Origin of the sequence: Pseudomonas sp. B21-035 (assembly GCF_024748945.1) — a bacterium.
Classification (GTDB): domain Bacteria; phylum Pseudomonadota; class Gammaproteobacteria; order Pseudomonadales; family Pseudomonadaceae; genus Aquipseudomonas.
In genome coordinates, this window is the sequence record NZ_CP087179.1 from 3,009,859 (window position 1) to 3,116,039 (window position 106,181).

General features: G+C 61.7%; 128 protein-coding genes, 4 pseudogenes and 3 riboswitches (2 of these 135 only partly in view). Of the genes and pseudogenes, 53 read left to right on the forward strand and 79 right to left on the reverse strand.

Annotated elements, in window-relative coordinates; genetic code table 11:
* The 11 genes from LOY22_RS13670 to LOY22_RS13720 all read right to left on the reverse strand — a co-directional run.
* Window positions 1–492: the 5' portion of a hypothetical protein gene (locus LOY22_RS13670; protein ID WP_258593509.1), read on the reverse strand. The gene continues 564 nt to the left of window position 1, outside the view; only the first 492 of its 1,056 coding nucleotides appear in the window; the start codon lies at window positions 490–492; its stop codon lies off the left edge, out of view.
* Between the two features lie 4 nt (window positions 493–496).
* Window positions 497–3,883, reverse strand: a complete 3,387-nt coding sequence (locus LOY22_RS13675) for a phage tail protein (RefSeq protein ID WP_258593511.1) — start codon at window positions 3,881–3,883, stop codon at window positions 497–499.
* Window positions 3,880–4,278 (reverse strand): DUF6950 family protein, encoded by a 399-nt coding sequence (locus tag LOY22_RS13680; RefSeq protein WP_093382559.1) that lies wholly within the window; start codon window positions 4,276–4,278, stop codon window positions 3,880–3,882. Before LOY22_RS13680 ends, LOY22_RS13675 begins: the two co-directional genes overlap by 4 nt.
* Window positions 4,279–4,280: 2 nt before the next feature.
* A complete protein-coding gene (locus tag LOY22_RS13685; protein ID WP_258593514.1) occupies window positions 4,281–4,883 on the reverse strand; it encodes a DUF2163 domain-containing protein in 603 nt (200 codons plus the stop codon).
* Entirely contained in the window at window positions 4,883–5,467 is a 585-nt protein-coding gene (locus LOY22_RS13690; RefSeq protein ID WP_258593515.1) for a hypothetical protein, read from the reverse strand. The genes LOY22_RS13685 and LOY22_RS13690 overlap by 1 nt, the downstream gene beginning before the upstream one ends.
* Window positions 5,468–5,495: 28 nt before the next feature.
* A complete protein-coding gene (locus LOY22_RS13695) occupies window positions 5,496–5,795 on the reverse strand; it encodes a hypothetical protein (protein ID WP_258593517.1) in 300 nt (99 codons plus the stop codon).
* Window positions 5,792–8,710, reverse strand: coding sequence for a phage tail tape measure protein (locus tag LOY22_RS13700; protein WP_258593519.1), 2,919 nt, complete (start codon window positions 8,708–8,710; stop codon window positions 5,792–5,794). Before LOY22_RS13700 ends, LOY22_RS13695 begins: the two co-directional genes overlap by 4 nt.
* Before the next feature lie 57 nt (window positions 8,711–8,767).
* Window positions 8,768–9,145 (reverse strand): hypothetical protein, encoded by a 378-nt coding sequence (locus LOY22_RS13705; RefSeq protein WP_258593521.1) that lies wholly within the window; start codon window positions 9,143–9,145, stop codon window positions 8,768–8,770.
* Between the two features lie 93 nt (window positions 9,146–9,238).
* Entirely contained in the window at window positions 9,239–9,739 is a 501-nt protein-coding gene (locus tag LOY22_RS13710; protein ID WP_258593523.1) for a KilA-N domain-containing protein, read from the reverse strand.
* A complete protein-coding gene (locus LOY22_RS13715) occupies window positions 9,736–10,761 on the reverse strand; it encodes a Bro-N domain-containing protein (RefSeq protein ID WP_258593525.1) in 1,026 nt (341 codons plus the stop codon). The genes LOY22_RS13710 and LOY22_RS13715 overlap by 4 nt, the downstream gene beginning before the upstream one ends.
* Entirely contained in the window at window positions 10,739–10,912 is a 174-nt protein-coding gene (locus LOY22_RS13720; RefSeq protein ID WP_258593527.1) for an Arc family DNA-binding protein, read from the reverse strand. Before LOY22_RS13720 ends, LOY22_RS13715 begins: the two co-directional genes overlap by 23 nt.
* A gap of 149 nt (window positions 10,913–11,061) precedes the next feature.
* On the opposite strand from LOY22_RS13720, the gene LOY22_RS13725 reads away from it, so the two are divergent.
* Window positions 11,062–11,721 carry a helix-turn-helix domain-containing protein gene (locus LOY22_RS13725; protein ID WP_258593529.1) on the forward strand — a complete coding sequence of 220 codons (660 nt, stop codon included), beginning with the start codon at window positions 11,062–11,064 and terminating at the stop codon, window positions 11,719–11,721.
* Window positions 11,722–11,815: 94 nt separating this feature from the next.
* Here the strand turns inward: LOY22_RS13725 and LOY22_RS13730 are convergent, their stop codons facing one another.
* The 11 genes from LOY22_RS13730 to LOY22_RS13780 form a co-directional block, all read right to left on the reverse strand.
* Complete coding sequence (locus tag LOY22_RS13730) at window positions 11,816–12,052, reverse strand: hypothetical protein (protein WP_258593530.1); 237 nt, start codon at window positions 12,050–12,052, stop codon at window positions 11,816–11,818.
* An 8-nt stretch (window positions 12,053–12,060) separates the two neighbouring features.
* Window positions 12,061–12,546, reverse strand: coding sequence for a hypothetical protein (locus LOY22_RS13735; RefSeq protein ID WP_258593531.1), 486 nt, complete (start codon window positions 12,544–12,546; stop codon window positions 12,061–12,063).
* A gap of 80 nt (window positions 12,547–12,626) precedes the next feature.
* Window positions 12,627–13,787, reverse strand: a complete 1,161-nt coding sequence (locus tag LOY22_RS13740; protein WP_258593532.1) for a phage tail tube protein — start codon at window positions 13,785–13,787, stop codon at window positions 12,627–12,629.
* A gap of 66 nt (window positions 13,788–13,853) precedes the next feature.
* A complete protein-coding gene (locus LOY22_RS13745; protein ID WP_258593533.1) occupies window positions 13,854–14,546 on the reverse strand; it encodes a DUF1983 domain-containing protein in 693 nt (230 codons plus the stop codon).
* A gap of 9 nt (window positions 14,547–14,555) precedes the next feature.
* Window positions 14,556–14,978, reverse strand: a complete 423-nt coding sequence (locus tag LOY22_RS13750; RefSeq protein WP_258593534.1) for a DUF4128 domain-containing protein — start codon at window positions 14,976–14,978, stop codon at window positions 14,556–14,558.
* Window positions 14,975–15,544 carry an HK97 gp10 family phage protein gene (locus tag LOY22_RS13755; protein ID WP_258593535.1) on the reverse strand — a complete coding sequence of 190 codons (570 nt, stop codon included), beginning with the start codon at window positions 15,542–15,544 and terminating at the stop codon, window positions 14,975–14,977. Before LOY22_RS13755 ends, LOY22_RS13750 begins: the two co-directional genes overlap by 4 nt.
* The gene (locus tag LOY22_RS13760) at window positions 15,544–15,900 is read right to left on the reverse strand and encodes a hypothetical protein (RefSeq protein ID WP_258593537.1); all 357 of its coding nucleotides are present in this window, start codon (window positions 15,898–15,900) and stop codon (window positions 15,544–15,546) included. The genes LOY22_RS13755 and LOY22_RS13760 overlap by 1 nt, the downstream gene beginning before the upstream one ends.
* Window positions 15,901–15,902: 2 nt before the next feature.
* Window positions 15,903–16,295 (reverse strand): protein singed, encoded by a 393-nt coding sequence (locus LOY22_RS13765; RefSeq protein WP_258593539.1) that lies wholly within the window; start codon window positions 16,293–16,295, stop codon window positions 15,903–15,905.
* A 39-nt stretch (window positions 16,296–16,334) separates the two neighbouring features.
* Complete coding sequence (locus tag LOY22_RS13770; protein ID WP_258593541.1) at window positions 16,335–16,928, reverse strand: hypothetical protein; 594 nt, start codon at window positions 16,926–16,928, stop codon at window positions 16,335–16,337.
* Window positions 16,929–16,976: 48 nt separating this feature from the next.
* The gene (locus LOY22_RS13775) at window positions 16,977–17,921 is read right to left on the reverse strand and encodes a major capsid protein (RefSeq protein ID WP_258593543.1); all 945 of its coding nucleotides are present in this window, start codon (window positions 17,919–17,921) and stop codon (window positions 16,977–16,979) included.
* 11 nt (window positions 17,922–17,932) lie between these two features.
* Complete coding sequence (locus LOY22_RS13780; RefSeq protein WP_258593545.1) at window positions 17,933–18,652, reverse strand: hypothetical protein; 720 nt, start codon at window positions 18,650–18,652, stop codon at window positions 17,933–17,935.
* 126 nt (window positions 18,653–18,778) lie between these two features.
* On the opposite strand from LOY22_RS13780, the gene LOY22_RS13785 reads away from it, so the two are divergent.
* Complete coding sequence (locus LOY22_RS13785; RefSeq protein WP_258593547.1) at window positions 18,779–19,330, forward strand: hypothetical protein; 552 nt, start codon at window positions 18,779–18,781, stop codon at window positions 19,328–19,330.
* 3 nt (window positions 19,331–19,333) lie between these two features.
* On the opposite strand, the gene LOY22_RS13790 is transcribed toward LOY22_RS13785, so the two are convergent.
* From LOY22_RS13790 to LOY22_RS13805, 4 genes are read right to left on the reverse strand one after another with little or no spacing between them, the layout of a single operon-like run.
* On the reverse strand, window positions 19,334–20,383 hold the full coding sequence (locus LOY22_RS13790; RefSeq protein ID WP_258593549.1) for a phage head morphogenesis protein: 1,050 nt from the start codon (window positions 20,381–20,383) through the stop codon (window positions 19,334–19,336).
* Window positions 20,376–21,797, reverse strand: coding sequence for a DUF4055 domain-containing protein (locus LOY22_RS13795; protein WP_258593551.1), 1,422 nt, complete (start codon window positions 21,795–21,797; stop codon window positions 20,376–20,378). The genes LOY22_RS13790 and LOY22_RS13795 overlap by 8 nt, the downstream gene beginning before the upstream one ends.
* A gap of 8 nt (window positions 21,798–21,805) precedes the next feature.
* A complete protein-coding gene (locus LOY22_RS13800) occupies window positions 21,806–23,293 on the reverse strand; it encodes a terminase (RefSeq protein ID WP_258593553.1) in 1,488 nt (495 codons plus the stop codon).
* Between the two features lie 3 nt (window positions 23,294–23,296).
* On the reverse strand, window positions 23,297–23,896 hold the full coding sequence (locus LOY22_RS13805) for a hypothetical protein (protein ID WP_258593555.1): 600 nt from the start codon (window positions 23,894–23,896) through the stop codon (window positions 23,297–23,299).
* A 75-nt stretch (window positions 23,897–23,971) separates the two neighbouring features.
* Here LOY22_RS13805 and LOY22_RS13810 point away from each other — a divergent pair, with 75 nt between their 5' ends.
* Window positions 23,972–24,175 (forward strand): hypothetical protein, encoded by a 204-nt coding sequence (locus LOY22_RS13810; protein WP_258593557.1) that lies wholly within the window; start codon window positions 23,972–23,974, stop codon window positions 24,173–24,175.
* A 68-nt stretch (window positions 24,176–24,243) separates the two neighbouring features.
* On the opposite strand, the gene LOY22_RS13815 is transcribed toward LOY22_RS13810, so the two are convergent.
* From LOY22_RS13815 to LOY22_RS13830, 4 genes are all read right to left on the reverse strand, one after another.
* Window positions 24,244–25,290 carry a RelA/SpoT domain-containing protein gene (locus LOY22_RS13815; RefSeq protein ID WP_258593559.1) on the reverse strand — a complete coding sequence of 349 codons (1,047 nt, stop codon included), beginning with the start codon at window positions 25,288–25,290 and terminating at the stop codon, window positions 24,244–24,246.
* Between the two features lie 307 nt (window positions 25,291–25,597).
* Window positions 25,598–25,861 (reverse strand): hypothetical protein, encoded by a 264-nt coding sequence (locus LOY22_RS13820; RefSeq protein ID WP_258593561.1) that lies wholly within the window; start codon window positions 25,859–25,861, stop codon window positions 25,598–25,600.
* 1 nt (window position 25,862) lies between these two features.
* On the reverse strand, window positions 25,863–26,186 hold the full coding sequence (locus LOY22_RS13825) for a peptidase M48, Ste24p (RefSeq protein ID WP_258593563.1): 324 nt from the start codon (window positions 26,184–26,186) through the stop codon (window positions 25,863–25,865).
* Window positions 26,187–26,242: 56 nt separating this feature from the next.
* Window positions 26,243–26,809, reverse strand: coding sequence for a hypothetical protein (locus LOY22_RS13830; protein WP_258593565.1), 567 nt, complete (start codon window positions 26,807–26,809; stop codon window positions 26,243–26,245).
* A 121-nt stretch (window positions 26,810–26,930) separates the two neighbouring features.
* On the opposite strand from LOY22_RS13830, the gene LOY22_RS13835 reads away from it, so the two are divergent.
* Both LOY22_RS13835 and LOY22_RS13840 read left to right on the forward strand, forming a co-directional pair.
* Window positions 26,931–27,113, forward strand: a complete 183-nt coding sequence (locus LOY22_RS13835) for a type II toxin-antitoxin system HicA family toxin (protein WP_045201677.1) — start codon at window positions 26,931–26,933, stop codon at window positions 27,111–27,113.
* Window positions 27,114–27,180: 67 nt separating this feature from the next.
* Window positions 27,181–27,600 (forward strand): annotated as a pseudogene (locus LOY22_RS13840) (type II toxin-antitoxin system HicB family antitoxin); the annotation flags it as partial.
* Window positions 27,601–28,060: 460 nt separating this feature from the next.
* On the opposite strand, the gene LOY22_RS13845 reads toward LOY22_RS13840, so the two are convergent.
* From LOY22_RS13845 to LOY22_RS13895, 11 genes are all read right to left on the reverse strand, one after another.
* Window positions 28,061–28,300, reverse strand: a complete 240-nt coding sequence (locus LOY22_RS13845) for a hypothetical protein (protein ID WP_258593568.1) — start codon at window positions 28,298–28,300, stop codon at window positions 28,061–28,063.
* Window positions 28,301–28,766: 466 nt separating this feature from the next.
* Window positions 28,767–29,357, reverse strand: a complete 591-nt coding sequence (locus LOY22_RS13850; protein ID WP_258593569.1) for a hypothetical protein — start codon at window positions 29,355–29,357, stop codon at window positions 28,767–28,769.
* On the reverse strand, window positions 29,348–29,479 hold the full coding sequence (locus tag LOY22_RS13855; RefSeq protein WP_256326730.1) for a hypothetical protein: 132 nt from the start codon (window positions 29,477–29,479) through the stop codon (window positions 29,348–29,350). The genes LOY22_RS13850 and LOY22_RS13855 overlap by 10 nt, the downstream gene beginning before the upstream one ends.
* The gene (locus LOY22_RS13860; RefSeq protein WP_258593572.1) at window positions 29,476–30,078 is read right to left on the reverse strand and encodes a recombination protein NinG; all 603 of its coding nucleotides are present in this window, start codon (window positions 30,076–30,078) and stop codon (window positions 29,476–29,478) included. The genes LOY22_RS13855 and LOY22_RS13860 overlap by 4 nt, the downstream gene beginning before the upstream one ends.
* A complete protein-coding gene (locus LOY22_RS13865) occupies window positions 30,075–30,545 on the reverse strand; it encodes a hypothetical protein (protein ID WP_258593574.1) in 471 nt (156 codons plus the stop codon). The genes LOY22_RS13860 and LOY22_RS13865 overlap by 4 nt, the downstream gene beginning before the upstream one ends.
* Window positions 30,538–30,759, reverse strand: a complete 222-nt coding sequence (locus LOY22_RS13870; RefSeq protein ID WP_258593576.1) for a hypothetical protein — start codon at window positions 30,757–30,759, stop codon at window positions 30,538–30,540. Before LOY22_RS13870 ends, LOY22_RS13865 begins: the two co-directional genes overlap by 8 nt.
* A complete protein-coding gene (locus tag LOY22_RS13875; protein WP_258593578.1) occupies window positions 30,759–31,538 on the reverse strand; it encodes a hypothetical protein in 780 nt (259 codons plus the stop codon). The genes LOY22_RS13870 and LOY22_RS13875 overlap by 1 nt, the downstream gene beginning before the upstream one ends.
* 1 nt (window position 31,539) lies before the next feature.
* Window positions 31,540–32,517 (reverse strand): phage replication protein, encoded by a 978-nt coding sequence (locus LOY22_RS13880; protein WP_258593579.1) that lies wholly within the window; start codon window positions 32,515–32,517, stop codon window positions 31,540–31,542.
* Between the two features lie 214 nt (window positions 32,518–32,731).
* Complete coding sequence (locus tag LOY22_RS13885) at window positions 32,732–32,944, reverse strand: hypothetical protein (protein ID WP_045194480.1); 213 nt, start codon at window positions 32,942–32,944, stop codon at window positions 32,732–32,734.
* Window positions 32,945–32,962: 18 nt separating this feature from the next.
* Window positions 32,963–33,175 carry a hypothetical protein gene (locus tag LOY22_RS13890; RefSeq protein ID WP_045194481.1) on the reverse strand — a complete coding sequence of 71 codons (213 nt, stop codon included), beginning with the start codon at window positions 33,173–33,175 and terminating at the stop codon, window positions 32,963–32,965.
* Between the two features lie 56 nt (window positions 33,176–33,231).
* On the reverse strand, window positions 33,232–33,408 hold the full coding sequence (locus tag LOY22_RS13895) for a Cro/CI family transcriptional regulator (RefSeq protein ID WP_258593582.1): 177 nt from the start codon (window positions 33,406–33,408) through the stop codon (window positions 33,232–33,234).
* An 88-nt stretch (window positions 33,409–33,496) separates the two neighbouring features.
* On the opposite strand from LOY22_RS13895, the gene LOY22_RS13900 reads away from it, so the two are divergent.
* From LOY22_RS13900 to LOY22_RS13925, 6 genes are all read left to right on the forward strand, one after another.
* A complete protein-coding gene (locus LOY22_RS13900) occupies window positions 33,497–34,354 on the forward strand; it encodes an XRE family transcriptional regulator (protein WP_258593584.1) in 858 nt (285 codons plus the stop codon).
* Window positions 34,355–34,356: 2 nt separating this feature from the next.
* Window positions 34,357–34,593: a hypothetical protein gene (locus tag LOY22_RS13905; RefSeq protein ID WP_258593586.1), complete on the forward strand. Its 237-nt coding sequence runs from the start codon at window positions 34,357–34,359 to the stop codon at window positions 34,591–34,593.
* 243 nt (window positions 34,594–34,836) lie between these two features.
* A complete protein-coding gene (locus LOY22_RS13910) occupies window positions 34,837–35,337 on the forward strand; it encodes a DUF2388 domain-containing protein (RefSeq protein ID WP_309475556.1) in 501 nt (166 codons plus the stop codon).
* A 171-nt stretch (window positions 35,338–35,508) separates the two neighbouring features.
* Entirely contained in the window at window positions 35,509–35,754 is a 246-nt protein-coding gene (locus LOY22_RS13915; RefSeq protein ID WP_258593588.1) for a hypothetical protein, read from the forward strand.
* 375 nt (window positions 35,755–36,129) lie between these two features.
* Window positions 36,130–36,483, forward strand: a complete 354-nt coding sequence (locus tag LOY22_RS13920; RefSeq protein WP_258593590.1) for a gamma-glutamylcyclotransferase family protein — start codon at window positions 36,130–36,132, stop codon at window positions 36,481–36,483.
* A 202-nt stretch (window positions 36,484–36,685) separates the two neighbouring features.
* Window positions 36,686–37,063, forward strand: a complete 378-nt coding sequence (locus tag LOY22_RS13925) for a hypothetical protein (protein ID WP_258593592.1) — start codon at window positions 36,686–36,688, stop codon at window positions 37,061–37,063.
* A gap of 52 nt (window positions 37,064–37,115) precedes the next feature.
* On the opposite strand, the gene LOY22_RS13930 is transcribed toward LOY22_RS13925, so the two are convergent.
* Window positions 37,116–37,442: a DUF1654 domain-containing protein gene (locus LOY22_RS13930; RefSeq protein WP_258593594.1), complete on the reverse strand. Its 327-nt coding sequence runs from the start codon at window positions 37,440–37,442 to the stop codon at window positions 37,116–37,118.
* Window positions 37,443–37,952: 510 nt separating this feature from the next.
* On the opposite strand from LOY22_RS13930, the gene LOY22_RS13935 reads away from it, so the two are divergent.
* The 10 genes from LOY22_RS13935 (at window position 37,953) to LOY22_RS13980 (ending at window position 43,095) form a co-directional block, all read left to right on the forward strand.
* Window positions 37,953–38,201 (forward strand): hypothetical protein, encoded by a 249-nt coding sequence (locus LOY22_RS13935; RefSeq protein WP_258593595.1) that lies wholly within the window; start codon window positions 37,953–37,955, stop codon window positions 38,199–38,201.
* Between the two features lie 553 nt (window positions 38,202–38,754).
* Window positions 38,755–39,171, forward strand: coding sequence for a hypothetical protein (locus LOY22_RS13940; protein ID WP_258593596.1), 417 nt, complete (start codon window positions 38,755–38,757; stop codon window positions 39,169–39,171).
* Window positions 39,168–39,356, forward strand: coding sequence for a hypothetical protein (locus LOY22_RS13945; RefSeq protein WP_258593597.1), 189 nt, complete (start codon window positions 39,168–39,170; stop codon window positions 39,354–39,356). The genes LOY22_RS13940 and LOY22_RS13945 overlap by 4 nt, the downstream gene beginning before the upstream one ends.
* A complete protein-coding gene (locus tag LOY22_RS13950; protein WP_258593598.1) occupies window positions 39,353–39,529 on the forward strand; it encodes a hypothetical protein in 177 nt (58 codons plus the stop codon). Before LOY22_RS13945 ends, LOY22_RS13950 begins: the two co-directional genes overlap by 4 nt.
* 159 nt (window positions 39,530–39,688) lie before the next feature.
* Window positions 39,689–40,444 carry a hypothetical protein gene (locus LOY22_RS13955; protein ID WP_258593599.1) on the forward strand — a complete coding sequence of 252 codons (756 nt, stop codon included), beginning with the start codon at window positions 39,689–39,691 and terminating at the stop codon, window positions 40,442–40,444.
* Window positions 40,441–40,938 (forward strand): siphovirus Gp157 family protein, encoded by a 498-nt coding sequence (locus tag LOY22_RS13960; protein ID WP_258593600.1) that lies wholly within the window; start codon window positions 40,441–40,443, stop codon window positions 40,936–40,938. Before LOY22_RS13955 ends, LOY22_RS13960 begins: the two co-directional genes overlap by 4 nt.
* 10 nt (window positions 40,939–40,948) lie before the next feature.
* The gene (ssb, locus tag LOY22_RS13965) at window positions 40,949–41,440 is read left to right on the forward strand and encodes a single-stranded DNA-binding protein (RefSeq protein ID WP_195884210.1); all 492 of its coding nucleotides are present in this window, start codon (window positions 40,949–40,951) and stop codon (window positions 41,438–41,440) included.
* Window positions 41,441–41,690: 250 nt separating this feature from the next.
* Window positions 41,691–42,053: a hypothetical protein gene (locus tag LOY22_RS13970; protein WP_195884211.1), complete on the forward strand. Its 363-nt coding sequence runs from the start codon at window positions 41,691–41,693 to the stop codon at window positions 42,051–42,053.
* A gap of 71 nt (window positions 42,054–42,124) precedes the next feature.
* Window positions 42,125–42,670 (forward strand): hypothetical protein, encoded by a 546-nt coding sequence (locus LOY22_RS13975; RefSeq protein WP_258593601.1) that lies wholly within the window; start codon window positions 42,125–42,127, stop codon window positions 42,668–42,670.
* Window positions 42,671–42,684: 14 nt separating this feature from the next.
* Window positions 42,685–43,095 (forward strand): hypothetical protein, encoded by a 411-nt coding sequence (locus LOY22_RS13980; RefSeq protein WP_195884213.1) that lies wholly within the window; start codon window positions 42,685–42,687, stop codon window positions 43,093–43,095.
* 31 nt (window positions 43,096–43,126) lie between these two features.
* On the opposite strand, the gene LOY22_RS13985 is transcribed toward LOY22_RS13980, so the two are convergent.
* Window positions 43,127–43,561 (reverse strand): DUF3224 domain-containing protein, encoded by a 435-nt coding sequence (locus LOY22_RS13985; RefSeq protein WP_224793739.1) that lies wholly within the window; start codon window positions 43,559–43,561, stop codon window positions 43,127–43,129.
* 87 nt (window positions 43,562–43,648) lie between these two features.
* On the opposite strand from LOY22_RS13985, the gene LOY22_RS13990 reads away from it, so the two are divergent.
* Window positions 43,649–44,407 carry a hypothetical protein gene (locus LOY22_RS13990; RefSeq protein ID WP_195884214.1) on the forward strand — a complete coding sequence of 253 codons (759 nt, stop codon included), beginning with the start codon at window positions 43,649–43,651 and terminating at the stop codon, window positions 44,405–44,407.
* Between the two features lie 71 nt (window positions 44,408–44,478).
* Here LOY22_RS13990 and trbK read toward each other — a convergent pair whose 3' ends face one another.
* Both trbK and LOY22_RS14000 read right to left on the reverse strand, forming a co-directional pair.
* Window positions 44,479–44,703, reverse strand: a complete 225-nt coding sequence (trbK, locus tag LOY22_RS13995) for an entry exclusion lipoprotein TrbK (RefSeq protein ID WP_258593604.1) — start codon at window positions 44,701–44,703, stop codon at window positions 44,479–44,481.
* A 107-nt stretch (window positions 44,704–44,810) separates the two neighbouring features.
* Window positions 44,811–45,080 carry a hypothetical protein gene (locus LOY22_RS14000; RefSeq protein ID WP_258593606.1) on the reverse strand — a complete coding sequence of 90 codons (270 nt, stop codon included), beginning with the start codon at window positions 45,078–45,080 and terminating at the stop codon, window positions 44,811–44,813.
* Window positions 45,081–45,206: 126 nt separating this feature from the next.
* Here LOY22_RS14000 and LOY22_RS14005 point away from each other — a divergent pair, with 126 nt between their 5' ends.
* A complete protein-coding gene (locus LOY22_RS14005; RefSeq protein WP_258593607.1) occupies window positions 45,207–45,845 on the forward strand; it encodes a hypothetical protein in 639 nt (212 codons plus the stop codon).
* A 25-nt stretch (window positions 45,846–45,870) separates the two neighbouring features.
* Here LOY22_RS14005 and LOY22_RS14010 read toward each other — a convergent pair whose 3' ends face one another.
* The gene (locus tag LOY22_RS14010) at window positions 45,871–46,167 is read right to left on the reverse strand and encodes a hypothetical protein (RefSeq protein WP_195884218.1); all 297 of its coding nucleotides are present in this window, start codon (window positions 46,165–46,167) and stop codon (window positions 45,871–45,873) included.
* A 237-nt stretch (window positions 46,168–46,404) separates the two neighbouring features.
* Between LOY22_RS14010 and LOY22_RS14015 the strand changes: the two genes are divergently transcribed.
* The 9 genes and pseudogenes from LOY22_RS14015 to LOY22_RS14055 all read left to right on the forward strand — a co-directional run bounded on the left by LOY22_RS14015 (window position 46,405) and on the right by LOY22_RS14055 (window position 54,443).
* Window positions 46,405–46,683, forward strand: a complete 279-nt coding sequence (locus LOY22_RS14015; RefSeq protein WP_258593608.1) for a hypothetical protein — start codon at window positions 46,405–46,407, stop codon at window positions 46,681–46,683.
* A 13-nt stretch (window positions 46,684–46,696) separates the two neighbouring features.
* Window positions 46,697–48,294: pseudogene (locus LOY22_RS14020) on the forward strand (DNA cytosine methyltransferase).
* 208 nt (window positions 48,295–48,502) lie between these two features.
* Window positions 48,503–48,913: a hypothetical protein gene (locus LOY22_RS14025; RefSeq protein ID WP_258593609.1), complete on the forward strand. Its 411-nt coding sequence runs from the start codon at window positions 48,503–48,505 to the stop codon at window positions 48,911–48,913.
* Entirely contained in the window at window positions 48,910–49,176 is a 267-nt protein-coding gene (locus LOY22_RS14030; RefSeq protein ID WP_258593610.1) for a hypothetical protein, read from the forward strand. Before LOY22_RS14025 ends, LOY22_RS14030 begins: the two co-directional genes overlap by 4 nt.
* A 273-nt stretch (window positions 49,177–49,449) precedes the next feature.
* Window positions 49,450–49,833 carry a DUF2591 domain-containing protein gene (locus LOY22_RS14035; protein ID WP_258593611.1) on the forward strand — a complete coding sequence of 128 codons (384 nt, stop codon included), beginning with the start codon at window positions 49,450–49,452 and terminating at the stop codon, window positions 49,831–49,833.
* Between the two features lie 61 nt (window positions 49,834–49,894).
* Window positions 49,895–50,086, forward strand: a complete 192-nt coding sequence (locus LOY22_RS14040) for a hypothetical protein (RefSeq protein WP_258593612.1) — start codon at window positions 49,895–49,897, stop codon at window positions 50,084–50,086.
* Between the two features lie 215 nt (window positions 50,087–50,301).
* Entirely contained in the window at window positions 50,302–51,495 is a 1,194-nt protein-coding gene (locus tag LOY22_RS14045) for a tyrosine-type recombinase/integrase (protein WP_093382369.1), read from the forward strand.
* A 20-nt stretch (window positions 51,496–51,515) separates the two neighbouring features.
* Window positions 51,516–53,102, forward strand: coding sequence for an ABC-F family ATPase (locus LOY22_RS14050; protein ID WP_010226270.1), 1,587 nt, complete (start codon window positions 51,516–51,518; stop codon window positions 53,100–53,102).
* A gap of 150 nt (window positions 53,103–53,252) precedes the next feature.
* The gene (locus tag LOY22_RS14055; protein WP_093382364.1) at window positions 53,253–54,443 is read left to right on the forward strand and encodes an MFS transporter; all 1,191 of its coding nucleotides are present in this window, start codon (window positions 53,253–53,255) and stop codon (window positions 54,441–54,443) included.
* Here the strand turns inward: LOY22_RS14055 and LOY22_RS14060 are convergent.
* On the reverse strand, window positions 54,437–55,468 hold the full coding sequence (locus tag LOY22_RS14060) for a dienelactone hydrolase (RefSeq protein ID WP_093382359.1): 1,032 nt from the start codon (window positions 55,466–55,468) through the stop codon (window positions 54,437–54,439). The genes LOY22_RS14055 and LOY22_RS14060 overlap by 7 nt on opposite strands.
* Before the next feature lie 140 nt (window positions 55,469–55,608).
* Window positions 55,609–56,220, reverse strand: coding sequence for an FMN-dependent NADH-azoreductase (locus tag LOY22_RS14065; protein WP_093382354.1), 612 nt, complete (start codon window positions 56,218–56,220; stop codon window positions 55,609–55,611).
* Window positions 56,221–56,348: 128 nt separating this feature from the next.
* Here LOY22_RS14065 and LOY22_RS14070 point away from each other — a divergent pair, with 128 nt between their 5' ends.
* Together LOY22_RS14070 and LOY22_RS14075 are read left to right on the forward strand one after the other, a co-directional pair.
* Window positions 56,349–57,257, forward strand: a complete 909-nt coding sequence (locus LOY22_RS14070; RefSeq protein ID WP_093382349.1) for a LysR substrate-binding domain-containing protein — start codon at window positions 56,349–56,351, stop codon at window positions 57,255–57,257.
* Window positions 57,250–57,609 carry an MmcQ/YjbR family DNA-binding protein gene (locus tag LOY22_RS14075; RefSeq protein WP_093382345.1) on the forward strand — a complete coding sequence of 120 codons (360 nt, stop codon included), beginning with the start codon at window positions 57,250–57,252 and terminating at the stop codon, window positions 57,607–57,609. Before LOY22_RS14070 ends, LOY22_RS14075 begins: the two co-directional genes overlap by 8 nt.
* Here the strand turns inward: LOY22_RS14075 and LOY22_RS14080 are convergent.
* Entirely contained in the window at window positions 57,602–58,048 is a 447-nt protein-coding gene (locus LOY22_RS14080; RefSeq protein WP_093382340.1) for a DUF1294 domain-containing protein, read from the reverse strand. The genes LOY22_RS14075 and LOY22_RS14080 overlap by 8 nt on opposite strands.
* 1 nt (window position 58,049) lies before the next feature.
* Window positions 58,050–58,880 carry an undecaprenyl-diphosphate phosphatase gene (locus tag LOY22_RS14085; RefSeq protein WP_093382336.1) on the reverse strand — a complete coding sequence of 277 codons (831 nt, stop codon included), beginning with the start codon at window positions 58,878–58,880 and terminating at the stop codon, window positions 58,050–58,052.
* A 392-nt stretch (window positions 58,881–59,272) separates the two neighbouring features.
* On the opposite strand from LOY22_RS14085, the pseudogene LOY22_RS27055 reads away from it, so the two are divergent.
* The 4 genes and pseudogenes from LOY22_RS27055 to LOY22_RS14100 form a co-directional block, all read left to right on the forward strand.
* Window positions 59,273–59,959 (forward strand): annotated as a pseudogene (locus tag LOY22_RS27055) (cache domain-containing protein); the annotation flags it as partial.
* A gap of 123 nt (window positions 59,960–60,082) precedes the next feature.
* Window positions 60,083–60,817 carry a methyl-accepting chemotaxis protein gene (locus LOY22_RS27060; protein ID WP_371128679.1) on the forward strand — a complete coding sequence of 245 codons (735 nt, stop codon included), beginning with the start codon at window positions 60,083–60,085 and terminating at the stop codon, window positions 60,815–60,817.
* Window positions 60,818–60,929: 112 nt separating this feature from the next.
* On the forward strand, window positions 60,930–61,496 hold the full coding sequence (gene pnuC / locus LOY22_RS14095) for a nicotinamide riboside transporter PnuC (protein WP_045198353.1): 567 nt from the start codon (window positions 60,930–60,932) through the stop codon (window positions 61,494–61,496).
* Window positions 61,493–62,017, forward strand: a complete 525-nt coding sequence (locus LOY22_RS14100; protein WP_093382326.1) for an AAA family ATPase — start codon at window positions 61,493–61,495, stop codon at window positions 62,015–62,017. Before pnuC ends, LOY22_RS14100 begins: the two co-directional genes overlap by 4 nt.
* Window positions 62,018–62,168: 151 nt before the next feature.
* Here LOY22_RS14100 and LOY22_RS14105 read toward each other — a convergent pair whose 3' ends face one another.
* Entirely contained in the window at window positions 62,169–62,363 is a 195-nt protein-coding gene (locus LOY22_RS14105; protein WP_143013277.1) for a hypothetical protein, read from the reverse strand.
* Here LOY22_RS14105 and LOY22_RS14110 point away from each other — a divergent pair.
* The 6 genes from LOY22_RS14110 (at window position 62,341) to LOY22_RS14135 (ending at window position 67,584) form a co-directional block, all read left to right on the forward strand.
* Entirely contained in the window at window positions 62,341–62,784 is a 444-nt protein-coding gene (locus LOY22_RS14110; RefSeq protein WP_093382321.1) for a hypothetical protein, read from the forward strand. The genes LOY22_RS14105 and LOY22_RS14110 overlap by 23 nt on opposite strands.
* 1 nt (window position 62,785) lies before the next feature.
* Entirely contained in the window at window positions 62,786–63,358 is a 573-nt protein-coding gene (locus LOY22_RS14115) for a hypothetical protein (protein ID WP_045198343.1), read from the forward strand.
* 52 nt (window positions 63,359–63,410) lie between these two features.
* Complete coding sequence (locus LOY22_RS14120) at window positions 63,411–64,727, forward strand: heme utilization protein (protein WP_093382316.1); 1,317 nt, start codon at window positions 63,411–63,413, stop codon at window positions 64,725–64,727.
* A 63-nt stretch (window positions 64,728–64,790) separates the two neighbouring features.
* A complete protein-coding gene (locus tag LOY22_RS14125; protein WP_045198341.1) occupies window positions 64,791–65,471 on the forward strand; it encodes a C39 family peptidase in 681 nt (226 codons plus the stop codon).
* Window positions 65,472–65,504: 33 nt separating this feature from the next.
* Complete coding sequence (locus LOY22_RS14130) at window positions 65,505–66,257, forward strand: hypothetical protein (protein WP_045198340.1); 753 nt, start codon at window positions 65,505–65,507, stop codon at window positions 66,255–66,257.
* A 46-nt stretch (window positions 66,258–66,303) separates the two neighbouring features.
* Window positions 66,304–67,584: a hypothetical protein gene (locus tag LOY22_RS14135; RefSeq protein WP_045198339.1), complete on the forward strand. Its 1,281-nt coding sequence runs from the start codon at window positions 66,304–66,306 to the stop codon at window positions 67,582–67,584.
* A gap of 59 nt (window positions 67,585–67,643) precedes the next feature.
* On the opposite strand, the gene LOY22_RS14140 is transcribed toward LOY22_RS14135, so the two are convergent.
* The 4 genes from LOY22_RS14140 to LOY22_RS14150 all read right to left on the reverse strand — a co-directional run bounded on the left by LOY22_RS14140 (window position 67,644) and on the right by LOY22_RS14150 (window position 71,550).
* A complete protein-coding gene (locus LOY22_RS14140) occupies window positions 67,644–68,969 on the reverse strand; it encodes a sigma-54 dependent transcriptional regulator (RefSeq protein ID WP_045198338.1) in 1,326 nt (441 codons plus the stop codon).
* A gap of 234 nt (window positions 68,970–69,203) precedes the next feature.
* Window positions 69,204–69,551: a chitin binding peritrophin-A domain-containing protein gene (locus tag LOY22_RS27065; protein WP_093382312.1), complete on the reverse strand. Its 348-nt coding sequence runs from the start codon at window positions 69,549–69,551 to the stop codon at window positions 69,204–69,206.
* 50 nt (window positions 69,552–69,601) lie between these two features.
* The gene (locus LOY22_RS14145) at window positions 69,602–70,405 is read right to left on the reverse strand and encodes an Ig-like domain-containing protein (RefSeq protein ID WP_258593615.1); all 804 of its coding nucleotides are present in this window, start codon (window positions 70,403–70,405) and stop codon (window positions 69,602–69,604) included.
* Between the two features lie 32 nt (window positions 70,406–70,437).
* The gene (locus tag LOY22_RS14150; protein ID WP_258593617.1) at window positions 70,438–71,550 is read right to left on the reverse strand and encodes a hypothetical protein; all 1,113 of its coding nucleotides are present in this window, start codon (window positions 71,548–71,550) and stop codon (window positions 70,438–70,440) included.
* 240 nt (window positions 71,551–71,790) lie between these two features.
* Here LOY22_RS14150 and LOY22_RS14155 point away from each other — a divergent pair, with 240 nt between their 5' ends.
* Window positions 71,791–72,057 carry a hypothetical protein gene (locus tag LOY22_RS14155; RefSeq protein WP_093382303.1) on the forward strand — a complete coding sequence of 89 codons (267 nt, stop codon included), beginning with the start codon at window positions 71,791–71,793 and terminating at the stop codon, window positions 72,055–72,057.
* A 110-nt stretch (window positions 72,058–72,167) separates the two neighbouring features.
* Here LOY22_RS14155 and LOY22_RS14160 read toward each other — a convergent pair whose 3' ends face one another.
* From LOY22_RS14160 to cobW, 4 genes and pseudogenes are all read right to left on the reverse strand, one after another.
* Complete coding sequence (locus LOY22_RS14160) at window positions 72,168–72,908, reverse strand: VWA domain-containing protein (protein ID WP_258593619.1); 741 nt, start codon at window positions 72,906–72,908, stop codon at window positions 72,168–72,170.
* A pseudogene (locus LOY22_RS14165) lies at window positions 72,833–73,833 on the reverse strand (ATP-binding protein). The gene LOY22_RS14160 and the pseudogene LOY22_RS14165 overlap by 76 nt, the downstream one beginning before the upstream one ends.
* A gap of 1 nt (window position 73,834) precedes the next feature.
* Window positions 73,835–77,593: a cobaltochelatase subunit CobN gene (cobN, locus tag LOY22_RS14170; protein ID WP_258593621.1), complete on the reverse strand. Its 3,759-nt coding sequence runs from the start codon at window positions 77,591–77,593 to the stop codon at window positions 73,835–73,837.
* A 3-nt stretch (window positions 77,594–77,596) separates the two neighbouring features.
* A complete protein-coding gene (gene cobW / locus LOY22_RS14175) occupies window positions 77,597–78,664 on the reverse strand; it encodes a cobalamin biosynthesis protein CobW (protein WP_045198466.1) in 1,068 nt (355 codons plus the stop codon).
* Between the two features lie 95 nt (window positions 78,665–78,759).
* Window positions 78,760–78,959, reverse strand: a riboswitch (cobalamin riboswitch).
* A 60-nt stretch (window positions 78,960–79,019) separates the two neighbouring features.
* Window positions 79,020–79,247, forward strand: a riboswitch (cobalamin riboswitch).
* A 97-nt stretch (window positions 79,248–79,344) separates the two neighbouring features.
* On the opposite strand from cobW, the gene LOY22_RS14180 reads away from it, so the two are divergent.
* Genes LOY22_RS14180 through LOY22_RS14200 form a run of 5 tightly spaced genes read left to right on the forward strand, consistent with a single transcriptional unit; the run spans window position 79,345 to window position 81,702 of the window.
* The gene (locus LOY22_RS14180) at window positions 79,345–79,530 is read left to right on the forward strand and encodes a CbtB domain-containing protein (protein WP_036995824.1); all 186 of its coding nucleotides are present in this window, start codon (window positions 79,345–79,347) and stop codon (window positions 79,528–79,530) included.
* 11 nt (window positions 79,531–79,541) lie between these two features.
* Window positions 79,542–80,234, forward strand: coding sequence for a CbtA family protein (locus LOY22_RS14185; protein WP_258593622.1), 693 nt, complete (start codon window positions 79,542–79,544; stop codon window positions 80,232–80,234).
* Between the two features lie 3 nt (window positions 80,235–80,237).
* Window positions 80,238–80,636 (forward strand): cobalamin biosynthesis protein, encoded by a 399-nt coding sequence (locus tag LOY22_RS14190; RefSeq protein WP_093382287.1) that lies wholly within the window; start codon window positions 80,238–80,240, stop codon window positions 80,634–80,636.
* A 30-nt stretch (window positions 80,637–80,666) separates the two neighbouring features.
* Window positions 80,667–81,413, forward strand: a complete 747-nt coding sequence (cobM, locus tag LOY22_RS14195; RefSeq protein WP_258593623.1) for a precorrin-4 C(11)-methyltransferase — start codon at window positions 80,667–80,669, stop codon at window positions 81,411–81,413.
* A gap of 43 nt (window positions 81,414–81,456) precedes the next feature.
* On the forward strand, window positions 81,457–81,702 hold the full coding sequence (locus LOY22_RS14200) for a DUF1272 domain-containing protein (protein ID WP_045198320.1): 246 nt from the start codon (window positions 81,457–81,459) through the stop codon (window positions 81,700–81,702).
* A gap of 5 nt (window positions 81,703–81,707) precedes the next feature.
* On the opposite strand, the gene LOY22_RS14205 is transcribed toward LOY22_RS14200, so the two are convergent.
* From LOY22_RS14205 to LOY22_RS14300, 20 genes are all read right to left on the reverse strand, one after another.
* Complete coding sequence (locus tag LOY22_RS14205; RefSeq protein WP_123566619.1) at window positions 81,708–82,553, reverse strand: CsgG/HfaB family protein; 846 nt, start codon at window positions 82,551–82,553, stop codon at window positions 81,708–81,710.
* A gap of 28 nt (window positions 82,554–82,581) precedes the next feature.
* The gene (locus tag LOY22_RS14210) at window positions 82,582–83,001 is read right to left on the reverse strand and encodes a curli assembly protein CsgF (RefSeq protein ID WP_045198317.1); all 420 of its coding nucleotides are present in this window, start codon (window positions 82,999–83,001) and stop codon (window positions 82,582–82,584) included.
* The gene (gene csgE / locus LOY22_RS14215; RefSeq protein WP_045198315.1) at window positions 82,998–83,393 is read right to left on the reverse strand and encodes a curli production assembly/transport protein CsgE; all 396 of its coding nucleotides are present in this window, start codon (window positions 83,391–83,393) and stop codon (window positions 82,998–83,000) included. The genes LOY22_RS14210 and csgE overlap by 4 nt, the downstream gene beginning before the upstream one ends.
* Window positions 83,390–83,920, reverse strand: coding sequence for a type II secretion system protein (locus tag LOY22_RS14220; protein ID WP_045198314.1), 531 nt, complete (start codon window positions 83,918–83,920; stop codon window positions 83,390–83,392). The genes csgE and LOY22_RS14220 overlap by 4 nt, the downstream gene beginning before the upstream one ends.
* The gene (locus LOY22_RS14225) at window positions 83,895–84,269 is read right to left on the reverse strand and encodes a type II secretion system protein (protein ID WP_093382267.1); all 375 of its coding nucleotides are present in this window, start codon (window positions 84,267–84,269) and stop codon (window positions 83,895–83,897) included. Before LOY22_RS14225 ends, LOY22_RS14220 begins: the two co-directional genes overlap by 26 nt.
* 5 nt (window positions 84,270–84,274) lie before the next feature.
* The gene (locus LOY22_RS14230) at window positions 84,275–84,751 is read right to left on the reverse strand and encodes a prepilin-type N-terminal cleavage/methylation domain-containing protein (protein ID WP_045198311.1); all 477 of its coding nucleotides are present in this window, start codon (window positions 84,749–84,751) and stop codon (window positions 84,275–84,277) included.
* A gap of 3 nt (window positions 84,752–84,754) precedes the next feature.
* Window positions 84,755–86,578 (reverse strand): secretin N-terminal domain-containing protein, encoded by a 1,824-nt coding sequence (locus tag LOY22_RS14235; protein WP_045198310.1) that lies wholly within the window; start codon window positions 86,576–86,578, stop codon window positions 84,755–84,757.
* Complete coding sequence (locus LOY22_RS14240) at window positions 86,575–87,075, reverse strand: hypothetical protein (protein ID WP_093382261.1); 501 nt, start codon at window positions 87,073–87,075, stop codon at window positions 86,575–86,577. Before LOY22_RS14240 ends, LOY22_RS14235 begins: the two co-directional genes overlap by 4 nt.
* Window positions 87,075–87,623, reverse strand: a complete 549-nt coding sequence (locus LOY22_RS14245; RefSeq protein WP_093382258.1) for a type 4a pilus biogenesis protein PilO — start codon at window positions 87,621–87,623, stop codon at window positions 87,075–87,077. The genes LOY22_RS14240 and LOY22_RS14245 overlap by 1 nt, the downstream gene beginning before the upstream one ends.
* Complete coding sequence (locus tag LOY22_RS14250; protein ID WP_093382255.1) at window positions 87,610–88,152, reverse strand: pilus assembly protein; 543 nt, start codon at window positions 88,150–88,152, stop codon at window positions 87,610–87,612. Before LOY22_RS14250 ends, LOY22_RS14245 begins: the two co-directional genes overlap by 14 nt.
* Window position 88,153: 1 nt before the next feature.
* The gene (locus LOY22_RS14255; protein WP_258593628.1) at window positions 88,154–88,981 is read right to left on the reverse strand and encodes a hypothetical protein; all 828 of its coding nucleotides are present in this window, start codon (window positions 88,979–88,981) and stop codon (window positions 88,154–88,156) included.
* Entirely contained in the window at window positions 88,932–90,632 is a 1,701-nt protein-coding gene (locus tag LOY22_RS14260; RefSeq protein WP_093382249.1) for a GspE/PulE family protein, read from the reverse strand. Before LOY22_RS14260 ends, LOY22_RS14255 begins: the two co-directional genes overlap by 50 nt.
* Before the next feature lie 53 nt (window positions 90,633–90,685).
* Complete coding sequence (locus LOY22_RS14265; protein ID WP_093382246.1) at window positions 90,686–91,222, reverse strand: response regulator; 537 nt, start codon at window positions 91,220–91,222, stop codon at window positions 90,686–90,688.
* A gap of 229 nt (window positions 91,223–91,451) precedes the next feature.
* Entirely contained in the window at window positions 91,452–92,099 is a 648-nt protein-coding gene (locus tag LOY22_RS14270) for a SurA N-terminal domain-containing protein (RefSeq protein ID WP_258593631.1), read from the reverse strand.
* Complete coding sequence (locus LOY22_RS14275; protein ID WP_258593633.1) at window positions 92,096–93,631, reverse strand: ABC transporter substrate-binding protein; 1,536 nt, start codon at window positions 93,629–93,631, stop codon at window positions 92,096–92,098. Before LOY22_RS14275 ends, LOY22_RS14270 begins: the two co-directional genes overlap by 4 nt.
* Before the next feature lie 3 nt (window positions 93,632–93,634).
* Window positions 93,635–94,279: an SCO family protein gene (locus tag LOY22_RS14280; RefSeq protein ID WP_230090865.1), complete on the reverse strand. Its 645-nt coding sequence runs from the start codon at window positions 94,277–94,279 to the stop codon at window positions 93,635–93,637.
* On the reverse strand, window positions 94,276–94,923 hold the full coding sequence (locus LOY22_RS14285; RefSeq protein WP_093382236.1) for an SCO family protein: 648 nt from the start codon (window positions 94,921–94,923) through the stop codon (window positions 94,276–94,278). Before LOY22_RS14285 ends, LOY22_RS14280 begins: the two co-directional genes overlap by 4 nt.
* A complete protein-coding gene (locus tag LOY22_RS14290; RefSeq protein ID WP_093382233.1) occupies window positions 94,920–96,899 on the reverse strand; it encodes a YncE family protein in 1,980 nt (659 codons plus the stop codon). The genes LOY22_RS14285 and LOY22_RS14290 overlap by 4 nt, the downstream gene beginning before the upstream one ends.
* 14 nt (window positions 96,900–96,913) lie before the next feature.
* Complete coding sequence (gene mnxG / locus LOY22_RS14295; RefSeq protein ID WP_258593636.1) at window positions 96,914–102,793, reverse strand: manganese-oxidizing multicopper oxidase MnxG; 5,880 nt, start codon at window positions 102,791–102,793, stop codon at window positions 96,914–96,916.
* 186 nt (window positions 102,794–102,979) lie between these two features.
* Window positions 102,980–103,579 (reverse strand): lytic transglycosylase domain-containing protein, encoded by a 600-nt coding sequence (locus LOY22_RS14300; protein WP_195884251.1) that lies wholly within the window; start codon window positions 103,577–103,579, stop codon window positions 102,980–102,982.
* Window positions 103,580–103,756: 177 nt separating this feature from the next.
* Here LOY22_RS14300 and gspG point away from each other — a divergent pair, with 177 nt between their 5' ends.
* The 3 genes from gspG to LOY22_RS14315 form a co-directional block, all read left to right on the forward strand.
* Entirely contained in the window at window positions 103,757–104,179 is a 423-nt protein-coding gene (gspG, locus tag LOY22_RS14305; RefSeq protein ID WP_045198278.1) for a type II secretion system major pseudopilin GspG, read from the forward strand.
* 15 nt (window positions 104,180–104,194) lie between these two features.
* On the forward strand, window positions 104,195–105,382 hold the full coding sequence (locus LOY22_RS14310; protein ID WP_093382220.1) for a type II secretion system F family protein: 1,188 nt from the start codon (window positions 104,195–104,197) through the stop codon (window positions 105,380–105,382).
* A gap of 38 nt (window positions 105,383–105,420) precedes the next feature.
* A riboswitch (TPP riboswitch) is annotated at window positions 105,421–105,535 on the forward strand.
* Between the two features lie 81 nt (window positions 105,536–105,616).
* Window positions 105,617–106,181, forward strand: partial view of a TenA family protein gene (locus LOY22_RS14315; protein ID WP_258593639.1) — the 5' portion only. Its footprint extends 83 nt past the window's final position; only the first 565 of its 648 coding nucleotides appear in the window; the start codon lies at window positions 105,617–105,619; its stop codon lies beyond the right edge, outside the window.

Below are 106,181 nucleotides of genomic sequence, written 5' to 3' on the forward strand. Positions count from 1 at the left end.
CCTCTCGGACGTGGTGATCGGCACCGGGAAGTTGATGTCCGCCCACTGGATGAACTGCGCTTGCTGGCCCGGAATCACCTGCTGGCCAAACTGGAAGCTGCCACTGTGGCGAACAGTCAGCACGCGGTTCACCGAGTCAATCTGGGTGCGAATGTTGTTGTTTCTGGTCCTAATGCCGTATGTGTCATTTGCGCTGAACGGCTCCCCGCCCTGCGACAAGATCATCACCTGCCAGGTATTGGTGAGCGGCTGCCTCAGCTGAAGGATGCCGGCCGAGTACCAGGCGGCAGGGGAATAGGTGTATTCCCCTTGGTCCTCCAGTGTGTCGACAACGACGAACGACTGCGCCTGAATCTCGGGAATCGAGATGTACTGATCGAAACTGCCATCACCGGTGACCGTCATCATCTTCAGCGAGCGAATAGGTGTGATGGATGTATCGAGCGTCACCTTGCCCGACGCGTCCCTGGTTCGAAGCCCGTAAAGATCCATTAAATCACTCCCACATTCCGGTGCTGGTGATGTAGTTCAAGTTGTAAACGTATGGAGCAGTCAATCTCCCCACTGCTGTACGCTCAGTGCCTGCAGCGTCGTAGACGTAGAGGCCGCCGTTGTTCAGCAGCGTCGAGCCGTTGGCATCCTGCCCGCGAAGCACCAATGTGCCTGCCGGAATGTTGATTTCCAGCAGCGGGAGCCCCTGTGAGTTGACCGCGGCAGAGCGCAGCGTCGACCCCAGAATCACTTCTTTGATGAAGGCCTGGCTGATAAACGCCTGATTGATGAACACCTGGCCGTTCTGCACCACGAACGGCACAGAGATCTGACCAGAAACCTCATCGACCACCGCAAAGCGCTGTGCGAATGCAAGGATCTCCGAAGTTTCCTCATTGCTGCCCACTGCCAATCCGGCAACTACGGTTCTGCCGCCGGATGTGGTTTGCGCCTTGATGGTCACCTGGGCGCTCACTTTCCCATCCAGGTTCACCACGGCCTGGCTGACCTGCTGAACCGAAGCGCTGGTCTCGCCGATCGAAGCTTCGAGCGTCTCCGTCTTCCGGGCCAGGGCCTGATCGGCATCCGCCAGGATGCGAACATCGCTAGCGAACTTGGCCTGCGACTTCTGGGCGTCCAATGCGCTCAACAAGTCGCCCTCCCCCGTATCATCCCGGCCGGCGGTGTAAACCGCCTCGACAGAGGTTCGTATCGAAGCCACGGCCTGGTCGGTTGTCACCTGCGCCTCGGACACCTCCTGAATGTCCGCCGCGTTGTCGTCGACCTCGGCCTTCAGTTGATCCAGGCGCGTGGCCGTGGCCTCGCTCTGGGTGGCCACCGCCTTTTCCAGGGTGGAAAGCCCGGCGGCGTTCTGCCCGACCTTGGCGTCAATCGCGATGAAGCGCTCAGCGGATGCCTGCTGCTCAGTTGCAAACACCTTGCGCTGTTCACTGATACCGGCCTGGGCGTCCCAGGCTGCGTTGGCGTCGGACATGCCGCCATCGTCGTCGACGTCAGCGCGCCAAGCTGCCTGCAGCGATTGCAGGCTTGTTGCCTGGGCGGTGACCACGCCACCCAGATCGGACAGGCCGGCAGTATTCTCCTGCACCTGCGCAGCAAGGCCATTGGCGCTCTGCACCACCTGCCCGATATCCAGCCAGTACAGCGGGTTCGGTGGCGCATTCGCTCCAGAGGGATCTGCCGGGACCGGTTGCTTGGCCTGGTACAGGCGCTGGCCCAGGCGAACAGCGTCATCCTTCAAGTACGGTTGCTCTGGGTTGTACTCCAGCGCGTCAACCAGGCTGCCGATCTGCTCCTGCAGCTGCTCATTGAGCTCTTCCAGGCGGTCATTCACAGAGCCAGGGCCATCGCCGGAAATCTTCTCGATCTCCTTCAACAACTCCTGTCCCAGCTCGCTCTCGGTAATCTTGCCAGCCAAGGCCTGCAAGTAGGCGCTAACGTCGTTCGACGTTGATGCAGGGACAAACAGGAACGGGCTCTTCCCATAGGCATTGGTTGAGCGGATGTAATAGAAGTAGTTCGTGAAGAACGCGAGGCCAGTATGAGTGAAGCTCAGACCCTGCCCGAGGTAGACCGCGTCGCTGGAAGGTGCATTCGGGTTGGTCGTGAAGAAGTACTCATAGGTGCCCCCGTTCAAACCTGCTGACGGGTTGCTCGGTATCAGCGTGATCGACTCAAGCGCGGACTGCACAGAGCAAAATTCCGGGATAGGAGGACCATTTACGCTGACATTGATGGTCGCCTCGCCTGAGCGGGCCATAGGCCCTATTGCCGCAACGCTCATCGTGTAGTTGCCAGATGGCAGCCCGCTGATCTGACAGCGATTACTCGCTGATTGGATGGTGTGTGACTGCACAACATTCACGCCCTGGCGGACGATCACGGCGTATTCCGACACGATTCCGCCGCTTGGCGCCCAGGTCAGTACGCCCTGAACGACCTCGGCACCCGTTTCTTGAACCCAGGCCAGTCCCGTTGGCGACCCCAGCCCTCCAGAAGGCAGATTGATGAAACCAATCGGGTTGTACGGCTCGCCCACGGCGTCGTCGAAGATCGCCGCTTCATACTGCTGCACCTGGACGTTGCAACCCTCTTCGTCCCCCATGGACCAGTTGGTCACGATGAACTCACCGAGGATGTTCAGCGACGGCAGGTTCACGCGCACCACGCGCCCGGGGCGGCAGTTGTAGCCGGCGAAGTTCATCGGAATGGTGATCACCCCGCCAGCACGGCGCCGGCGGAGCTCGATGTTCGCCAGGCGCTGGGCCAGGTAGGGGTCTGTCACATAGGAGAAGGTAAGCGTTTCCGCCGCCTCGCCGCCGTCCTGCGCCACCCACTCCGCGATGCTCACCTCTGGGTAATCCGTCTCGGTCCACGACTGAGTAGGATCAATGAAGGTGCCGCGCACAGTGTTGATGGCAGCGTCGTTTGACGGCTCAGTACTGCCGCCGATGGTGCCGATCACCATGTCCTCGGTGATCTCGAAGTCGTAAGGGCCGTAGTAGGCCCCAGCCTGGAGCATCCACCGACCGCCGACGCGGATCAGCTTCCCGGCGCAGGCCGCCTCAAGCTTCTGCAGCACGCCGGATTTCTGCTCGTCGGCACCGATGACGCAGGCAGTTCTGTACCGCGCACTTACCGAGCCGTCAGCATTGCCAACAGACTCATCGCACACGTTCGCAGCACTGGCGAAGGTCTCGAAGACGATCTCATCGTCAGGCACATTGCACCGGGCCCGCAGATACCACAGCAGGTGCAGAGCAGTGTTGGCCGAGTAGCCGCTCATGCCGGTGCGCGGGTCGTACAGATCGTTTCGACCGCGAACCACAAAGCGCGCATCAGGAATGCCGGACGGAAATTTCTCGGCGCTGTATTGCAGAGAAAGCCTGACGTAGGAAAGGCCGCGCCCAATCTGGCTGTCTTTCCAGTCGGGGCAGTTGGCCTTGAGGAAGGCATTGACCTGAGTAGGGTTCACCACCAATTCATAGCTGGCGAACGGGCCATACGAGGCGATAGGCTCCTCGCCCAAGTAGATCTCCTCCAGCGCATCCACTGAGCCTTCGCACAGCACATACACCAGGTGCAGCCATTCCCCTTCGGTCTGGGTGCCGGACTGCTCCTGGGCCCACACCAGCACACCACCGGTGGCAACTCGGCCAAGGATGAAACGGACCGGGGCCTTAGAGGAGCGGACGGTCTGCGCGGATGGCTCGTTGTCCCGCAGCGGGGACTTGGTGTTCAGCTTTTCCTGCTGCTCGGCAGCGTAGAAAGCCAGGCCGGCACCGATTACTGCTCCGACAACGTTACCCTGGACAAACCCGATTACAGCCCCGACCACTACTTGGGCGAGCTTCTTGACCCCACCGCTCATTCAACCCTCCACGCGGCCAGAGGCTCGCACTCAATGCGGAAGACGCCGTCTTCGGTCGTCGACCAGTAATCCCCGGCCCAGAACACAGCCATGCTTCGTCCACCTGGTGCGTCGTACAGCACAACGTCACCGCGCTGGATAAACGCCAGCGATACCCTGGAGAAGCAGGCATCCCAGGCGGCCTCAAGGCTCCCGTGCTGCTTCTTCAGCTGACGCTTGGCGCCGGTCTCCGTCTTGTACTTGCCGCGGTACTGCTCGGCCGGATCGACACCACAAACGGCTGCAGCGCAGTCGGCCGCAAACAGGCAGCAGTCAAATTCGCCCCATGAAAAAGGCCGCCCTTGGGCAGCCTTGATCACGTCGTTCAGACGGGTAGTCCAGTCTCGATGTCGCATCGCTAATTCCCGTAGGTAAACGCCGGCGCGTCCTTGCTGGAGCCCCAGTAGATTGGCCATTCGGACATTTGCGCAATGGCATAGAAGAACCGGTCATCCTGGTGACGGGCCCGGTGGTTTTCATCGGTGAAGCGCTCGGTACCGGTTCGGCTCCACTCGGCCATCCGGTCGACGACAGGGACCGTGATGCTGTTTCCGTCCTGGCCGTTACCGGCGAACGAGAACTTGGCGGCATCCATGCGGCCCGAGAAGAGGATGTCCGCGGCGTAGTTGCCGGCCTCATCGAAGACGATGAACAGGACCTTGGCCGCCCTGCCCCGGCACCCGCGAATATTGGTTTCCGACAGGATGTAGGCATCCAGGCCGCTCAAGGTCAGCTCCACGGACATCGGCGAGCCCGAGTTGTCGCTCTCCTGCGACTGGCTTACCTGGCCGAAGTTGCCCACGCCCTCATAGGTCACGCCGTCAACAACCAGCTGACCGGTACCGGTATGCGCAAACACCATCCCATCGACGAAATCCAGCTGTACGGCATACACCGGCATGAACTTGCCAGTGGCGATGATGTTCACCACGCTCTGGCTGAAGGGGAATGCGGATGGCATCAGAAGGCCTCCCTGAATTGATAGGAACCGTTGGCGATGATCGGGCGTACCGACATCGACCAGGTATCCGAGGTCATGCGCATCTCGGAATATGGGTTGAGGTATTCGACAGCGGCGCCGGCGGTCAGCGATTTTCGAATGCGCTTGTTCAGCATCAAAGTTGCCTGGCCCTGGGCATTCGACGACGCAGCATCGGTCACCTCGAACATCTCCCCTGCAATCGTGATGTAGTCACCAGCGCTGAAAATGGCGGAACTTGGCGCAGCCCCGGCGACCACCATGCTGCGAGCCTGGGCGTTGCCCGACATCACCGTCAGCGCGCCAATGCTGACCGTGCGCCTCCTGGTGAACGCCGGCATGTTGAACGTCCCAAACATCCCGTCCAGGCGCCCCAGGAACGACGACAGTTCGCGCTCCTGGGCCCTGGTCAGCAAGCCGAACGTCAAAGTGCACTGCCAGTACGCCCCCGGGTAGCCCACGATCTGCTGAGCGTACGACAGCGTTGAAGTAAACGCCCGGCTGTTGTTGACGATGCCCCATGTCATTTCTGACGGGCACAGCGAAGCCGGCCACGTGAGAGCCATGAAGTAACTCCTTGGTAAAGCCGGGGGCTTATGTCCTGTGGATTTTGCTCAACGAACCGCCAGGCCCAAGAACCTCAGAAAACGATTTCTCATAGCCGGCCTGCATATTGCGAGTACAGAGCTCAATGAGATCGTGGATCTCCGGCCCAACCTCATCACCGCACTGCAAGACAGCTGTGATTCGGCCTATGATCTCGGCATTCAGTTTCACTCGTTCGCGCCAAAGATGAGGTGCCGTGTTCTGGTCGAGCCCTTTGAACAGCACGGGCGAAATAGCCTGGGTGATGACATCCAGTAGTTCGATAACATCCAGGTCGGAAATTTTCAACGGTTTCTCCTAATCAATTGCATTGCTGGTCCGTTCTGTTTGAGGTCACGCAACATCATCTCGTAAGCCCCTTTCATGCCGCGATTAGCACCATCATCCGCCGCCTGTTTGAGCTGTTGGGCTGTGCTCTCATCAGGATTGCCTTGGAAATAGAAATGCTGCTCGATAGATGGAAGACTCATCGATGCCGAAGACCTGGCCACCCTTGAAGTTGCAGCTCCGCCAACAAAGCCACCGTCAGCATAGCCCTTCGTGTTCGAGTTCATGCGTTCGAGAAACTCTCGAGCGCCTGGCTGGCTGACCACGTCCTTTCGCACCACGAACTCACCACCATGCACCACACCCTTAGGCTCAAACTTACCGCCATCGCCGGTATAGCCGCCATCAGAAAAGCCGAACTTCGGGCTGTAACCAGCAGCTGAGGCGCCGAGGCTCGAGGATGTCGCGGCGGCCGACCCAGCAGCGAAACCGTTACTTGCAGCGGATGCACCGGCCAGCCCGGTGAATAGCGTGCCGAAGATGCCCACCGCCGCCTGACGCACCTGAATGCGGATCAGGTCGGCAATGATGCCGTCCGCCAGATCCTTGAACGATAGCTTCCCGGTCTTCACGAATTGGATGATGCCGTCTTCCATGTTGCTGAAGGCGCTGGTGAACAGGTTGCGGGTCTGGCCGGCGACGTCGCGCGCCTGCTCGGAGTAGGTCTGAAACGCCGAAGAGGCGCCGAGCGACCAGTCCGATTGGGCTTTGTCTACGTCCGAGTAATACTGCTGCTGCATCGCGAGTCGAGTTTGCAGCGCCGAACGCAGAGCTTCCGTCTCCTGGTTGTACAGGTTGTCGCTGATCCGTCCCTCGTTGTGCTGCTGCTCCAGTGCGTCCATTTGAGACTGGTACTGCTGCTGGATGCTGAGCTGCTCCTGCAGGCGCTGTCGCTGCTGATCCCCCATACCCATGCCGGCCAAATTGTTGTCTAGCCCGGTTTGGGCCTTCGCCAACTGGCTTGCGAGGTTGGTCTGGAATGCTGCGAGCTTCTGCACCTCTTCTGTCGCAATCTTCCGTAACTCGTTTTCCTTCTCAAGAGCGGCGTTCTGCTTCTGCTGTGCAAGGTTTAAATCCGCCATTGCCAGCAGCTGCTTTTGCGTAGCAGTAAGAGTCTTTTTGTCCTTGAGGTCGGCAATCTGCTGCTCCAACTCCAACAGCTTTTTTGCTTCGGCGCCTAAGGACCTCGTTCCGTCGGCCTGCAGGCCAATCAAAGAGCTCTGCTGTTGAAGCACTGCATAGCGCTGGCGCGCCTCGTCAAGCAGTCGCTGGCCGGCGTTCTCCGTGTAAGCCTTTGGTTTTGGGTCTGCAAACTGCTTCGCGGCGGCATCCCGAAGCTGCTTGATTTCTGTCTCTGAATAAGCAGTTCCGCGTCGACTGGCGGACGCGATCTGCTTGTCGATCTCTGCGTAACGAGCCTTCAACTTATCGGCGTTCGAAGCTGAGTTTTTCAGAGCCTCGCTAAGCTTCTCTTGGTTTGCGATCGATTCCTTGTCCAGCCTCAGAAGCTCTGCTTTGGCGGCCGCTCGCCTATCGTCTTCGGCTTTCTGAACATACAAATCAGTGATAGCCGACTGCGCGCCGCTCTCTCCGCTGGCAAGCTCGCCAAGGTTTGGATTGTCATCGAAGATGGTCGGTATCTTCGCGTTTCGCACACGATTGAGGCGGTCCTCAAGCTTTACCAGCTTCTGCTCAAAAGTGTCCTCGCGGCCAATATCCAACACCGCATCCCAAGCCCCCTTGGCGGCAGACTTCACGCCATCCCAAGCTGTCTCGACAAGCCCTAGCTTGCTTCTAATTAGTTCAGCCCGCGAGTCAACGGCCTCGGCGTAGGCTTTCTCAGCAAGGTTTGCTGCCGCTTGTTGATCGCCTTGCTTCGACAAAGCCTCAATCTGCGCGTAAGTGGAGGCAATCAAATAGCCGTACTGCTCGTTGAGCTCTTTCGAATACTTCACCGGATCTTTCGCCAGCTTCTCGAATTCGGCCACGGTTTGGCTCGCCGCCTTCCCAGTGGCTTGCTCCATCTTCAGTGCGGCCGTCGCGATCATCTCGAAAGAGGATGCGGGAATTTTCGACGACGCTGCAAGCTGAGCCAACACCTCCGATGCAGCTCCAATGGTTCCCACAGACTTGCTCACGTTCGCGGCCATCGAGCCAATAGCTCCAGCACTAGTGCCCGCAGCGTTGCCAGTGAGAATCAGGGCATTGCGATAGGCGTCAGCCTCTTTCGAGCCTTGGAAATAAGCAAGTCCGAGTACTCCGACTGCAGCAGCCGCAACAGAGAATGGATTTACCAAGCCGAGGACGTATCCCCCCAAAGCCTTCGCGGCAGGACCGACACCGCCAAACATGTCTTTTAGTTGACCGCCCTGCTGAAGAAGAACCGTCAGAGGCGCCTGCCCACCCTGAAGCGACACTGCAATGTCGGTGAACTGAGCAGGCACGCCACGCAGCGCGGCAGCAGTTTGTTTTGCGGTGTTGCCGGTACGCGTCAGAGAATCGTTGAACCTGGTGAGGTCAGATCTGGTTGTGCGAATCTTTGCCTGGTAATCATTGAACGTATCCAGGTCTATGGTGCCGGCCTTTCTATGCCTGGCAAGCTCTTGTTCTTGCCGGTCAAGCTCACCAAGTTTTTTAGTGAGTGGATCGATTCGACCGAGTAGGGACTCAATTTCATCTCGCTCAGAAGCTAATGACTTTGTAGCCTTTTCGGCACTTTTGCCGGCGCCTTCCATTCCAGCACCAGCCTTGTCCATCGCCGGTTTCACGCGAAGGCCGGCGCCCTCCAAGGCCTCAAGGGCTTTTCTTGTGTCAGCGGCCTTCTGCTCGGCGTCCCGGCTGTCGATCTCCAGGACCAACCGCGATGTTTGTGCCATAACTTTTCTCCGGGCAATAAAAAAGCCACCAATTGGTGGCTCGCTTAGCTGACAGCTTCAGAACTTCGTATTGCTTGGCGCCTTGATGATTGAGCAGGGCGATTTTTCGATATACAAGGTGCCTGACATTCCGCTTGTAGTTTCTCTTTTCAACTCCAAGCTAGTCCGATCAATGGAAAATTTTTGCGGATAGCTGCTGGATTGATTTCGCCAGGTCACCTCTTTTGGCCCAAACGCCGCTGGCGAGGTGAAGTTGAGACCGGAACCACTTTTACTGGTTTGAAGGGATGCAGTGCCATTTGCCTGATCCAATGTCACCACCAGATCATCAGCCTTTTTATCAAGGGCTGGGCACGCAAAATACAAAACATTTCCAGCAGCCAGAGAAGCCTGGGATGCCGAGCCAACTATCAATGCCAACAACAAATTCCGCATCACAAAGTCCTCCCTGAGTAATGGCAGCAATCTACCACCATCCTCGGGAAGCGCCAAAACCCCGCATGGGCGGGGCGTTTCAGCTCAAGGTGTTTAGGCTGCGTCGAGGGTCAGCGTCAACTGCAGTTGTTCCCGCCAGTACTCAACACGCCCTTCCAACACAGGCCTTTGCCAGCGCCAAGCCGCAAGACCCTTGCCTTGAAGGCTTGCAAGATCTTTTCTCTGGTCAAAAACCCTACAGGCGTTCTCAAATTGCTGCTTGGCCCCCAGATCGCCATGCAAGATCGAATCAATCTGCATGTCGCACCAAACAGCGAATCTGATATCCAGCCATTGCGCGAACCGGACGCCAAGCTTCGGGTGCAACCAAGTGCCGCCGTGATACCTGCCGCGACGCGTTTCTAAAAGTGACTCAGGATCACAATTAAGAACTTCGCCCAGTATCCTCAGGTACTCGCGGGTTTCGTCCTGCTTGAGCCAGTCAATAGGGCGCTTCCCGAAAGGCCGTGCGATTTCGGTTGCGTTGATCCAGCCGTCAGTGTTGAAACTGATTTCATTGCCATCATAGTCAAACGGGATGATCGTCGAGTTCATGCGGCACCCCGGCCTTCGGTCACCTCTACGGCATAACGAGTCGGCTGCTGCATAGCATTGCCCAACCCAGTCAGGAATGAATTCAGCTGGTGCAACCTGTTGCGCAGACTACGAACTTCGAACCAGGCTCCGTCAATCTCGTAACCGGCATCACGTAGCTCGCACAGAATCTTCTCGCACAGCGAAAGTTCCTGGGGGCGCGAGCAGATGTCGCCCATGCTCACGTCCAGCCAAGCCTGACCCATGCCGCAATGCTCAAGCATTCCTGGGCGGCGTTGAGTCAGCGCTTCAACTGGATGGTGAATATCTAACCGTGGTTTGGCTTGTTCTGGGCCGAGATATTCGCCCTCAATCGCGTAGCTCGCGATGAAGTTGGCGGCGGCCTGGAATTGGCCAGCGGGGATCAGCTCAACTCGTGGCACCCCGAAGCAGGCGTGCAGCGCGGAGGCGAGCTTCGCCGTAGCGCTGCGCTGATATTCGGCATCCATCTTGGCAACTCGGCAGCGTATGACATTACTAAGTCGCAGAGCGCCAGCCTTGCCTAGCAGGTCCTCCACCATCGGCGTCATCATACCCCTGACATCTTCGTAGCGTCCGTGCTTGCGGATCGCTGGCAGCACCTCAGAGGTCACCCACTTACGGAAAGCGTGTGGCTTACTGCCCTTTTTCACTGCTTCGCGGCAGCGAAGAATCAGGGTAAAAAGTCCTGACTCATTGAGGACGTTGGCCTGGCCCTGACGACCTATGTTGAACATAGACCGTTCGTCCTCATCCAAAGCTTGCACGGCCTGGGTGGTGTTACTCACATCCAGTACGCGGCACACGTCGGACGCTACGAACCACGGCTCGCCATTGATAGTGACCACCCGGACACTATGGCCGTGGAAGTCGAACGGGATGACACTGGATACAGCTGTGCTATTATTCGCCATGACGATTTCTTCTCCGAAGTTGATCTCGTTTCTCGAAGCCCTGATCGCTGCAACGATCGGGGCTTTTTCATGCCCGCTGTTTTTGCTCATCCTGCATCTCCTGCTCAAGCGACTTCCTCAATCGGAACACGATCTCCCCGCTTAGGCTCCGACCATTTTCTTCAGCCTTGCCCACCAGCGCTTCGCGCATCATGTCCACCAGACGAACCCCTACGACCTTCTTCTCTTTTGCCGTGCTCACGCTTAAACCCCTACTCATGTTTAGTTTGTGTAGTTTTGTTCACTTTGTGTTGTTTGTCAACAACACTGTTTCGTTTGTTGCCTTATTTGCCTTTAGAGGCATACGCTTGGTACGGGGATAACGCACCCCCGTACAAATTCAGGGCAGACATGAACGCAACATTCGCTGAAAAACTTGCTCAACTTAGAGCTCAAAAGGGCCTTACTCAGCGCGAGCTCGGCGCAGCTGCTGGAGTCGCATGGTCGATGATCTCCAAGTATGAGTCCGGCCAATCTATGCCTCGCCTGAAAGTTCTCATGCGTCTTGGGGGTGCGCTTGGTGTCCCCGTGAAAGAACTTCTAGGGGAGGAATCAGGGCGCCCGAGCGTTGAGCTGTACGACGGTTTTTCGTCCCGTCTTCTCGATCTTCGCTGCAGAAAAAAAATCAGTCTTCGGTTGTTGTCTAAGAGGACAGGTATTGAAACCTCGGTACTGGCCGAATTTGAGCAGGGCGAGCTCTCACCAAGCACCGATGATCTCTATAGCCTCGCGGATGCCCTAGGGGTGAGCGTCACGGAGCTGGCTGGCGAGAAGCATGATGCCGAAACTGTTCGCATCAAGCTGTCATTTGACGACAGTCCAGAAGACCCTGTGACCTTTCCTGTGACCCCGGCCTCGTACCAATCACTCATCGAAGCGGCAGAAAGGCTTGGACTCACCCCAGGAGAGGTTTTGGCACGACTCATTGAGACGGCTGCTGATGCCGCACGCGACCCTGATAATGCCTCAGAAACAGCTCTGAACTTGCTGGAGTCGATGAAGCTCAAGTAAACAGAAGGCTGAAGAACTCCCATTCCTGGCTGCGGGGCTATGACAAGCCACTTCCAGCCGCGCTAGTTGCGCCCCTCTTTGAGAGGGTCACAAATCACTCATCGCTGCCATCTGCCAGGCAGGCCGAATCCAGCGCGAATATCACGTCGTCGACTTCTTCCCTGGTCAGAGGCGATGGGTGTGACTCCAGCCAGTCGGAGATCTCCCGGGCAGCCAGCGGCAGCGGGAAAGCTCCAGCCATGCTGGAGACGAACCGACGCCCGCGGCAGATATTACGGAAGAGGTTCAGCAGGTAGGCCGTGATGGGGTCGTTCGGCGGCTCGTCGGGCACTTGAAGCTTCAGCCTTTGGTAGACCGTGCGCCTTTTTTCCGAGTCGCCGCCCCACTCGCGCTCCCAGCAGAAGCGGTCGACGGCTTTCCCACTGTCTCGGCCCGCTCTTGAGCTGTATCAGTCGCGGCCGCAGCGCCTTCACGCAGGACAAACACGAAGAACTTGATGTTGGTCTCAAGCAGCTCGGCAGCTACCGCAGGGCTGTATTTGATCGGGTCACCCTGGGCGTCCAGCACGCCGGACCAGTCCTTCACGATGAAGTGGCTCAGCAGCATGGCGTGGTTCTGGTGCTCGGTCAGTTCGCCGGCCACCACTCCGACCTGGCCCTCTTCGAACCGAGCGTCATTCCGCGCGATCCGGCGGCGCATACGCTCCAGGCCCACCTGGTACTCGGCATTGTCGATGCCGGCCAGCAGGATCTTGGTGTCCTTGTCGAATTCAACCCAGCGCTCGCCAACAGCGGGCTGGTTTTTTGCGGTCAGTTGCAAAGCCATGGTTGTTCCTCAACGCCGCGCCAATAAAAGGGCCGCCCCCGGCCGGCGTGAATGCCGGGGAGGCCAAAGGTGATGCAGGGTTAGGCGGTAACCGTAATCGCCGCTGTGCCGGTCTTGGCGGGGTCGTAGACACTGGTTGCGGTAATGGTCGCGGAACCAGCGGAGACGCCCGTGACCAAGCCGGAAGCACTGACAGTCGCCACACTAGGCGCCGAGCTGGCCCAGGTGACGTTCTGCGCAGCTTCAGCCGGCAAGGCTGACGCCGACAGCTGGCGGGTAGCTGCCACCGCCACGGAAGCAGTCGAAGGACTCACCGACACGCTGACCACCGGCACGAACGGAACGCGGGTAATGGTCGGGCTGAGCTTGGCCACCGTGTAGTTGAGGGTCACCTCGATCAACTCACGCTTTCCGCCGTTCGGAAGCTCGCCATCCACCTCAACCGCTGGGAAGCTGAAGGTGTACTTGTTGCCCAGGCTGTCGGTGATGGGGAAGACCACCGCAATCGGCGCGCGGGTGAAGGTGTTCTTCCAGATCTCCCAGGCCCGTTTGGACCAGGCCAGGGTGATGCTGCCAGTGATCGCGGCCTCGGTGGCGATGTGCGCACCTGGGCCCAGACGATCAGACCCAAGGCAACGCTGCGTTTGCAGGCTGTTGTCCAGGTTCACGGTCATCGCCGATACGCAGGCCACGCCCTCCAGCGACTGGCCATTGACCAGGATCGTGCCGACGTTGTTGTTCGACAGGAATGGGGTGGTGGTCGGGTCATTCGGCGAGACGACGATCGAGGTTTCGCTATCCTCGTAGTCCAGGCACGCCATGTTGAAGGTGGCGGTGATCTTTCCGTCGGACGGGATGTCGAGGGCGAAGGTAGAGACATGCGCACCCTTGAACACGCCGTAGACGCCAACGTCTTCGTAGCCCTTGGCGATGCTGAAGGTCCGGCGGGTATCGCCTACGGACAGCACGTCGCTGGCCCAGGTGCCGTAGAAAGCAGCCTCCAGCAGTTGATCGAAAGAGCCGAACGAGAGCTCTGCCGTCAAGTCGCCGCCGATATCGATGCTGGTGGCCACCGAGCCCTGGCTTAGCCGGGTATCGGTGATCTCGTCGCTGGCCTGGGTGTTGACGGTTGGGGTCAGCGCGTTGCCGGTCAGGCGAAGCGTGTCCCAGGTGCCGGCCGGGGTCACGCCGGGCGTCACCTCGGCGATGATGTGTGAAACAACTTTTGCGCCAGAGCTCATTGGAGCCTCCTATCGCGGGCATAAAAAAACCCGCTCATGGCGGGGTTGACTGGATCGATGGGCTGGTTACTTCTGTCTGAATCCGACAGGTCCACCGCCGCACATGCACTTAATGAAGTACTTGTCAGCGCTGACCAAAAACTGCGAGTCGATACCCAGCCCAATGCCTGCGGCGACATACTGCCCGCCCTCCGTGACGTGCATCTTCACCGACCAGTTCGTGGCGATCTTGTCGCCGATCGTGGCGTCCTTTATGAGCGCCTCGTTCATGTAGATCACGCCATCAACTACCACGAAGGGCTGAGGCTTTTCGTCCTTTTGCAGATCGCCGATCTGAACGCTCAGTGCGCCATCGTGCGAGACGCTGAGCACACCACCAGCCAGACTGATCCGCATTCCGGCCGCCTTCGCCTTCTGAAGGCGGGCCTTGGTCTCTTCCTGAGTTTCCTCGCGAACGTAGGTCAGCGTGGTGCGGTAGTCCGAGCCGTCACGATCAAACGAGAAGTCCTCGGTCTTGAACTCAGCACTGTCGCGAAACTCTGCGGGGATCTTCGCTAGCTCAGCACCGATGAAGGCATAGCGCTCGATAGCATTGACCGGAAGATCGTAGTCAGGCCACTCGCCGGCGGTGATGGTGATCGGCTGCGGATCAGAAGGCAGGCTGCCCGCGACAATGTTCGAGCAGTTGATCTCAAATTCACCGGTGAGTCTGTGGAGCTTCCAGCCGGAAACTCCTGGCACATAGTCGACACTTTGCATTAAACCCTCTCAGCCGGCGCGAAACCGGATGTTGACGTTGATCTGGTAGAAACCTTCGAACTCGCCTGCGTCGACCTGTGTTGCTTCCATGCACTCAAGCTGGCCGTTCATCCAGTACGCAAAGTGCGCTTCCAGGTCGTCAGCCATCAGGTTGAGTGCTTTCAATCCCGTCCTGGCCCGGGCGAAGCACTGGATGCTGATCTGCCCAGGCTTGCGCGTGCGCGGTCGATCGGCCATGCCGGCCATGAACGCCGTGGCGTACTGCAGGTTCAGGCGACACCAAAGCCCGGCCACTGGAGGCTTGAACGCGCCGGATGTGTCGATGTTTTCCGGCGGATACGGCGCATTCGGGTAGAAGATGCGCTTCTGCTCGATGCCACCAAACGACGCCATGCGCCCGATGATGGCCTCGCGAATTTCCTCGAAGGTCATTTGTAGGCCTCGCTTACTCCGATGAAGGCCAGGCCGTAAACCCCGTCCGGGGCCTGGGTTGAATGTCCATTTTCCAGTGCCTCGGCGTACGGGAGGTTCGTCTGGATGTAGATCACCGGAAAACGGCCAGCGGACTGGATCACACTGGTACCCTCTGAAATGGTAGACAACCCTTCTGCGTCGACGCGCTCGGTGACGGTGAAGTCCGGCGCGCCAACGGAGACAATGTGGCTCCCGCGAAACCTGCCGCCCACATAGCCCTGACCGGCGGCTTTCGCATCCACGAAGAAGTTCTCTTTGCGCTCGCGCTGGGTGAGCTTCTTGAACTTCTTGCCGGGGTTGCTGGCGTTTCGCGCATCGACGTTTGCGTCGTAGGCATCAGCCAGCGCTACGTTCCTTGCGGTCAGCTTGATGTTGGCCTGCCATAGGCCTGGGTTGCCTACCGGCGACTTCAGCACCACCTCCTCCAGCATCTTCTGGGCGATCACTCGGGCCATCTGACTGATGTCAGCTTCCGCCTGGTCCACGAACTCTGTCAGGTTGGTGCTCCAGCCATTGGTAGCCATCAGACCTCCCTGAGCTGGATCTCGTAGTGGGCACCGGCGGGATCGGATTGCACGTTGATCACGTCGAAGCCATTGATCTGGTGGCCGACCTGCGGAACGCCGGTGGTCTCGTTGGTGAGAGCAATGAGCAACTGATCCGTGGCTTTGATACTCATGCCGTCGATCAGCGCGATCTTGAAGAAATCGAACACCCCGCGGCCGGAGTAGCTGATCACCACCGGGTCGCCACCGGTCTCGGTGACTGGATCCCAGGTGCCTGGTAGCGTTATGCCTCCAGTGAACGGCTGCACCGCGTCTGCCAGGTCGGTATCGAAGGCCTCGGCCATATCGGCCTGTATCTCTTCTCGCAGCCCCATGACTACCCCCTTTTTACGGCGAAGGCGAACGGGTTGCTACGCCAGGGTGTCAGCAGCGCCAGGGCCAGTTGCACGCAGGAAGGCTGCGCGGCGGCACTGGTGCGGTCGATAGATCCGTAGGTCTTGCTGGTCGAGACCGAGCCAGCCTTGACCGTCTTGGCTTCAAGCGAGCCCTCGGTCTGCTGCTGGTATAGCTTGCCCTGGGAGGCACACTTGGCCAGGCGGGCGCCGGCCTGCTTCACGTCGTCGGGGATGTCGTCCGTGTCGATGCCCGCCAGGTTGAGCGCAGTCAGGTAGGCATTTGCCTCGAACACCGCCTCGTCCTTGGCCTCAGCAGGCGCCCATCCAGCCCCGAGGATGCTATCCACGTCGGCCACAGTGATGTAGGTAGCCATCAGGCCTCCGCTTGAATGAGTGGGGCCGCAGCCCCGTTTTTACTTGGGCAGGTCGTCGACCAGTTTCTGGAGCAACTCTTTCGAGGCGTTGGCGCGATAGGTAATGCCGACAGCGTCGAGACGCGCCTTCAGATCAGCAACTTCATTGGCTTCGCGGCCTTCATCGGTTTCTGCGTCGTGCTTAGAGGCCCGGGCCAGCAAGTCGTCCACTTGCTTCTGCAGCAGGCTGACCTTCTCAACTTCACCGTCACGCTCGCGCTGCAGGCTCGATACGCCGGCATTGACCGCTTCGAGCACTAGAAACAGGCGGGACGCGGTTTCGCCCAGCTCGCCCTCTGGACGCTCCAGGCTCTGCTCAGCGAACGACTCGACAATAACGCCGATGGATGCCAGCTCGTAGGCCAGACGCTTGAGCTCCGCAGAGTCCGAGACATCGACGATAGCCACGCGCGTCGGCATATCGATGACGGATACGTCGGCGCCCGCCTTTTCATAGGAGTTGACCACCTTCGGCCAGTCCCCGATCACCACGACCGACTCGACACCAGGCTCGGCTTGGTCAAAATGTCGTGGATTACGATAATTCCGGCCAGGCTCGAAGTCGTCACGCTGGGTTGTGTAAATCAATTCCATGGATTGCCTCCAAGGCAGGCCTACTTGACCCGCCTTTGCAGTTGCCGATTAAGGCGCGGACAGGTCGATGAGGACGCCGGCAGTAGCCTTGTCGCTTGTCGCATGCTTGCGCCAGTTCGCACCGGCCCCCAGGGCCGCGAGATTCGGGTTAACGCCCGCAGTGTCCTTCCAGGAATACCCCATGATGTCGACGTTGAAAGCGCCTTCCGCGCGATAGCCGATCGCCAAGTTTTCCTGATTGTTTACTGGATAAGAGCGCACACCCGGAGCCTGGGACTCAGTTACCGAAACTGCACCCACCTGCAGACCAAAGATGCGCTCTTCGGTAACTTTGTCGGAGACGAGGACCGGTTTGCCCATGGTGCCAGGCGAGCCGCCGTAGATGACCACGCCCGCCTCTTCGTAGATTTTCTGGTCAATGGCGTCGTCGACCAGGTCGAAGTAGGTAGCGGAGTCCATGGCAAAGAGCGCGATGCGGTTGAAGCGATCACCGAACTTGCGCATGCCCTTGGTCAGCACTTTCTTGTGATCGACTGCGAAGGACCCGCTGGCAACCATATTGGCGTTTGCGCCAATAGCAGCGCCGAGGGATGCGAAGGCAGTCTGAATGTAGTAGTCCAAGGCTGCGTCGGCCATGTCTTGACCAACCAGCATTGAGAACTCTTCCGGGCTTCGAGCACGACGCTTGAACGCTTCCTCTGAAGTTTCGTACGGGCCGTACTTCCATGGGGTTTTTACGCCGACCGCTTCATCAGCACCAATCTTGATGCCGGCGACAACGGCGTCGGAGTTGACGTTACGGTGACCCAACGTGCCACCGATCTTGTAGAGCGAACGCTTACGCAGATCGCCCTCGATCATTTCGTTGCGCAGAATTAATGCACCGCCCGACGAGGCGTTGAACACTTCCAGTACGTCCTGCAGACGCTCCAGATAAGCGGTTTGGGCAAGATCGTTGTAAATGATCATGTCCGAGTTGACGGTAGTTGGCATGGGTTACTCCATTATTTGGGCAATTTCAGGTAGGCGTCCTGCCCATGCGCATCAATAAACTCGCGCTTCTGGACAGAGCTCATTTCGGAACGTTTAAGTGCGGCCCCGCCGCCCTTTCCAGCACCACCGGCCCCGCCGCCTGATGCCTTGCTGCCAGCGATCAGCGGGCCAAAGGCCGGATCGTTGGTGAATTCTGCTTTCAGCTCGTCAAGCGTTGCCGCCGAGAGCTTGCCGGCCGCGTCCAGCACGACAACGGTGGGTTTACCGTCGCGCTGCTCGACGCTCAGCCGGCGTTCGATGTGGGGAAGCAATGCCTTGGCGCTGCCTGGGATGGCCAGCGTGGTCGCGATCTCGGTAGCGGTGCGGCCCACGGTCAGATCCCGGATCTGGCCTTGCAGGGTGCTGTTGGTGCTCTCGAGTTGGCTGGTCAGCTCTGCTTCGCGACGTGCGTACTTCTCGGACCAAGACTTTTCGAGCTCCTCGACGTTGCCCGACTTGCGAGCAGCTTCTTCGCGCTCGAGCCGAGCGGTTTCTTCGGCCTCTTTGCGTGCCTTCTCGGCCGCCTTCTTCTCGCCGAGCAGCTCGTCCACCTTGGCTTTCAGGCCGGTGACGTCTTCCTGTTGCGGGAGCCCGTCGATGCCAAGCACGAACTTGCCGTCCTTCTCGACGTAGAGGGCCTGGATGGATTCGTCGACGCCTTCGAGGCTGTCCAATTGGAATTTCAAGGTCATTGCTGTCTCCCAGAGACGTTGGGCAGGCCCTGCCTGCATATGTGATTTGGAATTTAGGGCGCGGCATGTTGCTTTGAGTCGTGGATCAGGGATGATCACGCTCAAATTCTGAACGGAGGGTGAGTAATGACAGCAGGAGACTATGCAAACTTCATCGCGGCATTTTCGGGCTCAGCCGCCGCAGTTGCTGCATTTGTCACAATCAGAACAAGCGCGCTCGAAAGATCAGATGAACGAATGGCGGCCTATGCAGTTCGCACATTGGAACGGGCTTATCAGGCGCTTGTTGGGCCTGAGGGCACGGCCAACAAAGCCCCAGTGGCCGATCGTCTGGCGTGGCTGACTTCCGCACGATTGATTGAACAGTACAAAGACGCCAAGCAGAAAATTAAGAACCCGGTTGTTCTTCACGAGTGCGAAGGTCACGAAGAACACTGGCGCCACCAGTTTTACTTAGCACTGTCCCCCTTAGAAAATGTCTCTCCAGGGTATTACTCGGATCGAAAAGGTAATGGTCCTATCCACGACGTGTCGGCAGTCATAATCCATGCGTTTGCCTCATGGCCTGACGACAAAGAGGACCCGGTCGATAAGTACAAAACTAGCGACGCCGCAATATCCAAACTAGGCGTGAGCAATTTTTGGATAACCTTACGCAGACACCTGAACATACTTTGACTATCAATACTTGGCCTCGGCGCGCTCAAAAGCCAGAGGCTCACGCTCGCGCAGTTCTTTGAGGGTCAGGGTCCGGCCGACGTCATCGACGAAGCGGTCGATGGTCAGCTCGCCCTTGCTGAACAGGTCGTAGCGGGCCGGGCCGAGCACATCACGCTGGAACGAAGCAGGTTGCCGTGCCAGCCATTCGCCGTAGCTGGTCTTGCCGCTGACCTGCTCGACGCCATCCGGACCGATCGAAGGCCGAGTCGAGCCTGGGATCTCCCGGGCGAACTCGTCTTTCAGTACTGGAATGATCGTGGTCCGGCACCGCCAGTGATAGGGCGGCTTCGGCCCATCCAGCGGGATGACCGTCTGGTCGATGCTCATGCAGAACAGCGTGGTTCGGCTGTCCAGGGTGGCAACCCGGCGCATCCCCTTGAGGATGTCGTCGTTGTCCTTGAGCACCTCCACGCGCGCTGTGCTGGCGATATGGTTGGTCATGGTGTTGACCAGGGCCTGAGCCTGATCGCGCTGCTGGACGCCCAGTGACGTCAGCCGGCGACTGATCTGCCCGGACGTCTCGCCCAGTGCCGATCCCATGCGAATCTCGCTGATGATCTCGGCGCTCTTCTTGGTACCGTACTGGTCGAGCGCACCATTGATGCTGATGTGCTGCCGGCCCTTGCCTACCTCCAGATCGAGGGGATCGGCTAGCGCTGCGGCTGCGACCTGCTCGATGCTGGGCCTGTTAAGTTGGATGACCGCCTTCACGACCTTGCCCAACAGGGTCATGTTGAACTCAGCCTCGTAGCCGCCGAATTCGGTCAGGTCGAGCACAGCCTGCTGCTTCATCTCGCCGTACACGCCCGCCAACTCGCCCTGTAGCTCTTGGATCTGCTTCTCGTACCGTTGGGTGCCGTAGCGGCTCAATCCATCTGATACGCGCGATTTGGCGGTGCTGATGGCCTTTGTGATGAACTTGGCCAGCCGCTTGAGGCTTCCCCCGGCGTAGCGCTGCACGTGCACCTGGTGGCGAGTCGCTGCGTCAGACAGGTAGCCGTCACTACTCATTGCCGCCATCTCCGGTGTCGTTGCCGGTCACCGGCGGCTGCTGGGCCAGCTCCTCGTCGATCAGCTCGTCAGTGCGGTCGGCCTCCAGCACGCCACCCTGGCGCAGGTTAGTGCGCAAGTCGGATTTGGCGATCAAGCCCTGCTGCCAAAGTTGGACCTGAGCCAGGATGTCCTGCGCTGTCATCGACTCATCGAAGAACGACTGGTTGAGCCAGAAGACAGTACCCTCCTCGTCCGGCTCGCCCATCATGAAGCGCTCGGCATCGAGGATGGCCCGCTTCAGGGCCTCGGACACGTTGCCAGCGATGGTGCCCAGCACGCTGTTGTCCGAGCTGTAGCGGATTCGCACCGCCTCAGCCGTCTCGGCGCCGCCCGCCTTCTGGACGATGCGGGCGCCGATCATCAGCATCTGCTCTTCCTTGTCCTTCAGCAGCGTGCGAGCCAGCTGGCTCTCCGTCGCCTGGACCAGGGTGGCGGTACCAGACTTGCCGAGGTTGTAGCCCCGCGTCGAGCCGATATGCATGCCGCTCGGGTTCACCTTGGCGAACTCGTCGGCCGTGATATCGGTCGTGATGAACAGCGTCGGTTGACTGCTGATGAACCCGCTCTCCTCCACCGTGGCGCTGTTGCCGTAATGCAGGATGTTCACGTCGGCCAGATCCTCAAGCGGTGACCGGTCGACGCTGGCGTCGTTGTTCTGGGCGCCGTAGAAGCTGAACAGAATGTGATCGAAGGGTCGGCCGTTCTTGTCGAGCGGCGCGACCTCACTGTAGTTGTTGCCGTCTTCGGCGTAGACGCGCTGGACGTAGCGGCCATCAACCAGCAGCAGCACACGATATTGGGTGCTCGTTGTGCGCTCCAGGCTGTCCGGGCTGAACACGGACACGCACTCCAGCAAGCAGACATAGACCAGGCGCTTCACGCCATCAACAACCTGCTCATCCCAGTCGATGATCGACTCGGCGCCATAGTGGTGAATCAGCGCGCTACGGCCCTGCATGTCAGCCATCGAGGACACGCCCTCAACCGCCGGGAAGTCCACTAGGAACCCGCCCCGACCGGCGTCCAGGCATTCGCCCACGGCATCCTTGGAAAGCTGCTCGAGGCTCGTGCCGTCGCCGCTGGCGTTTTCCTTCAGGTACTCGACGCCGGTGGGCAGCTGCAGCTCAGCAGTCTTGCGGAACACCGCACCCAGCAGGCCGGTGCGTGTGCGCCCGGTGATGTTCAGGAACATCGCCCGCTTCTTGTACTGCTTGTACCGAGCCTGGTTCTCGGGAGATTTGTTCTCGGGATCAGGCATCGGTAGGTAGATATCGTGCTTGCGCACCTCGCGGGCGCCTGCCACGCAGCGCTTGACCAGCTGCCAGCCGGGCAAGGCCTCCGAGTACTCTGCCCGGGGTTGGAAGTTCGGCATGTGAGGCCTCAGAAAGTGAACGAGATTGGAACGTGCTTGACCACGGAGCGCTTGGTCTTGGACACAGCGAAGTAGCGGAAGGCGTCGGCCGGGTGGGAAGACCAGTCGTGCAGGGGCTTGTCCTTCCAGCACCCGCGCTTGTCGTCCCACTCCTTGCGGTAGCTCTCCAGGGCGGTGATCCCTTCCTCGCACTTGGCTTCGTCAAAGGCGCAGTTGGGCAGAATCTCTCGGGCCTGCTCGATCCCTTCGTCAATCCCAAGCTTTGGCACCACCTGGAAGGTCATCCGATACACCTGGCCGTCGATCTCGTAGCCCTCTCGTGCGAGTTCTCGCCGAGTCTTGCCATCGCTACCAAATTCCCGGTTGTCGATGTCGTGCGGCCCCCAGTGCTCGCCGTACTCGTAGCCGCGGTCCTTGAGCACCTTCATGTAGTGCCGCAGGCCTTCGCCGCTGTTCTGGTAGAAGTCGACTACGTGATATTCCTCGCCAACGATCCGGACAAACCAGATCGCGGTCGAGTCGCCCACGCCGATGTCCCAGAAGGTGTGCACCGGCAGGTGGCTGTTGTCTGGCAGCTTGCCGATGCGCTGGGCAGCGTAGAGCTTGGTGAACTGCTTGGCGTAGTAGGCGCCCTCGATCGTCTGCTGGAATGCTTCAGCAGGGATCGACGGGTACTCACGCTTCATGTCGTCGCCGAGGGTCTTTTCCTTGGCGCTGTACCAGGCGCGCTGGCCTGGGTTGGTGACGATGCCGTGCTTGGCGCTCAGTTCGTCGAAATACTTGGTCAGGCGATCTGGGATCGTGACGTCGGTGGGGTCAAGCCAGTACAGAGGGTTGCGCCACCAGCTGAAGAAGAAGAACTTCCAGTCCAGCAAGCCTAGGGGCACGCCGGCCAGCTGCTGCTTCTCGGCAGACTGGCTGTAATCGAAGAAGTACCCGGCCCGACCTTCAGCCGTTGATTCGATGGTGACGAAGCATTCAGCGGCCACGGCCTCAAACGCACCGGTGACGATCTCCCGCGCCTTGTGCGGAAACTTGGCGCAGATCTTCCCGAACTCGGAAACATGCAGGTAACGCAGCGTGCCGCCCCGGAACGAAGTGGAGACGTAGAGCGATCCGCCCTTGCTGAACACCAATTCGCCCGCGGCGTCGTTGCGTGCCGGGTTGGCCGCCTTGATCTCCTTGGGCAGGTGGTCATAGGCGTACTTAACCTTCTCCCGGAACAGGCGCTTGGCGTCGTTCAAGGTGTGGGCGATCAGCGCGCACTTTGCCGCCTCGAACAGCGCTGCATCCAACTGGACGATGCAGACCAGGGTAGTGAACCCAAGCTGACGGGCCTTCAGGATGATGTTGCGAGTGTGCATCCCCTGGAAGTAATCGACCTGCTCCTGCGTCATGCGGAAGCGGACCTTCTTCCCCTGCTTGTCGGTGATGAAGTACAGGTTGTTCAGCCGCCAGAACCGGTCCCGGAGCAGTTTCAGGTGCTCGGGCTTCATGGGTCAGGCTTCCTTCGATAGTTCATCCATTAGCTTGGACAGTTCGTCCGCTTCGTCCGTCTTCTCCTTCTCATCCAGGCCGAATGCCTGGCGCTCGAGCACCTGGAGGTTCTTCATTGCAGCTGACAGCTGAAACAGGGTCTTGGAGTTACTTGGGAGGGCCACCGCGGCAAGCATCGAGGCGCGGCGCATGCCGTTGCTGTCCTCGGCGGTCTCTTCGTCGATTGCCTCCTCAATTTCCTCCCGGCGCTGGATGGTGGTCAGCAGATCATCCATCAGCAGGTTCGCAAGGTTGGTGGCCTTGCGGATGTCGCGGCGATGGCTGCGAACTACCTGCGCGCCCTCCTCTGCGGCCTCTTCGATGATTTCGGTATCGAGTTCGCGGTTCGCGCCTTGATCGTTGCGAACCTCGCCGCGAACCAGCTTGCTGCGAACCTCTTTACGCACCTGGTCGGAAAGGTCACGAACCCAGTCCAGGGCCTTGGCCTTCTTCCTGATTGCGGTGTCGCTCACGCCCTGGCGCTCAGCGATGGTTCTGATGGAAAGCGCCCCAGCCCGGTAGGCTCGTTCGATCGCCTCCCAGTCGGGTTGCTTACTTGTCATGGTCACTCTCTGAGTCTTGAAATAGTGGCGGGTTGCCGGTATTGATGGGACTTACCCCAACGGAAGGAGAGTTGCATGTCTGACATCAGCAAAAACATCGTCGAAGCGTCTTTCGGTAGAAACGCCAAGGAAGTTCATCGCAAATATGCCGTTGCTGCGGCGTTGGAAGTGATCGCCGCCCGCGCACCGGCTATGGCCGCTAATGGACAGCTTGAATCCGAAATGCGAAAGCTTTCTGAGTACGCTGACTTGATCGAGGCGGCACTCGCGGTAGAGTAAGCACTTAGTGCCGCACTCACCTGCGGCACACTTACCCGCCGTACCCCAATCAATTATCAGCGTGCTTGTCACACCATCAATGCAGGCCTTATCGACTCTACGAAGTCTTCAGCGTCCCGAAAGTAATTTCGGAACGCGTCAGCGATAGCGCCAGTGGATTGTGCCGTCACATATACGACGTCATCGACTGGATATTGTTTTTCAATACCGTCGCGATAAGCCATGGCTTTCGGGCCGCTCGCAAACCCCTGAGCAAGCAATTCTCCCTCATGGAAGTGGAGAACCACATGCTTTCTCTGAGGGATCTCTGTTGCGCTTCTGCGCGCCATGTCGAGAGTGTGAATGACCCCCAATTCCCCCTCCAATTCCCGCATCTCTCTGCAGAGATCTGCATCGTTGACATCGGGGAAGGCACCTTTTTGATTCTCCCTCGTTCTCGCCAAGTATTCGCTCGCCAGAACGAACAGACGCTCCCTCCTCGGGTTTGCATTTTGATCAAACTTAATTCTTGCCCCGTCCAGAAGATCGCTAATTTCCACTGCGGTTGCCCATGCGTGCTGAGTTCGGGTCCTGTATTGAATTTCGATCTTCAATCCGCTGTATATCTGTCCACCGATAGATTGACTCGCATACTTATAGACCTCATGGATACCACGATAGCCAGTCGTCTTGGGGCGCGCTATGTAATCGTATCTGTCCTGGTCATCACGCACATGCCTAGCTCTTGTCTTGTGAAATGATGCTCTAAACTCTTGAATTTCTTCAATTGAATCAAAAATCAGCCTGCACCCTGCCAAGTCGTGCATGGTGGCAAGATCATTCGCGCGACCGGTCGAAAGCTTGTCCAGAATTGTGTTCAACCGCTTTAAGCGCTGCGCGAATGTGATGTTCATGCCTCCGTGGCGCCTCATATAATCGCGCAGATTAGCCTGGAAGGTGTTTAGGATGTATGCGTGAGAGTTTCGCCAATTGTTGACGATCTCTCGGTCTTCTGCGGTGCCTTGCCCCTTTGACAAGGTAGCTCCCGCCCTACTGACCGCACCTTTGCTATATTTTTTTGGATCCCCATATGCAGCCATCCGCAATCCATCCTTTGATATCGTCGTAATGGCCACTTTAACCTCCTAGCATTTAATCCTCAAACCAACAATTATCCTGGCGAACGCGCTGTTAAAAACGGTCGGCACTCGTTGATGCCCTGATTCATCGAGAGCGCGCGAAGCGGAGCGGGTGACATTTACTCACGCAAGCACCACTCGGAAATGCGAGAAACCCCATATCAGCGCCTCGATCACCGCCCGCCCGGCTCTAGCACACGCCAAGCCGAACATAACGAAGGCGCCAGTCTGTCAGGAAGCTGACCCATATGCGCATCTCCATGATCGCGCCACGAAACGGCGCACCTTGAATTTGTGGCGCGGATCAGCCGAACACATGGCCGCGCCGGGCCCAGGCGTAGGCAACCACTCCAGCGTGGAGCATCGCGCCGAAGGGGTTTACCCAGTGCCCCTGCAGGGCGGTGACGAATGCGCCGAACCCACCGATGGCCACCAGGTAGAAAGCGATACTCAGCAGCGGCTGGTCAGCCGGGCGAACCTTGCGCAGGTAGTCACAGGCGGCAACCACAACCAGAACGCACAGAAACACGTCCAGGGCGGTCAGCGCTGAAACCAGGATGCTGTTCATATCAGGCACCTCGCGCCGCGACGAACGACCCCATGGCAGCCTTGATAGCCGGGATGATGTTCATGGCTGTAAGGCCCAGCACAAAAGCCACGCCGCACAGCAGGTCATCGGTCACCGCAAGCTCAAGCTTGGGGGCAAGCCAGGCAGTGACAGGCTGGGTCAGGTAAACCGAGAAGCCGAAGCCAGTTGCAACAGCAGTTGCCGCCTGGAAGCGGGTCAGGTCCTTCAGGAAGCCAAGCGAGAGAATCGAGCCGATGAATGCAGCCATCACCACCCCGTACTTGCCCAGCACTACGCTCGCGGCGGCGCTTGTTGGCTCGGCCATAGGTGGTGCTCCATGTGAAAAATAGACCCGCTCAAGGCGGGTACGGTGCAGCAGGGTTAGCGGGAGTGCAGCATGCCGCCTGGTCGCAGTTCTTCGCGGATGACTTGGCGGGCGGCGCAGGCCAGGCCGTCATCCGCGCTGATGCTCTCGATGTTCTTGCGCATCTCTTCGTACAGCTGGGACTTACTGATCAGGCCAGCCATAACCTCAAGGCCGTTGCTCAAAGTTTCAGTCCTGATGGTGTACCCGGCAGTGAGCTTGCCAGCGTCGACTTCGGCCTGGTTGATGAACATTTGGCCGTCGATGATGAAGAAGGGCTTGCCGGGCTCGCCGCCGGGCTTGACCACCTTCAGCTCACCAGCGCCATGGACTTCCAGCATCGACTGTAAATCGCGCAGGTTGCGGGCCAGCTCACCGTAGAGCGTGACCCCGCCAAGGCACAACGGCTCGACGGCAGACTCGGCATCGATTCGGGCAACAACGTCGCCCCTCTCCAGGTCGCCGATGACCGTGTTTCCGGACGGGCCCTTGATAGTGAATGCACCTGTCTTGAGGTCAATATCGACCTGGCCGGAGGTACTCGAAAGCTTGCCTGCAGTCAGAAACCGCGACCGGTCACTCATCGTTATGCTCCTGGAAAGAAAAGCCCAGCTCAAGAACTGGGTTCGGAATACGCACCACAAAAACGTTGTAATACCACAAATTCGTAGTATACTGGATTCATCCAAACAACGAGGCGAGGTGATGAAGTACAGCGAGTTCAGACGATGGTTGAAGGCCCAAGGGGTGACCTTCGAAGCAGGCAAAGGAAGCCACTTCAAAGTCACCGCCCCAAACGGCAAGCAAACAGTCTTTGCGGACCACGGCTCAAAGGAAATGAAAGAGCCAACCCGCAAAGGAATCATCAAACAGCTGGGGCTTGAATGAGCCCCAGCTCACTCGCATTCATCACCCGCAAACATTCAACAGAGAGCCGCCGAGTGGAGGGCTAGAAATGTTTGATTACCCCGTGACTATTCACGAAGACGAAAACCCAGGTGTCGCTGTTACTTGTGACGACCTGCCAGAGCTCAACAGTGCCGGCGACGATATTGCTGATGCGCTGCGGGAGGCCGTGGACGGGATTGAAACCGCGTTGTCGCTCTACGTGGATCAACGTCGCGCCATTCCTGCCGCGTCCGAGCCAGCACCTGGTCAGTACGTCGTGCGACTGCCAGCGGTGACTGTGGCGAAGATCGTGCTGTGGAATGAGATGATGGCCCGCGATATGCGCAAGGCCGATCTGTGCCGTCTGCTGGGCCTAGCCCAGACCCAGGGCGATCGACTGGTCGACTTCCTGCACACATCGAAGATGGAGGCAATCGAGAAGGCTTTGGCTGCCCTCGGCAAACGCCTTTCGGTTTCTGTCGAGGCCTTGCCCGAATACATCGATTACGAGGTTCGCTACCTCTTGGATGGAAAGCCAAACGTTCTCCACTTCAAGTGGAACGTTAATGCATCTGCCGATATTGCATGGAGCGCGATACAGAGTCAGCGAAAACTGACCATTCCAGACGACCTGGATAATCCAGACCATGAGACCGTGTGCCGTGCCCATGGAATAACTGATGCCACCCTTCGGGCGATCTAGCGAAAAGATACAGCCCAGGTCTATGCCTGGGCTTTGGAATAATTTGCGTGTCTTCCCACGCCGCCCACCAAAGACGATCAGCGAGACCGACGCCCTTATGCATCGGTCTCGCTGATCCGGTCTCGCGCCACCCAAGAAGCGTACACGGCATGGGTGCGCGGGCTGCCGGTGTTATTCCGTAGCACTGTACTACCGGCTTATCAGTGTCCAGGCCTTCCCGAAGGCTGCCCTGGCTGCAGTGAATTTAAGTGGCTGGTGAGATATCGAAGTAGTAGTCCTTCCCTTCCTCGAAATGCTCGGCGCGATCAGCGGCCACGTTCACGACGTATTCGCCGTACGGGGTGTACTTTCCGTAGATCGCGTCTTCTTCAGCTGGATTGGCAGACCACACGGCACCGAAGTGCAGGCGCGTCAGTGATTCCGACGAGCCCTGAACAGGCCCTTTGGAGCGGAGTGTCATTTTGCAGCGGGTGGTATGCGACATCGTTAGATCCTCTTGTTTCGAATGAGCAGGAGGTTCTTTCCGGTCTTTCGCCTGCATTTGGACAGCCCTGGAAAAGTTGCAGCGCACACACGCTACAATCCAGAGAAAATTAAACTGAGGTAGATGACCATGCAGCCGACCCCTAACTCCGTGTGCAGATCCTGCAGGCAGCCGAGCTCTAGATATCCAAATGATGATTGCTTAGCGGATATTGGCAGCGGCAAGCGCTGCAGGGCCGCACTTCACACCATAGGCCCGGATGATCTCCACCGGTGCACGCGATGCTGTGGAACGGGTCGCGAGGGGAAACTAATCTGCCCTGCATGCGCAGGATTCGGCGAAGAATACCGATATTGAATGCAAAAACCCGGCTCAATGGCCGGGTTCTTTTAGCGATCTTCGCCAAAGGCGAAATTATCACGATGGGGAAACTATGCCACCAGCCGCACGGGAACGCAATAGGCCCTCAAGCGGCACTCTTCATTTCGTAAATTGCGGCCGCTATTGGACTCAATGCCATCTTGTCCACATCCTCGCAGCAGCCGAACGCTAGGCGCACGAACCCACCCCAGTCGCGCTCCCAATTAGCCGACTCCAGCTTTACGCCGTAGTGGGCATCCAACCAAGCCCGAAACCCCTCCGGCGACGCCAGCGGATCGTCATTGGCCGACTGACCGCCTTGGTGCATGTACCGGTACCGGGTCATTACGCCCTTCACCACATACTCGAGCTTTTCGCGCTTGGCGGCGGTCATGCGCGGCGACTTGCTCTGCACCAGGTTGAAGATCACCTCTTCGGCTGTCTCCCGGGTGTCATCGTCCAGACGCGGGTTGTACATGAAGTTGCCAAAGGCACGGACCTGGCCGTGCAGCTTGCCGATCGCCGACTGCACCCGACCGGCCAGCGCCTGGTGCACTGCATGGCTCGCGCTGCGCTGCTTGTCAGTGGTCTGCACCATGGCGCCCAGTAGGCCCAGTTGTTCGATGAAGGAGCCCTGGCTATCCCAGGCCGTGTACAGGCAGTCGTGCCATGCTTGGCGAGCGCTGTTCAGCTGCATGGGCCGCCCTCCTCGCGCTTGCGCTTCATTGCGATCAACTGGCCGCGCCCGAGGCACCAGGTGGATGCAATAACCATAACCAGCAGCAACATGCCGGCCGTATCAATGATTGTCCATGTCATGCTGCAGCCTCCTTCAGCTGTTTGATCTTTGCCCGGTACTCGGCCTTGATGGCCTTCAGGTCGTCGATGGTGTGCTTGCAGGCCTGATGAGGCCCTTCCAACCAGGCCACCCGGTCGGCACCGATGCGCTGTACCAATCGGATGCGGTACTCGACTGCGTTGCCGGACAGGTTGCGATTGCACTTCACGCATTGGCGGTGCACGTTGAGCGGCTCGAAGCGCAGCTCCGGGCAGGCGCCCACAGATCGGTAGTGGCCGGCGTCCCAGCGGCTGCCGGTGATCAGGTCGTGATCGCTGGGCAGCGAGTCGCAGCTGATGCACGGCAGGTGCTGGTCGCGCAGGCGGATGTAAGTGTTGAACTCGGCCTGGGCCTCGCGCATGTAGTCGCCGCGGGTCTTGAGCTTCTCCTTGCGAACCTTGATCTCGCGGCGCTTGCGCTGGTTGATAGCCTTGTGGGCCTTTTCCCGATGACGCGGGGCATCAAGTGCCGCACAGGCCGGACTGCATACAGCCTGCCCCATGCGTGAAGGGACGAATGAGACCCCACACGATGCGACACAGCATTTTTTCGGCTTGGGCAGCTTCCTTTCGATCGTCATGCGGCCTCCTGGCTCAGCAGGTCGTCGAAGACCACACCATGGGCGGTGAAGTCAGCAACGATACGGTTGGTGTAGGCGATGCCCTGGGCGCGATTGAAGAGACTGGTTACCGGAAAACCGTCCGGCCCCAGCAGCTTGCAGTCGCCCATCAGGCCAAGCTTCTCTTCGTAGTTGAGGTGCTTAGTGGTTCGGTACCAGGCCGCTCGGTAGTCCTCATCCTCGTTGATTAGGATCTGTACGCCGTGGTGTAGCTTGCAGTACTTGCGAGCCTCCGATGCGTCACCGATCTGGGTCATCTCGGCAATGCGCTTGTAGAAAGCGAACCACAGGGCGTTCTGGTCCAACGTGCGGTCCTTGCCCGGGCGCAGGCTCACTACCACGAACTTCTTGTCGCGGTACATGGTGGTCAGGCAGGTGATGGCCTCCGAGAGCTTGGCCTGGCAGTTGACGCTGATACGGTCAGCCATGGGCCACCTCCAGGTGAAGTTTCTCTGCTGCGCGCACCCTGTCAGTAAGCTGGCCGATCTCTTCGATCAGGCCGAGCGCCGCCTCCTCCACAGTCAGCTCACCGAGAAACTCGTCCAGAGCATCAAGGCGCAGGTGCAGATCCTGGTCGCCGGCCTTCCAGGCGCCTACCACTGCCCACAGCAGGGGCTGGAGCTTTGCTTTGTCGATATTCATCAGAATCCTTCCTTCGATTGCGCCGCGGCGATTGCCTCGCGGGCCTTACGCTTGCGCAGATACGTATTGACCCGATCGGCTTGAGCCTTCTTGCGCTTCTCGCGGTCCTGCCGGGCCTTAGCGGCCTCAACGATTGAGCGGACTTCAGCGAGCTTCTCGCGCAGCTTCGGGGATGCCTGGACGGTGCTGCCGGTGAGCAGCCCGGCGATGGCCTGGCCGTCTTCGGTGATTGGTGCGATGCGCAGATCGGCCAGGTACTTGGCGCCCGACTCTTGGGTGATCAGTTGCATACGCACAGCCGATTCGATGGCTGTCACTCGGCGAACCGGGTCGAAACCGAGGGAAACACTCCAGGCAGCTGGTTTCGCTTCAGCCCGCGCCCCGGCAACCATCCGTTCGTAAGCGCTCATGAACGCCATCCGGGCGCCGACCTTGTCGCCCAGCGCAAGCACCGGTTGCGCCGCGGCCATGGCCTGCTGAATCTCGGCAGTCATCACCACGGTCTCGCTTTCATCGCTGGCAGTCAGGGCAATGGACCACGCCTCATCCTTGCCAGGGCGACCGTCAGCGGCCTGCACTCGTTGCAGGATGTCCGCCATGGCGAGTTTTCCCTTCACCTCAAGCCGGCAGGCCTTCAGGGCGCCGCGGACGGTAGCCACTGGGTAAGCGCAGAGGTCCTCGGCCATCATCGCGGCAGTGCCTGGGTTCATTTCTTGCCCCATGGCCTCTGCCGTCGCGCAAATGGCAGCGGCCAACCCTGCTACTTGGGCATCGTTCATCTCACAGGTACTCATTGCGCTCCCCTGCCTGGCGCTTGGCCAGAACCAGTTGAGCCGCCTGTTCCGCTGCGGACAGGTTTGCCTCGGTGCGCTCCATCTGGCGCGCGGTTGTCCCGTTGACGCGCTGACCGGTCACCCATTGGGTGTGATAGCTCTCGGCATTCGCCAGCAGCTCGTTGAGGCTGTGGCACTTGCGCAGAACTGCCGCATCGCTGGTTTTCAGGTAGTGGGCGGCGACGTGGTGGGCGACGTCAGTACCGAGACGGTCGACCAGTTGGCCGAGCTGGCCACCGACCTTGGCGTTCCACACCGGCCAAGTGCTGTAGCGCTTGCGGTAGGCCATGGCGTAGTTCGCCCAGACTTTGAAAGTTTTGCAGGTCTGGTCTTTGGGGCCCGGCATGTCGGCAGGGATTACAACCCGGGGGGCATCGGTGCGATCAACAACCAGCACCAAGCCGCGGGACTGGTTCGGCTTGTCCGAGCCGTCCTGCAAGCTGTGACTGGTATCCTGATTGGTAACCTGATTATTGGTATCCTGATTTGTCGGAGATTTTTCCGACCCTGGCTCGGATTTTTTTCCGACCTTGCTCGGAGATTTTTCCGAGGTAGATCGGATTTTTTTCCGACCATTGGTTTGTGGTGGGGTCGGATATTTTTCCGACCCATCCTGCTTCTTGTTCCACTCAGCTGCCTTGTCGGTCAGGCGGAAAAGGGTGATGTTCGAAGTGCTGGAAAGCTCGATCAAACCGGCTTCTTCCAAGGCCTTCAGCATCCGATAGGCCGTGTCGGGCTTGTCGGTCAGCAAAGGCAACTCTTCCACGATCTTGGCCTTGCTCAGTGCAAAGAAGATCCCGTCATCCGTCTTCAACGCTTTTGCCCAGCTCGGGCAGCCGTAGACGAACGCGAACAGCAGCGCTTGCTGGGAGTTGAGCCCCCATTCGAGCGCCTTTGCCTGGTTGATCGTCACGGTGAACTGCATGTCAGATCCCGCCCAATCGGGACATCGCATACAGCGACAAAGTGCGCGCCACGTTTTCGCGGTTCGCATTTCGTGGCGCGAGATTCTGGGTATTGCTTGAAGCGATCTGGCTCTGCATAATCGGGCCTCTCTAGTTTTGCAAATGAGCCGACCTCGTACGTCGGCTTTTTTGTGCCTGCAAAAAGCCCCAAAGAGGGCCTCCCGCTTCCCACAATCAGCCCACATCGAGGGCCTTTTTGTGTCCCACCAGAGACAGGACTTGTGCTGGCCTTTTCATCCGCTCCATTTGGAGCTGGATTGCCAGCGACTGTCCTGCCCGGAGGTATTCCTGTGCGGTGTGTTCGAGACTCCATCCGAGCTCGGCACTCAACTGCCGGACTTCATCTTTCGCCTCGTCCTCCAACGCATCGAAAATTGATTCGTGCATTGGGCCTCCAAAGGCCCGTTAGGCCGACTTATCCTGTTCACCCAAGCCGTTCATCTCGCGAATGAGTTCAGCTGCGCCCAGGCGGCGAGCCATGAGCGAAAGGTCATGGATGTAGGTAGCCAATTGCATGCCCGCGCGCTTCGCCTCCATGCGCAGATAACGCAAGTCCTCAGGCTTGTAGCGGAGCTTGCAAACTTCACTGCGCTTATGGGCGGGGTTGTCGTAGGCCATACAGGTGTTGCTCCTTGCGGTTGGAATGAGGTTGTGCGGATCGGTGGGGCGTATGACTAAGCCGCTTCGTCTTGCAGGTTGGCTTTCAAGGCGCCCTTGGTGATTCGCTCAATTTGGTACTGGCGCAACTCCGGCACCATTTCCCACTGACGGACAGCCTCGTACGTAACGCCGAGGGCCTTGGCCAGCGAGGAAATGGAGCCGAAATGCTTGATTGCTTGCGACTTGGTCATACCGACCTCCTTTGCTCATACACATATTCAAGCATGCTTGTATTTTTAAAACAAGCATGCTTGACAAGCACTCTTGTAGATTGCCCTCATGAAAATCACTGATCGAATTACGAAACTCGTAGTCGCGAGGAAGCCCGCTATTGGGGTTCGGAGCGTTAAACGAGACATAGCCACCACTTGCGGCATCAGCTATGAGGCTGTGCGTCAGTGGTTTGCCGGCGACACCGAGAACATCAAGAACGAAAACCTGGTCGCGCTTGCGGACGGCTATGACACGACAGTCGATTGGTTGCTATCCGGGAAGGGAGAGCCGCCGCGTCGTAAAGAAGCACCGAACCTAGAATCGGAAGACCAAGAGACGAAGTCATCCGCAGATCTCGTTCAACAGATGCTTGCCAAGCATGGAAAGAATCTTTCTGAAGACGCGCGCCGAATGATCGCAAGCGCGGTTGAGGAAACAGCGGCCGAGCTGAAGGCCGGGAACGTTGTCACTGTCGACTTTTCACGGCCTGGGCTTGTCGGGGATGAGGTGTGGATTGCCCACTATGATGTGAGTGGCGCCATGGGTGATGGCGAGGTGACTCACGACTTTCCGGAGATGCTGCAAGACATTCGGGTTAGCCCTAGGCACCTACGAGAACTGGGCGTCGAGTTCAAAGAGCATTATCACCTCAAGCTGATCACAGGCCGGGGGCAGTCGATGGCCCCTACCATCAAAAACCGTGACCCCTTAATCGTGGATGTGAGCATCCGTGAATTTGAGGGTGATGGGATCTACTTTTTCTCGCACCAGGGGCACCAGTACATCAAGCGCCTGCAGAAGAAAGGTCGCGACTATTTCAAGATGGTTTCGGACAACACCAATCATCCGCCCGAAAACATCCGCGTCGATGAGACCTACATTCAGGCCCGGGTACTGTTGGTCTGGAACGCTCATCTGGTGTAGCCATGCCCCTGACCAAGCCCAACCAAGAGCTGCACCGCGATCTGAAAGAAGCAGCTGCTGCCCTCAAGTGGTCGGGCGTGGATCTGTTCGTTTTTGCCAAGAAATTGCTTGCTGCCGGCGATGAAGACGGAACAAACGAGCTGATGCAGATTGCTCTGCGCTTCCAGGATGTCGAGGACAAGCTGGAGGGGTATGCCGAAGAGGTGAAGGCGGGCCGAGTGAAAAGGACAAAGGAATGAGCCCGGGCAAGCCCAACCAAGAGCTGCGCCGAGACCTCCAGCATACTCTGACTGCCCTCAGAATAAAGCCCGCCTCGGCGGGCTTTTTCATGCCTGATTGCGAGCGCTTGAAGGCGGGATGACTGTAGTGGTCTCGCTTGGAAAGATCGAGACTCGCCTTGATCGCATCGAGAAAAACATGGTGCCCAAGGGCCAGATAGCGCTGCGGGTGCTTTCGGCCTAGTGGAGGTAGTCGGCTCGACGGTGGGCGGCACCTGGTGCATGGTTCATGCAATATCTCGCCCCAATCCTAAGATCTCTTCCCAGCTAAAACAAAAGAACCCTTATACAGCCCGGCCCAGCGCCGGGATTGCTGTTTCTGCTGATCCCCTGCTCTGCTATCGTGTCGCCCTCAGATCGCAATGGAAGCATCAAGGAATGGAATCATGGAAGACCCTAGCGATTGTCTTTATGGCATCGATCAGCGCTGGCGCTGTAGCGTTTGAAGTCAAGAACCCCGTAGAGAGAACCCTGACAGTCACCACCATGGTTCCAACGATGATCCTCGGTGGAACCACAGCATTCACAGTCTACGGCCCCTCGATGATGATAAAGGCGAAGGACGACGCCCTCGCATTCATTGGCTCAGAAGGTGAAATTCGCGGCGCTCAGTTTGAGCAGGCAGTTCGGTACTATCATTCAGCCTACAGTCCGCCACATATGACTGATGACCAATTAGCCCTAGCAATCGTCACAACTTTCTGAATCTTCCCCTTCGTATTTACATACAAGCCAGGCTCAGTCTGGGCTTCTAACTGATGCTCTCTCTTAACCTGGACGGCTAACCCCATAACTGACTACTCCAGTCATGAGAGCTCGCGTCGGCGAGCTTTTTACTGCCTGCTACGCTTTCCTCAGCACCTTAGAGGAATCAACATGGCCGCACTTCCAGATGATCCGACACCTGCCCTGCTCAGCCGGCTGAATCAAAACATCAATGCTTTGGGCGCAGCTATTGAAGAAATCGGGATTTGGATCGACCAGCGAGGCTCCACTGAGACATACCATCGTGTCAGTGAGCACCTTGAAGTGCTATCAGAAAACAGCGATGCCATTGCCGAATTGCTGGTCGACTTGATCGCCAGGTGGAGTCCGGAAGAATCTGGGGATCCAGAGGATTGAGAAAGCTGGCGAACTGATATCGCTTGGCTACACTAAAATCAGCTGACGGATCAGCACCCCGTGTGGAAAAGCAGCCCGCCTTGTGCGGGCTCTTTCATACCTTCACGAAATTTTCACCCCGGCGCAGGCATGGTGAATTCTCATCCGTGGAACACTTAGCCCGCCCTCCCCCAGGCGGGCTTTTCTTTGCCTGCGTTATGGCTCAGGTCCGTAAACGTCCGGCGAACTCACCTATTTGAAGGACGCTCTGACTCGTTTGCCAACACATCGTGCGACTGATATAAGCCTGCTTCTGCCGCACTGCTGGACGCCGGATTTAGCTTCCTAACCAAGCTAATGTTTTGCCTTTGTGATGGATAACTTAAAGGAAGGAATATGACGTTGCATCAGGATTTTAAAGTTTTGCTGTTTTCTTATGGCACCTTGCAGGACAAGGCCGTTCAGGTAGCCAACTTTGGCCGAGAGCTAGTTGGGCAGCCTGATCGCATGGCCGGCTACAAAGAGTCCTACGTTGAAATTACTGATCCAGAGGTGCTTGCCACTAGCGGGAAAACACACCATCCGATTGTCATCCCTAGTGCAAACCCTGAGGAAACTGTTTCAGGCATGGTCTTCCAGATCACCCCACAAGAGCTACGTGCAGCGGATGCCTACGAGGTTTCCGACTACAAGCGTGTTGCAGTGGGGCTTGTCTCCGGGTTGACAGCATGGGTGTATGTAAAAGCCTAACAAATTCAAGAAATTCGTTGGCGCATAGTGAGTCCAGCATTCCCGGTGAACTCGACCGCTTAAGCAGTCGGCACCTAACACCGGAATGCTGGGATTTGCAATTTGTTGTCTCGGAACGCTTACGTAGAGCGGGCCTTTCTTCGCTTGCGTGATGGCGCTGGGCCGGGGTGGTTGGATGGGCGACCCGATAAGGAGATCAAAATTGGAACCTTCCGAGAAGCAATGCCCCTACTGTGCCGAGACGATCAAGGCTGAAGCCATTCGCTGCAAACATTGCCAAGCAGATCTGAGCCAGAAGATCGTCCTCCCGCCTGGCTTCGTTGACAAGCCAAAAGGAATGGGCGTCCTGGCCAAGATCTCAATTACGGCTGTCGCGCTGCTTGTGGCGTTCCTGGGATTCGGTGCCTACGTTGGCAGCACCCCCGAAGGCAAGGCAAAGTCCGAGGCGCGAGCTGCGATTGATCTTTGCCGCGACCGGGAATCTTCCTATTCGGGACCTGCCAATGCGCGCAGCATAATTAGTGGAGCATGTCAGATGCTTGAAGATGACTTCCGTCGCAAATTCGGACACGCGCCGTAAGCCTCTCAACTAAGACAGAAGCCCGCCATTGAGCGGGCCTTTTTGTTGGCTGTCAGAAAGGCGCCGCCTCCTCCACTTCTTCTTCCCAATCCTTCGAAATCACCAGGTCATCACGATCCTCGGAGTTCTGCTTCTCCCACTTGACTGTCACGCTTCCGTCGTCATTGAAGGTTAGGTCCAACTCTGGCGTTTCGGAAAGCAGCCCCATCACCTCCTCCCATTCTAAATCCCCATCTGTGTCGAGCCGATGGATCGTCACCCAGCGCTGCAACTGCGCGATCGGGTGATTGATCATTGACGACACTCTCAGGCCCAGCCGCTCCAAGCCGGTCATCTCCTGTCGAGCCTGTAGTGCTTCCTTCTTCTGCTGCTTGGCCATTTTCTCCCTCTCTGCGGACACTGGATAAGCATACAGTACAAAAAAGAAACACAAGCTTGCTTGCATTCAATAAGCAACCATGCTTTTATTTGTGCAAGCCGACTTGCATTAGAAACACAAGCAGCCGGCAGAGGGCCTCAAGCGGCCCTGCTCTTTAGCGACACACCTTGCCGGATCGACACCGGCCCAGATTCAAAGGCAGCGATGGACAGGCCTTAACAGTCCAGAGGGGTGGCAACTGCCCCGGGCGTGCAGCGTAAAGCGCCAAGAACAGTTATCCGGCGGACCAGGGTCGCGGTCGGAGGAACAACGAGCGATGTAAGTCCAGGCTGCCGCCAGTAGCGAGCCTGGACACTGACCAATCAGTCGCCTCATGCACGAGGTGATGGAAAGCGTCACTAAATCTGTTGGAAAGGGACATAAACAGTCTCCTTTCCCGCAAGCGTGACCGATTTCACTGGCTGGCCTTGGCGACAGGGCCAGACGGGAAATCAACCCGGAGCCACAAGCATGGAAATCTCATTGACCCACTACCAGCTCAAGGCCTTGCTCGAGATGAGCGAGTCCAGCGGCGACCCGGAATGCTACGACACGATCGTCATCAAGATGGGCGAGGACAAGGCACATAGCGGTCCCGGCCTGTATGCCTGGTTCCAAGAGTGCCCCGAAGAAGGCGCCAGCTTCCTCGGCGAGGACGAGGAAGACGACGCACGAGCCGCCAAGATCGCCGACGAACGCGAAGCCGCCGCCGGAGAGTAGGACAACCAGCGCCACGTCAGCCTGACGTTAACTGCCCGATGCCCTGCTCCCCATCGCAGGCTGCATCGGTGATGTGACTTGGAGTTTGTCTCGGTGGATCAGGGGTGCCCTGCGTGCGGGGTGCGGCCAGTTAGGTAGCGCTGCCGAAGCTGGCGTAAGTCTTTGGGGTTCGAATCCCCGCCAAGTCACATCACCGATGCACCTTTCTTCATCCGCGTTCGGCTTGAATCGGAACCCAGTAGCAGTGATGCCAGGCCCCGCTACCGGCTGCAAGGCTGGTCAGGCGATTCTACGGAAGCGCGGGTATCAGGCTTAGCCATAGGCGCTGGCAGGTGTCAGCAAGCCGAATCATCGATGCAGATCGCATCACCGCAGGCGAATCCGGGGCCTTCCCGGTCAGACCAGATGCTTCCCGGGCAGCGCCGGGCGCCTGCATCCCCTTCCCTTCACTTACGACCGCATCGGCAGGTGCCAGGCCAGTCTCAAGGCTGGGTTTGGTCACCCGCGCCTGGTTCCTGACCAATGCGGCCGCACAATCCAACTGGAGACGACCATGGGCGCACTTCGCAAAGCTCAATTTGAGTACGACAACCGGCAGGCGCCTCCAGTGGTTGATGCCCGCGACTCTGCCCGCCAAACATGGCTTGAAGAAGCCGGCGAGCAACTGGCCCGGGGTAGCGATATCAAGGTGCAGCGCCGCATGCGTGTACCGCGCATTGTTACCTTCGCCGAGTTCAAGACCCACATTCAGCTGCTCTTGCTGAAGCGCTGGGAGGATGGCGAGGATAAAGGCGACTGGCTGGCAGAGATCGTCATTCAGGCGGCCTTTGGTGAGCCTTGCAGGACCACGGCAGCGAGCCTGCTGGGCGACGACAAGCCGGATCAGCACCTGATTGACCTGGCCGCAGAGTTCCTCGAGCCGCTGGCTGATGACGCGCTGATCGCCCAGGCCGAGGACGCTGAGTTATGAGCCCGCATATCGCCATAGACCGTGCCCTGGACGACCTTGAGCAATCGGGGTCGAGGCTGCAGGAAACCCTCACCGAATCCCTGATCGTCCGCCACTTCACTGCTGGCGGCATCGACGCCGACGAGTTCAAACACTACTGCGAGCGCGTTCGCCGGGTTGCCGAGCGGCGCAAGGAGGTTGCATGAGCACTGCACCGGTTAAATCGCTCATCGATGAGCAGGTTGAGGAAGTCATGGCTGCGCAAGTCCGCGGAACCGTTCGGTTCCCAGTCGGCATGCGCGTTGCGGATCTGCCCTACCCGATCAAGGCTGACTGGCTGAAGCGCCGGCCGATTGCCAGGCCGAGGTCATGCCCATGACCTGCTACCAGCGCGCCAAGCGCATCGCCTTCTGGCGTGGGTCTGCTCTCACCCTCTTCCTTTGCACCGCCTGGATGCTTGCAAGCGCATTCGCCGGGAAGGTCACTCAGTAACTCTTCAAACCTACAGCGCTGCTCAAAGCTGCGCATGGAGCTATCAATGTCCAGTACCAACATGCGCATCTGGGACCAGGTCGACACCACCGACCCCAGCGCCACAAAGAACTTCACGGGCATGGGCGGCTTCAAGGGCACCGCCATCAAACCAACCTACCTGATGCGCAAGGCGACCGAAGTGTTCGGTCCTTGTGGTGAAGGCTGGGGCTGGACGGTACTTGAGGATCGGTTCGACGAAGGTGGTCCACTCCAGGCTCCGACAAAAGAGTGGCCGGATGCCCCTCGCATTAACGCCAAGCTGCACACTTTGAAGATTGAGCTCTGGTATCTGGGCAAGGACGGCCAGAAGTGCACGGTGCAGCATTACGGGCACACACCTTTCGTACTGCTTCAACAAGGCAAAATCATCACCGATTGGGAGGCGGCGAAAAAGTCCCTCACTGACGCCATCGGCAAATGCCTCCAACCCCTCGGATTTGCCGCCGATATTCATATGGGCATGTTTGATGACGCCGCATATGTCGAAACGGTTCGTAGCGAGGTTGCTATCGAGAAGGCTGAAGACAAGGCCGCCGAGGAAGAGCGTCAGAAGCAAGAAAGGCTGGAATGGCTCAAAACTGCCGTTGAAACCATGAGCGGCGCAGTATCCATGCATGAGCTAAAAACGCTCAACACACGATACGTCAAAAGCGCAGTGGCTCGTAATGAAACGGCATTCTTGCGGCGCCTTGCCGAAGCTTTCGATGAGCGCAAGGCCATTCTGGAAGCGAACCTCGCCAGCAAGGGAGCCGCAGCATGAGCACCCTTTACGAATTGACCGGCCAGTTCCAGGAGCTTGCCGTTCTGATGGATGGCGCCGACGAAGATATGGCGATAGCTGTTCGCGACACCATGGGCGCGATCGAAGCCGAGTTCAACGACAAGGCGTTGGCAGTAAGCCGGATCATCCTGAACATGGATGGAGACATCGAAGCTGTTGATGCGGAAATCAATCGTCTTCAAGAGCGCAAACGGATCATGTCTAACCGCAAGGGCCAGATCATTGACTTCCTGCGCGAGAACATGGAGGCGGCAAACATAACGAAGATCAGTTGCCCTCTTTTCACTATCACCCTGGCCAAAGGTCGCGAGTCGGTAATCATCGACGATGAAAAAGCTCTTCCCGATGACTTGGTTGACTCAAGGGTGACGACTGTCCCCGACAAGAAAGCCATTTCCGACCGCATTAAATCTGGGCAGGTCGTGAAAGGCGCTCACATCGAGCGAGGCAAGTCCTCGATCCGCATCAAATAAGAGATAGCTCATGCCAACACTTACCGATATCGGCCGCCTGGGCCGCGACGCTGAACTGCGCTACACGCCTGAAGGGAATGCCGTCTGCAACCTGGCCCTGGCCTGCGAATATGGCCGCAAAGGCCAAGATGGCAAGCGCCCCACTCAGTGGGTCGACGCCACGCTCTGGGGCAAGCAGGCCGAAGCCATGGCGCCCTACCTGCTCAAGGGCCAGCAACTGCACTTCACCATCGACGACGCCCACGTCGAGACCTACACCAAGGCCGACCACTCCCAGGGAGTGAAGCTCACCGGCCGAGTGATCATCATCAAGTTCGCCGGTAGCCCACCTCAACAGGCGCAGCAGGGAACCCAGCAGCAACAGCCTCGGCCCCAGCAGCAGCGCCAGCAGAGCCGCCCGCAGGCCCAGCCGCAGAACCAGCAAGGCGCCCCGGGCCCGGACTACGACAGCTTCGACGACGACATCCCCTTCGCCCCGCTGCATCACCTGTCTGGGGCGTAGCCATGAAGGCTCGACGGTTCCGCCTCATCTACCCCACGGCCTACTACCAGGGCCGGGCCTGCCGCCAAGACGGAAAGTGCCGCCTCTCCCAGCCCTACGGAAACATGACCGTAGACGGCGGGTGGTGGCTTGCAGGCTGGCACGACGCCGATATGGAACTCACGCATGAAACTCAAACGAATGGCCCTGCAGCGCCACCAGCACCGGGCACAAGCTCACTTGCCGCCTAGCGGATTGAAGGAGGTGGTGTATGGCGATGACGCCGCAGGAGCGCGACGAGAAGCGCAAGAAGAAGGAGGCCAAGGCCGGTATCGAAGATCTGCGGATGAAAGCCGGACGAGGCACCCGCCAGGCCCTGGCTGAAATCATGGAATGGGCCGAAGTTGAGGAAAACGGCGAGGCCATGACCCTGCTGATCCACCGTATCCATGAATTAGGGCCTGAAGCGGCCCGCCACTTCCTCAGTGCTCCGCGCCACGAAATCACGCTTTCCAGTTCCGTGGTGCGCAGGCTCGACCAGTTCCGCCTGAGCCGCGAACTTCGCGCGCCCGGCCTGGAACTCGGCGACGACCCGGACGACACAGGCCTGCTGTTGCTCGCCGACCTGGCCTGACTACAGCGCAAACAATCAATTCACCATGCCGCATCCGGCCACGGAGGGCGGCGAATGCATGGAGTACCGCAATGCAAGTCGAGACCTCGACAGTCACCAAGCTGCTGATCACAGGCGTCGATGGACTGGACCCGATCAGCGTCTACCTGGAAGACTTTGCGCCCTGCAAGGGCAAGATCACCGTCAGCTGCTTCGACAAGACCTGGCACGCCCAATGGGGAGGCATGTGGGATGGCCTGACGGTAGGCCAGTTCTTCTGCAAGCTGAACGAGGCCTACATCATCGGCTACTTCGACCGCTCGCTGAAGTCACGCCGATTCAGCGCAGAGGCTTTGGCCAGCAAGGCACGCAAGATCATCCTGCAGATGCGTCGTGACCGCGACCTGGATGCCGAGGATGCGCGAGACCTGTTCGACGAAGCCGAGGACTTAAGCCACACCTCATCCCTGGACGAATGCGGCGGTGCACACCGCGAGTTTATGCGCCAGGTGTTTGGTGATGAGTGGTGGATTCTGCCGGCTGATGCCGAAGAGCCGAACCCAGACTGGGCCCACCTCTGCCGCATCATCGCGGCAGTGCAGCAGGCGCTGACCAAGCAATTCCCCATCCCGGCCTGATCAAGGAGCGATCCATGAGCAACTACAACTGCGACTACATTCGCCGCCACTACGACGTGCCAGCCGAGATCGGGCGCCGTGTAATCGCGAACGGCGAGCCCGGCGTGATCATCGCCGACCGCGGCCATTACATCGGCGTAATCCTCGACAGCGACCCGAAGAAGCGCATCCGCAATTACCACCCAACCTGGGAAATGCAGTACGGCGAGATGGCCGAGAAGCTGCCGCTGAAGCAGTTCGAGGTGCTCACCAACGGCATGTATGACTGGGATGACGTGAAGTACATGCTTGGCGACGCGCGCCATTACGTTCGGCGCGTATGGGCGGCCACTCGCAGCCAGGCCAAGTATCGGGCATACCAAGAGCTAGACGAGTGCTTCGAAGACGCCGCGGCAATGCTGACCTTCAAAGTCCGCACTGCCTGACCTTCCTGCGCTGCCAGCCAGCCAACGAAAATCAGATTTGATGATCCGGTAACGCGTAGTCAAATTTGTATGAGTGCTGCCCATCGGTGATCGTGATGACCATGCTACCAGTTAGCCCGGAAAGCTCGTCAGTACCGGAATCAGGTACGACGGTGATGGACTGAACGGGTGTCCCACGATTCATAGTCGAACTGTGTTGAAGTACGAAGCTACCGCTGCGACCGTGCAAGGTTCCATGCACAGTTTCCATAGCAACGTAGCCGGCAGAACCTTGAACACTGCTGCGGAAGGACAGCATCTCACCTTGACTGGTGGCTTCAAGCTCACCATGAAATCGCTTGTCTAGAGACATTCGGCCAAGGCCAGTTCCTTTAGCGGTGCTGCTTAAGAGCTCCGGATTGAGTGTGATTTCAAACGGCCCGTTGGCTGTGTGATTCATTTCAAGTTCCTTTTGATCCAGCCCCATGCCGGTCCCCCGTAATACCCCATCCCAACCCTAATTTCCACCATGCCGCATCCAGCCATGGAGGGCGGCGCATGCATGGAGAAAGCCATGAACGATGAACAACGCCACCAGGAATGGATTGCTCAGCGCAAAGCCGAAGAGGCCAAGCGCCGTGAGCGCGCTGCCGAGTGCCTGAAGGACCACCAGTACACCGTCCTGGCCGACACAGATCAGTTGAAGGCCTGGCGCTGCAAAGCTCCCGGCACCACCTGTTACGCCTTCGACATCCTCATCACCCGCTTCGGCATCGCCACTGTCGGCGACATCGACGGCCTGACTTTCAACGTTGGCCTTTCCTACGGCATCGAGTTCCTGGCCGGTGACGACATCGGCTACTACATCCACTCGAAGCTTGAAGGGCACTGCCGCGAGCGCGAGTTTGATGAAGACGCCTTCCGCGCGGCGCTGGTGACTGGCGTATGCAACCAGGTCTGCGAGCACATCGACGAGGACCAGTACAGCGACCTGCCCGAGTGGATGCGCAACGATGGCGGACGCCACGAGGCTGGGCGTTGGGACGAGCTTCGGAAGCTGGTCACAGAGCATCTCGCAGCCATCGAATATGGCGAGGACGGCCGCGACTTCTGGGACTCGCTGAATGATCGCCTGAGCGAGGCCGACGACATCAGCTACGTCGAGCAAGCCAGCATGTTCATGAGCGAGCACCACGAAGAACTTGGCCTGGGCTGCGACTACTGGGAAATCACCATCGACAAGCCGCGCGATAGCCTGATTAACCGGCTGTACCTGATCAACCATGCCGCCAAGGCGATCGTCGCCCAGCAGGCCGAAGCGAAAGCCGCCTGACCCTCCCGCGCTGCCCGCCAGCCCTTAAACGAAAACGCCGCCTGATGAGGCGGCGCTGACTGAAACGGACGTTACCAGGTCTTCGGCTCTGACTTCTTGTACGAGCCACCGGTCATGCACTTCTCAACCAGGTCTTCGCGAGCCTTATTGTCTGGGAGCGTTTTCAGGTAGTCAGGCTGACAGTGTTCGGTAGTCGGCTCGTAGGCGGCGGTGTCGACGGCGTCTTCTTTGCAGCCAGCCGAAATGGCTGCAGAGGCTGCTACGAGGGAAATAAAGAGGAGGGTTTTCAGAGACATGAGCTCATTCCGTTGAAGTGGCCGGGATTTATAGCAAACCTCGGCCCGCGTCGCAAAGACCACTCAGCGCTGCCCGCCAGCGCCCACAGGTCAGTTCAACTCCTCAATTACTTCCGCTCATACTTGAACTTGCCAAGCTCGATTTTGGTACCGGGCTGAGTGAGTCGGTAAATTCCATAGCCCACGGTCGCGGCCGCAGCGACAGACGCTGTGATCTTCGGGTTGGCAACAGCCACTCCAATCACGGCAGAGCCCGCTGCTGCAATAGCTTCTTTGTTCTGAATCGCCAGAGTTATCAGCGTAGCGGTACCGGCGCCTGCCGCTACAACGTCGGCGTCGATTGTTCGGCCTGACTTGTGATCAATGGTATCCGTCATCTGCTTTTCTCCTGGGCATTAGATTGCCAGCACATAAAACACTAGTCGGTGGATGCTGACTAGCGGCCCCACTATCTTTTTTGAATAAGCCACCCCGGCGAGGGCGGCGCATGCATGGAGAAAGCCATGAGCCAGTTCTACCTGCAGGACAGCCGCAGCCATGTCGGCGACGGCATGATGTTCTGGGCGAAGGAAGGCCGCGGCTACGTGACCAACCTGGATCATGCCGAGCTGTTCACCTTTGAGGAGGCATGCCGACACCGCGACACCGATATCCCTTGGCCGAAGGAGTACATCGATGCCAGGGCGCACTACGGCGTCGACTGCCAGCTGATGGATGACGATCGGCGCGTCGCTGGGCTCCAAGCCGGCACCAATGTCTACGTGCACGTGCCAGGCGACTGGAACGGGAACGATGTCTACTGGGTTAGCGAGCAACGCGGCAAGGTGACCGAGAACCTGCAGCAGGCTCTCAGCATGGATCTGGAAAACGCCCAGTTCACGTATGCCAACCACGCCGGCAAGGGCACACGAGTTTTCTGGCCTGCAGCCTACATCGAGGAGATCAGGCGGCGACTGGTGCATCGCCAGAACGTCGACCACAAGCTAGCCCTGCGCGTGGCAGGCATAAAGATGCCCAGGCCGCCCAAGGTCGCCAAGCGCCGCCAGCCGGCGCTCAATTGCCAGGGCTGCGGACGCTTCATCAGCTGGGATGGCCGGTTCCTGAATGACTGCCGCAACTGCGGCGCGAACAACTGCCCCTGACCCTCCGGCGCTGCCCGCCAGCGCCTCAGGAGCCTTCGCTTTTCACCTGGCAAATCCCATTGGCCCGGTTTTTCCCGGTATATGAGACATCAGGCGAGCCATCAGGGTTGATCGACAGCGAGATGGTCACACCGCTGCCCTTGGCTTCGAAGTAGTTCTCGTTGAACTTCTTCAGCTTGCCTTCCTTGCCATTGATGTAGATCGGGCCACCCTTGTCGGCGTGCACCTCGATGTTTCCTGGGCATGTGGCGTTCACCAGCGGAATACCAGCTTGGGCCGCGCCCGACGCCGCCAGCAAAGCACCTATCAGTAGTCGCTTCATCTCACACTCCTTAGTGGATTGACCTAGAGGGAAGCAATAACCCATTTCGGCGCTGCCCGCCAGCGCCTCCCCACTTCAACGAATCACGCCACCCCGGCGAGGCCGGTGGCTGCCTGGAGAACACCATGAGCACATTCGCAGTCTTCGGCATGACCGCCGACGTAGCGCTGGCCGAGGCCAGGAGAACTACCAAGACGACAAGGCCAGGCGGGAAAGCTGGCTGCCCCCCCCCTGGAAATGACGATCACCGAATGGAATGAAGCCGTCGACAAGCAGGTGGACAAAATCATGCGCGGCAAGAAGGTACGCCAGCTCAGCCCGGCGTTCGATGCGCCGCAGTTCGCCGAGCAGTTCGCCGAGCTGGCCCGCAAGACTGGCAACTGCCGAGACCTTCGGGTCAGGGCGAAATGCACCCTCACCGACGCCGAGGGGCAACCAGTCATCAACAAGAAAACGAAGGCTCCTCGAGTTGGCTGGGTGGACTACCAGCCAGAGATGACGCCGAAAGTCGCGTAGCCGAGGACCACTTATGCCCATCACCTACGGAAGCGTCTGCAGCGGCATTGAAGCTGCGACCGTGGCCTGGCACCCGCTGGGCTGGCAAGCAGCGTGGTACGCCGAAATCGAGCCATTCCCCTGCGCGGTACTGGCTCACCACTACCCGAACACGCCGAATCACGGCGACATGACCCGACTGGCCGCCATGGTGCTGGCCGGCAAGATCCCAGCGCCTGACGCCCTGGTCGGCGGAACTCCCTGCCAGGCCTTCAGTGTGGCCGGTATGCGCGAAGGTCTTGCCGATCCCCGCGGCGCCCTAACCATCAAATACGTGGAGCTCCTTGATGCAATTGACCATGTTCGAACCCTGCGAGGTGAGCCAGAGGCCGTCTGCGTCTGGGAAAACGTCCCCGGTGTCCTCTCCGACAAAGGTAACGCGTTTGGCTGCTTCCTCGGCGCCCTGGTGGGCGAATCCGAAGAACTCCAACCGCCAGGGGGTAAATGGAAGGACGCTGGTTGTGTGTATGGACCCACGCGAACAGTCGCATGGCGGATTCTGGATGCCCAATATTTCGGCCTGGCCCAACGACGCCGCCGTGTGTTCGTTGTCGCAAGTGCTCGAGCAGGGTTTGATCCCCTCGAAGTACTTTTTGAGCGCGAAGGCGTGCGCCGGGATACTCCGCCGCGCCGAAGCGAGGGGCAAGGACCTGCCTCAACAATTACGCGAAGCTTTAGCGGGAATGGCGGCATTCCAGCTGGAAACGACTGCCAGCCTCGCAACCTGATTTTTGGGGGCGGTGCCAACTGCCGGCAGACTGATGTGGCCACCGCTCTCAGCGCCCACCCTGGTGGTACACGGATGGATGCAGAAACCGAGACCTTTGTAGTTGCGGGCACCCTAAGCTCTAGGACCACTGCCGGTGGAGGGCTGGGCACAGACTTCGAGACCGCTGGCGGCCTTCAAGTGGTGACAGGGACACTACAAGCCAACGGCAAAGCTGCAGGCAGTGCTACCCAACAAGATGCCGAGAGCGGGATGCTGGTTATTCACGGCACCCAAGATCCCTGCACCCTAAGGGACCAGGCTCATACTTTGGGTAGAAACAGTGGGCGAGAAAATGCGGTGTTCGACCCAAACCAGATCACCAGCCCCGCAAACCGCAGCATTCCGGAGCCTGGTCTTTGCCATACCCTGCCGGCGGCGAGCAAAGCGCCTATCGCCTTCAGTTGCAAGGACCATGGCGCAGACGCTGGCCAGATCGCTCCAACCCTTAGGGCCATGGGCCATGGCGGCAGCCACCCCAACGCCGGTGGCCAGGTCGCGGTATGCATCACTGGCGAGATCACACACACGCTGAAGGCCGAGGGCTTCGACGCAAGCGAAGACGGCACTGGCCGTGGCCAGCCAATGGTCCAGGGGGGGCAGGTGTTCGCCGCCTGACACCACGCGAATGCGAATGGCTCCAGGGCTTCCCCGGCGACCACACGCTGATCCCTTATCGCGGCAAACCCGCCGACGAATGCCCAGACGGGCCACGCTACAAGGCGATCGGCAACAGCAAGGCGGTGTTTGTCGTCCGCTGGATTGGTCGGCGCATTCAGCAACAGCTTGATCACCTGCACCAATGAAACTATGTGGAGGATGAGTTGAACAATCGCATCCGCCAATTTGGTTAGTTGGACTAATTCTTCCATCTAGAGGCCTCCCGAGTAAGTCCAGAGAAACTATTTCCTCTGTTTCAGTGAGGGTTTCTGTTTGGAGTACATTTGCACCCCACCCCACTTAACCCCTCTCCCCTCTATTGAACAGCCGCGATATGGCGGCCAAGGAACACTCGTGTCCGAAAAAATTGAGTTGGACCTCGACGCGATCGAGGCCGCGGCCAAGGCTGCAACCCCGCAGAACTTCGACAGCGCCCAGGTCGCCGATACCGAAGAAGGCTGGATCGAATGCCCCGGGTGCGGCGGCGAGGGCTCCGTCGAGCTGACTGCCGACTACCTGAACTACGACGGCCAGGCGCTGGGCGTTCAGTTCTACGGGATCGGCGATCCACACGTCCATGCTGAGGCTCACTACCGGGAAGCCCGACCTGCCGTCGTGGTCGCGATGGTCGAAGAAATCCGCAATCTGCGCCGTGCGCTCGGCGGCATGCTGTTCGCTTTCGACGACGGCGTGGGCGAAGACTGGTCGCAGGGCGTGCTCGATTACGCCCGTCAGGTCACCCCGGCAGTCGAGTTCAAGCCATGACCCGCCTCGCCCTCTGTCTCCTGCTGCTGGCCACCGGCGCCAGCGCGGAACAACTGCCGCGAGCGGTCAGCGTATTCCACGATGACGAGCGCGGTGCCACCTGCTGGATCGCCAGCGCCGGCACGGGTATCGGCATCAGTTGCATCCCCGACAGCCAACTGCAGGCCGGCAACGAGCGCCAGCTCACCCCGCACGAAACACAACCCGAACCTACACCCGCTCTGGCGCCTGGGCGCTGGATTGATGAGGGGTATCATCTGTGAAATTGGAAAGCTATTTCTTGGGCTGAACTGGTGCTATGGCGGCAAGCAAGAGGCCGTTGTCGCTAGCTGGGCGCTGAAATGTGGCTACTGGCGCTGGGCAGTCTGGTGGCGTAAGCCAAAGAAGGCGCTGTGCCTCCCAGCCTTCGGCCCCTCTATGGCGGCTGGCACCAAGTACTACGTCGGCCATGGCCACTTCGGCGCATGGGCGAGGCTCCCGCTGCTTGGCTCCCTCTCCATTTCCACCCAACCACCCTATCCAGGTGAGATGGAGCCATGACCGACTTGATCGAAGTGAAGACAGCTGACTTGGTTGGCGAGCAACTGAACTGGTCGCTGGCAATTGCCACGGGCTTGAACCCGTCAGTGGCGCCAGCGCAGTACGGCGTCCCTGCTCGGGTGTTCATCCAGCAAGAAGGGATGTTCCCGGCGCGCTACAAACCAGCTGTTGATTGGCTGGTAGGCGGTCCACTGATCGAGAAGCACAACATCAGCCTGCATTGCCCGCAGAGCGTTGGCGACGTGTGGGCAGCCTGGATCACCGGTGGCGGCAGCGATATTGCCCAGGCTGGCGATTCAGCCCTACAGGCCGCGTGCCGCACCATCGTCGCCGCCAAAGTTGGACTGCTTGTCCAGGTGCCGAAGGAGCTGCAGCCATGATCCTCCTACCCATCGCCGCCCCGCTCTACATGGCCTACCTGATCTGGAAGGGGCCAAGGCCATGATCCCGCGCCAGGGCTTTCTCCGGCGCCAATTGGAATCTGCGCTGATCCTGCTGGCCGCCTGGATACTGGGTGGCCGCAACGTCACAAGGTCGCCAGTCGTCTCGCGCAAAGACAACAACGAGATGTTCGAGATGGACTTCGAGCTCCGCGCCATCGCCCGCCGCATCCGCAAGCAGTACCCCGAATAACCCCTCCCCACCTCTGCCGCCATGCGCGGCGTGGAGACAATCATGACCACCGAAACAGACGGTGACTTCGACAAGGTCACCGAACAGCGCATGGCCGATCTACTGGGATGCACAAAGCGAACCCTGGAGGGTCGGCGCCTGCGCGGAGTATTCCCCGAGGGCGTCTGGATGAAGCACCAGGGCCGAATCATCTATAGCAAGAAGAGGTATGACGAATGGCTGGAAAGCCAATGGATTTACCCCGAGGGGTCGAAGTCTTCCGCAACTCCCTCCGAATTCGTTTCACATGGGACGGTATCCGTCGATGCGAAACGCTCCCTTACCCCCCGACACAAAAAGGCATCAAGGCTGCATCCCAGCTTCGCGATCAGGTAGTTAGCTTTAACAAGCTTGGCCTTCTGGACCAGGACAAGTACGCAGAGCTTTTCCCGGGCTCGCAAACTGTCGCGGGTAGCAAGCCGACGTTTGGTGAGTACGCCCAGCTCTGGCTCGACAGCCGGGAGATTACGCCCGGCACTTACAACAACTACAAAAGCGCGCTGAACAATTACTGGATGCTCCACTTCGCGATGGTTCGTGTGGACCTGATCACCACCACCCAGGTTCGCAAGGTGGTGAGTTCAATCACCTGGAGATCGCCGGGGGTAAAGCGCAACGCCCTGGTGAAGCTGTCAACGATTCTGCGCTCAGCGGTGATCGACGGATTGATCAGCAGAAACCCTGCAGAGGCCCTGCAACTGCCCAAGCGCACCAAGAAAGAGATCGACCCGTTCACTTTAGAGGAGGCGAACCAGATTACTACTAGGCTCTACGAGCACCCGCACTGGCCAAGCCAGATCTACGCGGCGTTCTTCGAGTTCGTGTTCTTCAGCGGCGTACGCCTGTCGGAGGGCCTGGCGCTGCGCTGGGATGCTGTCGACTTGGAGAAGAAGGTTGCCCATGTGAAGCGCACTGTAGCGCTGGGAGAGGTAGTAGAGCGCACCAAAACCGGCAAAGATCGGTTCGTGCTACTCAACGAGAGGGCCTTGCATGCGCTCGAGTTTGCCAGGGAGTATGCCGAGCGACGCAGGAAAGGAAAGGGGCGGGTCACGGAGTCACCGTTCATTTTCCCGCCATCGAAGAACGCAGAGTACGTCCAGCAGACCTCCGATCTGCATCATCAGTGGCGGCCGGTGCTTAAAGAACTGGGGATTCGTTACCGTCCGCCATACAACTGTCGTCACACCTATGCGACAATATGCTTAATGTCTGGCCTCAACCCCGCATTTATCTCCCAACAGCTCGGCCACAGCGTGCAAATGCTGCTGTCGACGTATGCGCGTTGGATTAACTCAAGCTCCGACTGGAGCGAGCTGGAAAAGCTGCAAATTGGTATCAAATCGGTATCAGCCGCAATGCCAGCGACGTAAGCTATTGATAGGTAAGCCCTTTGATCTCCACCGCTAACATCACCATGCAGTTCGGCGCCAAGCCCTTGTTCGAGAACGTCTCGGTCAAGTTCAACAACGGCAACCGCTACGGCCTGATCGGCGCCAACGGCTGCGGCAAGTCGACCTTCATGAAAATCCTCGGCAACGATCTGGAGCCGTCCGCCGGCCAGGTCATGCTCGAGCCGAACGTGCGCCTGGGTAAATTGCGCCAGGATCAGTTCGCCTACGAAGAGTTCACCGTGATCGACACCGTGATCATGGGCCATGAAGAGCTGTGGAAGGTCAAGGCCGAGCGCGATCGTATCTATTCGCTGCCGGAAATGACCGAAGAAGACGGCATGGCCGTCGCCGAGCTGGAAACCGAGTTCGCCGAGATGGACGGCTACACCGCCGAATCCCGCGCCGGTGAGCTGCTGCTGGGCCTGGGTATCCCGCTGGAACAGCATTTCGGCCCGATGACCGAAGTCGCGCCAGGCTGGAAACTGCGTGTATTGCTGGCCCAGGCGCTGTTCTCGGACCCGGAAGTGTTGCTGCTCGACGAGCCAACCAACCACCTGGACATCAACACCATCCGCTGGCTGGAAAACATTCTCACGGCGCGTAACAGCACCATGATCATCATTTCCCACGACCGCCACTTCCTCAACAGCGTCTGCACCCACATGGCCGACCTGGACTACGGCGAACTGCGCCTGTTCCCGGGCAACTACGACGAGTACATGACCGCCGCGACCCAGTCGCGCGAGCAGCTGCTGTCGGACAACGCCAAGAAGAAGGCCCAGATCGCCGAACTGCAGACCTTCGTCAGCCGCTTCTCGGCCAACGCCTCGAAAGCCAAGCAGGCCACCTCGCGCGCCAAACAGATCGACAAGATCCAGCTGGCCGAGGTCAAGCCATCGAGCCGGGTCAGCCCGTTCATCCGCTTCGAGCAGACCAAAAAGCTGCACCGCCAGGCCGTGACCATCGAGAAGATGTCCAAGGGCTTCGACGGCAAGACCCTGTTCGAAAACTTCAGCTTCACCGTCGAAGCCGGCGAACGCGTAGCGATCATCGGCCCCAACGGTATCGGCAAGACTACCCTGCTGCGTACCCTGGTCGGTGAACTGAGCCCGGATGCCGGCGCGGTAAAGTGGACCGAAAGCGCGGAACTGGGCTACTACGCCCAGGACCACGCCCACGACTTCGAAGAGGACCTGAGCCTGTTCGACTGGATGGGCCAGTGGACTCAAGGCGAGCAGGTAATCCGTGGCACCCTGGGGCGCATGCTGTTCTCCAACGACGAGATCCTCAAGTCGGTCAAGGTGATCTCCGGTGGTGAGCAAGGCCGCATGCTGTTCGGCAAGCTGATCCTGCAAAAGCCCAACGTACTGGTGATGGACGAACCGACCAACCACCTGGACATGGAATCGATCGAGGCGCTCAACCTGGCGCTGGAGAACTACCCGGGCACGCTGATCTTCGTCAGCCACGACCGTGAGTTCGTATCGTCGCTGGCCACCCGCATCATCGAGCTGAGCCCGAGCGGTGTGGTGGACTTCAGCGGCACCTACGATGACTACCTGCGCAGCCAGGGTGTGGTGATCTGATCCAGATCTGATCGCGGGGCAAGCCCGCTCCTATAATCCTGTAGGAGCGGGCTTGCCCCGCGATGCTGGAAAATCCGTTAGCCTGCTTCCTTTTCTCTTCGCACCCGGCGATCATGGGCCCTCTCCCACCGCCCGCCAGCGAACGAGCTCATGTCCGCGCAAGCACCCGCCCCCGTCGATACCGGGTCGATCACCCGGCAAATCCTTTCGATTGTCTTTTATACCTTTATCGCCTTCCTCTGCATCGGTTTGCCGATCGCGGTGCTGCCCAGCTATGTGCATGACCAGTTAGGCTTCAGTGCGGTGATCGCCGGTATCACCATCGGCCTGCAATACCTGGCCACCCTGCTCAGCCGGCCGCTGGCCGGACGCGCGGCAGACAGCCTGGGTACCAAGCGGGCAATCATTTACGGCTTGATCGGTATTGCCGCCAGCGGTGTGCTGACCTTTGCTTCAGCGCTGACAGTCGATGTGCCGTTGCTGAGCCTGCTGGCGCTGCTGGGCGGGCGCGTGCTGCTGGGCATCGCCCAGGGTCTGATCGGCGTCGGCACCTTGAGCTGGGGCATCGGTGCGGTGGGCGCCGAGCACACCGCGCGGGTGATTTCCTGGAACGGCATTGCCTCCTACGGGGCCATCGCCATCGGTGCGCCGCTGGGCGTGGCACTGGTCGACCGAGTCAATTTCGCCACCCTGGGCCTGGCCTTGAGCGTCCTGGCAGTGCTGGCCCTGCTGGTAATCCGCAACAAACCGTCGACGCCGGTGGTACGTGGTGAGCGCCTGCCGTTCTGGGCCGCATTCGGCCGGGTTGCGCCGTGCGGGGTCAGCCTGACTCTGGCGTCGATCGGCTACGGCACCCTGACCACTTTCGTCACCCTGTTCTACCTCGAGCAGGGCTGGAGCGGCGCAGCCTGGTGCCTCAGCGCATTCGGCGTGTGTTTCATCCTCTCACGGCTATTGTTCGTCAACGCAGTCAACCGCTTTGGCGGCTATCCCGTGGCGATGGCCTGCATGGCCACCGAAGCCCTGGGCCTGGCCTTATTGTGGCTGGCACCCAGCCCGGTGCTGGCATTGATTGGCGCAGGCTTTGCCGGTTTCGGCCTGTCGCTGGTGTATCCGGCGTTGGGTGTCGAGGCGATCAAACAGGTGCCCAGTTCCAGCCGCGGTGCAGGCCTGGGCGCCTATGCGGTGTTCTTCGACCTGGCCCTGGCGATTGCCGGGCCATTGATGGGTGCGGTGGCCCTGCACCTGGGCTATGCCTGGATTTTTTGCCTGGCTGCTTTGCTTTCGCTGCTTGGCGTCGGCCTCACCCTCCTGCTGTCACGGCGCGCCGGCAACTACTGATCGGCCATGTGCAGGCCGGCCTGATGGCGGTCAGCCAGGGTGTGGTTGAAAAACCGCGCAGCCTCAGCCTGCAACGTCAGGTGAATATCCTCACGGTCGACGCCGTCCGGGTCGTTGCACAAGGCGGCCATTTTCTGGCGCTGCTCGTCGTCGCACGGCGCCATGAACACGAAGTGCCCGGCACCGGCCAACAGCTTGTAGTTGGGCGTGACCGGCAGCTTGCGCGCCAGGGCCTGGGCATTCTTGTCGATGGCCAGCAACTGGTCCTTGTCGCCGCTGTAGATCAACGCCGGGACCTTGACCTCGGCCAACGCGTGACGGCCGAACATCAGGCTCAGCGGCGCCATCAACATCAGCGCCTTGACCCGCGGATCGGGCGCGGCACGCAGGTCGGCGCGGTCGGCGATCAGCACGCCCTTGGTTTTGCAGGCATCGGCATCCAGCGGCCGCTCCTGGCAGTAGCGCTGCAAACGCTCCAGGTCCGGTTGCGCCCCGGACAGGATCAAGGCGGTCTCACCGCCAGCCGAATAGCCGATCACGCCCACCTGCGGGCCATTGATGTACGGGGCCAGAAAGCTATCGCCGAGGCTGGCGGTGATCGCTGCGCTGATCTGCAACGGCCGCCCGTAAAGGTTGCTCAAGGTGCCCAGGCGGCTGTGGTCGCGGGCATTATCGCCCGGGTGGGTGACGGCAACGACGATAAAGCCGCGCCGCGCCAGGGCGGTGGCCAGATCGTGCAAGGCCAGCGGCGTGCCGGTATTGCCGTGGGACAGCATCAACAGCGGATAACGGCCGATAACCATCGGCGCACCTTCCCAAGCCTGGACCCGGTAGCCGTCGATGCGGCTGCTGCGCTCAACTGCACTGGAAGGATAGAACGCCAGGGCCTGCACCGGCTGCGCATCGAGCGGGTCGGCGAAACTGAGGCGATGCACGCCGACACTCCAGTGCGCAGCCGGCTCGGCCTGCACCATCAGCGGGCTGCCCAACAGGACTAACAGGAGTAATGCGCCAAGACGCCGCATCGTTTTGCACCCTAAGCAACGCTATCGATCAATGCTGATAGTGCGCAGCATAGAACGGGCCAGCCCGGCGCAGATGAAACCTCAATGAAAAAACCGACTGCAGGCGCTGCCGGCAGTCGGTTTGATTACTGGCCCAGAGATCAGGCGGCGACGAACAGGTCGGTGCTGATCTGCACTTGCGCGGCGTTCAGGGCCTTGGCCCGGTGCTCATCGCCATAGGCCAGGCCGTGGGCACGGACGATTTCCAGGTCGGTGATGCCGATGAAACCAAGGAACACCTTGAGGAACTCTTCATGGCCGACCGCGGTAGGCTGGCCGGCGTGCAGGCCGCCTGCGGTCGATACCAGGATCACCTTCTTGTTGCCGCACAGGCCTTCAGGGCCGGCTTCGGTGTAGCGGAAGGTCTTGCCGGCCACTGCGACCCGGTCAATCCAGGCCTTGAGCTGGGTCGGCACGGTGAAGTTGTACATCGGCGCGGCCAGTACCACGGCGTCGGCGTCGAGAAACTCCTGCAGGGTTTCGGCGCTGAGTTTGGCTTCATGCTGCTGGGCGGCGTCGCGCAGTTCTTCCGGGGTGCCGGCGGCGACCAGGGTTGCGGCCGAGAAGTGGCTGATGGCGTCGCCGGCCAGGTCACGGTAAGTCACTTGCAGCGACGGCTCGGCGGCTTTCCAGGCTTCAACCACGCTGCGGCTCAGCTGACGGGAGGCGGAATTATCGCCCAGGATGCTCGAATCGATATGCAACAGTTTCATGGGACTCTCCTGAATGAAGACCGCGAGTGGGCGATCACGATGGGGAGAATCCTACTTGGGTGGCGAATAGCTGATAAGTCAGCAAAAATGCGTTAGTTTGTCCTACTGGCAGGACAATGGTGACGCACATGCAAGACCTCAATGATCTGTTCTATTTCGCCCGGGTGGTCGAAGCTGGTGGTTTTGCCGCCGCTGGCCGTGTGCTCGGGATTCCCAAATCACGCCTGTCGCGACGTATCGCCGAACTCGAAGAGCGCCTGGGCACGCGCCTGCTGCAACGCACCACACGCCAGTTGAAGCTGACGGCCGTGGGTGAACGTTATTTGCGCCACTGCCAGGCCATGCTGCTGGAGGCGGAAATGGCCGACGAAGCGGTGGCGAGCATGACCAGCGAACCGCGCGGGCGCTTGCGGGTGTCGTGCCCGGTGGGCCTGGCCCATGAATTTTTACCGAACGTGATCAGCCGCTTCCTGCAGCAATACCCGCAGGTGCAACTGGACATGATCCTCCTCAACCGTCGCGTCGACCTGATCACCGAAGGTGTCGACGTTGCCCTGCGAGTGCGCGACCTGGGCGATGAAGACCCGGCGCTGGTCACCCGGCGCCTGCGTCAGGCGCAGATGCTGCTGGTGGCCGCCCCGCAGTTTGCCGCCGCGCAGGCGCTCGACCACCCGCAAGACCTGGCCAGCCTGCCGGTACTCGGTGCGGTGGATGCCGACCGCCTGGTGCATCTGCGCCTGCTCGATGGCCAGGGCCACAAGCACGAACTGGCCCTGGAGGCACGCCTGGCGATCGACGACTTTGTCGTGCGCAAAGCCGCCGCTGTCGCCGGCCTTGGCTTTACCACGCTGCCGATCATGCACTGCGAAGAAGAACTCGAACGTGGCGAGCTGGTGCGCCTGCTGCCAGACTGGTCGCTGCCCGGCGGTTATCTGCAGGCGGTCTACCCCCATCGGCGCGGGCTGCTGCCGGCGGTGCGGGTATGGATCGATCACCTGGTCGCGGAATTTGCCCAATGCGGGGAGCGTTATGTCTGACAAGAAAATCAGCGAAGAGCAGGTCGCAGCGTTCTGCCTGAGCCTGCCGGGTGCGCGCGAAGACTACAAATGGGGCGGTATCCGGGTGTTCTCGGTGGCCGGCAACAAGATGTTTGCCGTGCTTGACCTGGGCGGCGCCGGGTTGTCGTTCAAGGTCGATAGCGAGCTGTTTCTCGGCTACGTCGACCGCCCCGGCGTGCGCCCGGCGCCCTACCTTGCGCGGGCGCACTGGGTCAGCATGGCACCGCCCTACCCCATGGGCCGCGCCGAGCTGACCGAACTGCTGCAACGCTCCCATCAACTGGTGGTCCGGCGCCTGCCCAAGCGCCTGCAGCCAGGCTTGCTTATCTGAGGATTGGCGCCAGGGCAGCGCCAAGCCAGCGGCCGCCGAGCAGCAGGTGGTCGATCCAGAACAACTGATGCACGCCGACAATGGCCCAGAAACTGAGCTGAAACGACAGTTTGCGGGTCTTGTGCCGAAAGCGTTGCTGGGCCAGCAAGGCGCCCGGCCAGCCGCCGCACAGCTCACTGGCGTGGAGGACTTTCTCTGGCGTGCGCCAGGCCTGATTGCGGGCCTGCTGCTTGTCGCGCCAATACAGCACGAAACTCACCAGGCTGGCCAACGGGTAGGCCACGGCCGGTAGCCAGGATTGCCCGCTCAAAAGCATCTGCAAAGCGCCGCCCACCGGCAGCAGGCACAAGCCGACAAAGGCCAGCAATTTGCTGCGGGGGTTTTGCAGGGCGCCGCTGGTTTGGGCTGCGCGGCGTGGCTGGCTTGGGCTACGGCTCATCTCAACCGTGCGCCGTGGTCCAGTCAACCCAGCCGAACAACCAGGTGCCGAGGATGATCAAACCGAACACGATACGGTACCAGGCAAAGGCCGCGTAACTGTGGTTGGCGATGAACTTGAGCAGGCCGCGTACCGCGATCATGGCGAAGATGAACGAGACCACAAAGCCGATGGCAAATACCGGGAAGTCGTCTGGCTGGAACAGATCGCGGTACTTGTAGCCCGAATACACCGCCGCACCGACCATGGTCGGCATGGCCAGGAAGAACGAGAACTCGGTGGCTGCTTTGCGCGACAGGCCGAACAGCAGGCCGCCAATGATGGTCGAGCCGGAGCGCGAAGTACCCGGGATCATCGCCAGGCACTGAGCGCAACCAATCTTCAGGGCGTCGGACCAGCGCATGTCGTCGACCTGGTCAACGCGGATCACATGCTCGCGGCGCTCGGCCCAGAGCATGATCACGCCACCAACCACCAGGGCGGCGGCCACGGTGATGGGGTTGAACAGGTACTCATGGATCAGGTCGGCAAACAGCACCCCCAGCACCACCGCCGGCATGAAGGCGATCAGCAGATTGACCGTAAAGCGCTGGGCCTCACGCTGACGCGGCAGCCCCACCACCACCTCGAAGATCTTGCGGCGAAATTCCCAGACCACCGCCAGGATCGCGCCCAGCTGGATGATGATGTTGAAGGCCATGGCCCGCTCACCACCGAAATTGATCAGGTCGGCCACGACAATCTGGTGGCCGGTACTGGAGATCGGCAAGAACTCCGTCAAGCCTTCGACAATACCTAGAATGACAGCCTGCAGGCCGGTCCAAAGATCCATGCTTCCCCCGTGGGGCAATGCCTGTGGCATGCCCCTTTATAGTCTTTTAGTTGCCAATGGCTGTTCAGCGCCTGGCCGTTTTACAGCGACAGTTGGTCGCAAAGCCAGCAGAAAAGTTCACGCGGCCTTCAGGTTTATCCCGTCGAGGCCGAAATCCTATCAGACCTCTCGGATAAACGCTGCTGGGACGACGCAACAGACCTCAACGAATCAAGCACTTAGTCCTTGGTCGAGTAGGTGGCGGGAGGCAAAGCATGCTTGGATGTGGGCAACAATAAAAAAGAACTCGAGGTAAGCATTCCATGAAGACTCTTCGCAGTATGTCGATCAGCCGGCGTTTGTGGCTGATCCTGGTAGTGGCAGTGGTGATGCTGGTAACCCTCGGTTTGCTGATGCTGCGCCAGATTCATGGCGACCTGTACCAGGCCAAGGCGGAAAAAACCCGCCATGTGGTAGAAACCGCCGCTGGCGTGCTGGCGTATTACCAAGGGCTGGAAGCAGCCGGCACATTGAGCCGCGACGCGGCCCAGCAACAGGCCCTGAGCGCGGTGCGCGGCCTGCGTTACGATCAGAATGACTATTTCTGGATCAACGACCTGGGGCCGAAGATGATCATGCATCCGACCAACCCCAAGCTCGACGGCCAGGACCTTTCGGCAATCCGCGACCCGGACGGCTTTGCCCTGTTCAACGAAATGGCCGCCCTGGCCAAGGCCAAGGGCGCCGGCAGCATCGACTACCGCTGGCCCAAGCCCGGCGCCAGCGAGCCGGTGAAAAAGACCTCCTACGTGCAGCTGTTCAAGCCCTGGGGCTGGGTGATCGGTTCGGGCGTTTACATCGATGACATGCAGGACGAGTTTTTGCGCCAGTTGCGCGATGCCTCGATCCTCGGCCTGGGCATCGCCCTGGTCATGACCCTGCTGGTGGTGCTGATTGCCCGCAGTATCGCCCGGCCGCTGCAGGAAGCGGTCGATGCCATGGCCACCATTGCCAGTGGCGAGAGCGACCTGACCCGGCGCCTGGATACCCACGGCAACGATGAAGTCACCCAGCTGGGCATCCACTTCAACAGCTTTACCGGCAAGTTGCAGGGCGTGATCAGCCAGTTGCAGGGCGCGGTGCATGCCCTGGCGCAATCGGCCAGCGATGTGGGCAACAACGCCGGCCAGGCCCAGCAGCGCAGCGAACAGCAATCCCAGCAAATGGAGCAGGTGGCCACGGCCATCAACGAAGTGACCTACGCCGTGCAGGATGTGGCGAAGAATGCCGAACAGGCGTCCAGCGAAATGCATGACGCCCAGTTGCGCGCCGAACAGGGGCAACACAGCATCCACGGCAGCCTGCAGCGCATCGACCAACTATCGACGACCATCGATGAAGCGGTGCAGGTGATCCGCGCCCTGGCCGGTCAGAGCACGCGCATCGGCAGCGTACTGGAAGTGATCCGCTCGATTGCCGAACAGACCAACCTGCTGGCCTTGAACGCCGCCATCGAAGCGGCGCGGGCCGGTGAACAGGGCCGCGGTTTTGCCGTGGTGGCCGACGAAGTGCGCCTGCTGGCCCAGCGCACCCAACAGTCCACCGCCGAAATCCAGAGCATGATCGAACACCTGCAAGGCCAGTCCGAGGCGGCCGTGAAAGCCATCGACGCCAGCAGCGAAGCCTCGCGCCAGACCGTCGAACAAGCCAGCGAAGCCGGAGTCAGCCTGGACGCCATCAGCCAGGCGCTGCACAACCTGACCGCGCTCAATGCCTCGATTGCCAGCGCTACCCTGCAGCAGTCCCATGTGGTCGAGGAGATCAACCGTAACGTTACCGAGACGGCCGACCTGTCGCGTCAGACGGCAACGGCCGCACAGCAGTCGAGCAGTGCCGGCGTGGCCTTGAACCGCCTGAGCGAGCAACTGGATCGAACCCTCAGTCAGTTCCGGGTCTGACGGTTGGGCCCCGGGGAGCGTACCTGCGGCTACTTCGCCAGCGCACTAGTGGCGCTTGGCGTGCCACAAGGTACAATCCCCGCCCTACCCTCGAATCCTCCAAGGAACGCCGATGTCCGGCCTCGAACTGTTCGCCGCCGTGCTCGGCGTTATCGCCGTGTGGCTCACGACCAAACAGAACCCCTGGTGCTGGCCGATCGGCCTGGTGATGGTGTTGCTGTACACCTGGGTTTTCTATGACGTGAAGCTGTATTCGGACATGCTCCTGCAACTGGTGTATGCCGTGCTGCAACTTTATGGCTGGTGGCAATGGACGCGGCCGGGCAGCACGCGCGAAGCTCGCCAGGTCAGCCTGTTGCCGGCGCATTCGGTTGCCTTTGGCCTGGGCATTGGCTTGCTCGGCAGCCTCGGCCTGGGCGCGGCCATGGCCACCTGGACAGACGCCGCCCACCCCTGGCTGGACGCCGCGCTGACCGGTTTCAGCCTGGTGGCGCAATGGTGGATGGCGCAAAAGCGCCTGCAGTGCTGGCCGCTGTGGGTGGTGCTTGATGTTATTTTCGTCGGCCTGTTCCTGTCCAAGGCCATGTACCTGACCGCCGCGCTCTATGCCCTGTTCACCTTGATCGCGGTACAGGGCTGGCGCGACTGGCGACGCGATCCGGCGTTGACCTACGCATGAAGGTAGTGGTACTCACCGGCCCTGAATCCAGCGGTAAAAGCTGGCTCAGCTCCGAAATCCAGGCGCACTTCGGTGGCGAACGGGTGGGCGAGTACGTGCGCCACTTCATTGACGAGCAGGCGCGTGACACCTGCTATGCCGACATCCCGGCCATTGCCCGCGGGCAGTTGGCCTGGGAAGACGCCGCACGTGCGCGGCAACCGGCGCTGCTGATCCTCGACACCCACCTGCTGAGCAACATGCTCTGGAGCCGCACGCTGTTCGGCGATTGCCCGGCGTGGCTGGAACAGGCGCTGCTGGCCCGTCACTACGACCTGCACTTGCTGCTCAGCCCCGAGGCCGTTGCCTGGCACGACGATGGCCAGCGTTGCCAGCCGCTGCTGGCCGAACGTATGGCGTTTTTCAATGCCACGGGCGAGTGGCTGGCGCAGCACCAGCAAGCGTTCCAGGTCGTGCAAGGCGACTGGGCGCAGCGCCGGCGCGCAGCCTTTGCCGCAGTTGCGCAGTTGCTCAAGACCTGAGCAGCTGCGCGCTGCACAGTGTCCATTCCTGAAACACTCTCACCTGCGCAAAGCCGCGAGCTAAAGCGGCCAGCCCGTGCCCGGAGAAAAGTGTTAAGCCGCTGAAACAATCCCCGGGCATGCCTGTTGCCGGGCCGTGGCGCCCGCAGTATCAGGTGCTGAACAGCGCCGGTGTCTCAGCGGCGTTACAACATTTTTTTGACCCTGGCCAAGCATAAAACCAAGCCATTGTTTTCGCTTGATAAATAAAAACCGGCACACCTTCTGCTCTCTTCTTCGCAACGCTGAACAGGGCCAGCGCACCATAAGAAGGAATTGCCATCGTGGGAAAGATTGATAAAGGCATCTACCGCCTCCTGCTGCTTGCCTGTGCAGTGAGTTCAAGCCTGAGCTTGAGCCTGCCGGCCCAGGCCGAAAACGGCATCGTCGTCATCACCCGCGATGTGCAGCCGCGCAACGCCATGCGCCCACCGCTGGCGCCCGACCCTTATCCGACCACGGTCAACACCAACCCGTCGGCGCAGATCCTCAAGCAAACCAACGAGCTGAGCGACGGCGATTTTGCCTCGATCACCAGCGGCTCGGGAATCGGCGCCATGGTCACCCAGCAGACCAATAACCTGGGCAGCAACATCAATAACCAGACGCAACTGCCGAACCTGGCCGGTGGACGTTCCGGCAACTCCGGCAACGGCATCTCCAACATGGTCAATTCCAGCGTGCAGAAAGGCCTCGCGCCCCTGCAGATCCTCACCGGAGGCAAGTGAGATGAAGCACTCGTTGCTGATTCTGGCCATGTTCTGCAGTGTACCGGCCTTCGCCCAGCCCCCCGTCGTCAATAACGCCAACATCGACAATTCCGGTGCCCAGTACCAGGGCAACCTCACGGTCAACCAGGCTGCCGGCGATCAGCAGCAACAGGCCAACGCCCGGGCCATCGCGGTGGGCCATGGCGCCAGCGCCAGCACCCAGATCCGCCAGCGCCTGCGCACAACGGTAGACCCAAGCATCGATGCCCAGTCGAACATCCAGGGCAACTCTTTCAGCCACGGCAGCGGCGCCCTGGGCGTCAACCAGAGTGCCGGGGCCAGCAACCAGCAAGCCAACGCCATGCGGATCAGCATCAGTTCCGGTCCGCAAAGTATCGACGACAGCGTCCTCATGCAACAGAACGTGGCGCTGCTCAACAACTCCGACTCAGCTGACTCCGCACCCGGCTTTCGCCAGGTCACTACCAGTGACCAGGCCTTCACCGGTAGCCGTGGGGTGATTCAGCTGAATCAGAGTGCCGGGGTGGGAAACCGAACGGCCAACACCCTGAGCATCCGGGTCGCGGACTGACCCAAATAGTTAGGAACAACACTTAACCTAAAATAAAGTACGGAGAATCACCATGAAACCTTCGATGGCACTCAAGCCTCTGGTTTTCGCAATTGCTGCGGTCATGGCTGTTGCTGTACAAGCTGGGCAGAACGAACCACGTGGCCATGGCCATAACGGTCATCACAACAATGGCCACCACACCCCTCCTCCTCCCACCAAAATCTCGATCAACGCGACCGCCAACGCGTGGGACAAGCAAAGCAGCACCAACAACCGCATCCGCAACGAAGGCACTGTGAACGAAGCCGAAATGAGCAGCTCGGCCACCGGCACCAGCGGTAACGTCGGCGTCAACGTGGCTGCCGGTGCCGGCAACCAGCAAGACAACGCCGCCGCCATCGCCAACGCCGCCACCGACAACTCGGAAATCGACAACACCTTCGTGTTCGGCAACGCAACGGCGACCGCCAAGGTCTCGCAATACAGCAACAACAACCGGGTCGACAACTACGGCAGCACCAACTCGGCGGTCATGGGCGGTTCGGGCAACAACGGCAGCGGCAACATGGGCATCAACATTGCCGGTGGCGACCTGAACCAACAGAAAAACACCATGGCAATTGCCAATACCAACGCTGCACTGGGTAACGCAACCGCCACCGCCTCCGCCGAGCAAAGCGGCCCTGGCCTGACCGTCAACAACAACGCTGACCGTACCTATCGTGTCGATACCCTGACGGTGACGAAAACCGCCAGTGGCAGCGCTTCCTACGACAAGTCCATGGAAGCCAGCGGCAGCAAGAGCAACTCTTCGAGCTTCGAGCTCGCCGGCGCCAACAGCTTCAATGCCAGCGGCTCGCACAACTCCGAAGCTAGCGGTTCTAAAAACCATGAAGCCAGCGGCTCGAGCAGTGCTTCTCTGACCGCTTCGCTGGATGCATCGGTTGAAGCCAGCAGAAACTCGTCCTATGACTATGGCCGTCATCACAGCGGCAGCAGCTCGCAGTCGGCCGATGCTTCGCTGACTGCCTCGCTGGATGTTGATATCGACAAGTCGTGGAACAAAGAGTCCAGCTCTTCGTACGATAAGTCCAAGAGCTCTTCGTTCGAAAAAGCCTTCGATTCTTCGTTCGAAAAATCGGGCAGCAAATCCTCCGAGTCTGAGTACAACAAAGCGAAAAGCTACAGTGAAAGCAGCTCTTATGATTTGAGCAATACTTTCTCTTATCAAGTGCTGACTCCAACCGGCTGGGCCAACCCTGTAACCAACACTGCAACCCTGAGCGGTTCGGTGAACGGCGGCAGCGGCAACCTGGGCGTCAACGTAGCAGCCGGTGTGGGCAACCAGCAAAGCAACTCGCTGGCCATCTCCAACACCTCGATGTAAATGCTGTGATCTGGAGGCCCCCTTCGGGGGGCCTTTTTCAACACCATCAGGGGGGCGTCGGACATGCGCGTTATCGCCTTGGCATTTTTGCTCTGCCTGAGCAGCATCAGCGAAGCGGCGCAATTGCCGCTTTCGGTATTACCGGGTGGTGCGGTGGTGTTCAAGCCCATCCAGAGCGTGCGTGAACGCAAATTCGCCGACCTGGTGCAACAGAAAACCGATTTCAGCTGTGGCGCCGCGGCATTGGCGACCATCTTGCGCCAGGCCTACTGGCTGGACGTCAGCGAAGAACAGATCATCGAAGGCATGCTCGCCCACTCCGACCATGATGTGGTGCGGGTCCAGGGCTTTTCCATGCTCGACATGAAGCGCTACGTCGAAAGCCTCGGGATGCGCGCCCGCGGTTACCGGGTACAACTGGACGCCTTGCAGAGCGTGCGCATTCCGGTGGTGGTGCTGATGGACGTGCGCGGCTACAAGCACTTCGTGGTCATGCAGAAAGTCCACAACGGCTGGGTGTACATCGGCGACCCGGTGCTCGGCCATAAACGCTACAAGATCGAAGACTTCGTCAAAGGCTGGAACGGCATTCTCTTCGCCGTCATCGGCCGGGGCTACGACAAGGCCAACGCCTTGCTCGACCCACCACTACCGCTCACGGCCAAGAACCGCATCAATACCTTCACCCCGGTGCAAGACGCTGAGTTGATGGATTTCGGCTTCATCCAAAGCGACTTCTTCTAATGACAAGGGAGCATGAGGCTCCGGGAGCATCCCATGAAGACTTCTATCTGGCTCGCCGTGCTTTGCCTGGCCGCCAGCCTGCCAACCCAGGCCCAGACGCTCAAGCCCATTGAACTGAAGGATCAGGAACTGGCCAACCTGCGCGGCCGCTTTGTCATGCCCGGGCGGATCATCAGCTTTGGCATTGTCATGAGCAGCACCTGGCAAAACGCCAATGGCGAAGTGATTGGCGCCAGGTCTTCGATGCAAATCCAGCAAACGACGATCAAGCCGCAGTTCTACGTGTCGATGATCGACGAAAAAGGCAGCGGCGCGGCGCGCTCGCAGAGTGTCGGCAGCGGTAGCGTCACCGGTGGCAGTGGCCTCAACAGCACCGAGGGCGTGACCCAGGTGGTGCGCGCCGCCGGCGACAACAACAGCGCCTACAACAACGTCGATATCAACGTCACCAAGGCCAACCAGGCGCCCGCAGCAGCCACGCAGCCACAGGGCGAGGCCCTGGCCGCAGGTTCCACCCTGGTCGGCGCCAACGGCGCGGGTTCGCTGAGTGTGTCCTCGACCGGCAGCGGCGTGCAATTCAACATCATCGCCAACAACAACCAGGGCAGCACCGTGCAGCGCCTGGCCCAGGGTGGGCTGATGCAGAACACCACCTTGCTCGGCGCTGGCAACAAGGTCAGCAACCTCACCTCCCTGAACGTCGTGCTGCGTGACAACGTGCCGAGCGCCGGGGCGCTGAACGGTAACCTGGACCAGCTCAAAGGCCTTCGCACTCTCGGTTTCTGATCTACGCTCTGTCTCATCACTTGTAGTCAGAAGGGACGGCTAACCCATGCACCGATCGTTAACCTTCAGAGCTATTGTCTGTTTGAGTAGCCTGACCCCGGCCACATTGCTCTACGCAGCAGCCGACCCCCAGGTCGAAGCACTAAAACAAGAACTCATGGAGTTGAAACAACGCTACGAAGCCCAGCAGAACGCGTTGATGGTCCTTGAACAGCGCGTTCGCCAGGTCGAAACAGCACCGGCAGCACCCGCGCCCAGACGCCTGACCAAATCCCCCGCCGAAACCGTCAAGGGCGGCCAGACCGTGGCCACCGGTGCGCCGGGAACCACCGGCAGCTCTTATGGGCAGTCGCTCAAAGACGACTCGGAACCGGCGCAAAGCGTTTCCAACCTGTATGACGAAGCCAGCGGCTTTTTTGGTGGCGGCAGGTTCAGCGTCGAAACCGGCCTGACCTACACCCACTACGACACCCGCGCCCTGGTCCTCAACGGTTTTCTGGCGCTGGACTCGATCTTCCTCGGCAACATCAACCTCGACCGCATCAAGGCCGACAACTGGACCCTGGACCTGACCGCCCGCTACAACCTCGATCAGCGTTGGCAGTTCGATATCAACGTCCCGGTGATCTACCGTGAATCCACCTATTCCTCCGGCGGTGCCGGCGGTGCCGGCCCGGTTACTTCCGATGCGACCGTCAGGCGCGATCCAACCATTGGCGATGTCAACGTCGGCATTGCCTACAAGTTCCTCGATGAGTCGGAAAACTGGCCCGACGCGGTCGCCACCCTGCGGGTCAAGGCCCCCACCGGCAAAGACCCCTACGGCATCAAGCTGGTCAACGACCCGACCAACGACAACCTCTCGGTGCCTGAGAGCTTGCCCACCGGCAACGGCGTCTGGGCGATTACACCGGGTATCTCGCTGGTCAAGACCTTCGACCCGGCGGTGCTGTTCGGCAGCCTGTCGTATACCTACAACATGCAGGACTCGTTCAGCGACATCAGCCCGACCATCAACACCAAGGTCGCAGGTGACGTGAAACTGGGCGACTCCTGGCAGATTGGCGCCGGTATCGCCTTTGCCCTTAACGAGAAGATGAGTATGTCGTTCTCGTTCACTGACCAGTTTGCCAGCAAGAGCAAGATCAAACCCGATGGCGGTGACTGGCAATCGGTGCCCAGCAGCGACTACAACGCGGCCAACTTCAACATCGGCATGACCCTGGCCGCCACCGACAACCTGACCATCGTCCCCAACCTGTCCATTGGCCTGACCGACGACTCGCCGGATTTCTCCTTCAGTCTGAAATTCCCTTACTACTTCTAAGGTTCACAGCCATGAAAAAGCCCGCTTCAGCGGGCTTTTTCATGCGCATTGGTCACGACTCAACGAATCTGATGCTTGTGCAGCAGCCGGTAAAAGGTCGGCCGGGAAACCCCCAGCACCTTGGCTGCGATGCTCAGGTTGTCGCTGTGGCGGTTGAGCACGTCGCACAAGGCCTGGCGCTCGGCCCGGTGCTTGTAGTCTTCAAGGGTGCCCATGCTCGGGGCGAACTCGTGCTGGCCCAGCAAGCCCAGATCCTGTGCCTCGATCTGCCGGCCTTCGGCCAGAACCAGGCCGCGGCGCACGCGGTTGGCCAGCTCACGGACGTTGCCGGGCCAGTCGTGCTTGCCCATGGCCACCAGGGCGTCTTCGCTGAAGGAGCGGGGCCGGCGGCCGGTTTCCAGGCTGTAGAAGTGCGAGAAATGACTGGCCAGCATCGACAGGTCACCATGGCGGTCGCGCAGCGGCGCGGTGACCACCTGCAGGACATTCAGGCGGTAATACAGGTCTTCGCGAAAGCGCCCGCTGTCGATGGCTTTTTCCAGGTCGACGTGGGTCGCTGCCAGTACCCGCACATCGACGGCTATCGGCTGGCTGCCGCCGACCCGCTCGATGTGTTTTTCCTGCAAAAAGCGCAGCAGATTGGCCTGCAGCTCCAGCGGCAGGTCACCAATTTCATCGAGAAACAGCGTGCCACCGTGGGCGGCTTCGATACGGCCGATCTTGCGTTGATGGGCACCGGTGAAGGCGCCTTTCTCGTGGCCGAACAACTCGGACTGGATCAGGTGCTCGGGGATGGCGCCGCAGTTGATCGGCACGAAGGGTTTGTCACGGCGCTGAGACTGGCGATGCAAGGTGCGCGCCACCAGCTCCTTGCCGGTGCCGCTCTCGCCGCGAATCAGCACCGGCGACTCGGTGGGCGCCAGCTTGCTCAGCAGCTTGCGCAGTTCGCGAATCGGCCGGCTGTCACCGAGCAGTTCGTGCTCCGGTTCATCGACATGCACATAGCCCTTGCCGCGCAGGCGCGCCATGCCGAACGCGCGGCCAAGGGTGACCTGTACCCGCGAGACATCAAAGGGCAAGGTATGAAAGTCAAAAAACCATTCGCAGACAAAATCGCCGACATTCTGCGCCCGCAGCTCCTGCGGACTGAGTACGGCGATCCATTCGGTGTTGCTGCGGCTGATCAAATCCTTGACCGCATCCGGGTGCTGCAGGTGCGAGGCCTGCAAACGCAGCAACCCGACGTCGCAGGGATGTTCCAGGGCCGAGTTCAAGGTACAGCTGTGCACATCCCAGCCCACACTGCGCAAGCCAGGCAATAGACGATGGCAGTCATCGCAAGGATCGACGATCAGCAGGCGGCGGTTGGATGCAGGCTCTAGCATGACCTATTCCTTGGCGCCAATAGTTGGAATTTTAAATAGAAACAGTGTGTTGGCAGGCCCGTTTTAACAGTAGCAACGATGCGTCAATCGCCCACTACCGTCTGTCTGCTGGAAGGGAGTATTTGTCGAGCAATTGCGGTCAAAGGCGGCGCCGCAACGAGCTGGATACCGGGTCGGTACCCCTGCGGCAACCTTGAAATTTTGCTGACGCTAGAACGCCTGGATCCTCAGTATTCAGCGTACCAGCTGGCGGCGTTCGGGCAAGCCCGGGTCGAGCTGGCCGGTGGCGGGTTGAGCGGCACTCGGGCAACTGCTGGCCGTCACGCATCGCTGGGTCGACGGGGAATAGAAGCTGCCGGCCGGGCAGCTGTAGGCAAAGCGATACCACTGCCCACTTATTAGCTGACACCTGAAATAGCTCGTGCAATCGCTGGGGTCTGGATGATAACCCGCCCCGACCGCCGCACAGTTAACCTGAACCTCTTCGTTGCTGACGCCTCCGGATGAGCTGCAGCCTGCTAACAAGGTGAATGCTGATGCGACTACCAGACGCCCCAAGGTACGACGTGAACGGTATGACATGATGCACCTCTTTGCTTGGTGGAGAATCGTTTTAATGCCCCATACCAGAGTCAGTTGGCGGGCCTTGTGTTTGTCAGAAACCAACCGCCCGCATTGGTAGTGCGGGAATTACAGCGAAACGTGTTAGCCGAGCCCACTTCATAGACGCGCTCGGCTCCGGGGCATTGACCGTTGGTAAACATGAAGAAGTAACGCCGCATCAGCGATGGGAATGGCTGCGCATAGTGAGCCAGCAGCAGCGCTTCATCGGCCGCCTGCACCGGGCTTCCCCCGCGGCTCTGCATCAGCTGAAAACCGGTAGCATAAGACGTTGAGTGCTCGTCGACGTTGAGCCAGCGTATGTTCGATACCTGTACCGAGTATTGGACACTGCGCTGGTTAGTATCGCGAACCGTGATGGTGGTTGTACCGTTGCCCATACCGGTAACCTTGCCCTGCTGACTTACGGTAGCGATCGCCGGATTGGCAACGGCATAGGTATACGGCGGTTGGCCGCCAGTGGCCTGGCGCTGCGCTGTATTGGCAGGAAAATCCCTGATCTGCTGCCAGTTTTTTGTCACGCGGATCGCCGGCCCGTCCAGCACGAGGGCCCCCGGGGCGATGCTAAGGCCCGTACGCAGGGTCAGGCGAAGCAAGGGGAAGGTAACCGCGTCGGTTTCTTGCTGCGTGCGCGCGAAGCTGACTTTGAATTCCACCCGTAGTTCGGAGTTATCCCGCAGAAGCTGCAGACGGTCGCGCGCGATCGCCCTGCTCAGGCCATTTGCGGCTTCGGCTTCATTCACCTCGGCGGCGCTGCCCAACTCGATGATATCGGCATCACCGTTAAGCTTGGTGCCATGACAACGCAGCCACACGCGTTGCCCTGCGCGGGCGAAATTCCACCGCACTATCGATACCAGGGATTGCCGGTTACTCGATCAAGGTCCAGTGTCGTTCCAATCACATCGGCGACGGCGGGCTGCGCCAGCCCTGCCAGGGGCCGTATGCCCAGACTCAACAGCGGCGACCGCTGTGCCCCGCCGCCCACGCGCTCGACGTCATAGCGGACCTGTACCGTACGCAAGCCGGGCCCTATGTTTGCGCCCACAAGCTCAGGGGCAAGGGTAAATTCGACTTCACCGCGAGGATCTCCCCTGAGCGGTTCACTAACGGTCGATCCCGTGGCCGAGCCGGTCCAGTGCAAGATAATGTTTTCCTGCACGGTCATGTGCGGGTAACCAACCTTGATGTTTACCCCGGATAACGCTTGCAAAGGATCAAGCTGTCCCGCAGCGGCCTGAGAAACGCAGGGCAGCTGTAGTTCCAGGGTCTGGAGCCTGATCCATAACGACAGCAACCGCGAGTGCCGGGTTCGTACACCTGGCTCCACCACCCAGTATTGGAAGAGGATATTCTGGCTGATGGCCGGAATAATGAATTCGACCGGCAGTTCAAAGGTCAGGTCCGTCAAGGCAGTCACCTCGATTTCCCCGAGATAGCTGCCCCCGCCACCTGTGCGAAGGCACTCCAGATAAACCTTTTGCCCAACCTGCATGCCATCGTAGATTGCCACGCGCACGGTAGCGGTTGTCAGACCGACTGGATCAAGCCTGCCCTCCTTGGCTTCGTCTACCCAAGGAGGAGGCAGCACCAGGTCTGTGCGCCCGACTTCCAGATCCAGCTGGTCAGATTCGTGCCAGTCGGTTTCAAAATCAAATACACGATACCGCACCATCAATAGGCCCTTGTTGAGCGGGGCGATATGTTCGGCCAGCACGAGGAAATCGATAGGCTCTCCCACCCTGTCGGCGTCAACGATCCGATCCTCGGTATGCAAATAGTGCTGATTGTTTTCCCGCCGCCCATCCCAGATCATTCGCACCAGCTGGTTGGCGGCCATTTGCGCATACACCGGGATTTGTACCGTCGCACGCTCAAGGGTATCGACGAGGTTGTTGCCAACGGCTTCAAGTACGACCGGCGCCGGCAAAAGTTGCTGGGTTACTACACCTTGGCGCATCCCATCCTCCCGTCATTGGCGCATAAGCGCTGTGGCTGGCCCTATTCAACGCCGCTCCTGACATGGCCGCTACTGACAAAAATGCCAGGTGCCCCGTCATCAACCGATGAGCGGTATTCAACTATTTTTAAAAGAAGTGTGACTTACCCCCGGTCGGGTGCATCAGTACAAGTAACTCACCGCTGCGCAAACAGGCGCGCGGGTTTATTCCATGTTTGGGCCCACAGAGAGACCGAACCCATGAACGCCCCGCTGCGTATCAACGATGCCCTGCTGATTGCCGACCACGCCTTTGAACCTTTCCAGTGTGTTGCCTGGGATGTACCCAACGGTACCGGTGAGTTGAGCCTGGCAGTCATCGACCGGACCAGCACCCGAATTGGCAGCAAGCAAGTCCCTTGCAGCACCTACTCCGACCCTGCGCAACTGGCTAATTTGATTGAAGAAGTTCGCGCCGAGTTGAGCGAGAAAGGTTATGCGTTGCAGCCTTGGTCGATGCCCAAGTAATAGCGGTTAATTGCCAAAGGCGCTGTATTCGCGCACGCCTTTGGCAACTTTGCTATAACTCGCTGGACAAACTGCGACACTTGGCCGCAGTTGTTTTTATTGATACCAGGTTATCCGCCGAGCAGTGCCAGTGTCTCCAGGTGCTGGTAATCGGCATGCAGTTGTTGCGCAAGTAACTGTGCCCTTCCCAGCTTGACCGGCGAACTTTCGATATCCACCAACAGCGATTGGCAAGGCAGCGGCTGCAGCGCCTGCCAAGCCTTGAGCCGGCCATCGGTCACGATCAGGCATCGCTGCAGTTCTGCCGGATAGCGTCGTTGACGCTCCTGCAGCCAACTCCGTGCCTGCTCCAGTGCCGCCAGCAATGGCGTACCGCCCCCCGCCCCCAACGCCTCCAGCCACGGCTGCAAGCTCGCCGAGGCTTTTAGCCCGTGACGTTGCCAGCGCGGCGCATTGCCGCTGGCGGTGAGAAGGGTCAGTCGCGCGCGGTTGCGGTAGGCCTGATCGAAAAACCCCGCCAGCATGCCCTTGGCCCGGCTCAGGGCCTGGTGACGGCGGGTTGACGCCGAAGCATCGACAATCACCAGCCACAGCTCTTGGGCGCTGGCCGTGCGCTGCTGCCAGCGCAGGTCGTTGCGCGTGCGCGGGCGGCCCTTGAGCAAGGTGGCCGGCCACGCCACCGCGCCAGATGCCGCCTGTTTGCTGCGCCCACGCGGGCCTGCGGCAAGTGCTCCGGGCCGGGGTCTGGCATCCGCGCTGCTGCGGCGGCGGATGCTCAGGGCTTTTTTGCCCAGCTCGGCACCTCGCGCCGGGCGCCGCTCGGTGTGGCTTGCGGCGGTAATTCGCCCCATTGGCCCTGGCCTTGCTGCCCGGCCGCAGGCGGCAGCGCGGCACCGTTATCTGGCGCTTGCGGTTGTGGCGCTGGCGCTTCGCGACGCCGATGGCGCAAGGCGAACTCGGCCACGGCGTCGATATCCTCAGCCTCGATTACCTGAGCACCGCGCCAGGCTGCATGGGCGCGGGCGGCGCGCAGCCAGACCAGGTCGGCGCGCAAGCCATCAACGCCCGCAGCAAAACAGCGCTGGGTAATCTGCGCCAGGGCCTGGTCGTCCAGGGCAATCTGCGCCAAGCACTCGCGAGCGCCATGGCAACGCTCGCGCAGGGCCGCCTGGGCTGGCGCCCACTGGGCGCAAAAGGCCTCGGGATCACTGTCGAAATCCAGCCGGCGGCGAATGATCTGGCCACGGGCTTCGGGCAACGGCTGGCCCTCGAGCAGCACATTGAGGCCGAAGCGGTCGAGCAATTGCGGGCGCAACTCGCCTTCCTCCGGGTTCATGGTGCCAATCAACACGAAACGCGCGCTATGGCGGTGGGAAATTCCGTCGCGCTCGACCCGGTTGGTGCCACTGGCAGCCACGTCCAGCAACAGGTCGACCAGATGATCCGCCAGAAGATTGACTTCATCCACATAGAGCACGCCGCCGTCGGCCTTGGCCAGCACCCCCGGGAAAACTGCGCCTTGCCCTGGCCCAGCGCCGCATCCAGGTCGAGGGTGCCGACCAGGCGCTCTTCACTGGCACCCAGCGGCAGGGTCACGAACGGCCCTTCGCCGAGCAAATCAGCCAGGCCCCGGGCCAGGGTGCTCTTAGCCATGCCGCGCGGGCCTTCGATCAGCACGCCGCCGATCTTCGGGTCGATGGCGGTCAGGCACAGCGCCAGTTTCAGCTCGTCGGCGCCGACCACGGCGGCCAGGGGAAAATGTGCAGGTTCGCTCATCTCAATTCTCTTCTTCGCCGTCCAGCAGCTGTTCTTCCAGGGCTTCACGGTAATCACCCGGCTCCTGCCAGAGCCCGCGCTGCTGGGCTTCGAGCAGGCGCTCAGTGATGTCGCGCAAGGCCTCGGGGTTGTGCTGGCGGATAAAGTCGCGGGTCGCATCGTCGAGCACGTAGGCGTCGGCCAGCGACTGGTAATGGTGGTCGTCGATCAGCTGCGTGGTGGCATCGAAAGCGAACAGGTTGTCGACGGTGGCCGCCAGCTCGAAGGCACCTTTATAGCCGTGACGCTTGACCCCGTCGATCCACTTGGGGTTCAGCGCCCGGGCGCGGATCACCCGGTTCAGCTCTTCTTTCAGGGTGCGGATGCGCGGCCGGTCCGGCTGGCTGTGGTCGCCGTGATAACTGGCCACCCTGCTGCCGCCCAGGCTCTCCACGGCGGCGAGCATGCCGCCCTGGAACTGGTAGTAGTCATTGGAATCGAGCAGGTCGTGCTCGTGGTTGTCCTGATTTTGCACCACCGCCTGCACCTGGCTCAGGCGCCGGGCAAAATCGGCGCGCGCCGGCGTGCCGTCATCGGCGGTGCCGTAGGCATAGCCACCGTGATTCAAGTAGACCTCGGCGAGGTCCTGGCGGTCATTCCACAACCGTCCGTCAATAGCATTCTGCACGCCTGCGCCATAGGCGCCCGGTTTGGCCCCGAACACCCGCCAGCCGGCCTGGCGAGCGGCCTGTTCGGCGTCCAGGCCCTGGGCCAGAAGTTCTGCGCGCTCGCTACGGACCTTGGCCGCCAGCGGATTGAGCTCATCCGGCTCATCCAGCGCCGCCACCGCTTGCACCGCCACATCGAACAGCTTGATCAGGTTGCCAAAAGCATCGCGGAAGAACCCCGAGACGCGCAAGGTGACATCCACCCGTGGCCGGTCGAGCAGGCTCAAGGGCAGGATTTCGAAGTCGTCGACGCGCTGGCTGCCGCTGGCCCACACCGGCCGCACGCCAAGCAGGGCCATGGCCTGGGCGATATCGTCGCCGCCGGTGCGCATGGTCGCCGTGCCCCACACCGACAGGCCGAGCTGGCGCAGGTGATCGCCATGGTCTTGCAAATGGCGTTCGAGGATCAGGTTGGCCGAGGCAAAACCGATGCGCCAGGCGGTGGTGGTCGGCAGGTTGCGCACATCGACGGTATAGAAGTTGCGCCCGGTCGGCAGTACGTCCAGGCGCCCGCGGCTTGGCGCGCCACTGGGGCCGGCAGGCACGAAGCGACCGTCGAGGGCAGCCAGCAAGCCGTGCATTTCTGCCGGGCCGCAGCTGTCCAGTTGCGGCGCGACCTGCTGCGCCAGCGCGTCGAGAATCGCCTGTACCTGTGCCCATTCAGGGCCGCCGACCAGCTGCACGCTGCCATCGAGGGTCTGCTCGATCAGTTGGCTGGCGTACAGCTCAAGGCGCTCGCGGGTATCGCCGGCGGTGCGCCAGGCTTCGTCCAATGTCGCCAAGAGTGCGGGCCGAGGGCCTTGCCAGGGCTGGCCGAGGTCGCAATCGAGCGGGTCGAAGCCCAGGTTCAGCGCCTTGGCCAGGGCCCGCAACAAACTGCCGTTGGCCCCGCGCCCATCACCGCGTTCCACCCGCAATAGCGCCAGCAAGGTGTCGATACGCAGGCGCCCGGCCGGCGACTCGCCGAACACGTGCAGGCCATCGCGGATCTGCGATTCCTTGAGGTCGCACAGGTAGGTGTCCAGGCGTGGCAGCCAGATCGCGGCATCGTCCAGGGCGCCTTCGATCTGCAGTTCGCGATCGATATGGTTGTCGCGCACCAGCGCCAGGATGTCGCGCTGCAGCTCGCGGGCCCGGCGCGGATCGAGCAACTGCGCCTCGTAGTACTCGTCGGCGAGCAGCTCCAGGTGGCGCAACGGCCCGTAGGTTTCGGCGCGGGTCAGCGGCGGCATCAGGTGGTCGATGATCACCGCCTGGGTGCGGCGCTTGGCCTGGGCGCCCTCGCCCGGGTCGTTGACGATAAACGGATAAATGTTCGGCAGCGGCCCGAGCAAGGCGTCCGGCCAGCAGCTATCGGACAGCCCGACACCCTTGCCCGGCAGCCATTCCAGGTTGCCATGCTTGCCGACATGGATCAGCGCATCGGCGGCAAAGCCATGGCGCAGCCAGAAGTAGAACGCCAGGTAGCCATGCGGCGGCACCAGGTCCGGGTCGTGATAGACCGCGCTCTGGTCCAGCTGGTAACCCCGTGCCGGCTGGATGCCGACAAAAGTCAGGCCGTAGCGCAGGCCGGCGATCATCATCCGCCCGCTGCGCCACATCGGGTCCTGGCTCGGTTCGCCCCAGCGCTCGCGCACAGCGAGCTGATTGGCCTCGGGCAAGGTAGCAAAGGCCGCCAGGTAGTCCTCCAGGGCCATGCTCTGCATGCACGGGCGCAGGTCGAGGCTGTCCAGGTCGTTGCTGACGCCACCGAGCAAAGCCTGGATCAGCGCCGTGCCGCTGTCGGGCAAGGGCGCCAGCGGATAGCCCTGGGCCTGCAGGGTGCGCAGGATGTTCAGCGCCGCTGCCGGCGTATCGAGGCCCACGCCATTGCCGATGCGACCATCGCGGGTCGGGTAGTTGGCGAGGATCAGCGCCACGCGCTTCTGCCCGTTGGGTATTTGCGCCAGCGCACACCAGCGCCGCGCCAGCTCGGCGACAAAGTCCATGCGTTCGGGCTGGGCGCGGTAGCAGACCACATCGGACTGGCTGCGCTCGCTGCGCCAGGCCAGGTCCTTGAAGCTGACCGGGCGGGTGATGATGCGCCCGTCCAGCTCCGGCAAGGCGATGTGCATGGCCAGGTCACGGGCACCCAGGCCCTGCTCGCTGGCCTGCCAGGCCGGTTCGTTGTCCTGGGCGCAGATCGCTTGTAACACCGGGATGTCGCGGCGAAACGGGCGCAGGTGCGGCTGCTCGGGGCTGGACTGGGCAAAGCCTGTGGTGTTGATGATCAGCGCAGCGTCGACCTGGTCCAGCCAGTCTTCGACCTGCTGCAGGCACGCAGCCTCCTTGAGGCTGGCCACGGCAATCGGCAAGGGGTTGAGCCCGGCCAGCTGCAAACGCTCGCAAAAGGTGTCGATAAAGGCCGTGTTGGCCGCCTGCAGGTGCGAGCGGTAGAACAGAATCGGCACCACCGGTTGCTCGACCTGCCATTCGCCGAACCAGTCCTGCAGCACCGCAGCGGCCTTGCGCGGGTGGTACACCGCGGTGCGCGGCAATTGCTGCGGCGCGCTCCACGGATAGTCGCGCTGCAGGTACTGGCTGGCCAGGCAGTTGAACAGGTTCAGGGCATTGGCCTTGCCGCCCTGGCGCAAAAAGTGCCAGAGCCGTTCGGCCTGCTCGGCCGCCACCGTGCTCAGGCGGGTCAGCTCCGGGTCAGGGCGGTCGTCGCCGGGCACCAGGATCAGCTGCACGCCGCGGGCGGCCAGTTCCAGCAGTTGCTCCACGCCATAGCGCCAGTAACCGACGCCGCCATGCAGCGACACCAGGATGACCTTGGCATGGCGCAGCACCTGGTCGACATACAGGTCGACCGAGGCATGATTCTGTACCTGCATGGGGTTGGCCAGACGCAGGCTGGGGAAATCCTCGGGCAGCTGCTGGGCGGTTTCGGCCAGCAGCGCCAGGTGCGAGTCACCGCTGCAGAGGATTACCAGCTCGGCCGGGGTCTGGCCGAGGTCGGCAATGCTGTCGTCCGGTACAAAACCACCGGGCTGGGTCCGCAGCAGGTGCATGGGTCAAGCGCCCAGGGCGGCGCGCAGGCTCGCTTGCAGCTGCGGCGCATCCAGCTCCTGGCCGATCAGCACCAGGCGCGTGGTGCGCGGCTCTTCGCTGCGCCAGGCGCGGTCGAAGTGCTTGTCGAAACGGGTGCCTACGCCCTGGATCAGCAGGCGCATCGGCTTGCCCGGGATCGCCGCAAAACCTTTGACCCGCAGGATGCCATGTTGCACCACCAGTTGGGTCAGGGCGTCGAGCAGCAGGCTTTCGTCGGCTTGCGGCAGCTCGATGGAGATCGAGTCGAAGGCGTCGTGGTCATGGTCGTCGTGATCGTCACCGTCGTGGTGCGAGTCGTGGTGGGTGCGGCGGCCATCGATGTGCGCCTCGGATTCGGCACCCAGGCCCAGCAACACTTCCAGCGGCAGGCGGCCGCTGCTGGCTTCGATCACCTTGACCGCCGGCGGCAGCTCTTCTTCGACTTCGGCGCGAACCTTGGCCAGATCGTCGGCGGCGATCAGGTCGGCCTTGTTCAGCACCACCAGGTCGGCGCTGGCCAGCTGGTCGGCGAACAGCTCGTGCAGTGGCGATTCGTGGTCAAGGTTGGGGTCGAGCTTGCGCTGCGCATCGACCTGCTCCGGGTAGGCGGCAAAGGTGCCGGCGGCAACAGCCGGGCTGTCGACCACGGTGATCACTGCATCAACGGTGCAGGCGTTACGGATTTCTGGCCACTGAAAGGCTTGTACCAGGGGCTTGGGCAGGGCCAGGCCGCTGGTTTCGATGAGGATGTGGTCGAGGTCGCCGCGACGCGCCACCAGCTCGCGCATCACCGGGAAGAACTCTTCCTGCACGGTGCAGCACAGGCAGCCGTTGGCCAGCTCATAGACGCGGCCGCTGGCCTCTTCTTCAGTGCAGCCGATGCTGCATTGCTTGAGGATTTCGCCGTCGATGCCCAGCTCGCCAAACTCGTTGACGATCACCGCGATGCGCCGCCCCTGGGCGTTGTCGAGCATGTGCCGCAGCAGCGTGGTCTTGCCCGAGCCGAGGAAGCCGGTAACGATGGTGACGGGGAGTTTGGCCAGTGTTTTCATTTCGATGCCCTTGGCAGGATGGCGGGCATGCGGGACGAGCGCCAAAGGTGTTGTGCACCTGGCCTGTTCGCCACCGGATCACCCCGCCCGGTTGAATGTCGGAAACTGTTCGAGGCAGGTCTCCTGGCTTGCATTGCACCGGCGCCGTGGCCAGTCGAACGACGCCTTCCCGCACGTGCTGCAGTGGCTGTGTCGAACCCTTCAATGCTTACAGTTGCGGGGGCAGCCGCGGCTTGAACCGCGTTCCCTTCTTAGCTTCGGCCAGCGCCGAAGAACCTCGAAGCGGCTAGGCTACGCAGTGCCCGGTGAGCGGTCAACTGCTGTCACGATTGACGCCTGCCCGCGCCCGTGATTTGCTAACGCCATTCGTTTGGGTGCCCCTTGAGGGTGAAACTGGGAAACCGGTGCGTCGTACGCTTCTTTATAAGGTGTATGGCAAGTCCGGTGCTGCCCCCGCAACGGTAAGTGAGAAAAGCGTCAGAGCCACTGTGCCCGCTGTCTGGCATGGGAAGGTGACGCCTGTGGTGTGGCCAGCGGCCAACCCTCACCAGCCCGGAGACCGGCCCAACGCTTGACCGAACAAACCCGCGGTGGGCGGGCGCTGTTACAACCCCTGGGCGAACGCCGCGCAGGGGTTCGCTGCGCTTGCCTGTTGCCGACAACACCAAGAGGAAAGCGCCATGCGTACCAGTACCGCCATTAACCAAGCCGTTACCCCGTCAAGCCTCAGCCAGCGCCTGCTGGTTGCTGTCGGCGCCTCGCTGCTGGGCCTGTGCCTGGTGTACTTCGCCGGTTTCTCGCACATCGAAGCGGTGCACAACGCTGCCCACGATACCCGCCACAGCGCCGCCTTCCCTTGCCACTGAGTGCTGCCCCGATGATCAAGCGTATTGCCAGTACCGCAGGCTTTACCGGCCTGCTGGCCGCCCTGCTGCTGACCCTGCTGCAAAGCTTCTGGGTCGCGCCGCTGATTCTCCAGGCGGAAACCTATGAAAGCGCCGCGCCTGCGCTCGAAGCGCCCCATGAACATGCCGCCGGCACCGCCGAGCATCATCACGACAGCGAAGCCTGGTCGCCGCAAGACGGCTGGCAGCGTGTGCTGTCGACCACCGGTGGCAATCTGGTGGTGGCGGTCGGTTTCGCCCTGATCCTCGCCGCGCTCTACACCCTGCGCGCACCGAAAACCGTGATCAGCGGCGCGCTCTGGGGCCTGGGCGGCTTTGCCGTGTTCTGCCTGGCGCCGACCCTGGGCCTGCCACCGGAACTGCCGGGTACCGCTGCCGCCGACCTGGCCCAGCGCCAGGCCTGGTGGGTTGGCACCGCTGCCGCCACCGCCGTGGGCCTGGCCTTGATCGTGTTTGCCCACAACTGGCTGCTGAAGGTAGTCGGCGCAGTCTTGCTGGTAGTGCCGCATGTGATTGGCGCGCCACAGCCGGAGGTGCACCAGATGCTTGCGCCAGAAGCCCTGGAAGCCGAGTTCAAGGTCGCCTCGCTGCTGACCAACGCCGCATTCTGGCTGGCCCTGGGGCTGATCAGCGCCTGGCTGTACCGCCGTTCGAGCCAGGCCTGAACTATGCAGCTGTACCTCGGCCTGGGTTGCCGTCGCGGCTGCCCGGCCGATGCCCTGAGCGAGCTGCTCACCCGCACCCTGCTCGCCCATGACCTGCCGCCCGGCGCGGTCATGGGCCTTGCCAGCATCGACCTCAAGCACGACGAAACCGGCCTGCATGAACTGGCCCGGCGCCTGGGCGTGCCGCTGCGGTTCTACAGTGCGGCGCAGCTGGCCGCTTTCGAATCACAGCTGAGCCATCGCTCTGCGGTAGCCTTCCAGCACAGCGGCTGTTATGGCGTGGCCGAGAGCGCCGCCCTGGCCCTGGCCGAGCAGCTCGGCGGCCCGGCCCGGCTGCTGGTCACTCGCACCTTGCAGGCCGACGCCAGCCTGGCATTGGCCTGCACCAGCGGTTTTCGCTGATAATCAGCCCTTTACCCGCAAGGACACCCCATGACCGTCTATTTCATCGGCGCCGGCCCCGGCGATCCGCAGCTGATCACCGTCAAGGGCCAGCGCCTGATCCAGCGCTGCCCGGTGATCATCTACGCCGGCTCCCTGGTGCCGCCCGCAGTGCTGGAAGGTCACCGCGCCGAAATCCTGATCAACAGCGCCGAACTGCACCTGGCGCAGATCATCGAAGCCATCAAAAGCGCCCACGACAATGGCCAGGACGTCGCCCGGGTGCACAGTGGCGACCCCAGCCTGTATGGCGCCATCGGCGAGCAGATCCGCTACCTGCGCGAGCTGGGCATCCCCTACGAGATTGTCCCCGGCGTCACCGCCGTGGCGGCCAGCGCCGCCCTGCTCGGCTGCGAGCTGACCCTGCCGGACATCGCCCAAAGTGTGATCCTCACCCGCTACGCCGACAAATCACCCATGCCGGCCGGCGAGCAACTGGCCGACCTGGCCCGCCACCAGACCACCCTGGCAGTGCACCTGGGGGTCAAGCACCTGGCTAAAATCGTCGAAGAGCTGCGCCCGCACTATGGCGGCGACTGCCCAATTGCCGTGGTGCACCGCGCAACCTGGCCGGACCAGGACTGGGTGCTGGGCACCCTGGAGACGATTGTCGAGCTGGCGGCAGCCAAGGATTTTCGCCGTACCGCGCTGATTCTGGTAGGCCGGGTGCTGGGCAACGACAGCTTCAGCGAGTCGGCGCTGTACCGCGCTGGCCACGCCCACCTGTATCGGCCCTGAGCGTATACACTGACGACTCCGTTCCGCCTGTGAGGACCTGACCATGCTCGAATTGCGCCCCAACTGTGAATGCTGTGGCAGCGACCTGCCCGGAGATAGCGCGGATGCGTTGATCTGCTCGTTCGAATGCACCTTTTGCCGTGACTGCAACGAACGTCAGCTCAAGGGCCAGTGCCCCAATTGCGGCGGTGAGCTGGTCAAACGCCCGGCACGCTCGGCGGCCAAGCTGGTCAACAACCCGGCCTCGACCCAGCGGATCGTCAAGGAACAGGGCTGCCCCAGCCACTGACACACTCACTCAGGGCTCTGGTACTGGCTCAGGTATTTGTCCAGTACCGCCTTGTCGCCGCTGCCATCCCCCGCCACCTGCCACAGGCGCCGTTCAATGCCCTGGGCCAGCAAGTGCCCCACCGCCGCCTCGATCGCCGACAGCACGCACAGCTGCGCCGGCTCGTTGGTGGTGTAGCCGACCTCGGCTTCCAGGAGCTTCTTGAATTCGATGAACTTGAACACCCCGGCGCTGCGCCCGACCGAGTAGATGGTCTTGCTGGTCATGACGTTGGCCAGCACCTGGCCGCTGCGCACGTCCACCGCCCGCAGGTTGACCGAGACCTGGTCGACCCGGTACTCGCGCGACAGGTCGATACCCAGGTAGCGCGCGCCCTCGCCGCCGCTGCGCACGTTGGTGTCGTAGGCGATGATGCCGCCTTCGAGCATCAGGTTGGCCGCCTGCAGCGGCGGCAGCTCGCCCTGAATATTCACCGGGGTGTCGGGCTTTTTCTGCGAGGCGCGAATGATCTTGCGTTCGGTCAGCAGGTTCTGCAGCCCTTCGCGCTCAAGCACCACGAACCAGCCGCTGGCCTGCAGGGCATCCATCAGCATGCTCGCCGCGCCCTGGGTGACGCTGGTGGAAAACGAGCTGGCCGGGGTCGGCTTGTATTGCCCGGTCTGGTCGCGAAAACCATACACCACCGCCATCAGCCGGCCCTTGGGCCGCGGCATGTTGAGCAGGTCGTAGTAGGTCGAGGCCCGTGGCGTCAGGGTCGGGCTTTCGCTGTCCTGTTCGGCCGGCATCGGTTCGCGCAGGCTGCAGCCTTGCAAGGCGGCCAGGATCAGCAGTGTGCTCAGAATTCGTTTCATCGCTGTTTCTCCCCGTTGTCCTGGCCCTTCAAGGGTTCAGACCGTTGACCTGAATTTCCGAGATTTCCCCGGTTACCCGGTCGGTCACCTGAATGCTCAGGGCCCCCGAGTCGTCGATGACGTTGATGATGAAGGCGTCGGTCTGCAGGCTGCCGGTGTTGCCGTTGTTGATGTTGGTCAGCAGTTGCGAGAGCAGGCGCGACTCCAGCTGGCTGGTGAAACGCTCCAGTGCCGAGGTGCTGGCAAAGGCCGAGGTGCGGTCCTTGATGGCCGGGTCTTCGTGATCGTTCTGCGCCTGGGCGTTGTTGAGCAGCCAGGTGCCGTTCAGCGGGTTGCCGCCAAACGCCGGGTTGACCGGGGTGTAGACCAGTTCCGTGGCGCTGGCTGCACTGGCGAGGCTCGCCAGCAATACCAGCGAGGCCAGGCTGCAGGTTTTGTTGTTGTTCATAGCTCGTCCCTCTCCAGATCAGTGGTGTCCTGCAGCAGCATCTGCAGCTTGCGCTGGATGATCTGCGCCTTGACCAGGTCCGCAGCCTCGTAGGCGGCGTCCTTAAGCTCAGTGGTGTTGGGTGGCAGAAAACGCCGGTACAGCACGCGTTGCTCGTACTCGACCGTCACCAGGCTGCCCCAGCGCGGGTCGGGTCGTTCACGTACCACCAGGTTGAAATCCAGGCGACTGGTGGCACGCAGCCGCTCGGCAAAGCTGTAATAGAAGTCGTGGCCGATGTGCGAGATGGTATTGTCGACGATAAAGCCCATCATCTCGTCCTCGGCGCCGCCCCGGGCGGTGCCGGCCAGCAGCACCAGGGCCAGGGCCAGGGCACTGAGGCGGCGGTTCATTGCCCGGCTCCCTGGGCCAGGCCCTTGCGTGCGCCGGCAGCGCTTTCGTTGAAGGCCTTTTCGGCGACGAACTGCCAGTCGCTGTAGTGCTCCAGGCCGTCGAACTCCGACCATTGCCCGGCAAAGCCGGTGCGTTTGAGCGGCAGGGCCTGGGAGCGGCTGTAGACGCCGGTGATGCGCCCGTCGATCGAGCGCAGCAGGCCCCAGTCATCGCTGGCGGTGATCGGGTCCGGGTACAACTTGCGCAGGTGCCGCTTGGGGTTGGGGTAACGGCTATCCTCCAGCAGCTCCTCAAGGCTCTGCGGGTATTGGGCCAGGCCAGGTGAGGCGCGAAAGTAGCTGCGCAGGGCCTGGGCATACTGGCCGCCGACCCACAGCAGCTCGCGTTCGCGCTCGCGCTGGGCGACGGTCGACCACAGCGTGCCGGTGGCCGCCAGGGCCATGCCGGTGACGGCGATCAGCAACAGCACGCCCAGGTAGGTGAAGCCTGCCTGCCCGGCATTACCACTCGGCATAAAGGCTGCCATCACGGGCCCTCCCGGTTGAACCGCTTTTGATGTCGGCAACGGCGCCGGCGACGCCTTCAGGCGGTGCCACCAGCAGCCAGCCGTCACGGCGTTCGGTGATCGGGTCCAGCGGCGCGCCGCGCAGGTAGCGCTGCTCGACCAACTGTTCCAGCGACTCGGGGTAGCGGCCGGTGTCGCCGTAGTAGTGGTCCAGCGCCTCGCGCATCACCGCCAGGCTCTGGCGCAGGGTGGCCTCGCGCGAGGTCTCGAGGCTGTTGAAGTAGCGCGGCATGGCGATGGTCATCAGCGTGGCGATGATCGCCATCACCACCAGCAATTCGATCAAGGTAAAGCCCTGGTTACGTTTCATGCTGCTCACCACTGCCCGTAGGCGATGCCGTTGAGGCCCTTGCCGCGGGCCCGGGAGTACACATCAAAAACGTCTTCACCATCACGCGGGCTCTGCGCCGGGCTGTCGTAGGCGCGCAGGCCCCACCCGCCCTGCTCGTCGTCCTTGCGCGCGGCCAGCAGCGGGTCCTGGGGAATGCGCCGCAGAAAGTAGAACTTGGCGCCCTTGGCACTGCGCACATCGCGCACGCCATCGACCAGCACCTGCAGGTTCGGCGGGTAGCCGCTGGCGTCGAGGGACTTCTCGATATAGCCGGCGTCGAAGGCGCGCTTGTAGGCGTCGATGGCATCGCGCAGTTGGTACAGCGCGGTGCGCAGCTCCTGCTCCTTGTTGCGCCGCACCAGGGTTTCGGTCAGCGGCGCGGCAATCGAGGCGAGCAACCCGAGCAGTGCCAGGGTCAGCATCACTTCGATCAGGCTGAAACCGGCCATCGGGCGTTTCATGATTTACGGCCTCACCGCGGTCGGTACCGCCGCAATGGGTTGCTCGTCGTCGACCTCGATGCTGCGGTTGAGGTTGCGGATCTGCATGCTGGTTTCGGTGCCGGTGGCAAACTCCATGTCCGACGGGCTCTGGTACGGCAGGTTGCGGATGATCCGCGGGGTGATCGACAGCACCAGCTCCGACTGGCTGTTGTCGCTGCGGTTGCTGCCGAACAGCCGGCCCAGGCCGGGAATGTCGCCAAGCCCCGGGATCTTGTTGCCGCTGCCACCCTGGTCGTTGCGCATCAACCCGGCCAGCACCTGGGTTTCGCCGTCGTGCAGGCGCAGGCTGGTCTGGGCGTTGCGGGTGTCGACCTGAACCGGGATGGTGCCCTGGCGGGTCGGCTCCAGCGGCTTGGCGTTGCTGACTTCCAGGGCCACCTTGATCGCCACCTCGTTGTTCAGGTGCACCACCGGGGTCACTTCGAGCTTGAGGCCGACGTCCAGGTAGGTGACGCTTTCGGTGATCACCGGGCCCTGGGTCGAGGGCACCGAGGTGGCGCTGATGATCGGCACCCGCTGGCCAATGTGGATGCGTGCCTGCTCTCGGTTGCTGACGCGGATCACCGGGCTTGCCAGGGTGTTGATGTCGTTGTCCTGGGCGTTGATCTTGGCTTGCGGTGCCGGGGCGATGCTGATGCGCGAGGAGTTGATGCCGCGCAACTGGTCGAGGGTGCCCACCGGGTTGCCATCGGCGTTGAGGATGCCAAAGGTGTTGGGCCACTGCAGGCCGAGTTCGAGGATCCGCGAACGGGCAACCTCCATCACTTCCACCTCCAGCACCACTTCCGGGTTGGACTGGTCCTGGGACTGCAGCAGTTTCTCGGCCATGCGCACGGCGTCGGGGGTGTCGCGCATGGTCAGGGTGTTGAGGCGCTCGTCGACGAACACGTCGCGGGTCTTGAGCATGGTCTTGACCATGTTCAGCGCGGTGTTGGCGTCGATGCTGGTCAGGTAGAAGGTGCGCATCACCAGTTCCTGGTAATCCTTGATCTTCTGCGGCGAGTCCGGGTAAATCAGCAGCGTGTTGTCGTTCACCACCTTCTGGTGCAGCTGGTTCTGTTCCAGCAGCAGGGCCACGGCGTCTTCGATGCGCACGTCACGCACGAAGATGGTCGCCTTCATGTCCGGGCGCAGGTCCTTGTCGAAGATGAAGTTCAGCCCCGCCACCTGCGACAGCACCTCGAAGATGGTCTTCAGGTTGGCGTCGCGAAACTCCAGGGTCACCGGCCGTTCGAGCTTGCTGCGCAGTTGCGGGTTGGGCTGGGCGGTGCGGCTTTGCACCAGCTCGATGTCCTTGCGCAGGGCCAGGCCGCCTTCGTTCTGCGGGTCGAGCAGCAGCACTTCGCGCATGTGCCGCTCGGCGCCGAACAGGTCGCCGCTGCGCAACGCCGCCTGGCCCAGGGCAATGCGCTCGCCGAGGTTGCGCATCTGCTCGATCTGGCGCACCGCATCCAGGGCCCGGCGGTTGTTCGGCTCCAGGGTCAGCACCCGCCCGTAACCTGTGCGCGCACCGCCGAAGTCATGGCGGCTGCGGTCGCTGTCGGCCTGGGTCAGCAGCGCCTCCACCGCCTGGCGCCGGCCCTGGATCAAGGCGATGTTCAGTTCGGTGTCGCGCGGGTGTTCCTTGAGCGCGTCTTCAAGCTGGGCGATTCCGGCCTCGTACTGGCCCTCACCGATCAGGGCCTGGGCGTCCTTGCGCACACCCGAAGTGCCGCATCCGGCCAGGGCGACACACAGGGCAAGCATCAGGTACGGCGCTTTGTGGCTGAGCCTTGGCGAATTCATGGTGCGCTCCCTACAGACAAGGTCTGGGACAGGTGCAATGGCAGGTAGACCAGGCTCAGCTCCGTAGCGGAGATCTGCTCGATCCGGTAGGTGTCATCGATCACGTCGCCGCGGCGCACGACGTAGAGTTTTTCGCCGCTTTGCAGGAACACCTGCTGGTCGTCGCGATCATCCAGGCGGCCAACGAACTGGAATGGCAGTGCCGGGGCGACAGGCGCCACGGCCACCGGAGCGATGACCACCGGTTGTTCGGTGACGGTGGTGACCTGCACCGCAGGCTTCCAGCTCTTGCTCGGGAACAGGTCGCGCGGCTGCAGGGCTGCCGGCCTTGCCGCCGTCTGCGCGGTCGGCGTCAGCGGTGCAGAAGCCTTGCCGGCGACCTCAACAGCCGCCTCGGCGTCTTCAGCTACGTCGTCGAAGAAATACCCCGGCGCCCAGGCCAGCACCGCGGCGGTGCCGAGAAAAGCCAGCCAGGCCAGGCTGCGTTGAGTGTTCATCATGACCTCGACAGGTAAAGGGTCATACGGATGCGCCCGGTCAGCTCGCGGTCGCCGATCTTCTTGCGCTGCAGGTCGATGTCTTCGAGCACCAGTGCCGGCAACTGGCCGAGCAAGGCATGCACGTAGCGGCGGATTTGCGGGTAGCTGCCGCGCACCGGCAGGAGGATCTGGTAACGCGCCAGCTGAGTCTTGGGATCGACCCCCAGGGCGTACTCGCCGCGGGCCAGGGTGATCTGCTCGGCCTTGGCCAGGGCGTAGATGCGGTCGATGGCCACAGTGGCCTGAGGCTGGGCCGGCAGCTGTTTGTGAAAGTCTTCCAGTTCGTGCCTGGGCACCTGCGCCAGCTTCAGCGTGCCCTGCTTGAACTGCGCGACCTGGGCCAGGGCCTGATCACGCTGCTGCTCCAGCTGTTGCAACTGCTGCCATTGGCCGAGCAAGGCAGTAACGCCATACAGCAGGGCCAGGGCCAGCAACCCGGCACCGGCCAGGCCCACTACGCCGAGCTGGCGGGCGCGTTCATGGAGGATCAGGCTAGGGATGCGCATTGCCGTTCTCCCAGGTGGCCGACAGGTTGAACTGCACCGGATGCTCGGCCTGCTTGGCGATGATTTCGTGGTTGAGCAGCGACACATCGCGCAGCTCGTCGCTGGCTTCCAGGCGCTTGTGGAAGGCCAGCATGGCCTCCAGGTCGCGGGCCTCGGCGCTGATGCGCAGTTGGCCCTTGCGCGCATCGGGGGTCAGGGTGAGCAAGGAAACGTCGTCTTGCGGCAGCCCTTCAAGCATGTTGAACAGGCGCTCCCACGGCCGTTGCAGTTGCTGCGAGACGCTGCGCATCTGTGCCAGTTTCTCGGCCTGCTCGCGGCTTTGCGCGGCATTGAGCGCTGGCTCGGCCTGGGGCCGTTTGCCCAGTTGCCGGTCGAGCTGTTCAAGTTGCTGTTCAAGCCCGGCCTGTTGTTGATCGAAGCCCTGCTGCAGCAGCGCAGTGCCGAGTAGCAGGCTCAGTGCGCATGCCAGCAGCGCCCAGGCGGTCCAACCTGTGCGGGCGGGCTGCAGGTCCAGCATCAGGCGGCGCATTTCAGGCCACCGCCCGTGACATGCTGCACAGCACGTCGCGTACCGCCAGCGGCGCTGGCGCCAGCTCGCACAGTTGCACGCCCGCCAGCGCCGGTACTGGCTCAAGGCGCCCGGGCGCATGCAGGTACACCGGCAGTTGCCCCTCGCCCTGGTGCAACTCGCTGTGGCGGGCGATCAAGGCTTGCAGGGCCTGGTCACTGTCGCTGCAGCCCTGGGCACTGACGTGCTGCCAGGCGCCGTATTGCGCCAGCAGGCAGACGCTGCGTTGCGGCTCGGCCAGGACGAAAAGAAAGTCGCCCTGCCCCAGTTGCTCGGCAAAGTGGTTGTAGGCCGCCATCAGGTAAGGCCGCGTCGAGCGCAGGCGTAGCCCGAGATTGCGGCACAGGGCCTCAAGCTGATCGAGCAAGGCCTGCGGCGTGGCGCTGGCGATGCGCGGGCAACCGCCGGCTTCGGGGGATACGACAATGCGCCAGCCTTCCAGGCTCTGCCCGTAATGCGCCTCGAAACAGGCGCGGGCGTACTGCTGCAACTCGTCCGGGCGGCTGATGGCGGCGCTCCAGGGCACCAGGCAGAAGCGGCTGTACTGGGCCGAGAGCAACACCTGCAACTGCGCACCCTTGCCGGCATGTTCAACCAGCAGGTGCTGCAGCGACTCCAGGGCCACGGCCCAGGCCAGGCTGCGCTCGGCGATAAAGTCCAGGCTTGAGAGCCAGCGTTGCTGTTGACCCTGGCGTTGGCACAGGCCCACACCCTGGGCGCCGAGCACGGCGATAAAGCGATCAGGCGATAAAAGTGACACGATTGATCTCCTCCAGGGTGGTCCGGCCATCACGCACCAGCTCCAGCGCCGAGCTGCGCAGCAGGCGCAGGCCGCGTTGGCAGGCCAGGGTCTTGATTTGCGCCAGGGGCTTGCGCTCGACGATCATCTGGCGCAGGTCGTCATCCAGGTGCAGCAGCTCGGCAATCGCCGTGCGTCCGCGATAACCGCTGCCCCGGCACTGGCCGCAGCCACTGCCGTGAACGAAGCGGTAATGGCCGACCTGGCCGGGCTCCAGGCCCGAGGCGACGAGTTCTTCATCACTGGGTTGCTGGGCAGCGGCGCAGTGCGGGCAAACCAGGCGAATCAGGCGCTGGGCCAGCACGGCGTTGAGCGCCGAGACAAAGCTGTAGGGGTCGACCTGCATCTGGCTGAAGCGGCCGATCACATCGAAGACGTTGTTGGCGTGGATGGTGGTGAACACCAGGTGCCCGGTGAGTGCCGACTGCACGGCGATTTGCGCGGTGTCCGGGTCGCGGATTTCGCCGACCATGATTTTGTCCGGGTCGTGGCGCAGGATCGAGCGCAGGCCGCGGGCGAAGGTCAGGCCTTTCTTTTCATTGACCGGTATCTGCAGCACCCCCGGCAACTGGTACTCCACCGGGTCTTCGATGGTGATGATCTTGTCTACGCCGTGGTTGATCTCGCTGATCATGGCGTAAAGGGTGGTGGTCTTGCCGCTGCCGGTGGGGCCGGTGACCAGGATCATCCCGTAGGGTTCGCTGGCCAGCCGGCGCAGGCTGCGCAGGGTCTGCTGTTCAAAGCCCAGGGCCTGCAACTGCACGCCGCTGACGCGATCGGCCAGGTCCTGTTTGTCGAGCACCCGCAACACCGCGTCTTCGCCGAAAATGCTCGGCATGATCGAGACTCGGAAATCGATCTGCCGGGCGCTGATGCCGATCTTGAAGCGGCCGTCCTGGGGCACGCGTTTCTCGCCGATGTCAAGCTCAGCCATGACCTTGATCCGCGAGATCACCTGGTCGGCGAACTCGCTGCCACTGACCTTGCTGATGCTGTTGAGTACGCCGTCGATGCGGTACTTGATCACCAGGCCGCTGCCGGTCACGCCCAGGTGAATGTCGCTGGCGTGCATCTTCAGGGCATCGTAGAGGGTCGAGTTGACCAGCTTGACCACCCGGCTCTGGTCTTCGCTGATGCTGGCCAATGACAGGCTCTGCAGGCTGTCGAGCTCGTTGGCGGTTTCGTTCTCGGTGTCCAGCGAATCGACCGCGTGGAAGCTCTCTTCGTGGCGGGCCAGAAAGCCCGTGAGCTCGGCGGCTTGCACCAGGTACAGCGGTGCGCCTTGCAGGCAGTCGTCGATCCAGGCCAGACGGGCGTCGTCGAAGGGGTCGGCGAACACCCCGAGGGTCTGGCCGTCATGCTGGAGGAGGATGAATTCGCGTTTCAGGCACTGGGCCAGGCTGACCCGCTCGAACAGCGGCGTGGCGGCGAACAGCGCCGGGCCGTCGAGCAGCGGGTAATGCAGGGTGGCGCCCAGGCACTGGACAAACGCTGCCGGCTCAAGGCCGCTGAGCGATTGCAGGGTATCGAGCAGGCGCTCGCCGCTGAGTTCGGCACTGGCCCTGGCCTGGGCCAGCAGCGCGCGGCCAAGGGGCGCCGGGGTGCTGGCTAGAACGGGAGGAACGAGCGACAACGGTTCCATGGCATGCTCTCCGACGCGGGGCGCGGAGAGCCTGGTTCAGCCCTGCTCGCGCGTTATTCCCCGGTGAGCAGCTGGTCGTCGTCGGGCCCCGGCGGCCGTGCGCCATTACGTCGGCGATCGGCCAGGACCCAGCTACCGTCGAACAACTGCAGGGGGAAACTCTCACTCCTGCTCTGGCGTCGTTCGACGAACCCTGTGTCCTTGTCGGCTGCGCGCCGGCTTTCTCGCTTGATGCCCATCAGGTCGAGGACTGCGCGGGCCAGTTCCGCCAGCGGAAAAGGCTTGAACAGGATATGGCTGACACCCAGTTGGCTGGCCCGCTCACGGACCTCGGCGGTCGGGTGGGCGGTGATCAGCACGAAATGACAGCGCGTACCTTGTTGGCGCACAGTCTCCAGAACCTGAAACCCCTCCATATCGGGCAAGCGATAATCCAGCACTACCACTTCGGGCCGGGTGCGTTCGGCAGCGCCGATGGCACTGGCTCCGTCGTGGGCAACATGGACGTCGAGGCCTTGCAGAACCAGGTAATCCTGGATATTGCCGGCAAGGGTCTGTTCGTCATCGACTACCAATACTCTGTTCACCAAGGTCCACTCCCTGAAGCATCGCTGGCCCGGTTTCCCGGCCCGGCACGAGTGCGGCCTTGTAGAGGCTTACGCATGCTTCGTGCCAGACGTGATACGGCGCAAATCAATGTGCTATGTCGTTGATTCTGTAAGCATAGACGCAAACGGGTGCTAGCCCCTTCCCCAATCCCGGGGGACAGATGGCGTTTTGCCCCTAGTGCTGCCCCCAATAGTGGGGGCGGCGCTGCGCTCAGTCGATACGCTGCAGTTGACCGCTGTCGCGCAAGCGTTGCAACAACGCCTGACGCGCCTGCGTCTGCAGTTGATCGATAAGAAGGGTTTTAGCCATTGCAAGTCCTTGCTCCCGTTGGACAGGGTCGCCCTGGCTTTGGTTCTGCCCACCCGCAAAGGTTTTCGCGTTGGCTTGATAGAACGCCGACACCTGCGCCGCGCTTGGCTCCGGCACGCGGCTGGCAGCCACGAACACCTGCTGCGCGGCCATCTCCTGACGGGTGTAAGCGGCAAAGCTCTGGGGGTCGAAACCGGCATCGGCCATGCGCCGCTCGAACACTTCATTGCTGCCGAATGCCTGGCGCAGGTGGCCGATGCGCGCCTCGACCTCGGCATCACTGACCGCCACGCCCTGGCGCTGGGCCTCCTGCCACAGCAGCTCGCGGTCGATCAGGTCGTTCAGCGCCTGTTCGCGCAGGCGCTTGTACACGCTGGGGTTGCGGATACTGGTCAGCGCCCTGCCCTGGTCCTCAAGATACTCGGCAAAATAGCGCTCCAGGCGCATCTGGCTGATCTCCACGCCGTTGACCCGCGCCGCCGGCGGCCCGTCCGCGGCGTGCAGCGATACAGCCAACAGGCACAGCAGCAACGGCATCAGGCGGTTCATGGCGACCTCGTCTCAAGGACACTCTGGTAGGCGGCAACCGGATAGAACACCGGGCCGGGCATTTCAACGGTGACCACATGCGCACCGTTCAGGCCCTGGCGCCGGCCCGGGCCAAAGCCCAGGGCCGGGGTCAGGCCGGTGTGCACGTCGTGCAGGCCTTCGAGGGCCTGGGTGAGTTTCTCGCGGCTGGCATCACGTCCGGCGCGCTTGAGCGCTTCTTCAAGCAATTGCATGGCGCACCAGGTACTGACCTGCAACAAGCCTTGGCGGCCATCCAGGCCCTGGCGCTGGCGCAGGGCGGTGAGCGCCTCGCGGCCCTGGGCGGTCCAGTCGCTGGGGATGAACGGATAGGCCAGGAACACCCGCCGCGACCACGCTTGTGGTACCAGCAGCAGCTCGCTGGCGACCTGGCTTGAGGCGGCGAACAGGTAAGGCGTGCGCCCGGCCTGCTGCAAGGCTTCGGTCAGGCGGCTGAAAGCCGAGGCCTTGCCGAGATAGAACAGTGCCTGCCCGGTCGGCGCCTGCTGCTCGAAGGCCTCGACCTTGACCTGGCTCCAGCCGCGCGCCAGCAAGGCCTCGCGTAAACTGGCCGCCAGCGCGGCCTGGTTGGCCTCGGCATAAACGATAGTCACCTGGGCCTGCTGCAACGACAGGCTGCCCTGGGCGTAGTCGGCCAGGCTCAGCAGCTGCTCACGCAACCCGGGCAAGGGGTCGAACACCTGGCGGCTGCCGGCCAGCTGCGGGGCGGCGCCGATCAACGGCAGGCGCGCCTGCTCCAGGCGCGCGGCCAGCGTGGTATCAAGGGCCGGCGCCATCGGCGCGACCAGGGCGAATACCCGCTGCTGGTCGATCAGTTGCGCCAGCGCCTGCTCGGCACTGGCCTGGTCGGGGCCGGGGTCGAGGTTGACCAGCTGCAAGCTGCGGCCATGAATGCCGCCCTGGCGGTTGATCTGCTCGATACGGTCAGCCAACACCGCCGCCACCACCCGCGCAGGCGCGGCCAGGGCGCCCTGGGTCGGCAGCAAAGTGCCCAGGCGCAGGGTCTGTTCTTCCAGCCCCGGGTCGCGGTCATCGGCCAGGCGCTTGAGGTAGGCACTGAGGTTGCGCTGGTCGGCCATGCTCAGGACAAAGCGCGGCATCGCCGGGTCCAGACGGTTGCCGGCCGGGTCGCGGCCCTCCTGAATGGCGCGGGCCAGGCTCGCCTCGGTGTAGACCGGATAGCGGCGGCCATTGACCTCGCGCATGCCCTGCCCGCCGGCCAGGCGCTGCCAGTTCAGCGACGGCGGACGCACTCCGCCCTCGGCCCGGCCCAGGCCATCGCTGCCGTGGCAGCTGGCACAGGGTACGACGCTGGCCGGCACCAGCATGTCGGCGGCACCAACCCGCGCCGACACCTGGGCATCGCTGCTCGACAGGCCTTCGCGGTACAGGCGCTTGCCCGCCAGCTCCTGCGGGCTGAGCTCGAGGGCGCTGGCCAGCGGGCTGACCAGCAGCACGCTCAGCAGCACGCCGATAGCCAGGCGCGCGGCCATGGCTCAGCGCCCCGCCAAGGGTTGCGACAGCAGTTGCAGACGCTGGGCGATGGCTTGCGCCGGCGCGTCCGGGCGGATCTTGCTCCAGCGCTTGTTGGCCACGTCGCCGGCAATCAACTGGGTCGAATGCTGCTCGGGGCTTGGAATCAGGTGGCCCAGGCGCGCCAAGACTAGGTCCATCTGCGCCTTGTCACCGGTGAGGAACAGCCAGTTGGCGCTGTCCACCCCCTGTTTTTCGGCAAAGGCCTTGAGCACCGCCGGGGTGTCGTTCTGCGGGTCGCTGCTCAGGGAAATGAAGGTGACCTTGCTGGCTGCGTCTTCGCCCAGGGCTTCGCGCACCTCGCGCAGCTTGCGGGTAATCAGCGGGCAGGCGTCATTGCAGTGGGTGAAGATCACATTGAGCAGCACCACGCGGTCTTTCAGGACGTCTTGGTAAAAGCGCAGGTTGCGACCATTCTGGTCCTGCAGCACGGTGTCGGTGAAGTACGTGCGGGCGTCGCGGGTCCCGCCCTCGGCCGTCGCCGGGGTGGCGTTGGGCGGTGGTGCGCCATGGCCTTCATGGGCCAGGGCCACTGCGCTGAGGATCCACAGGCACAGCGCCAGGGCCAGCCAGTCGGTGCTGCGCATGCCACGGCTGACGGCGCTCATGGTTGCACCTCCTGGGCAATGGCGGTGTGCTTGGCGTGCACCCGGCGGGCGCTGAGGCGGTCGATCTCGCTGATCAGCAGCTGTGGGTCGGTAAAGCCGTAATAGCGCGTCCAGTGGCCGCTGTGGCCGTCACCGACAAGGATCAGCGGCGGATGCTGGCCAAGGTCGGCGCTGAAGCTGCCCAGGCCCTTGAGGGTTTCGTTGATGGCATACGGGGTGCCGGTCAGCCAGCTCCAGCCCGGGCCGTTCTGGAACGCCTGGGCGTAGCCGAGCAGGCGCTTGGGATCATCGCGCTGCGGATCGACGCTGATCGACACCAGTTGCACCTCGGTGCCGACCCGGCCGCCCAGCTGCTTCTGCACCTTGGCCATGATCGAGGAAACCACCGGGCACACCGTGGTGCAACTGGTGTAGATAAAGCCCATGACCACCAGGTGATCGGCCACCAGGTCCTTTTCCAGGCGCACCGGCATGCCGTTCTGGTCGAGCAACGAGACATCGGCAAAGCGCACCGAGGTCTTTTCCTGGTGGGCGGCGGGCGCGCCATGGCCGCTGTGGTCGACACCGTTGTGGGCCTGGGCGATACCGCAACTGGCGGCGAGCAGGCAGAGGCTGAACAGTCTGCAGCGATCGAGCAGTTTCATTGCACACTCCTTGGTCCGGCGTCGGATGCTTGCTGTGCGCCGGCGGGCATTACCCGCAGGCTGGTGTAGTTGTACTCGGCAAAGCGCTTGCCCAGCGACGGCGCCTGCACGTGCAGGTACCAGGCACCGGCTTCAAGTTGTTCCAGCGGCGCCTCGTAGATGCCCTCGCCCACTTCGCGGACCACGCTGGTCCGGGCTCGCGAGGTGGGCGCGAGAAAGTAGCGCAGGCTCAGGTCCTTGATTCCGGTGCGCGGCGTGCCGTTGCCCTCGCTGATGCGAAAGCGCGCGATCAGCGGCCGGCCCTGGTCGACCACCGAGGGGCCGATAAGGAACTCCACCCGTGGCGTCTGCCGGTGCGGAGCGCTGCTGGAAGCCGCCACTTCGGTACTGAAGCAGTGAATGATCTGCGGCTGGTTGAGCAAAAAGGCGACATCGAAGGTACCGGCGGCCGGCAGCTTGATGGTCGAGCTGTACACCCCCGGCGCCACCTCGCGCAGGCTGCGGTCGATGACCAGCGCGGCGCGGGCGCTGTGGCCACGGTTGGCGTAGCCGGACATCGGCGCGTTCATGCCTTCGGCGTAGAAGTAGGTGGTGTTGTCCACCGGGTTGACCACAAACACCGAGTTCTCGTCGCGGGCCACAGTCAGGCCCTGGGCCAGCGGCAGGTCACCGGCCTGGCGCGGCGCCGCGGGCCCGGCTTCGAAGCCCTGGACGATCGGCTGGCGGCCTTCGCCGAGGCTGCTGAGGTTGATCATGCTGACCTTGGGCGAGGCCAGGCCGCGGACATAGGCATAGGCCTGGGTGAAGGTCAGCTGGTAGGGTTCGGCGGCCACCGGCAGGCTGTGGATCAGCCGGTCGCTGCTGGCATCGATGACCATGGCCTGGCTTTGCAGGGTGTTGAGGACGATGCCGAAGCGCCCGTCATTGCTGAAGCGCATCGGCCCCAGGCCCTGCTTGCCTTCGATCAGGTGGCGCTGAGTGTGGCTGCGGGCATCGATGACGCTGATGCTGCCGTCGCGGCCATCGGCCACGTACACCGCCTGGGACAGCGGCGAATAAGCCACCGACAAAGGGTGCGAGCCGACCTTGAGGGTTTTCACCAGGCGCATCTCACTGGCGTCGATCACGCTCAGGGTGCCGCTGTCGCGGTTGCTGACAAAGGCGTAGCGCGAATCGCTGCTAAAGGCGATTTCGTGGTGACCGGCGCCGGTGGCGAAAAACTTCAGAGTCTTGCGGCTGGGCACGTCGATCACTGTCACCCCGCTGCTCTGGGCGTCGCGGGCATTGTTGCCGACCCACAGCAGGCGCTGGTCTGGCTGCATCGCCAGGCGCAGCGGCTGCTTGCCGGCCGGCAGGTTGGCGACGCGCTGGAAGGTCTCGGTGTCGATAAGCGCCACTTCGCCGCGCTCCGGCATCGACACGTAGACCTGCTTGTCATCCTTGCTCGCCACCCAGTCCATCGGTGTGCCCGGCAGTTCGATGCGCGCCAGGGTGCTGGTGACCCCGCCCACCGACACCGACGGATCAATCACCGTGAGGCTGGCGTCCTTGTTCAGCACCAGCAGGAAGTAGCTGTTCAAATCGAGCAAGGGCCGTGCGCCGATGCTGCTTTTGAGAAACAGCGCCACCCGTGCCTTGCAACTGGTGCTGCGGTCCTTGGCCGCTTCGCCGGTCAGCGCCGGGTCCAGCCAGGCGCCGGGGGATACCCCCGACAATGGCTGGCCGCTGTTCTGGTCGGTGATCTTGAAGCGTACATTGGCGAAGCTGCCTTCGGTCAAGGTCCCGCCGCTGCCCAGCGGCCGCGCTTCGAACTCGACGCTGACGCCGTCGCGGCTGAAGCTATGCAGGCCCTGGGGGTCACCTTCGACCTGCTCGCTGCGCGGGTCGCACCACAGGCTTTCGTAACTCACCCCCAGGCCGATCAGGGTCAGGCCCACCAGCAGGCCCAGGTACAGCGGTCGATTCTTGTTGTTCATGACCTTCCCCTCACTCACTGTGCTGGCGGCGTGGCCGGTGGTGTTTCGTTGGTCACCCGCAGGATCCCCCACAACCCGGAGGCGTTGCCGTAGGCGGCGTAGTCGCGGAACAGGTAGTCACCCGGCACCGCGTTGCTGCCGCCGGCGCTAGGCAGCATGAAACTGAAGTGCGCGGCCGGCAGCACGCTCTCCTGGGCGCCGATGTACATGGCCTGCGGGTTGTAGCCAAAGCGCACCGAACCGATACCGGGCTGGTACATCGGGTAGCCACCGGGGTCGGCCTTCTCCGGCTGGTAGGCGTGCAGCGGCCACAGGTGCCCGTCGAGCTGGTAGGTAATGCCGCGGCTGCCGCCGGTGGGCATCAGCACGTGGTTGCGCAGTGGCTGGCCAGGCTTGGCCCAGAGCACCGGGGTTTGCGGATCGCCGCCGACCAGGGCGTTGCTGTAGGCCATGTGGGCATTGGCTACATCGGCCCAGCCATTGCCATCGGCATGGCCGAACGGCGCATCCGGGGCCAGGCCGAAGCGGAACCACAACGGCTCGGTCTTGTAGTTGATGGCCATGTTCGAGTTGTCCTTCGGATCGCCCGGCACGCCGTTGCCTTCAGTGGCAATGCCCTCCACCGGCCGGCCATCGGCCCAGCGCATGTTCAGCGAGCGCTGCCAGAGGGTGGCGAAGTCGCGGTAGGCGGTTTGCCCCGGCACCTGCACGGTGGCCGAGGCGCGGCTGGCCGTGTCTTCGCTCCAGGTGGCACCCAGCGGCAGGATGCTCATGGCGCCGATCAAGCCCTTTTGCCCCTGCTTGATGACATCGGCCGGGGTGATGTTCAGGCCGCCGAACTCGATGGCGGTGGTGTTGATGTTGTCCACCGCACGGCCCATCTGCAGCACCGGCTTGCCTTCGCGCTCCAAGTGCCCGGCGTAGTACTGGTAGACTTTGCTCGGGTAGGCGCCGCTGTTGCCGGCCCGTGGCGGCACGGTCTGCACCGGGTTCTGGCCGACGTTGGCGCCGTCCGACTTGGTGATGTCGTAGGCCAGCAACTGGGCATGCAGGCCGACATGGCTGGAGGGCCGCATGAGGTTGTTGTTGAAGGCGGTGGAGCCTTCACTGCCATTGCGGTCGCGCTTGACCACGTTCTGCATCACGGCGGTACTCGGCAGGTCGGGCATGACCAGCGGCAGGCGGTTCTCCAGGGTGACCTTCAGGCACTCGCCGGCAGCGGCGCGCAGCACCAGCGGCTCGATCGGCACACCGGGCTTGAGCTTGCCGGTGCCCGGGTCGAGGTCGGCCTTGCGCACATAGAGGATTGCCGTCGGGTCGTGCAGCGGGCCGCTGTGGCCGCCGATGGTGAACGTCTCGCCATCTTCGGGGTCGGTCACCGTCACCTGCGGGATGCTGGTGCGCCGGCTGTTGTACACCAGGGTGCCGCCGTTGGCCTTGAGCGGGCCGCCGACGTGCTGGCCGGCGCCGGCCGGGTCGGTGATGCTCACACCCAGCGAGTTGCCGAGGATATCGTTGGCCAAGGCGGCGACGACTTCATAGCTGCGCTGCACCGTTGGCCGGGTGCCGATGCCATTGGTGTTGGCGGTAAAGCGCGGGCAGATGCCGTCAAATGCCACGGTATTGCGCGCCGCCATCGGCAACGGGTTGTTGGGCAGGGCAAACAGGTCGTTGCGGCTGTTGCTGTAGTTGCGCATAACGCCCCAGATGCCATTCCAGTAGCCTTCGTGGGCGGCGTCCAGCGAATACAGGTAGTCACCGTTGGGCGCCGACGCGCTGGAGATCATCGACACCGGTGCCATGAAGCCCAGTTGCTCGGAGATCCCGACCATCTGCGAGGCCTTCCAGCCGGAGTTCGAGCTGTTGCCGAAGCCCGAGCCATTCTGCAGCCATTTGACGCCATGCAGGGTCACGTTGTGTTCCTCTTCATGGCCACCGGCATGCATGCGCAGGCGCACGTTGTCGCCAGAGTAGGTGCGCAGCATCGGCGTGAACGGGTCGCCCGGCTCGGCCCCGGCGGCGTTGATGTGCGGCGGGAACAAGGTGGTGCCGCCGGTTGGCCCCACGGCTGAGGTAACAGCCGCCGGCGACAGGTTCATCGCCGGGATGGCGCGGTCGGTGCGGCTCTGCATGGCATAGGCGAGATCGCCGGCCAGGCCGTCGGCCTGCATGCCGCGCTTGCCGTCGGGGGCGACCTTGTTGGGGTCGTAGACGCGCAGGGCCAGCGGCTCGTTGCGGTAGTTGACGACGAACATCCCCGGGTCATCCACCGAGATTGCCTGCGGGCAAGGCCGGCTCGGGCAGCCCGGGTTGAGCCCGCCGCGCGACTCGACCACCGATTCCAGCAGGTTCGAAGCCTTCTGCCGCACCGGCGGGTTGATCGCATAGCGGAAGCTGTCGGCGCTGGCCGGGTAAGCCTGGGCATTGGGGATGCCGTCCGGGCCGGCACCCACGTAAACGCCGGCCTCATAGGCGTGCTGGAAGTCGCTGTACTCGAGGAAAAACTCGCGGTAGCTGTCGTTGCGCCCGTCACCGTCAAGGTCGCCGGTTTTCACCACCGCCTGCCACGAGGTCGGCCCGCCGTCTTCGCGCAGGGCACTGTTGTACAGCAGCTCGCCGGTTTCGGCGTGGTACCAGGTAGAGCCGGCAGGCTCGGCCAGCACGGTGGCGTACAGGCCCAGTTGCTGGTGGGTCGATGGGCCGAGGTGGTCGTGGGTAAAGATGGTGCCCAGGCCACGGTCGACGTTATGCACGTTGACCACCGGGTCGACGAACCAGCGCTGCATGGCCGTGCGTGCGCCCAGCCAGTCGGCGCGCCCGTAGCGGCCGAAGAACGGGTGCGCCTTGGCCACCGGGCACTCGGCCGTGCCTTCGCGCGGGTCGCCGGCGCGGCACTCGTTGAACTCGCGAATCGCGTGGATACGCTCGACCACGGTGCCAGGGGAAAGGATACCGTCCTCGTAGTTCCAGCCGTTGGCCGAACCATCGGCGGCGGTCAGGTCCCATTTTGGCAGGTGGATGTGCTGGCCGATAACGTCGGTTGGCGTACGCACCTGGTAGTCGTCCATTTCATAGTACGAGGGGATCAGGTTGGTGTGCTGGTACATCACGCAGTCGAAGGTGTTCATGCGCATCACCAGCGGCTCCGGAGGGCGCTGCTTGTTGATCACCGCCCAGGCGTCTTCCCAGAGGCTGATGATCCGCGCCTGCGGAAAGTGGTAGCCGACCTTGTTGTACACCGCGTCGAACTGGATGTTGGCGCCCTTGTAGATGCGCGGGCGGTCGGCGGTGAAAGTCGAGCTGCCGGTAAAGCTCATGCCGTCCAGGCGCTCGCCGCTGTTGAACTCACCGGCGCCGGACAGTTGGGTCAGGCGCTTGGCGCGATCATCCATGCACGGCTCGTAGTACGGCGCACCGGCGGTGGGTGCGGCGCCGTTGGTGCGAAAGTTGCGCGCCACGGTCTGCTTGCCAGGCAGCACGGCATAGCTTGGGTGCTCCAGTTTGGAATGGAAGCTCATCGCCGCCTGTTCGACGTCGGTACCCTCCTCGGGCAAAAACACCGCCTTGGCCTTGGTGATGGCCTTGGTGAAGTCCAGCGCAGTGGTGGTCACCAGCGCCTCGCCGCCGGCCGACAGGCCGTCCAGGGCATGGCGTGGCAGGCCGCCGTCCCAGCCACCGACCTGGGCCGGGTCGAGGTTGGCCCACAGGGCGTTGCCGGAGTTTTTCAACTGTTGCGCCTTGGCCGGGTCGAGCATGTCCAGCGGCGGGGTTGGCGGGCGCTGGCCGACGGTGTTTTCCATGCCGCCGATCCAGAACGGGAAGCCCGGGTTCTTCAGGCTGCCGTCGGCGTTGCGGTTGGCCTCGCTGCGATCGACCAGGGCCAGCGAGCCGACTGCGCGCGGCGCGGCGTCGTCATGGCCAGCGTCATCATCGCCCTCTTCTTGCTCATCGTCGTCATGGTTTGCGGCAACCAGGGTTTGCGCCAGCTTGGGAATCACCGCGACCTTGCCGGGCATCGGCGCCATGGCCTTGCCGGGCAACGGCACGATGGCCGGGATTGGCGTACCGGCGATGATCTCGCCGTCCGGCAAGGCCCGGGCGCCCGCGGCCGGCTTGCCGCTGCGCAAGGCGAACGGCACGCTGTGATAGCCGTTTTCGCTCTGCCCGGAGACTTCCAGGCGGGTGCCTTCTTCGAACACATCGTGGACCCGCCACATGCTCCACATACCCTGGGCAAAGTGCGGGTAGAAGTGGCAGTGATAGATCGCATCGCCGGCCACGCGGTTACGGTTGCCCGAGCCGCCGTTGGCGATTTCGTAGGTGTAGCCGACACCCGGGCCGATGCCCTGGGCGTCGACATAGTCGGAGTTGTCGTCATTGGGGTTGAACAGCCACTGGTGGCCGTGCAGGTGAAAGATGTGCTGCTCGTGGCCGTTGTGGGTGTTGCGGAACTTGACCATGTCACCGATGTAGCTGTGGTTGACGTTGGCCGGTTCCGCCGGGTACAGGGCCATGGTCGCCTTGACCCCGACCTGCTCGGCGCTCGGGGTCTGGCCCGGGCGGATGTTCTCTAGGCCGACGTTAGCCGGTACGTCCACCAGCATCGCCACGTCGCCGACGGTGTGCGAACTCAAGAAGAACTCTTCATAGGCGCATGACAGGCAGTCATGCATCGGCCCCACGCCCAGGCGGTTGGCCACAACCTCGGCGCCCATGCCGCCGGAGCCATAGTTGATCATGAACGAGTCGCGGGTCGGCTCCAGCACATGGCCCATTACCGGGTCTGCCCAGTAACCGGGAAAAGCCTGGGTCGAGGCGGCTTCGTCGGTGAACTGCGCGGCGAAATCACGGAACGGCTCCAGACGGTTGGGGATCGCCGGGTTGCGTTTGCCGATGCTTTCCAGCGGGTAGGTCGAGGCCGGGAAACTGCCATCGGCGTTGGGGCCCATGACAATTGCGTCGGATTCGCTGGAGATGATCTCGTTGCCATCGGTCATGGCAATGATCGGCGAACCGGCCTTGCCTTCGCGGATCCACGGCTCCTGCTGCGGGTAGCGCGCCTGGTAGTCGACGATCGGCTGGCCGGTGGGGGTGCGGCCGCTGCTGCTCAGGCGCATCTCTTCTTCGGTCAGGGTATTACGGAAGGTGCGCCCACCTTTGGGCACCACCACCACCTGGCCGAACAGGCCATTGGCGACGTTGCCGGCACCGCCCTCGCCGCCAAAGGTCGCGCCCTGGCTGGTGGCGGCAAACGCGCCTTCACGCTCGGCGTAAAGGGTGTAGGAACGGCTGGCGCCGGGGGCGATCAGGAAGTTGCCGTTGCGCCCGGTATTGGCGGCGATGTCACCGATACTGTTGACCGCCTGCATGCCGTTAACCTGAAAACCGACATGACGGTCGCTGACCTGCTCGTCGGCGACAAAATGCTCGCCGCCCTGTTCGTTGCCCTCGCCCGCTTCGTTCTCAGCGCCTTCGTTTTCCTCGCCTTCGACCTCGTTCTCTTGCTCGTGGTCGATGCCGTGCTTGTTCGGGTTGGCCTGGTAGGCCAGCAGGTTTTGCAGGTTGATGGTCAGGCAGTCGCCCGCCGCCACCCGCAGCACGATCGGCCGCGGGCGTTTGTCCGGGCGCAAGCTGACTTTGCCCGGTACCGCGGCGCCGCCAGTGGCCAGCGACACCTGGTGCTCGTCGACCACGTCGCGGCGCAGGGCGAACATCATGCCGTTGGCGTTCTGCGCACCGAGGCGGTTGAACATCAGTGGCTGATCGAGCGCCACCACATTGGCCACCAGGTTGCGCTCGCAGCGCACGGCAGCTTCGCTGAGCGGTTGCCAGGCAAGGCTGGCGGCCGCAAGCAGCAGTGAAGTCAGGACTGAGCCTTTGATTGGAGTCATCATGGCGTGCCTCGGTGGTGCAAGGGGACTCTGGAGGGGCCGGAGCAAGGCCCATGCCAAATTTTTTATTGTTGTTTTTCAGTAGCTTATAAAGCTGAATGAATCTTGATTGGGGGTGATTCCCCGGTATTCCCCACTAATCGGGGGTTGCCTCATCGCGGGGCAAGCCCGCTCCCACAGGTTTTGCGATTACAAAGGCGCATCCACCGCCAGGCCCTGCAGCCGCCGGTACTGGCGCAGCACCTTGGGCACGTAGCGCTGGGTTTCGGCAAACGGCGGTACTACCCGACCGCGACGCAGCACCGCATCTGGCCCGGCGTTGTAGGCGGCCACGGCCAGGGTGATGTCGTTGTCGAACAGGGTCAGCATGCGCTTGAGGTAGCGCGCCCCGCCCTGCACGTTGGCGGCCGGGTCGAGGACATTCTTCACGCCCATTTCCTTGGCGGTGTCGGGCATCAGCTGCATCAGCCCGGCCGCGCCGCTGGTCGAGCGGGCGTTGGGGTCGTAGCGCGATTCGGCCTGGATCACTGCGTGCAGCAAGGCCGCCGGCAGGTCGTTGGCCTGCGCCGCTGCCGCCACCACTTCGGCGTAGGGCATGCCGGTGATCAGTTGCGGGCCGTTGCTGGCCAGGCTCACGGCCTCGCTGATGACCCGCTGGTAGGTTCGCCCCGGCCGGTGGACGTTGCTCAACACATAACTGCCATCGGCCTTGATCGAGATGTACACATCGGCCTGAGCCGGATTGCCTGTGGCCAGCCAGGCCAGGATTGCCGCAGTGAGCCAGCGCATCGTGCCACCCTCCCCGTTGCGTCCCCCAGAAAGTGGGGCATATGCCCCGATTGCCAGGGCGTTACCCTTCTGACGCAAGCACTGTGCCGCCTTGCCAGGCCCGTGCGGCAAAGGCCCGGCGCAGACGCGCACGGCAATTGCATAAGGCCTTGCAGCGCACCTGTGGAGGGCCTGGCTATGAACAACAACCATCGCGCGCAACGCGGCTTCACCCTGCTCGAACTGCTGGTAGTCCTGGTAGTGCTGGGCCTCTTGGCCGGCATCGTTGCCCCCAAGTACTTCAGCCAGTTGGGGCGCTCGGAGGCCAAGGTCGCCCGGGCGCAGATCGAAGGCCTGAGCAAGGCCCTGGACCTGTACCGGCTGGAAGTGGGGCATTACCCCAATTCCGAGCAAGGCCTGCAGGCACTGGTGGCGGCACCCAGCGACGAAACCCGCTGGTCGGGCCCGTACCTGCAGAAAAAGGTCCCGCAAGACCCCTGGGGGCGTAACTACATCTACCGCCAGCCCGGTGAAAACGGTGAGTACGACCTGCTGTCGATGGGCAAGGACGGCCAGCCCGGCGGCGATGGCGAAAATGCCGAGATCACCAGTTGGCAATAACCGGAGGGCTTGCGCATGCGCTATGAACTCAAGGCCCTGGGCAAGGCCGGGGTGGTCTTGCTCCAGGTCGACGCCCAGGACCCGGGCCAGGCCCGCGAGCAGGTCGAGCAGCAAGGCTTGCGGGTGGTCAGCGTGCGCAGTTGCCAGCGCCTGGCCGGTCTGCGCTGGCGGCGTGGCGAGGTGTTCAACCTGGTGCTGTTCAGCCAGGAGCTGACCACCCTGCTCAATGCTGGCCTGCCGCTGATCGACGCCCTCGAGAGCCTGGCCGAAAAAGAGACCGCGCCCCAGGCACGCAAGACCCTCGGCGAACTGGTGCGCCTGCTGTATGAAGGCAAGTCGTTCTCCCAGGCCCTGGCGCAGTTGCCCAGCGTGTTCCCGCCGCTGTACGTGGCACTGGTGCAATCGAGCGAAAAGACCGGCGCCCTGGGCGATGCCCTCGGCCGCTATGTTGCCTACCGCCAGCGCATGGACGAAGTGCGCCAGAAGATCATCAGCGCCTCGATCTACCCGCTGCTGCTGTTGCTGGTCGGCGGCGGCGTGGTGCTGTTTCTGCTCGGCTATGTGGTACCGCGCTTCAGCCTGGTGTTCGAAGGCCTGGGCACCGAGCTGCCGTGGATGTCGCGCTGGCTGATGCAGGCCGGGATGTTCCTGCACGCGCATCAGCTGGCCATGGCCAGCAGCTTTGGGCTACTCATGGCGCTGCTGTTCATGCTGCGTCGCGAGCCGCGGGTGCGGCGCTGGCTGAACCGCCAGCTGGAACGCCTGCCGGCCCTGCACAAACGCCTGGTGATGTATGAGCTGGCGCGGTTCTACCGCTCGCTGGGGATCCTCCTGCAGGGCGGCATCCCGATCCTCACCGCCATGGCCATGGCCCGCGGCCTGCTCGGCGCGGCCAGTGGCCTGCGGCTGGAGCAGGCCTGTGAACGGGTCAAGGAAGGCCAGTCGCTGTCGGCGGCGCTGGAGGCCGGGCACCTGGTGACGCCAGTGTCGTTGCGCCTGCTGCGCGCTGGCGAGCAGTCGGGCAACCTCGGGCAGATGATGGAGCGCAGCGCCGACTTCTACGACGAGGAGATCAGCCGCTGGATCGAGTGGTTCGTGCGCCTGTTCGAGCCGCTGCTGATGACCTTCATCGGCCTGCTGATCGGCCTGATCGTGATCCTCATGTACATGCCGATCTTCGAGCTGGCCTCGAGCATCCACTAGCGCAACGCGTGACAATCCAGGGCCCTTGCTGTATAGATTCGGCCACCAAGGGGAGCCCGGCAACGGGCTGAGAAACCGCTGGCATGTGCAGCGCGGTGACCCTTCGAACCTGATCCGGATCATGCCGGCGAAGGGATGGGTATTGTGCACCTGCCTTTTTGCCGGCCTCACTGCGGGGCCGACCATGCCAGCCATCACCGGCCCCGCTGTCGTCACGATAAAAAGGACAACAGCATGACCGCGCGCTTCACCGACAGCCTTCGCCAGCAAAGCGAGCCGAGCTGGACCCAGTGCATCGAACACCGCTTCGTCAATGAACTGCTCGACGGCAGCCTGGCCGACCCTGTGCTGGTCAACTACCTGGTCCAGGATCACCGTTTCATCGATGCGTTCCTGACCCTGCTCGGCGCCGCCATCGCCAGCGCCGATACCTTCGAGGCGCGGATTCGCCTGGGGCGCTTTACCGGGGTGATCGCCGGTGAAGAGAACACCTACTTCCTGCGCGCTTTCGAAGCCCTGGGCGTCAGCGAGGCGCAGCGCCTTGAGGCACCGGACTCAGCGCCGACCGCAGGCTTCAAGGCGATCATGCGCGAAGCCGCGGCCACCCGCTCCTACGCCGCCGCCCTGGCGGTGCTCAACGTCGCCGAGGGCCTGTACCTGGACTGGGCGCTGCGGGCCAACAAGCAACTGCCGCCGCGCTTCGAGCACGCCGAGTGGATCACCCTGCACGACAACCCGGCGTTCCAGGACTTTGTCGCCTTTCTGCGCGCCGAGCTGGACCGCGTCGGGCCTGCACACG

What these genes read in the sequence shown, in the direction of transcription:
- LOY22_RS13755 (WP_258593535.1), bottom strand. Translation starts at nt 15,544, where the DNA reads ATGGCTACCAATGGCTGGAGCACCAACCTGACAGAGTTCGTGGACCAG.
- LOY22_RS13865 (WP_258593574.1), bottom strand. Translation starts at nt 30,545, where the DNA reads ATGGCTGACCGTATCAGCGTCAACTGCCAGGCCAAGCTCTCGGAGGCC.
- LOY22_RS13830 (WP_258593565.1), bottom strand. Translation starts at nt 26,809, where the DNA reads ATGAGTGACCGGTCGCGGTTTCTGACTGCAGGCAAGCTTTCGAGTACC.
- LOY22_RS14150 (WP_258593617.1), bottom strand. Translation starts at nt 71,550, where the DNA reads ATGCGCCAAGGTGTAGTAACCCAGCAACTTTTGCCGGCGCCGGTCGTA.
- LOY22_RS13980 (WP_195884213.1), top strand. Translation starts at nt 42,685, where the DNA reads ATGAGCAACTACAACTGCGACTACATTCGCCGCCACTACGACGTGCCA.
- LOY22_RS14205 (WP_123566619.1), bottom strand. Translation starts at nt 82,553, where the DNA reads ATGAAACGAATTCTGAGCACACTGCTGATCCTGGCCGCCTTGCAAGGC.
- ssb (WP_195884210.1), top strand. Translation starts at nt 40,949, where the DNA reads ATGCCAACACTTACCGATATCGGCCGCCTGGGCCGCGACGCTGAACTG.
- trbK (WP_258593604.1), bottom strand. Translation starts at nt 44,703, where the DNA reads ATGTCTCTGAAAACCCTCCTCTTTATTTCCCTCGTAGCAGCCTCTGCA.
- LOY22_RS14225 (WP_093382267.1), bottom strand. Translation starts at nt 84,269, where the DNA reads ATGAAACGTAACCAGGGCTTTACCTTGATCGAATTGCTGGTGGTGATG.
- LOY22_RS13870 (WP_258593576.1), bottom strand. Translation starts at nt 30,759, where the DNA reads ATGAATATCGACAAAGCAAAGCTCCAGCCCCTGCTGTGGGCAGTGGTA.
- LOY22_RS14250 (WP_093382255.1), bottom strand. Translation starts at nt 88,152, where the DNA reads ATGCGCCGCCTGATGCTGGACCTGCAGCCCGCCCGCACAGGTTGGACC.
- LOY22_RS14065 (WP_093382354.1), bottom strand. Translation starts at nt 56,220, where the DNA reads ATGAAACTGTTGCATATCGATTCGAGCATCCTGGGCGATAATTCCGCC.
- LOY22_RS14040 (WP_258593612.1), top strand. Translation starts at nt 49,895, where the DNA reads ATGATCCCGCGCCAGGGCTTTCTCCGGCGCCAATTGGAATCTGCGCTG.
- LOY22_RS14190 (WP_093382287.1), top strand. Translation starts at nt 80,238, where the DNA reads ATGCAGCTGTACCTCGGCCTGGGTTGCCGTCGCGGCTGCCCGGCCGAT.
- LOY22_RS13710 (WP_258593523.1), bottom strand. Translation starts at nt 9,739, where the DNA reads ATGAACTCGACGATCATCCCGTTTGACTATGATGGCAATGAAATCAGT.
- LOY22_RS13705 (WP_258593521.1), bottom strand. Translation starts at nt 9,145, where the DNA reads ATGCGGAATTTGTTGTTGGCATTGATAGTTGGCTCGGCATCCCAGGCT.
- LOY22_RS13940 (WP_258593596.1), top strand. Translation starts at nt 38,755, where the DNA reads ATGGGCGCACTTCGCAAAGCTCAATTTGAGTACGACAACCGGCAGGCG.
- LOY22_RS14140 (WP_045198338.1), bottom strand. Translation starts at nt 68,969, where the DNA reads ATGCTAGAGCCTGCATCCAACCGCCGCCTGCTGATCGTCGATCCTTGC.
- LOY22_RS14235 (WP_045198310.1), bottom strand. Translation starts at nt 86,578, where the DNA reads ATGAATTCGCCAAGGCTCAGCCACAAAGCGCCGTACCTGATGCTTGCC.
- LOY22_RS13920 (WP_258593590.1), top strand. Translation starts at nt 36,130, where the DNA reads ATGACGTTGCATCAGGATTTTAAAGTTTTGCTGTTTTCTTATGGCACC.
- LOY22_RS13690 (WP_258593515.1), bottom strand. Translation starts at nt 5,467, where the DNA reads ATGGCTCTCACGTGGCCGGCTTCGCTGTGCCCGTCAGAAATGACATGG.
- LOY22_RS14180 (WP_036995824.1), top strand. Translation starts at nt 79,345, where the DNA reads ATGCGTACCAGTACCGCCATTAACCAAGCCGTTACCCCGTCAAGCCTC.
- LOY22_RS13820 (WP_258593561.1), bottom strand. Translation starts at nt 25,861, where the DNA reads ATGAACAGCATCCTGGTTTCAGCGCTGACCGCCCTGGACGTGTTTCTG.
- LOY22_RS14285 (WP_093382236.1), bottom strand. Translation starts at nt 94,923, where the DNA reads ATGAAACTGCTCGATCGCTGCAGACTGTTCAGCCTCTGCCTGCTCGCC.
- LOY22_RS13685 (WP_258593514.1), bottom strand. Translation starts at nt 4,883, where the DNA reads ATGCCATCCGCATTCCCCTTCAGCCAGAGCGTGGTGAACATCATCGCC.
- LOY22_RS13885 (WP_045194480.1), bottom strand. Translation starts at nt 32,944, where the DNA reads ATGCACGAATCAATTTTCGATGCGTTGGAGGACGAGGCGAAAGATGAA.
- LOY22_RS13805 (WP_258593555.1), bottom strand. Translation starts at nt 23,896, where the DNA reads ATGACAAGTAAGCAACCCGACTGGGAGGCGATCGAACGAGCCTACCGG.
- LOY22_RS14130 (WP_045198340.1), top strand. Translation starts at nt 65,505, where the DNA reads ATGAAGACTTCTATCTGGCTCGCCGTGCTTTGCCTGGCCGCCAGCCTG.
- LOY22_RS14115 (WP_045198343.1), top strand. Translation starts at nt 62,786, where the DNA reads ATGAAGCACTCGTTGCTGATTCTGGCCATGTTCTGCAGTGTACCGGCC.
- LOY22_RS13945 (WP_258593597.1), top strand. Translation starts at nt 39,168, where the DNA reads ATGAGCCCGCATATCGCCATAGACCGTGCCCTGGACGACCTTGAGCAA.
- LOY22_RS14120 (WP_093382316.1), top strand. Translation starts at nt 63,411, where the DNA reads ATGAAACCTTCGATGGCACTCAAGCCTCTGGTTTTCGCAATTGCTGCG.
- LOY22_RS14135 (WP_045198339.1), top strand. Translation starts at nt 66,304, where the DNA reads ATGCACCGATCGTTAACCTTCAGAGCTATTGTCTGTTTGAGTAGCCTG.
- LOY22_RS14155 (WP_093382303.1), top strand. Translation starts at nt 71,791, where the DNA reads ATGAACGCCCCGCTGCGTATCAACGATGCCCTGCTGATTGCCGACCAC.
- LOY22_RS13845 (WP_258593568.1), bottom strand. Translation starts at nt 28,300, where the DNA reads ATGTCGCATACCACCCGCTGCAAAATGACACTCCGCTCCAAAGGGCCT.
- LOY22_RS14240 (WP_093382261.1), bottom strand. Translation starts at nt 87,075, where the DNA reads ATGAACACTCAACGCAGCCTGGCCTGGCTGGCTTTTCTCGGCACCGCC.
- gspG (WP_045198278.1), top strand. Translation starts at nt 103,757, where the DNA reads ATGAACAACAACCATCGCGCGCAACGCGGCTTCACCCTGCTCGAACTG.
- LOY22_RS13975 (WP_258593601.1), top strand. Translation starts at nt 42,125, where the DNA reads ATGCAAGTCGAGACCTCGACAGTCACCAAGCTGCTGATCACAGGCGTC.
- LOY22_RS14260 (WP_093382249.1), bottom strand. Translation starts at nt 90,632, where the DNA reads ATGGAACCGTTGTCGCTCGTTCCTCCCGTTCTAGCCAGCACCCCGGCG.
- LOY22_RS13825 (WP_258593563.1), bottom strand. Translation starts at nt 26,186, where the DNA reads ATGGCCGAGCCAACAAGCGCCGCCGCGAGCGTAGTGCTGGGCAAGTAC.
- LOY22_RS13765 (WP_258593539.1), bottom strand. Translation starts at nt 16,295, where the DNA reads ATGGCTACCTACATCACTGTGGCCGACGTGGATAGCATCCTCGGGGCT.
- LOY22_RS13740 (WP_258593532.1), bottom strand. Translation starts at nt 13,787, where the DNA reads ATGAGCTCTGGCGCAAAAGTTGTTTCACACATCATCGCCGAGGTGACG.
- LOY22_RS14290 (WP_093382233.1), bottom strand. Translation starts at nt 96,899, where the DNA reads ATGAACAACAAGAATCGACCGCTGTACCTGGGCCTGCTGGTGGGCCTG.
- LOY22_RS13795 (WP_258593551.1), bottom strand. Translation starts at nt 21,797, where the DNA reads ATGCCGAACTTCCAACCCCGGGCAGAGTACTCGGAGGCCTTGCCCGGC.
- LOY22_RS14280 (WP_230090865.1), bottom strand. Translation starts at nt 94,279, where the DNA reads ATGAGCGCCGTCAGCCGTGGCATGCGCAGCACCGACTGGCTGGCCCTG.
- LOY22_RS13680 (WP_093382559.1), bottom strand. Translation starts at nt 4,278, where the DNA reads ATGCGACATCGAGACTGGACTACCCGTCTGAACGACGTGATCAAGGCT.
- LOY22_RS13990 (WP_195884214.1), top strand. Translation starts at nt 43,649, where the DNA reads ATGAACGATGAACAACGCCACCAGGAATGGATTGCTCAGCGCAAAGCC.
- LOY22_RS13855 (WP_256326730.1), bottom strand. Translation starts at nt 29,479, where the DNA reads ATGACATGGACAATCATTGATACGGCCGGCATGTTGCTGCTGGTTATG.
- LOY22_RS14275 (WP_258593633.1), bottom strand. Translation starts at nt 93,631, where the DNA reads ATGGCCGCGCGCCTGGCTATCGGCGTGCTGCTGAGCGTGCTGCTGGTC.
- LOY22_RS13850 (WP_258593569.1), bottom strand. Translation starts at nt 29,357, where the DNA reads ATGCAGCTGAACAGCGCTCGCCAAGCATGGCACGACTGCCTGTACACG.
- LOY22_RS13800 (WP_258593553.1), bottom strand. Translation starts at nt 23,293, where the DNA reads ATGAAGCCCGAGCACCTGAAACTGCTCCGGGACCGGTTCTGGCGGCTG.
- LOY22_RS13985 (WP_224793739.1), bottom strand. Translation starts at nt 43,561, where the DNA reads ATGGGGCTGGATCAAAAGGAACTTGAAATGAATCACACAGCCAACGGG.
- LOY22_RS14210 (WP_045198317.1), bottom strand. Translation starts at nt 83,001, where the DNA reads ATGAACAACAACAAAACCTGCAGCCTGGCCTCGCTGGTATTGCTGGCG.
- LOY22_RS14200 (WP_045198320.1), top strand. Translation starts at nt 81,457, where the DNA reads ATGCTCGAATTGCGCCCCAACTGTGAATGCTGTGGCAGCGACCTGCCC.
- LOY22_RS14105 (WP_143013277.1), bottom strand. Translation starts at nt 62,363, where the DNA reads ATGCCTTTATCAATCTTTCCCACGATGGCAATTCCTTCTTATGGTGCG.
- LOY22_RS14300 (WP_195884251.1), bottom strand. Translation starts at nt 103,579, where the DNA reads ATGCGCTGGCTCACTGCGGCAATCCTGGCCTGGCTGGCCACAGGCAAT.
- csgE (WP_045198315.1), bottom strand. Translation starts at nt 83,393, where the DNA reads ATGAACCGCCGCCTCAGTGCCCTGGCCCTGGCCCTGGTGCTGCTGGCC.
- LOY22_RS14030 (WP_258593610.1), top strand. Translation starts at nt 48,910, where the DNA reads ATGACCCGCCTCGCCCTCTGTCTCCTGCTGCTGGCCACCGGCGCCAGC.
- LOY22_RS13935 (WP_258593595.1), top strand. Translation starts at nt 37,953, where the DNA reads ATGGAAATCTCATTGACCCACTACCAGCTCAAGGCCTTGCTCGAGATG.
- LOY22_RS13890 (WP_045194481.1), bottom strand. Translation starts at nt 33,175, where the DNA reads ATGGCCTACGACAACCCCGCCCATAAGCGCAGTGAAGTTTGCAAGCTC.
- LOY22_RS13875 (WP_258593578.1), bottom strand. Translation starts at nt 31,538, where the DNA reads ATGAACGATGCCCAAGTAGCAGGGTTGGCCGCTGCCATTTGCGCGACG.
- LOY22_RS14080 (WP_093382340.1), bottom strand. Translation starts at nt 58,048, where the DNA reads ATGAGCCGTAGCCCAAGCCAGCCACGCCGCGCAGCCCAAACCAGCGGC.
- LOY22_RS14005 (WP_258593607.1), top strand. Translation starts at nt 45,207, where the DNA reads ATGAGCCAGTTCTACCTGCAGGACAGCCGCAGCCATGTCGGCGACGGC.
- LOY22_RS14045 (WP_093382369.1), top strand. Translation starts at nt 50,302, where the DNA reads ATGGCTGGAAAGCCAATGGATTTACCCCGAGGGGTCGAAGTCTTCCGC.
- LOY22_RS14085 (WP_093382336.1), bottom strand. Translation starts at nt 58,880, where the DNA reads ATGGATCTTTGGACCGGCCTGCAGGCTGTCATTCTAGGTATTGTCGAA.
- LOY22_RS13715 (WP_258593525.1), bottom strand. Translation starts at nt 10,761, where the DNA reads ATGAGCAAAAACAGCGGGCATGAAAAAGCCCCGATCGTTGCAGCGATC.
- LOY22_RS14035 (WP_258593611.1), top strand. Translation starts at nt 49,450, where the DNA reads ATGACCGACTTGATCGAAGTGAAGACAGCTGACTTGGTTGGCGAGCAA.
- LOY22_RS14075 (WP_093382345.1), top strand. Translation starts at nt 57,250, where the DNA reads ATGTCTGACAAGAAAATCAGCGAAGAGCAGGTCGCAGCGTTCTGCCTG.
- LOY22_RS13725 (WP_258593529.1), top strand. Translation starts at nt 11,062, where the DNA reads ATGAACGCAACATTCGCTGAAAAACTTGCTCAACTTAGAGCTCAAAAG.
- LOY22_RS13900 (WP_258593584.1), top strand. Translation starts at nt 33,497, where the DNA reads ATGAAAATCACTGATCGAATTACGAAACTCGTAGTCGCGAGGAAGCCC.
- mnxG (WP_258593636.1), bottom strand. Translation starts at nt 102,793, where the DNA reads ATGATGACTCCAATCAAAGGCTCAGTCCTGACTTCACTGCTGCTTGCG.
- LOY22_RS13785 (WP_258593547.1), top strand. Translation starts at nt 18,779, where the DNA reads ATGACAGCAGGAGACTATGCAAACTTCATCGCGGCATTTTCGGGCTCA.
- LOY22_RS13770 (WP_258593541.1), bottom strand. Translation starts at nt 16,928, where the DNA reads ATGGAATTGATTTACACAACCCAGCGTGACGACTTCGAGCCTGGCCGG.
- LOY22_RS13950 (WP_258593598.1), top strand. Translation starts at nt 39,353, where the DNA reads ATGAGCACTGCACCGGTTAAATCGCTCATCGATGAGCAGGTTGAGGAA.
- LOY22_RS14125 (WP_045198341.1), top strand. Translation starts at nt 64,791, where the DNA reads ATGCGCGTTATCGCCTTGGCATTTTTGCTCTGCCTGAGCAGCATCAGC.
- LOY22_RS14100 (WP_093382326.1), top strand. Translation starts at nt 61,493, where the DNA reads ATGAAGGTAGTGGTACTCACCGGCCCTGAATCCAGCGGTAAAAGCTGG.
- LOY22_RS13675 (WP_258593511.1), bottom strand. Translation starts at nt 3,883, where the DNA reads ATGAGCGGTGGGGTCAAGAAGCTCGCCCAAGTAGTGGTCGGGGCTGTA.
- LOY22_RS13960 (WP_258593600.1), top strand. Translation starts at nt 40,441, where the DNA reads ATGAGCACCCTTTACGAATTGACCGGCCAGTTCCAGGAGCTTGCCGTT.
- LOY22_RS14055 (WP_093382364.1), top strand. Translation starts at nt 53,253, where the DNA reads ATGTCCGCGCAAGCACCCGCCCCCGTCGATACCGGGTCGATCACCCGG.
- LOY22_RS14270 (WP_258593631.1), bottom strand. Translation starts at nt 92,099, where the DNA reads ATGAACCGCCTGATGCCGTTGCTGCTGTGCCTGTTGGCTGTATCGCTG.
- cobN (WP_258593621.1), bottom strand. Translation starts at nt 77,593, where the DNA reads ATGCACCTGCTGCGGACCCAGCCCGGTGGTTTTGTACCGGACGACAGC.
- LOY22_RS13700 (WP_258593519.1), bottom strand. Translation starts at nt 8,710, where the DNA reads ATGGCACAAACATCGCGGTTGGTCCTGGAGATCGACAGCCGGGACGCC.
- LOY22_RS27065 (WP_093382312.1), bottom strand. Translation starts at nt 69,551, where the DNA reads ATGTCATACCGTTCACGTCGTACCTTGGGGCGTCTGGTAGTCGCATCA.
- LOY22_RS14230 (WP_045198311.1), bottom strand. Translation starts at nt 84,751, where the DNA reads ATGAAACGCCCGATGGCCGGTTTCAGCCTGATCGAAGTGATGCTGACC.
- LOY22_RS13860 (WP_258593572.1), bottom strand. Translation starts at nt 30,078, where the DNA reads ATGACGATCGAAAGGAAGCTGCCCAAGCCGAAAAAATGCTGTGTCGCA.
- LOY22_RS13790 (WP_258593549.1), bottom strand. Translation starts at nt 20,383, where the DNA reads ATGAGTAGTGACGGCTACCTGTCTGACGCAGCGACTCGCCACCAGGTG.
- LOY22_RS13970 (WP_195884211.1), top strand. Translation starts at nt 41,691, where the DNA reads ATGGCGATGACGCCGCAGGAGCGCGACGAGAAGCGCAAGAAGAAGGAG.
- LOY22_RS13905 (WP_258593586.1), top strand. Translation starts at nt 34,357, where the DNA reads ATGCCCCTGACCAAGCCCAACCAAGAGCTGCACCGCGATCTGAAAGAA.
- cobW (WP_045198466.1), bottom strand. Translation starts at nt 78,664, where the DNA reads ATGAAAACACTGGCCAAACTCCCCGTCACCATCGTTACCGGCTTCCTC.
- LOY22_RS13915 (WP_258593588.1), top strand. Translation starts at nt 35,509, where the DNA reads ATGGCCGCACTTCCAGATGATCCGACACCTGCCCTGCTCAGCCGGCTG.
- LOY22_RS13750 (WP_258593534.1), bottom strand. Translation starts at nt 14,978, where the DNA reads ATGACCTTCGAGGAAATTCGCGAGGCCATCATCGGGCGCATGGCGTCG.
- LOY22_RS14310 (WP_093382220.1), top strand. Translation starts at nt 104,195, where the DNA reads ATGCGCTATGAACTCAAGGCCCTGGGCAAGGCCGGGGTGGTCTTGCTC.
- LOY22_RS14245 (WP_093382258.1), bottom strand. Translation starts at nt 87,623, where the DNA reads ATGCGCATCCCTAGCCTGATCCTCCATGAACGCGCCCGCCAGCTCGGC.
- LOY22_RS13775 (WP_258593543.1), bottom strand. Translation starts at nt 17,921, where the DNA reads ATGCCAACTACCGTCAACTCGGACATGATCATTTACAACGATCTTGCC.
- LOY22_RS13760 (WP_258593537.1), bottom strand. Translation starts at nt 15,900, where the DNA reads ATGGGGCTGCGAGAAGAGATACAGGCCGATATGGCCGAGGCCTTCGAT.
- cobM (WP_258593623.1), top strand. Translation starts at nt 80,667, where the DNA reads ATGACCGTCTATTTCATCGGCGCCGGCCCCGGCGATCCGCAGCTGATC.
- LOY22_RS13895 (WP_258593582.1), bottom strand. Translation starts at nt 33,408, where the DNA reads ATGACCAAGTCGCAAGCAATCAAGCATTTCGGCTCCATTTCCTCGCTG.
- LOY22_RS13955 (WP_258593599.1), top strand. Translation starts at nt 39,689, where the DNA reads ATGTCCAGTACCAACATGCGCATCTGGGACCAGGTCGACACCACCGAC.
- LOY22_RS14255 (WP_258593628.1), bottom strand. Translation starts at nt 88,981, where the DNA reads ATGGCCGGACCACCCTGGAGGAGATCAATCGTGTCACTTTTATCGCCT.
- LOY22_RS13835 (WP_045201677.1), top strand. Translation starts at nt 26,931, where the DNA reads ATGAAGTACAGCGAGTTCAGACGATGGTTGAAGGCCCAAGGGGTGACC.
- LOY22_RS14060 (WP_093382359.1), bottom strand. Translation starts at nt 55,468, where the DNA reads ATGCGGCGTCTTGGCGCATTACTCCTGTTAGTCCTGTTGGGCAGCCCG.
- LOY22_RS14070 (WP_093382349.1), top strand. Translation starts at nt 56,349, where the DNA reads ATGCAAGACCTCAATGATCTGTTCTATTTCGCCCGGGTGGTCGAAGCT.
- LOY22_RS13745 (WP_258593533.1), bottom strand. Translation starts at nt 14,546, where the DNA reads ATGCAAAGTGTCGACTATGTGCCAGGAGTTTCCGGCTGGAAGCTCCAC.
- LOY22_RS13780 (WP_258593545.1), bottom strand. Translation starts at nt 18,652, where the DNA reads ATGACCTTGAAATTCCAATTGGACAGCCTCGAAGGCGTCGACGAATCC.
- LOY22_RS14000 (WP_258593606.1), bottom strand. Translation starts at nt 45,080, where the DNA reads ATGACGGATACCATTGATCACAAGTCAGGCCGAACAATCGACGCCGAC.
- LOY22_RS14010 (WP_195884218.1), bottom strand. Translation starts at nt 46,167, where the DNA reads ATGAAGCGACTACTGATAGGTGCTTTGCTGGCGGCGTCGGGCGCGGCC.
- LOY22_RS13810 (WP_258593557.1), top strand. Translation starts at nt 23,972, where the DNA reads ATGTCTGACATCAGCAAAAACATCGTCGAAGCGTCTTTCGGTAGAAAC.
- LOY22_RS14220 (WP_045198314.1), bottom strand. Translation starts at nt 83,920, where the DNA reads ATGGCAGCCTTTATGCCGAGTGGTAATGCCGGGCAGGCAGGCTTCACC.
- LOY22_RS14185 (WP_258593622.1), top strand. Translation starts at nt 79,542, where the DNA reads ATGATCAAGCGTATTGCCAGTACCGCAGGCTTTACCGGCCTGCTGGCC.
- LOY22_RS13930 (WP_258593594.1), bottom strand. Translation starts at nt 37,442, where the DNA reads ATGGCCAAGCAGCAGAAGAAGGAAGCACTACAGGCTCGACAGGAGATG.
- LOY22_RS13880 (WP_258593579.1), bottom strand. Translation starts at nt 32,517, where the DNA reads ATGCAGTTCACCGTGACGATCAACCAGGCAAAGGCGCTCGAATGGGGG.
- pnuC (WP_045198353.1), top strand. Translation starts at nt 60,930, where the DNA reads ATGTCCGGCCTCGAACTGTTCGCCGCCGTGCTCGGCGTTATCGCCGTG.
- LOY22_RS27060 (WP_371128679.1), top strand. Translation starts at nt 60,083, where the DNA reads ATGGAGCAGGTGGCCACGGCCATCAACGAAGTGACCTACGCCGTGCAG.
- LOY22_RS13735 (WP_258593531.1), bottom strand. Translation starts at nt 12,546, where the DNA reads ATGGCTTTGCAACTGACCGCAAAAAACCAGCCCGCTGTTGGCGAGCGC.
- LOY22_RS14160 (WP_258593619.1), bottom strand. Translation starts at nt 72,908, where the DNA reads ATGGGGCGAATTACCGCCGCAAGCCACACCGAGCGGCGCCCGGCGCGA.
- LOY22_RS14015 (WP_258593608.1), top strand. Translation starts at nt 46,405, where the DNA reads ATGACGATCACCGAATGGAATGAAGCCGTCGACAAGCAGGTGGACAAA.